Below are 105,482 nucleotides of genomic sequence, written 5' to 3'. Positions count from 1 at the left end.
GACCGGGGTCATGCTTCACCCCTCTCTGCTGTCTGGGGTTCCTGGGCGACGTTGCATACCGGGCAAACACCGGAGTCGGCCTCACGAAAGACGATGTTCTGCTTGAGCAGTGCTTCCATGGGGAGGGTGTCGATAACCACTGCCTCGGCAGCTTGGGGAACTACTGACAGTGCCGCCTGCCCGGGCAGGCCCGCGACCGGCGAACCACCCTCGACAATCGCGACGCTGCTGAAAATCCCGCTCGAATTGATAACGATGTGCTGACCACCGGCCTGCAACGTCAAGCTCGTTCCGGCATTAATGACCACGTTGGCAGCGGTGACGTGAGCCTGCGAACCGGCCTGAATCACCAGCGTGCCGCCGGCCGTGGTGCTGCTATTACCGGTGATGGTGATCAGTTCGTTACCGCCGATCACCGTGTTGCGCACGCCTTGGGTGGTGTGCAACTCGTCGCCCTTGATCAGGCTGGCGCTGTGGTTGTCGACCTGTTCGAAACGGTCGTTGCTGATCAGGCTGTGGCTGTCGCGGGTGATCTGTTCGCGGCGGTCGTTGCCAATCTTGGTGTCGCTGTCGTTGAGGATCAGTTGCTCGATATCGCGTTGGGCGCGCAGGTAGATTTGTTCCTGCCCGGCACGGTCTTCAAGCGACAGTTCGTTGTAACCACCGGTGTGCGGGGAGCTGTGGCTACGCAGCACGGTTTTGGTTTTGTTCTCAGGTAAGGAATGCGCTGCGGAGTTGACTTTGTTGACCACACAACCGGTGATCAACGGTTGGTCGGGATCGCCTTCCAGATAGGTCACCACCACTTCCATACCGATACGCGGAATGGTCACCGCACCAAAATTTTCCCCGGCCCAACTGGATGACACCCTTAGCCAGCAACTGCTTTTTTCGCTGTTGAGTTCCGCTCGATCCCACGGCAGTTCGACCTTCACACGACCAAACTCATCGCAATAGATTTCTTCGCCGACCGGGCCGGTGACGCGGGCGGTCTGGCTCACCAGCACGGTTTTTCGAGGACGCAACGGCGGTCGGTAGAGCACGTCCCAGGGAATGGCGCGGAAACTGTTGCGATAGCCTTGGGTGAAGCCATCTTCGGGTTTGACGTCGCTGGTGATGGCCTCTTCCAGTGACTGCGGTTGTTTCCCAGCGTGCGTCACGCTGAGCAACAGCCACAAATCGTTGCAGCCTTTACGCGGGTGTTCAGTCAGTTCAAACAAGTGACCACTGCGCAGACACGGCTGATCGCTGTTGCCCTCGGCTAACTGGTAATCGGCACGGTGGCGCTCCAGCGCCTGGCGCGCGAGTTGTTTGCCGCGCTTTTCGTTCTCGATGAACACCGGGTAGCGATAGTCTTCCAGCTCTGGGCTGAACTCGGCCGTGAAGCGACTCTCCAGCAGCAGACTCGGCCGTTTCAGGTCATAACCCCGGCGCGTGACCGTGCTGGTCCGGGTCCTGAAACGCATGGAAAACTGGCTGACCACCGGGTGCTCCGCCACCATGCCGGAGTCCTGCTGATAAGGGGTTTCGCCCAGTTTGGGGAACCAGGTCTGATCGTCGGTGAACACCAGCACATGACCGTCTGGCGAATGCTGGTGATGCCAGGCGATGCCGTCCTCGGCGCACAAACGTTGGACCAGCTCGAAGTCATTTTCCCCATATTGCGTGCAGTATTCGCGCTCGGGGCTGGTGCTGACATGGAAGGTAAACGCATCGGCCTGAATGCCGTGACCCTTGAACACCTGGGCGATGATTTGCGGCACCGTCAGGTTCTGAAAAATCCGCTGATTGTGGCTGAACTGCAAGTAGTGCAGCGCCGGCACCAGGGTCAGGTGATAACGGGTCAGGCGCTTGCCGGCCTCACCGACGAATACGTCTTCGATCCGGCCATGAAGGCCTTCGCCGTTAAGACCGAACTGGAGAAATGCGGGCTGGCTGAGCAGACTCTCCAGATCGAAATCCGGGTACTCGCTGACCAGTTCAACGTGGATCGCGTACAAGGCGCTGATGGCCTCAACACCGTCAAAGGCGAGGACTTTGAAATCGTTACGAACCGCGGGGATGTGCAGCGCGAAGTGCGCCATATTGGCCGAACCGAACATACGCTTTTCCTTAAGCAGAGAGGAAATGAAGCGCGATGTCCAAACCGTCCATGGTCTGTGCACGCGAAATTGGCGAGCACCCTACCAAGGGGATTATCGGATAGATGTAGGAACGGTCCCCAACCCACGAAGGACGTTTCCCAACGGAAGATCGGCGCTCAATGAACCGCAGGCAATCTCCCACCTCACAAACGACAGAGACAAAAAAGCCGACATCACTGTCGGCTTTTTCATGGGTCACTGCTTCGGCGGCTCACCCGGTTTCGGCGCCGGATTATCAAACAGATTCAAGCGCTCGCGAAGCTCATGTGCCGGCAACGGCTCTTTATCTGCCGGCAACGCGTTCGGGTCGGCTGGTGTGGCGGGCACTTCGCCCGGGCCGCCCTGCCCTTGCGTCGGCGTTGGTTCTGGAGCCGGTTCCGCACCTTGCGAACCTTCGATGGCACGCTGGGCTTTCTTGGTCAGCACCACGATGTCGATACGGCGGTTGACCGGGTTGAACGGGTTCTCGCGATCGAACAGTGCTGACGAGGCATAACCGACAACCCGCGCCACCTGTGCATCCGGATAGCTGCCAGCGATCAGCGCACGACGTGCCGCGTTGGCACGGTTGGCCGAAAGCTCCCAGTTACCAAAGTCACCGGTGCCCGTGTACGGCTTGGCATCGGTGTGGCCGCTGATACTGATCTTGTTCGGCACCGCTTTGATGGTGTCGGCCATGGCCAGCAGGATGTCTTCGAAGTACGGCTTCAGACGGGCACTGCCGGAGTCGAACATCGGCCGGTTTTCGGCGTCCACGATCTGGATGCGCAAACCGTCCGGCGTGATCTCGAACAGGATCTGGTCTTTGAATTTCTTGAGTTGCGGGTTCTCTTCGACCTTGTTTTGCAGTTCTTGCAGCAACAGCTCGAGACGTTCCTTCTCGACCTGCTCGGCCATGCCTTCAACCTGCTCGGCGTCGATGGTCACCTTGTCTGGCTGCGGCTGGGATTTCACCTCGGGGTTGAGGGTGTTCTCCGGCGCCAGGGTCGGCGAGCCGCCCAGGTCGATGATGTACGGCGTGCCGCTTTCGGAAAAGCCGACCGGGTCCTTGAAGTAACCGGCGATGGCGATCTTCTGTTCAGGCGTTGCGGTGGACAGCAGCCACAGCACCAGGAAGAACGCCATCATCGCCGTCGCGAAGTCCGCAAAGGCGATTTTCCAGGCGCCCCCGTGATGCCCGCCGGCGATGCGCTTGACGCGCTTGATGATTATCGGCTGGTTATTTTCCATGACTTAACGACCGCGAACCGCTTGTTCCAGCTCAGCAAAGCTAGGACGGTGCGCCGGGTACAGAACTTTACGACCGAACTCTACCGCCAGCGATGGCGGCATACCGGAAGCCGAAGCGACCAGCGAGGCCTTGATGGCTTCGTAGACGTTCAGTTCTTCCTTGGCATCGTGGCCCAGGGAAGTGGCCAATGGGCCGAAGAAGCCGTATGCCGCGAGAATACCGAAGAAGGTACCGACGAGGGCCGCACCAACGTGCAGGCCGATGGACTTCTGATCGCCCTCACCCAGGGAAGCCATGGTCACCACGATACCGAGTACGGCCGCGACGATACCGAAACCAGGCATGGCGTCGGCAATACCGTTCACCGCGTGCGCAGGGTGTTCCAGGTCTTCCTTGAGGCTGTAGAGTTCCATGTCGAACAGGCCTTCAAGCTCATGGGGAGCCATGTTGCCGGAGGACATGATGCGCAGGTAATCGCAAATGAACGCGGTCATGCGCTCGTCTTTGAGCACGGACGGATACTTGGCGAAGATCGGGCTCGCGGAGGCATCTTCGATGTCGCCTTCGATGGCCATCATGCCTTCGCGGCGGCTCTTGTTGAGGATCTCGTAGATCAGACCCAGCACTTCCAGATAGAACGTGTGGTTGAAACGCGAAGTGAACATGCCCAAGGATTTCTTGAGTACGTGCATGGTCATGTAACTGGGGTTGGCCTGCAGAAATGCGCCGAGGGCCGCGCCACCGATAATCAACACCTCGAAGGGCTGAATCAGGGCGGCAATCTTGCCGTGGGAAAGCACGTATCCGCCGAGCACGCTCGCGAATACGACGATGATGCCGATAATTTTAGCCATAGGTAGGAGAGCACTTACTGAGTCGGGTTCAAGGTCATATTCGGAAGTTAAAAAATCTCTTCTTCTACTTATCGGCAAAACTGCGCCAGACTATAGCCAGTTCAGGCGAAAAGCCAATTTGGCCCGCTCCGGGCATAGGTAATGCAGACGATGATCGCGTCCAACCATGGCTAACGAAACGAACGTTCCAACTCCAAAACCGACCACTCTCGAAGGCTGGGTCAAGCTTCTCGATGGCGTGCGCCTGCCGGTTCCGCAAGTCAGTCATGACCGTGTCTGCAAGGCCATCGCCAACAGTCGCAGCTCCTTGCGCGATATCGCCGAACTGATACAGGACAGCCCGGCGCTGGCCTTGAGCGTGATTCGCGAAGCCAATCGCCACACCCATGGCAGCATGACCGAGCCTGCGGAAAACCTTGAGGTGGCGATCAATCGCCTCGGTTTGAAGCGCACCGAAGAACTGCTCGCCCGCCTGCCCGCCGAACCTCAGTTAGAAATTCCGGTGGCCCTGCGCCAACTGCAGCTGATCAGCCAGCACGCGACCCAACAGGCCAACGGTTTTTTCGCCAGTCGCCTCGCGCGGCTGTGGCAGGACATTCACTGGGGCAGCCTGCTGTTTCTCTCGCCGCTCTGGCCGATGGCATTGACTCATCCGCAGTTGCTCGAAGAGTGGGAGCTGCGGGTCATGCATAAAGGCGAGTCGGCACGCAAAGTTGAAAAGCAATTGTTCGGCGCGCGCCTGCTGGACATCTGCCTGGCGCTCGTGGACATCTGGCGCCTGCCGATCTGGGTGCAGCAGGGTTATCGGCTGCTGCTCAACGAGCAACGTGAGCTGGTGAAAGTGCTGCGCATCGCGCGCGACAGCGATCATCCATTGCGCCAGCAGAACCGCCTCGATGACGATCCGACCCTGCGCCGCTGGCTCAATCAACCGGCCAATACGGTGCTGCTGGCCAACGGTCTGGCGCTGTCGGCGCAACAGGCCTGGGACAGTCCGCACAATGAACGCTGGCAGTACCTGACCAGCCTTTACCTGCAAATGCCAATGGACGAAGTGCACCAGCAGTTGCACCAACAGGCCGCCAACAGCGCCCGCCATCACGCCATGCCAGACCTTTGGCACCCGGCCGTTTCACTGATCTGGCCGTGGGGTATGAACCGCGTGCACGCAGGCTTGCTGCCGGCCCCGGCGCCGACTGCCGAAGACCTGGCGAAATGGCGCAGACAGTGTGCCGAGTTGCTGGTCGAGCCCAGCCGCTTCACCAATGCCATGCACTTGACCACGTCTGCCCGGGACGCTTTGGTCGCGTGCGGCATGCGTCGGGTGATGATCCTGATGGCCGACCGCACTCATGACAATCTGCGGGTGCACCAGACGGCCGGGCTGCCAAAAGAAGTGGCCGGTCTGAACTTCGTCGTCAGCCAGAGCACCGTGCTGCAACGCCTGCTCTCGCAACAGGCCCAGGTGCGCCTGACACCGGCCAACAACGCACAATTTTCCGCTCTGTTGCCGGCCAGCCTGCGCTCACAGTTCGGCGGCGAACACTTACTGTTGCGCTCACTGGTCAATAATGGTCGGGTGATCATGATTGTGGTGGCGGATCAGGGCGGCGGGCCGTTTTCGGAAATCACCGTGCAAGCCTTCGGCAAAACCGCGCAGTGCATCGAGAAAGCCCTGCACAGCTTTAGTCACCGCGGCCAATGACGCTGCTATACAATCCTCCCTTTTGTGCTCTGGAGACCTCACATGTCTGACTTCTCTGGCTTGCCGCTGGTGATCGAGCCGAGCGACTTGCTCCCTCGTCTCGACGCCCGCGAACTGATTCTGGTGGACCTGACCAGCAGCGCCCGCTATGCCGAAGGGCATATCCCCGGTGCGCGCTTTGTCGATCCGAAACGCACGCAACTCGGTCAGGCGCCTGCGCCGGGACTGATGCCGCCGCAAGCGGCACTCGAAGCGTTGTTCGGTGAGCTGGGACACAACCCTGATGCGGTCTACGTCGTCTATGACGACGAAGGCGGTGGTTGGGCCGGGCGCTTTATCTGGCTGCTGGATGTCATCGGCCACAGCAAGTACCACTATATCGACGGCGGCCTGAAGGCCTGGCTGGCAGAAGGCTTGCCCATGTCGATCCAGATCCCGGCTCCGGTCGGCGGCCCGGTTGCGTTGATCCTGCACGACGAACCTACTGCCACCCGCGAGTACCTGCAAAGCCGTCTCGGTGCCGCCGACCTGGCGATCTGGGACGCACGCGGGCCGCTGGAGTACTCCGGCGAGAAAGTCCTGGCGGCCAAGGCCGGGCACATTCCCGGCGCGGTCAATTTCGAATGGACCGCGGCCATGGATCAGGCGCGCAACCTGCGCATCCGCACCGACATGCCGCAGATCCTGGAAAAACTCGGGATCAGCAAAGACAAAGAAGTGATTACCCACTGCCAGACTCACCACCGTTCTGGCTTCACCTATCTGGTGGCCAAATCCCTCGGTTATCCGCGGGTCAAAGGCTACGCCGGTTCCTGGGGCGAATGGGGCAACCATCCCGACACCCCCGTAGAGATTTAAGGTTTTTAAGGACAGTTAATGAATAAGCGTTTGTTTATCCTCAGCCAATACCTGCTGCCCCATCACCTGCTGTCGCGACTGGCCGGCTGCATTGCCGAATGCCGCGTGCGCTGGTTCAAGAACGCCTTCACCGCCTGGTTCGCCAAGCGTTATCAGGTGGATATGTCGCAGGCGCTGGTCGAAGACCTGACTGCCTACGAGCACTTCAATGCGTTCTTCACTCGCGCCTTGAAGGACGGCGCTCGCCCGCTGGACGAGACGCCAGGCGCGATCCTCAGCCCGGCCGACGGCGCGGTCAGCCAACTTGGCCCGATCGAACACGGTCGCGTGTTCCAGGCCAAGGGCCACAGCTTCAGCGTGCTGGAATTGCTGGGCGGCGACGCGGCCAACGCAGCGCCGTTCATGGGCGGTGACTTCGCAACGATTTACCTGTCGCCGAAGGACTACCACCGCGTGCACATGCCGCTGGCCGGCACCCTGCGCGAGATGGTCTACATCCCGGGCCGGATCTTCTCGGTCAACCAGACCACCGCCGAAAACGTTCCGGAATTGTTCGCCCGCAATGAGCGTGTGGCGTGCATTTTCGACACCGAGCGCGGGCCGATGGCCGTGGTGTTGGTGGGCGCGATGATCGTTGCGTCGATCGAAACCGTCTGGGCCGGGTTGGTCACGCCGCCAAAACGCGAGCTGAAAACCTTCCGCTACGACGAAGCTGCCCGTGCGCCGATCCATTTGGAGAAAGGTGCAGAACTGGGTCGCTTCAAACTGGGTTCGACCGCTGTCGTGCTGTTCGGGCCTGATCAAGTGAAGTGGGCTGAAGAACTGGCGGCCGGTTCACCGGTGCAGATGGGCCAGGGCATGGGCCTGGCAAAAGCCTGATCACTTCAGCTAAGGCACAGAACCTGTGGGAGCGAGCTTGCTCGCGATAGCGGACTGGCAGGCAACATAGGAGTTGAATGTAAGACCGCTATCGCGAGCAAGCTCGCTCCCACATTGGGTTGCGGTATCCAAATTCTTTTGACTGGCATTAACCACTGATCCGCCCTTTCGAACGTCTTCGAAGGGGCGGATGCTACTCGGTGGTGCCGTTACTCTATCTGTCCACGGAAGCCGATCGGCCCTTCGTTGGCGTAGGTATTGGTGCCACTGAGGTTTTTCCCTCCATCACTGGAGGTCACGCTCAACGCCACAACGTTCTGATTATCACGGCCGCCGATGACCCATTTGCCACCCGGATGCCAGGGGGCATCGTTGCCGCCCCACTGATTTTCAACGTTGTACTGGTTCTGGCCCGTGCGCTGAGCCTTGAAGCCAATGGGACCTTCACCCGCATACGTCATGGTGCCGGTGAAACTCTTCCCGCCATCGCCCGACTTGATCTCGATCGCGACAACGTTCTGGTTGTCCCGCGCGCCTAGCGTCCAGTCTCCGCCCGGATGCCAGGGTGCCGAACTACCGCCCCATTGATTTGCTACTACATATCTAGACATAAACTTCATCTCCTTGAAGTTACAAAGAGACCTGCCCTGCGTAGGCAGCAGGCCATACGACTTTGCGTATCCAGTCGCACGACTGTCAGATTAGTAGTACGTCCGGATGGCATTCGACTGACAGACAAACGGTAAAAATCCATAGCTGCTACAGTCAGGTTATTCACCGCCCATTTACCGGTTGGAGTTTTTCCACGGCATGGATGAGACCAGTCCCCACCTGTTGCTACGCGCCCCGATCCCGACGCAGTTGCGCCTGTCGTTCTGTGAGGCCACCCCGCGTGATCTCAAGCGCTGGATCGCCAACCTGCCCAAAGCCAATATCGGCGAAACCGCTCGCCAGCTGTATCAAGGCTTGAGCGAACTCAATCAGTTGCTCACGCCCAGCGACAATCGCCTGCAATTGCTCGAACTGCTGCGGCCCGAGGTGTATTACGTCTGCAAACACCTTGAGCAGCATTTCCTGCATCAGTCGATTGTCCTCGACGAGCGTTCCCGCAAGATCGCCAACCTCTGCCAGGCGCTGCAAAGTCACTTGGCCATTGGTTATAAACAGATCGTCGTGCGCATCACTCCGAAGTTCAACAAGGACCGTGCGCCGCTGCTGACCCAGGCGCTGCAACGGGCGATCCACTGCCTGAACGGGCCGCTGATTCGCGCTACCAAACTCTATTGCCCGGTGCCGGAAGGTCTGTGGCTGGAGCTGCATCAGCTCTACCGGATCGCCTGCGCGCACCGACTCCAGCACACGAGCCTGCGCGATGAACTGGCCAGCCAGACGCAAAACCTGAGCATTGAACAGACATACGTGGTCGCGTTGCTGCTGGGCGCCTCACGCTGCAACCAACTGCGCCAGCACCAGATTGCCCGGGTGGCCGAGGTGCTGGAGCCCTGGAGCCAATGGATCAAGCTGCAACCCGGCAACCCGGCAACCGGACTGTTCGCCGTCGTGCCAGACCTCGACACCGGACCGCGTTACCGCACCAAGTTCCGGGCCGAGCAGCAAGAGAGCTTATTGGGGATTGATCCGCAGCCGTTGGTCGCGGCGATTGAAGCTCATTTGCAAAAAAATGACAGTTCATCGCCACTGCCCGTGCCAGCAGGGTTAAGCCTGGATACGTTGCAACACCTTCATGCCGCCTGGGGCCAGGCTGCCGAGCGCAGTTTCCAGCGCACCGTCGGCCAAGGCACGCTGACCCTGTGCATAGGCATGAGCGCGCTGCACTTTTATCTGGGTGGGCAACGCTCATTCAGCGACATCCTGAAAAACCACGGCGCCCGGCCTGCACAGTTTTCGGTAACGTCAGTGACCGGCCGGGAAAAGGACCAATGGCACCAGGCTTTCGACGCCGCTCCCCAAGGCAATGCAGACGCTCTATTGCCCTACGAAGAGATCGAATACCCGCAGCTTCAGAATGACGACAGCCACGAAGCATCCGACCGCAATCAGCACTTCCCGACTCATGTCCTGTCAGTGGTCAATCACAGCCCCGGCGGTTACTGCCTGGCTTGGCCCGCCGCTGTGCCGGCCGAGTTACAGGCGGGTGAGATGGTCGGTATCGAGGACTCTGCCGGGCAGGGTTGGAGCATCGCGGTGGTGCGCTGGATCCGCCAAGTGCGCGGCGGTGGCACGCAGATGGGCATCGAGCAGGTTGCACCCTTCGCCGAGCCTTGCGGCCTGCAACTGGTGCGCACCCGTGATGACCACAGCCAATACCTTCGCGGTCTGTTGCTGCCGCAAATCAGCGCCATCGACCTGCCGGCCACTCTGCTCGCACCGCGCCTGCCCTTTCAGGAGGGCAACAAGGTCATGATCAATACCCACGGCGAGGAACGCCGGGTCGGGCTGGAGCGGCAGGTGGCGAGCACCAACAGCTTTAATCAGTTCGCCTACCGTCCACTGGAGGCCGCCAGAAACGACAACGCCGCGGTGAGCGGCGCTGAGGAGGATTTTGATTCGTTGTGGAAAACACTTTAATCGGGGGGCCACAAAAGCAAAAGATCGCAGCCTGCGGCAGCTCCTACAGGGGAACGCATTATTCCTTTGTAGGAGCTGCCGAAGGCTGCGATCTTTTGATCTTTCTTAGAGCTGTCCGTCGCGATCCCGGAAGCCCAGCAGATACAGCACGCCATCCAGCCCAAGGGTGGAAATCGCCTGCTTCGCCGACTGCTTGACCAGCGGTTTGGCACGGAACGCCACGCCCAACCCGGCGATCGCCAGCATTGGCAAATCGTTGGCGCCGTCGCCGACCGCAATGGTCTGCTCCAGACGCAAACCTTCCTTGTGCGCCAGTTCCTTCAGCAGATCCGCCTTGCGCTGCGCATCAACAATCGGCTCGACCGCCACGCCAGTCACTTTGCCGTCCACTACTTCCAGTTCGTTGGCGAACACGTAGTCGATGCCCAGCTTGGCCTGCAATTGCTTGGCGAAGTAGGTAAAGCCGCCCGACAGGATGGCGGTCTTGTAGCCCAGACGCTTGAGTTCGGCGAACAGGGTTTCGGCACCTTCGGTCAGGCGCAGGGAGGCGCCGATGGAATCCAGCACGCTGACGTCCAGCCCTTTCAACAAGGCCAGGCGCTCCTTGAAGCTGGCGCGGAAGTCCAATTCACCGGCCATCGCCCGTTCAGTGATCGCAGACACCTGATCGCCCACGCCGGCAGCCTTGGCCAGTTCGTCGATGACTTCGGCTTCGATCAGCGTCGAGTCCATGTCGAACACCGCCAGACGGCGGTTACGACGGAACAGCGAATCTTCCTGGAAGGCGATGTCGACGTTCAGTTCCTGCGCGACGCTGAGGAATTCGGCCCGCAGCGCTTGCGGATCAGCCGCTTCACCACGAACGGAAAACTCGATGCAGCCCTTGCCTTGATCGGCCGGGGTGTCCAGCGGCATGCGCCCGGACAGACGATCGATGTGGTCGATGTTCAGGCCATATTTGGCGGTGATCGAACTCACGGCCTGCAATTGCCCGGCGGTCACTTTGCGAGTCAGCAGGGTCACGATGTGGCGTTTCTTGCCCTGATTGCCGACCCACTGCTGGTAATCCTCTTCGGACACCGGCGTGAAACGCACCTGCTGGTCAAGCTTGTAAGCCGTGAACAGGATGTCCTTGAGCACCGACTTGCCTTGCTCGGTGTCAGGAATTTCAACCAGGATGCCGAACGACAAGGTGTCGTGGATCACCGCCTGACCAATGTCGAGAATGTTCACACCACCCTGGGCCAGAACGCCGGTAATGGCCGCAGTCAGACCCGGACGGTCGACTCCCGTGATGTTTATCAGGACGATTTCGCGCAAGGCGCACCCCCGCAGGTGGAAAAAAACCGCATTCTACCCACTTTCAGTGACCATCGGGCACCGTGAGCGCTTTGACGGTCTAGGGCCTGTCGCTATACTGCGCGTCAACTTCACGGACAAAAGAGCCGAGCTCAAGTGAACCGGCCCACGCCAGTAAAAACCGATAACTTCTTTCTGCTGATCTTCCGTGCACTGCGCCACCGCCGTGTACCGATTGCATTGCGCATCGCCAGCCATAACGTGATCCTGGTCGCTCTGGCCCTGGTGATCTATGCCTGTGTGATGGGTTTGCAGTTCAAGCAGGCCATGCACGAGCAGGCGGATGCCCTGGGCGAAAGCCTGACCACCCAGACTGCCACGTCCGCCACGGAGCTGTTGGTGTCCAACGACATCCTCAGCCTCAACGTGCTGCTCAACAACCTGACCAAAAACAAGCTGGTGGCTCACGCTGCCATCTACAGCGTGGATAACCGCATCCTCGCCGAAGCCGGTCAGCGCCCCAAGCATAGCCTGCTGGGCGAAGCCGAAGGCATGTACCAGAGCAAGATCACTTTCCAGGATGTGACCGCCGGGCAACTGCGCATCAGCCTGGACATGGATCAATTCCAGCAGCCGATGACCATCAGCCTGCAAAGCATGGGCATTTTGAGCGCGATTCTGCTGGCGCTGTCCCTGGCCTTGAGCCTGCGACTGGGTCGGCACATCTCCACGCCGTTGCTGCAATTGCGGGTGTGGCTGCGCCATATCGACGAATACACCCCGGCCACCGAGCGTCAGGATGAGATCGGCGATCTGGCTCGCCAGCTGCACGCCGACTTCGCGCCAGAGCCCGCCGAGCCGGAACCCGCTCCCGAGCCTGAATACGACGAAAGCGACTACGAAGACGCGGACGATAACGAGCCAACCTTCGCAGTGCGCAATTTGCGTGACCCGAGTTTCGATGAAACCAAGCCTGTGGCCGGCCTCAAACCTGCGCCACGGCGCATTGTCAGCACCGTTGAAGACGATGATGACGACGATGCATTTGCCGACCTGCGTGATGAGTCAGCTTCGACCGCGCCGAAACCGGTAGCCAAACCGCAAATATCGAACGTGCCGCAGCACAGCGCGGTGCTGGCCGTGCAACTGGGCGCTCAGGATCAGCTGCGTCGTCTGCCCCGCACACGACTGGAAGAACTGCTCAAACGCTATCGCGACTGCCTCGATCAGGCCGCCTCGCTCTACCAGAGCGAACTGCACACCCTGAACGATGGCAGCACGCTGATGCTGTTCCACACCGAAGACAGCGGTGACGACTACCTGACCAACGCTATCTGTTGCGGTGAGTTGTTGCGGGCTCTGGGCCATCAATTGCAGATCGAAGTCGCCGACAGCGGCATCACCCTGCAATTGCAACTGGGCCTGACCCTGGGTGACGAGCTGTTCGGTCTGAGCCAGATAGATCTGCTGCTGACCGAAACCGCTCAGGATGCGCTGGCCCTGTCGCAACACAGCCGCAACCTGTTGCTGGTGGAGCGCAAGATCGGCGACGACGCGTTGATCCGCCAGCGTGCGCGTATCCGACCGATCGCAAGCCCTGAGGGCGCGTGCTGCGTGGAGCGGTTGATGGAGCCTTATCCGTCGATGCTCGAGCGGCAACTGGCGCGGATGCATGAGCGCCGGGCGTAAATAGCCCTGTTGTGAAGAAGCCCGCAGACAAGTGATTGTCTGCGGGCTTTTTGTTGCCTGCTCTGGCCTCATCGCGAGCAAGCTCGCTCCCACAGGGGATTTTTGAACGACGCAGATCCAATGTGGGAGCGAGCTTGCTCGCGATGAGGCCAGGACAGACAGCAGAGATCTCTAAACTGCAGAAACAACAAAGCCCGCACTAGGCGGGCTTTGTTCCTGGATCAATCCAGCCTCAGAACCTGAACACTTCCATATCGGTCCGGATCGGCGACGCCATCGGAATCTTCGGTTGTTTTTCCTGCTCTGCCGCAGGCGCCACAGGCTTGGACGCTGGCTTTTTCGGGGCTTCGGCAATCGGTGGCTGATTAGCCAGCGGCTTGAGCGCCGTCGACAGTTGCTCGGCCAGACGCTGCAGCAATACACCCTGAGCCTGAACCTGAGCCGCCGTGCCACCGGCATGCTGTTCCTGCAGGTGAATGATGCGGTTATCACGAACCTGGCCACGACGGTCGATCAGACGCCATTGCGCATCAAGGATCGCCGGTTGCGCCTCACCCGAGTCCAGGCGAGTAATCGTCAGAAGAACCTGCACATCCGGCCTGAAGCCCACTGTCGCTGGCGCCAGCACTACGCGCTGGCTGTCCAGATGACCGGCGACCTGACGCAGCAGCAGCTGATCGATATCCGACGACAGGCTACCCGCCCAACGACCATCAGCCGAAGCTTGCAGGCTGCCATCCGGCTGTCGCTGCAACAATGTTTCGCGTTGCAGGTAATCAGCGACCGTTACCGGACCCAGCAACACAGCCATGCCCGCGCTTTGCGCAGGCTGAGCCGGACTTCCGCTGTCCAGCTGATACAGCGACACCGGTTGGTGAACGCTGCAACCCGCCAGGCCAAGAACGCCAGCGAGCATCAAAATAAAAGGAAGGCGCAGAGCAGTCATCGTCCCATCCAGGTGGTTGCCACAAGGCTAACCACAGTGAAAATACTCAATAAATATGAAGAACGCTCGGCCACGCCGGCGCTTGAAAGGCCATATCATCCGTGAATATGCGTTCCGACTCCAGCGGCAAAGCGTCGATCTACGCGTTAAATCGTAGATCGAGCGCTCTAAGACGCTTAATTGAGGTTTTCGACGAGCAGCGCATCTACCCTCTGAAAGCCACGTGGCAATTTGTTACCACGACGTCCACGCTCACCTTTGTAGTGTTCGAGGTCGTCTGCTTTCAGTGACAATGTACGTTTTCCGGCCTGCAGCACCAACGTGGCGCCATCCGGCAATACGGCGATGTCCGTGACATATTCTTCGCGACTGGCGACACGCTCACCGGAGATCCCGATGATCTTGTTGCCTTTGCCCTTACCTAATTGTGGCAGATCGCTGATCTTGAAGATCAGCAGGCGACCTTCGGTCGTCACCGAGGCCAACCAGTTTTGCTCACGATCAGCCACTGGACGCGGCAGAATCACCTTGGCGTTGTTCGGCAGGCTCAACAGCGCCTTGCCCGCCTTGTTCTTGGCTTGCAGGTCTTCACCTTTTACCACGAAACCGTAACCGGCGTCGGAGGCGATCACGTACAGCGAGTCGTCTTCCGGCATCAGCACGCATTCGAAGCTCGCCCCTGGCGGCGGCGTCAGACGGCCGGTCAGCGGTTCGCCCTGGCCACGGGCCGATGGCAGCGTGTGCGCAGCCACAGAATAGCTGCGACCGGTGGAATCGATAAACACCGCAAACTGGTTGGAGCGGCCGGGCGCCAAGGCCTTGAAACCATCACCGGCCTTGTAGGAAAGCCCGGTGGCATCGATTTCGTGCCCCTTGGCGGAACGAACCCAGCCTTTTTCCGACAGGACGACGGTCACTTTCTCGTTTGGCAGCAGATCGTGCTCGGTCAAGGCCTTGGCTTCGGTGCGCTCGACGATTGGCGAGCGACGGTCGTCGCCGTAGGTTTCGGCGTCCTTGATCAGTTCGGTGCGGACCAGTTTTTTCAGCTTGGTTTCGCTGCCCAGCAGGGCTTGCAGCTTGGCCTGCTCCTTGAGCAGTTCATCCTGCTCGGCACGCAACTTCATTTCTTCCAATCGCGCCAACTGACGCAAACGGGTATCGAGGATGTAATCGGCCTGGATTTCGCTCAAGGCGAAACGCGCGATCAGTGCGGCTTTGGGGTGCTCCTCGGTGCGGATGATGTGAATCACTTCATCCAGGTTGAGGTAAGCGATCAACAAACCGTCCAACAGGTGCAGGCGACGCTCGACCTTGTCCAGGCGGAATTGCAGGCGACGACGCACGGTGTTGACGCGGAACTCCAGCCATTCCACCAGCAATGCCCGCAGGTTTTTCAACTGCGGCTTGCCGTCCAGACCGATGATGTTGATGTTGACCCGGTAGCTCGACTCCAGCTCGGTGCTGGCGAACAGGTGGGTCATCAATGCATCGTGGTCAAAGTTTTTGCGTGCGCCCGGAATAATGACGATCCGGCACGGGTTTTCGTGGTCGGATTCGTCTCGCAGGTCAGCGATCTGTGGGGCTTTCGACGGCTTGGCCTGCATCATGGCGGCGATCTGTTCCAGCACCTTCGCGCCGGATACCTGATGCGGCAGCGCGGTGACAATGATGTCGCCGTCTTCGATGTGGTAGACGGCGCGCATGCGCACCGAGCCCTTGCCGGTTTCGTACATTTTCAGCAGGTCGGCGCGGGGCGTGATGATTTCTGCTTCGGTCGGGTAATCCGGGCCCTGGATGTGCTCACAGAGCTGCTCTACCGTGGCTTTCGGCTCATCGAGCAAACGCACGCACGCCGTAGCGACTTCGCGCAGGTTGTGCGGCGGTACGTCGGTGGCCATGCCCACGGCGATGCCGGTGGTGCCGTTGAGCAGGATGTTCGGCAAACGCGCCGGCAACACCAGCGGCTCGTCGAGGGTGCCGTCGAAGTTCGGGCCCCAGTCCGCGGTGCCCTGGCCCAGTTCGCTGAGCAGCACTTCGGAATAACGCGACAGCCGCGCTTCGGTGTAACGCATGGCCGCGAAGGACTTGGGATCATCCGGCGCACCCCAGTTACCCTGGCCGTCGACCAGCGTGTAGCGGTAGCTGAACGGCTGGGCCATCAGGACCATGGCTTCGTAGCAGGCCGAGTCGCCGTGCGGGTGGAACTTGCCGAGCACGTCACCGACGGTACGCGCCGACTTCTTGTGCTTGGAATCGGCGTCCAGCCCCAACTCGCTCATCGCATAGATAATGCGCCGCTGTACCGGTTTCAGGCCGTCGCCGATATGCGGCAAGGCACGGTCCATGATCACGTACATGGAGTAGTTGAGGTAGGCATTTTCGGTGAAGTCAGCCAGTGACCGGCGTTCTACACCGTCCAGGCTGAGATCAAGGGAGTCGCTCATGCGGGCCTCATCGGTTCGTTGTCTGGCGCAGCAGCATGGTGCCACCGCGCTGGGTAAATTCAAGTTTGTTCAGCGCGCTCATACCAAGCAGCACTTGCTTGCCATCCAGGCCTGGCACGATGAGGGCGCGCACATCACGCAGCACAATGTCGCCCAGTTGCAGCCGGTCGATGCGGGTTCGGTAACCCTGGGTGCGACCGTTGGCCGTGCTCAGGGTCACCCCAAAGCCTTTTTCCAGTTTTAGCCGTTCGGCCATTTCCGCCGGGATCGACACGTCGGTCGCCCCGGTATCGAGCATGAAATCCACCGGCTGGCCGTTGATCTGGCCGCTGGCGACGAAGTGACCCTGGTTGTTACTGGCCAGTTTCACCTCGATAAAACCCTCGCCCTGCTCAGAGCTGACGACAATATTAGGATTCTGCTGACGCACTTCCCACTGGCCGAAAAACCGCGTCGCCAGAAACAGCGCCGCGCACCAGGCCAGCACCATCAACACTCGACCGGCGCGTTTGCCTGGCGGCTGCTGACTCATGACTTGGCACTCCAGCCGCCTTCAGGCGCGGCAAAGCGCCAGACGATCGGACGTTCCTCGCCATCGGCGCGGGCATCGTTGTTGTTGTCGGTGCCAATCCACGCCCCCTCGGCATCAATAATCAACGCTTCGGTCAGGCCGTAAGGATTTGAGTAGCGACGATGCGCCTGCAAGGCTTCATCGGCAAACGACCAGCAGCGCTCGACCTTGGCCGTCACCGAATCACGGCGGCAGATCTGGTAAGCGTTGCGCTCAAGGGTAAACAGCTTGCCGTTGAACAGCGACAGGTCGGCAAAGTCTCGGGACACTGCTTTGGCTCGGGGAAACTGCGCCGGCTGCATTTCTTTCCCGGCTTCGCTCAGCAACACACAGCCACCATCGCAATCCCATACCGTTTGTTTGCGCTTGATCAGCAACAATCCACGGCTTTGACGCTCGGCGGCGAGCCACAATTGATCACCCGCCGGATTGATCGCAAGGCCCTCGAACAACGCATTGAAGTGCAGCAGCATGCCGCTGGCCCGGGCTTCGCGAATCAGAATCGGCGAGATCTTCAGCCAGGACGATGGCCCAACGGGTGGCACTTGCAGAATCGCAGCATGGGATTCGCTGACGATGTAGCGATTACCGGCGCTGTCGCAGGTGATGCCTTCAAAATCCAGATCCCCGCCACGGACAAACGACGCCACCCAGGTTCGCGAACGCAAGCCCCAGGGCAAACCGCTGTCTGGCACCGGTGGTACGCCGATGCCCACGGTTTCGGCTTGCCATACCTTGTCGCGGGTATCGATCCGGTAAATCTGATCGTCGTCGCGATCCGACACCGTCCACATATCCTTGCCACACTGTGCCAGCCCGGACAGGTTGCCGCCGCGCATACCGTCAACGGGATGCTCGGACAACAGGCGCAGTTCCGGCACCGGTTCGGCAAACACCGAAACCGAGGTCAGAAGTAACGCACACGCCAGGGCAAAGCCAACCCGCATCAGCCAAGAACCTCGGCCAGGTTGCCTTTGGATTCCAGCCAGGATTTACGGTCACCGGCGCGTTTCTTCGCCAGTAGCATGTCCATCATTTCCGAGGTCGCGTCGTAATCTTCCAGCGTCAGCTGCACCAGACGCCGAGTGTTCGGGTCCATGGTGGTTTCGCGCAGCTGCGGCGGGTTCATTTCACCCAGACCTTTGAATCGTGTGACCTGCGGCTTGCCGCGTTTCTTCTCGGCCACCAGACGATCGAGGATGCCATCGCGTTCAGCTTCGTCCAGGGCGTAGTAAATCTCTTTACCCAGGTCGATACGGTACAACGGCGGCATCGCGACGTAGACGTGACCGGCATCCACCAACGGGCGGAAATGCTGGACGAACAACGCGCACAGCAACGTGGCGATGTGCAGACCGTCGGAGTCGGCGTCGGCGAGGATGCAGATCTTGCCGTAACGCAACTGAGCGATGTCCGCCGAGCCCGGATCGACACCGATGGCCACGGCGATGTTGTGCACTTCCTGGCTGGCCAGCACTTCGCTGCCGTCGACTTCCCAGGTGTTCAGAATCTTGCCGCGCAACGGCAGGATCGCTTGAAATTCTTTATCCCGCGCCTGCTTGGCCGAACCACCGGCGGAATCACCTTCCACCAGGAACAGCTCGGAACGCATCGGGTCCTGCCCGGCGCAGTCGGCGAGTTTGCCCGGCAGTGCCGGCCCCGCAGTAATGCGTTTTCGCTCGACCTTTTTGCTCGCCTTCAATCGACGGCCAGCGTTATTGATCGCCAATTCCGCCAGCAGCATACCGGTTTCCGGGTGGGCGTTTAGCCACAGACTGAACGCATCCTTGACCACTCCAGAAACAAACGCGGCCGCTTCACGGGACGACAGGCGCTCTTTGGTCTGGCCGGAGAATTGCGGCTCTTGCATCTTCATCGACAGCACGAAAGCGATGCGTTCCCAGACGTCTTCCGGCGCCAGCTTCACGCCGCGAGGCAGCAGGCTGCGGAATTCGCAGAACTCGCGCATCGCATCGAGCAAGCCCTGACGCAGACCGTTGACGTGGGTACCGCCCTGCGCCGTCGGGATCAGGTTGACGTAGCTTTCCTGAACGCTGTCGCCACCTTCCGGCAACCACAGCAGCGCCCAATCGACCGCTTCTTTGTTACCGGCCAGGCTGCCGCAGAACGGCTCGTCCGGCAGACGCTCGAATCCGTTGACCGCGTCCACCAGATAGGAGCGCAGGCCGTCTTCGTAATGCCATTCGACTTTCTCGCCGGTGGCCTTGTCTTCAAAACTGACCAGCAGCCCCGGGCACAGAACGGCCTTGGCCTTGAGCACGTGCTTGAGGCGGCTGATGGAGAATTTCGGCGAATCGAAGTATTTCGGGTCCGGCGCGAAGAATACGCTGGTACCCGTGTTGCGCTTGCCGACGGTACCAATGATTTCCAGCTCGGTTTTCTTGTAACCGTCGGCGAAGGTCATCTGGTATTCGTTGCCGTCACGCTTTACGCGCACCCGGACTTCGTTCGACAAGGCGTTGACCACGGAAATACCCACCCCGTGCAGACCGCCGGAGAACTGGTAGTTCTTGTTGGAAAACTTGCCGCCAGCATGGAGCTTGGTGAGGATCAGCTCGACGCCCGACACGCCTTCTTCGGCGTGGATATCCACCGGCATGCCGCGGCCGTCATCGCTGACTTCCAGGGAGTGATCGGCGTGCAGGATGACCTGCACCGAGGTCGCGTGCCCGGCCAAGGCTTCGTCGACGCTGTTGTCGATGACTTCCTGGGCGAGGTGGTTCGGCCGACTGGTGTCGGTGTACATGCCGGGGCGTTTGCGCACCGGGTCGAGGCCCGAGAGGACTTCGATGGCGTCTGCGTTATAAGAGCTAGCGCTGGGAGTGGCCATGGGGTCTCGTCGTCCGCCTGTAAAAAGAGTATTCATTGAAAATAGGGGCGAGGATTCACAGTGCAGTGAAATCAATCGCCTGATACAAATCTGCGCCGATGCCGGCAAAACTCAGCATTGCCGGCAATTGCTCGGCAAAACCCTGGAAGCTATGGTCGCCGCCGGCCTGGATGCGCAAGGCACAGGCCCGGTAATACTGCTGGGCGAGGCGGTAGTCCAGCGTTTCATCGGCGGTCTGCAACCACACCTGATACCGCTGCGGGTCCTGGGGTGCCGGCACTTCCAGCTCGGCCAGGGCCGTCACGTGGTCGTGGGTCAACTCCCATGCTTCATCGGTATACAGGTTTTTCTGCGTCCCCAGATACCCGTCGAACATCCGGTGCGGACTGACGGCAGGGTTGATCAACAGGGCCTTGAGGCCATGGCGCTCGGCCAAGTGAGTCGCATAGTAGCCGCCGAGTGAGCTGCCGACCAGCAGTGGCCGCCCAAGCTCCTCAATCGCCTTGTTTAGCTGACCGATGGCCTCACGGGGATGGTGATGCAAGGCCGGAACGCGCAACTGATCGCTCAAGCCCAGACGTTCCATTACTCGTACCAACTGCGTGGCCTTTTTAGACGAAGGCGCGCTGTTGAAACCGTGGATATATAGGATCGAACCGGACATTTGAGCTCCCTGTGCGTCGGGTAAAGAGGCGCAGTTTACTGTAGGAGCTGTCGAGTGCAACGAGGCTGCGATCTTTTGATCTTGCTTTTAAAAAACAAAATCAAAAGATCGCAGCCTCGTTGCACTCGACAGCTCCTACAGGGGCTTTGTCAGTAACCGTTGGAGCCGTAGTCGACCTGGAAGTCGAAGCCGGTAACGCGTTCCACGCCGGTTTCCAGCTGGCCATCATGCAAAAGTCGCAACCAGCGATACCCCGGCGCCTGGTCACTGACCTTGAAATCATCACTGCCCGGTTCGAATTGAATACACGTGGAAGGCGAGGCAATCAGCCGCACACCCTTGCGAACCTGGTCGATCTCTTGATGCACATGCCCCCATAAAACAGCGCGCACCTGCGGAAACCGATCCAGCACCGCAAACAGCGCCTCAGGATTACGCAATCCGATCGGCTCCATCCACGCACAGCCAATCGACACCGGATGATGGTGAAAACACACCAGATGATGGCGCTCCGGCGCCTCACTCAACGAGCGGGCCAGCAACTGTAGCTGCTCATCCTGCAAATACCCCGGCACCGAACCCGGTACGGCCGAATCGAGCAATGTGACGCGCCAGTTACCGACATCAACCACCGGTTCCAGCAGCGCGCTCTGCACGGCGGCCTCCGCCATGATCCGCGGCTCATCATGATTACCGGGAATCCAGCGCGCCGGCGCATCGAGCTGTCGCGTCAGGTCGCGAAACAGTTGATAGGACTCCAGCGTTCCGTCCTGAGACAGATCACCACTGGCAATAATCAGGTCGATCTGCGGCTGCTGAAGCCGTACCAGCTCGATGACTTTTTGCAGGCTGTCCCGGGTATTCATGCCCAACAACGTCCCGTCCGTTTCGGCAAACAGATGACTGTCGGAAAGTTGCACCAGCAACGCCGAATCGGCGGCGGTCAAAATGGATACGCTTGGCAAGGCGTTCTCCCAGGGCTGAATCACGGGATGGATGAGTGCCGCAATTATGCTGGGGGACGATCACAAGGGGAAACCTGTGAACCTGACGCAGTTCACACTCAGCGCACAACGGCGTACTCATGCCCGCAGGCCAGGCAATGGCTCAGCCATTCGCCCAGAAACATATTCAGCTGGGCCTTTTCGTCCGGCTGATGCATTGAGGCATTCGGGTAAGGATAGATGCCGCGAAAGCGTCGCGCATGTTCGGCGCTGACCACTTCGGCCATGCACGCATCGTGATAGACCTGAACTTCCAGTTGCGGCACCGGCAGCCACGGCAGGCTGTGTTCCTGGCGCACTTGCAGGGTTGTGGTGTACGGGCAGACTTGAAGGACTTCAAGGGCCAGCACGCCGAGCATCTGGTCGCCGTGGGTTACGGCAATGCGCCGCGCCTCCGGCTCGTTGCGCATGTCCGGCAGCAGTCGCATCAGGCGCACGTAGTTGGCCTCGCAGGAGGCTTGCAGCCCCACGAGGTCGACCCTATAGCGATCGCGCAGTTTGTTTACGACCATAACCCCCTCACTTCAGCGCGGTTCAAAGCTAGCCATTGCAAGGCAATGATGCTGGCCGCGTTGGCAATTCGTCCGTCGCGTACGGCCTGCAGGGCATCTTCGAACGCCCAGACCGTGACGCGGATATCTTCTGCTTCTTCCTCCAGCCCATGCAGGCCGCCGACGCCGGTGCTGTCGCAACGCCCCAGGTACAAGTGCACAAATTCATTGCTGCCGCCCGGCGATGGAAAGTATTTGGTCATCGGCCAGAGCGCCCCGAACACAAGCCCAGCTTCCTCCTGCGCTTCGCGGTGAGCAACTTCTTCCGGCACTTCATCCTTGTCGATCAGACCGGCGACCAGTTCGATCAGCCATGGATTATCGGTCTTGCCCATGGCGCCGACGCGAAACTGCTCGATCAACACCACTTCGTCACGCTGCGGATCGTAAGGCAGTACGCACACTGCATCGTGGCGAACAAACACTTCACGATTGATCTCGCGACTCATGCCACCGGCAAACAATTCGTGACGCAAGTGCACACGATCGAGCTTGTAGAAGCCCTCGTAGCACTTTTCGCGCCGGACGATATCAACGGCGGTCGGAATGGCGTTGGCAAAATCAGTCATGACAATCCTCTTTACTGCAAATCCGTTACGAGGCTCCTTTTTGTTACTTGCAACCTCGACTTCGCGCCATCCTAACGCGCCCGTGACCTTTGATGCAGCCCCTTTCCAGTCAGCGGGATAGACGGTGAGGGTGAAACCAACTCTAATTAGCTTAGTGGCGAACTGACTGCTTCGTTGATAGTCGAAGCGGATAACTTTTCGCCTTTCCCTGTTTTATGAAGGACGCCCATGTCGCTTTTTAAAATCGCCTCCGTGGCCGCAATCGCCCTGACCCTGGTCGCCTGCCAGAGTTTGTTCCAACCCAACTACCGGACGCCGCTGGAAACCACCCGCGACGCTTCCGAACAGCTGAAACCGGGTTGCACAACACCTGACTGCCCGCTGGTGAACATCGATACGCTGCGCTTCCCTGCCGAACCGCAGTTGGACGGCATTATCGAAAAACGCCTGTTGCAAATGACCCGCACCTCGCCCGATGCCCCGGTAGCGCCGACGCTGGCAGCGTATCGCGAGCAGTTTTTGAGCAGTGCCGGCCCGCGCTACAGCAGTTATCTGCAAGCCAAGGTACGTGAGCAGCATGACGGCTTGGTGATCGTTGAATTCTCCAGCTACCTGGACACCGGCGGCGCCCATGGCACACCGGGCCGCAGCTTCATCAACTATTCACGCCAGCAACACAAAGTGCTGACGCTGTCGGACATGTTGGTGCCGGGGCAGGAAGAGGCGTTCTGGAAAGCTGCGCAGGTGGCGCACAACAGTTGGCTGATCAGCACCAAGCTCGATCAGGAGCCGGAGTTCGTGAAGAACTGGCCCTTCGTCAAAACACAAAACGTTGCGCTGACGTACGGCGGGGTGATCCTCAAGTACGAAGTGAGCACCATCGCGCCTTACGCGCTGGGTCACGTCGAACTGAAGATCCCTTACCCTCGCCTGAATGGCATTCTCAAACCCGAGCTGTTTCCTGGCCGTAACTGAAGGCCCGACCCAGCACGAGTTGTAGCAGCCCTGCCAGAATCAGTGACGGCAGGGTTGCGCCGATGTCCGGATACAGATTAGCCAGCAAATGGTAGGTACTCACCCCGCCTAACCAGGCGAGCAACGCCGGCCAGCGCAATGCGGCTGACGCCACGCGAGCACCGCGCTTGCGCAGGATGAAGTGATCCACCAGCACCACGCCGAACAGCGGCGCAAACACCGAACCGATCAACAGCAGGAAGTTCTGGTACTGGACCAATGGTGCCAGACAGGCGATCAGGATGCAGATCACACCGATGGCCAGCGCCAGATGCTCGACTTTCAAACGCAACAGAATCCCGCTGGAAACGGCCGCCGAGTGAATGTCAGCGAAAGCTTTTTCGGACTCATCCAGCAGGATCAGCAATAGCGGAATCCCCAGGCCGGCACCGGCCAATGCCAACAGCAAGGCATTCACTTCACCGCTCGGCGCGAACGCCAGGGTGTAGGCCACGCCGAGGCTCATCAGCCAGAAGTTACCGATAAAGAAGCCCAGCGCCGTGCCGCCGAACACGTTTTTCGCACGCTTGCCGAAACGCGAGTAGTCGGCAATCAGTGGCAGCCAGGACAGCGGCATGGCGATGGCAATGTCGAAGCCCACGGCGAACGGCATCGAACCATCACCGGCCTGCGCCCACAATGCCGCCAGATCGGCTTTGGCGAACAGGTTCCAGGTCAGCCAGTTGCACGCGGCCAGCAGCAACCAGATGCCCCACTTGCGCAGGATCTGCCGCACGAATGTCAGCGGACCACTGACGGCCAGCAAGGTCGCCAAACCACCAAAGAACACGGTCCAGAGCAGGGGATTCGACAGCAGACTGCCTTCACTGAACGCCCGTGCGCCGAGCAGGCTGGCGGCATCGCGCATGACGATGATTTCGAACGATCCCCAACCGATCAGTTGCAGCAGGTTCAGCACGGCCGGCAGGCTCGCACCTTTTGCACCGAGGCTGAGTTTGAGCGCGGCCATCGATGACAGGCCGGTGTCGCTGCCGATCACGCCGACCGCGGCCAGCAGCAGAACGCCGACCAACGTGCCAAGGAAGATGGCCAGCAATGAGCCGGACAGACCCAGACCTGGTGCGAGCAATGCACCGGTCTGCAGGACCATCAGACCGATGCCGAGGGAGAACCACAGGGAAAACAGATCGCGGCCGCCGAAGACACGTTTGTCTGTGGGCACCGCGATATCAGGGGAATAAGTGCTGGGTTGAATGCTCAAGGGTGTTATCTCAGAGGGACATTTGTTGTTCTTTTGATCGCCATCGTCGGAACGCCGCCCGGAGCAAGCTCACTCCCACAGGGGACTTGCGGCGCTCACAAATCCCTTGTGGGAGCGAGCTTGCTCGCGATGGCGGCGGTGCAAGCACCGCCGACCTCAGGTCAGATCAAACCTTCTTGTACAGCTGACTGCCTTCCTGTTTGAACCGCTCGGCCTGTTCCGCCAATCCCTGGGCGACTTCGGCGTCGACGGTTTCGATGCGCTGGTTGGCCGCGTATTCGCGGACTTCCTGGGTGATCTTCATCGAGCAGAATTTCGGCCCGCACATGGAGCAGAAGTGCGCGACCTTGGCCGAATCCTTCGGCAGGGTCTCATCGTGATACGAACGAGCGGTGTCCGGATCAAGGCCCAGGTTGAACTGGTCTTCCCAACGGAATTCGAACCGCGCCTTGCTCAAGGCATTGTCGCGAATCTGTGCGCCCGGATGTCCCTTCGCCAGATCGGCGGCATGCGCGGCGATCTTGTAGGTGATGATCCCGGTCTTCACGTCATCCTTGTTCGGCAGCCCCAAGTGCTCCTTCGGCGTCACGTAGCAGAGCATGGCGCAACCGAACCAGCCGATCATTGCCGCACCGATACCCGAAGTGATGTGGTCGTAGCCTGGCGCAATGTCAGTGGTCAGCGGGCCGAGGGTGTAAAACGGCGCCTCGTCGCAGCATTCCAGCTGCTTGTCCATGTTCTCTTTGATCAACTGCATCGGCACGTGGCCCGGGCCTTCGATCATGCATTGCACGTCGTGCTTCCACGCGATCTTGGTCAGCTCACCGAGGGTTTCCAGCTCACCGAATTGTGCCGCGTCGTTGGCGTCGGCAATCGAGCCCGGACGCAGGCCATCGCCCAGCGAGAAGCTGACGTCGTAGGCCTTCATGATTTCGCAGATGTCTTCGAAATGGGTGTAAAGGAAGTTCTCTTTGTGGTGCGCCAGGCACCACTTGGCCATGATCGAACCGCCACGGGAAACAATGCCGGTCACGCGTTTGGCGGTCAGCGGCACGTAGCGCAGCAACACGCCGGCGTGGATGGTGAAGTAGTCGACGCCCTGCTCGGCCTGCTCGATCAGCGTGTCGCGGAACAGCTCCCAGGTCAGGTCTTCGGCAGCGCCGCCGACTTTTTCCAGGGCCTGATAAATCGGCACAGTACCGATCGGCACCGGCGAGTTACGGATGATCCACTCGCGGGTTTCGTGAATGTGTTTGCCGGTGGACAGGTCCATGACCGTGTCCGAACCCCAGCGAATGCCCCAGGTCAGTTTCGCCACTTCTTCTTCGATGGACGAACCCAAAGCGCTGTTGCCGATGTTGCCGTTGATCTTCACCAGGAAGTTACGGCCGATGATCATCGGTTCCAGTTCGGTGTGGTTGATGTTGGCCGGAATGATCGCGCGACCGCGGGCGATCTCTTCACGGACGAATTCGGGAGTGATGATTTTCGGCACGCTGGCACCGAAGCTGTAACCGGCGTGTTGCTGGTCCAGCAGGCCAGCGGCGCGCGCCACTTCAAGCTTCATGTTTTCGCGGATGGCGACGTATTCCATCTCAGCGGTGATGATGCCTTTGCGGGCGTAGTGCATCTGGCTGACGTTGGCACCGGCCTTGGCGCGGCGCGGGTTGTTCACGTGAGCGAAACGCAGCTTGGTCAGCTCCGCATCGGCGAGGCGTTCCTGGCCGAAGTTGGAACTCAGACCCGGCAGACGCTCGGTGTCGCCACGGGATTCGATCCACGGCGAACGGATATCGCCCAGGCCTTTGCGCACGTCGATGATGACGTTGGGATCGGTGTACGGCCCCGAGGTGTCGTACACAACGACAGGCGCGTTGATCTCGCCGCCGAAGTCGGTCGGGGTCACGTCGAGGCTGATTTCGCGCATCGGCACGAGGATGTCCGGGCGAGAGCCCTGAACATATATTTTTTGCGAGCGGGTAAACGGCTGAACCGATTGCTGATCGACTTGGGCCGAATCACTCAGGTTCGTCGTATTTTTTAGTTTTATCGTCATCACGGGCTCTCCAAACACATCCAGGCAGTGGATTTTTGTCGGAGCGAACCTGTCATAGAATGGACGCACGGGCGCTGGGAAAACCAGCAGTGCTGTGCTCAGTGCTCGAGGGGTGTTCGATTGTCGAACAACATCCCGGACGAAGCACAAGAGGACTCGCCGGGTGACGAGAAATCTTGTTCCCTACGCAGGCGCTAACCTGATCAGGTTCAACGGGATCCGAAATTATTCGATCTCAGCCTCATAGCAAGGCACCCCGACAAGAACCCGGCCAGTCTAGACACAACTGGCAAAGAACGCCAACACCGCGGTAAACACCATGATGAATGGCGTAATTACAGGATTGTTGCCGAACGTGGGCGCAACTACACTCGCCAAGCCATACCGCGCCTTGACGCTGTATGAGCCGCGCCGTAGCCTTGGCGCTCAAATTATCAGCGTAATTTTTTAGGGATGGCCTCATGCTGCGCAAACTCTCACTGGCCCTTGCCGTGTCTTGTGCGTCCAACGGAATGGCCTGGGCAGCAGAAGCGCCCTTATCGACCAAGACGGATCTGGTCAGCGTCTATCAGGAAGCGGTGGACAACAACGCCGACCTCGCTGCAGCCATCGCCCAATATGGCGCCCAGAAAGAAGTCGTGCCCCAGGCCCGCGCCGGGCTGCTGCCCAATCTCTCGGGCGGCGCTGAACTAGCCGCCGTGCGCACCGCGATCGATCAGCCATCGGCGACTGCCAACCGTAACGCTCATTCCTATCAAGCGACCCTGGCTCAACCGCTGTTCCGTGCTGATCGCTGGTTCCAGTTCCAGGCCGCCAAAGACGTTAACGAACAGGCTGCGTTGCAGCTCTCGGCGACCCAGCAAAACCTGATTCTGCAGAGCGCCGAAAGCTACTTCAATGTGTTGCGCACCCAGGACAACCTGGCCTCGACCAAGGCCGAAGAATCCGCGTTCAAACGCCAGCTCGACCAGTCCAACGAACGCTTCGATGTCGGCCTGTCGGACAAGACCGACGTGCTGCAATCGCAAGCCAGCTACGACACCGCGCGAGCCAACCGGATCCTCGCACAGCGCCAGGTGGATGATGCGTTTGAAGCGTTGATCACCCTGACCAACCGTCAGTACAACTCGATTCAGGGCATCGTCCACACCCTGCCGATCCTGCCACCATCACCGAACGACGCCAAAGCCTGGGTCGATACGGCGGCCAGGCAGAACCTCAATCTGTTGGCCAGCAACTACGCCGTCAGCGCCGCCGAAGAAACCCTCAAGCAGCGCAAGGCCGGCCACGCGCCAACTGTCGACGCCGTGGCGAAATACGAGAAGGGTGACAACGATGCCCTGGGCTTCAGCAACCCGAACGCCTTCGGCCAGCCATACAGTGGCAACGTCGAGCAAACGACAGTGGGCCTGCAACTGAATATCCCGATTTACAGCGGCGGCCTGATCAACTCCCAGGTGCGCCAATCGTATGCACAACTGGATCAGTCCGAGCAGCAACGTGAATCCTTGCGCCGGCAAGTGGTGGAAAGCACCCGCAACCTGCACCGCGCGGTGAACACCGACGTCGAACAGGTGCAGGCGCGCAAGCAGTCGATCATCTCCAACCAGAGCGCGGTGGAAGCGACCGAAATCGGCTATCAGGTGGGTACGCGAAACATCGTCGACGTACTGGATGCCCAGCGTCAGCTGTACACCTCGGTGCGCGACTACAACAACACGCGTTATGACTACATCCTCGACAACCTGCGCTTGAAGCAGGCCGCGGGCACCTTGAACCCGGGGGACTTGCAGGACCTGGCGCGTTACCTCAAGGCTGATTACAACCCGGATAAAGACTTCCTGCCGCCGGATCTGGCCAAGGCTGCGGCGGATCAGCTCAAAGCCCGACCTTAAAAGCAAAAGATCGTCCGAACGCGGCCCGAACCTTCGGCAGCTCCTACAAGGAAACGCATTCCAACGTAGGAGCTGCCGAAGGCTGCGATCTTTTCGTTACAGGCGCCCCGGTCTAACGGTCGATCAACCGCCCCAACCCATCAAGCAATCGCTGCAACGCGCCCTGATTGGTGCGCATGACTTTCAACCCTGCCTCCGCCATCCGCTGCGCATCGCGCGGCAACTCGAACAGCCGCTGCACCGCCAGCGCCAGACCTTCGGCATCCTCCACTTCCTGCAACGCCCCGGCACTGCGCAGTTGCGCGGCGATTTCGAGGAAATTAAACAGGTGCGGCCCGCTCAATACCGGTTTGGCCAGAGCCGCCGGTTCCAGCAGGTTATGCCCGCCGTTCGGCACCAGACTGCCCCCAACAAAAGCGCTATCAGCCAAGGCATAAAGAAACAACAACTCACCCATGGTGTCGCCCAGCAGCACCGACGTACCGGCGTTGACGGGTTCGCCAGCGGAACGACGGACCGTGGCGAAACCCTGTTGCCGACACAACTCGAACACCGAATTGAATCGCTCCGGATGGCGCGGCACCAGAATCAGCAACGCATCGGGATGATTGGCCAGCAACTGACGATGAGCCGCCAGCACCACTTCGTCTTCACCTTCGTGAGTACTCGCGGCGATCCACACCGGGCGCTCCTGGGTCTGCCATTGCGCACGCAACTCGGCGGCACGCTGAAGCAGTGCCGGGTCGATGGTCAGGTCAAACTTGATCGAGCCGGTCACTTCCACGGTTTGCGAACGCGCACCCAAATCGCGGAAGCGCTGGGCCTCGGCCTCGGTCTGCACCGCGAACAGGCTCATCTCGGCGAGCATCGGCTGGGTCAGTTTGCCGAAGCGGCCATAGCCCTTGGCAGAACGTTCGGACAGTCGAGCGTTCGCCAGGGCCACGGGAATCCCGCGCTTGGCGCACTGATGGATATGGTTCGGCCAGAGTTCGGTCTCCATGATCACCGCCAGTTTCGGCTGGACCCGATCAAGGAATCGCTTCGCTGCGCAAGGCAAGTCGTAAGGCAAATAGCAGTGCTGGATGCGCGGTTCATTGGCGAACAGCGCGTGGATGCGCTCCGACCCGGTCGGGGTCATGCAGGTCACGGTAATGGGCAACTGTGGATAACGTTGCAGCAAGGCGCGAATCATCGGCGCCGCGGCAATGCTTTCACCCACCGACACCGCGTGCACCCAGATGCCGCCCGTTTTCATCGCCGGTAACCCGAGAGAGAAACGTTCGCCAATGCGCTTGGCGTACGCCGGCGCCTTGCGCGCCCGCAGCCAAAGCCGAATCGCTACCAGTGGCAGCCCCAGGTAAAACAGCGCGGTGTAGAGAGTTCTATTCATGGCGGCGGAGTTTATCGGCTTTTTTCACCGATCGTCTGCAAGTGCACGGCAAAACGTTCGGCCAACCAACGAGCTGCCGGACCCAGAGGTTCATCGCGGCGCCAGACCAGCTCCACCACCAGCGCTGGCGGGGTCCATTCGCTGGCCAGTTCGACCATCAGATCCTGATACGCCGGGTACTGCACCACGTGGCGCGGCAGCCAGGCCCAACCGAGTCCGCGCACCAGCCATTCAGCCATCACGTAAAAACTGTCGGCCCGCCAGACTTGCGGGCTGGCGGGCTCGCTTCCGGGATAGACACTCGACTGTGTGGACATCAGCAACTGACGATGCTGCGCCAGTTGCTGGCAATCGACCCGGGCCTGTTTCGCCAGTGGGTGGCCGACGCCGCACACCGTGACCATTTCGACGCTGCCCAACACCCGCCGCTCGAGCGCTTCGGGAATCTGGTCGTGATAAAACAGCAACCCCAGATCGGCCCGACGCTCCACCAGTTTGCGCGCAACATCGCCTTGGGCGGCGCTGGTCAGTTGCACTTCAAGGCTGGGGAATTGCTGAGCCAGGGCTTCGAAGCTTTCGATAATCGGTTGATAGGGCATCGCCTCATCCTGCGCCACACGCAAACGCGCCTCTTGGCCGCGCATCATTGCCAGCGCCCGACCGTTAAGGCGTTCGCATTGGCGCAGCACTTCCCGCGCCTCATCCAGCAAGGCATTGCCGGCCTCGGTGAGTTTCGGCTGGCGGCCGCTGCTACGGTCGAACAGGCTGACGCCCAAGTCCTCTTCCAGCAGCGCAATCGAACTGCTGACCGCCGACTGCGCCTTGCGCTGATCCCGCGCTACCGCAGAAAACGAACGCTGCTCCGCTACGCTGACAAACAGCCGCAGCTGCTCCAGATTCCACTGCGTATTCATGGCTCAACCCATCTTCAGAACAGATAGGTAATGACTTTACCGCATCTGGAGAATCTCTAAAATGCCGACCTCAGAAAGCAACACTTCACACGAGGATGCACCTATGACCGCTTACTACTACCTGGCCATTGCCATCTGCGCCGAAGTGATCGCCACCGTTTCGATGAAAGCGGTCAAAGGCTTCAGCACCCCGCTGCCGCTGATTCTGGTGATTGTCGGCTACGGCATTGCCTTCTGGATGCTGACCCTCGTAGTGCGCAGCGTTCCGGTGGGCGTCGCTTACGCGGTGTGGGCCGGCATGGGAATCGTGATGGTCAGCGTCGCGGCGCTGTTTATCTACGGGCAGAAACTGGATGTGCCGGCGATGCTGGGGATGGCGCTGATTGTGCTGGGGGTTGTCGTCATTCAGCTCTTCTCCAAAACCGCGGGGCATTGAAGAAAAAGATCGCAGCCTTCGTCAGCTCCTACCATTGGAATGCGTTTCCCTGTAGGAGCTGCCGAAGGCTGCGATCTTTTTTCCTATCCGAGCTCTGTATACTGCGCCCTCGTCTTGAACACTGAGGTCGCTGCATGCCATCCGTTATTTCCACCGACGTTCTGATTGTCGGCGCTGGTGTCGCCGGCCTCTGGCTGAATGCGCGCCTGCGCCGCCAGGGTTTTTCGACCGTGCTGGTGGAAAGCGCCAGCCTCGGTGGCGGGCAAAGCGTGAAGTCCCAAGGCATCATCCATGGCGGCGCCAAGTACGCATTGCATGGCGCCCTGACCGGTGCCTCGGAAGCCATCGCCGACATGCCTCGCCGCTGGCGCGAAGCCCTGGCCGGTGACGGAGAACTGGACCTGACCGGCGTGCGCCTGCTGTCCGAAGCCCATTACCTCTGGTCCCCCGGCACGATCGCTGGCAACCTCACCAGTTTCTTCGCCAGCAAGGCCGTGCGCGGCCGTGTCGATCAGGTCAAGGGCGAGCAACTGCCGCCAGCCCTGCAAGACAAGCGCTTCAAGGGCAAGGTCTATCGTCTGGCGGAACTGGTGATCGACGTGCCGAGCCTGATCCAGCGCCTGGCCGATCTGGCGGGTGATAGCCTGCTCGCCGGTCAGAACATCGAACCGCTGCTGGAAGGTGGAATACTGGTCGGCCTGAAGGTTGACGAGCGCGAGATTCGCGCCCAGCGCATCGTCTTGAGCGCCGGTGCCGGTACGGCAGCGCTGCTCGAAGCCCTGGGATTGAGTCAGCCCGCCATGCAACGCCGGCCGTTGCACATGATCATCGTGAAAGGTCCGGGGCTCAAACCTCTGTATGCCCACTGCCTGGGCGGCGGCACCAAGCCGCGCATTACCGTGACCACCCATCCGGCCGCCGATGGTCAATGGGTCTGGTATCTGGGCGGTGATATCGCTGAAGCCGAAGGTGTCGCCCGCGAACCCGCCGAGCAAATTGCCACCGCGCAGAAAGAACTCGGCCAATTGCTGCCATGGATCGACCTGAGCACCGCGCAATGGGCCACTCTTCGAGTGGATCGCGCCGAGCCACTGCAATCCGGACTGACCCGTCCTGACAATGCATTCCTTGCCGAAGAAGGCCTGCTGCTGGTCGGCTGGCCAACCAAACTGGCGCTGGCTCCGGACTTTGCTGATCGCGTCATCGCGTCCTTGCAGCGCGACGGCATCCAGCCAAGCCATCCGGTGCCGCTGCCTGACCTGCCAAAACCGCCGATGGGCGTCCCTGCCTGGGAGCAACTGCTGCCATGAGCCAACCGACCTTGCACGATCTGCATCGCCCGCTGGGCAACACCGGCCTGCTGGTTTCGCCACTGGGCCTGGGCACGGTAAAACTCGGCCGTGACCAAGGCGTGAAATATCCCAACGGTTTTCAGATTCCCGATGATGACGAAGCGCGCATGCTGCTCAAACTCGCGCGCGACTTGGGCATCAACCTGATCGACACTGCCCCGGCCTACGGCCGCAGCGAAGAACGCCTCGGTCCATTGCTGCGGGGTCAGCGTCAGGATTGGGTGATCGTCAGCAAGGTCGGCGAAGAGTTTGCCGATGGTCAGTCCCATCACGACTTCAGCGCCGCTCATACCCGGCTCTCGGTAGAGCGCAGCCTCCAACGGCTGGAAACGGACTTCATCGATCTGGTGCTGGTGCACTCCGACGGCAACGACCTGGCGATCCTCAACGACAGCGAAGTCTATGCGACCCTCGCGGCGTTGAAGAGCGAAGGCAAGATTCGCGGCTTCGGTTTTTCCGGCAAAACCGTCGAAGGCGGTTTGAAGGCTCTGGAACAAGGTGATTGCGCGATGGTCACCTACAATCTGAACGAGCAGAACGAGAAGCCGGTCATTGACTATGCTGCTGCTCACGGCAAAGCCATTCTGGTCAAAAAAGCCCTCGCCAGCGGCCACGTATGCCTGAGTCCGGGCGTGGACCCTGTTCGCGCCAGCTTCGAGTTGTTGTTTGAACATCCGGGCGTTGCCAGTGCTATTGTCGGGACCATTAATCCGCTGCACCTCGCCCATAACGTCGCGACCGTTGCCCAGGTCCTACGTAGAAACTGATGCCGCCCACGCGGCCTTAAGCAGGAGCCGACATGCCGCGTACGCTCATAAGAAAGAACCCGAGCAACTTCAAGACCCTGCCGTTATTTGTCGAAGCGACTCCCGAAGGCCTGAGTTATCAAAGCGTCGGGATGCCGCTCAATTTCTCCCAGACGCTGCAACGTCGCCGCCCGGTGACGGTAGCCGACACTCAGCGGTTTTCGCTTGAGCTGGCCAACCTCGGGGTCTCGGTGCGCCTGACCCTCCATTGGCAGAACCGCGATTACTGGGTGTTGGTACGTCAGCGTCGGCAAGACCGTGGCGACGTGGTGCTCAAGCTGATCTCCGGTTACGTGCCCGCCCATGAGCTGAACCTGCCACTGCACACCGCGATTCAGGAAATTGCCGAAGAGTGCCTGCTGGAAACCCCGGAAGGCTGGCTCGGCGGGCGTTTCAACGACACCTGGCTGCCGGCGCCCTACTCGTCCGCCCTGCATTATCGCGAGGCTTTGCCGTTTCGCCTGACGCCGCTGTCCGGTTCGGCGCGGCCAGTGCGTTGCGCCAAGATGCAGTTGATCGAACGCCCGTGGGCTTACGTGCATTTGCCGACGGCCTCACTGCAATTGATCTATGACTTGCGCCTGGACGTGCCCAAGGAGGCCAAATCTCTGAGCCTGTTCCATGTCGACGAACGACTGGAAGGCGATCAACTGGTGGCCCGGCTCGATCGGAAACGTCCCGATTTGTACCTGATGCCACTGCAGGACGGCCAGCCGATGGCCGAACTCTATACCTTGAAAAAGGATCAGCTGTACCCGGCGAGTACTCGCGGGTTGTACCTGGCAGAGAGTTTTGCCCAGCAGGAAGGCTGGCTGGTGAGGGATGAGCGGATTCGCTGGAAGGATTGGGTGCGGCAACAGGGCTTGAGCCCGCCGGGGAAAGATTCAGGTCTGGCGCGGTTGCGTGGGAAGGCGAAGCAATTGCTGAAGAGAATCGTACCGCGTAAAAAAGTCAGCTCTTAAAGCAAAAGATCGCAGCCTCGTTTCACTCGACAGCTCCTACATTGAAATGCGATTTTCTGTAGGAGCTGTCGAGTGAAACGAGGCTGCGATCTTTTATGACTTCACTCGGATTGCCGGATTTTCTCGACAATCGCGGTGGTCGAGCTGTTTGCCACCAGCCCCAGCACTTTCACCGTTCCGCCATAAGCGGTCACGATGTCCGCGCCGACAACTTGCTCGATCCCGTAGTCCCCGCCCTTGACCAGCACATCCGGCTTGACCTCGCGCAGTAGGTTTTCCGGGGTGCCTTCAGCGAAGCTGATCACCCAATCCACGGCGCCCAGACCTGCCAGTACGGCCATGCGACGGTCGACGCTGTTGATCGGACGCCCCGGCCCTTTCAGTCGGCTGACCGACGCATCGTCGTTGACCGCCACGATCAAGCGATCGCCCTGAGCTCGCGCCTGCTCGAGGTAGGTCACGTGGCCGGCGTGCAAAATGTCGAAGCAGCCGTTGGTGAAGACAATCTTCTCTTTATGCGCACGCGCATCATCGACCGCCAGCAACAGCTGCTCAAGGCCGAGTACACCGCGCTCCGAACCTTCTTCACGCTGGATGGCGCGACGCAGTTCCGGCGCGCTGATGGCCGCCGTACCCAGTTTGCCGACCACGATGCCCGCCGCCAGGTTGGCCAGGGCCACCGCGTGGGGCAGTTCTTCGCCAGCGGCAATGGCGGCCGCCAGGGTGGAAATAACCGTGTCGCCGGCACCGGTCACATCGAACACTTCACGGGCACGGGCTGGCAGGTGCAGCGCCGGATGATCCGGACGCAACAAGGTCATGCCGTGTTCGCCGCGGGTCACCAGCAATGCGCCGAGGTCAAGATCGTGCATCAGCTGCGCGCCCTTGCTCACGAGTTCGTGCTCATCGGCGCAGCCGCCGACGATGGTTTCGAACTCACTGAGGTTCGGGGTGATCAGGCTCGCACCCCGGTAGATCGAGAAATCCTTGCCCTTGGGATCCGCCAGCACCGGAATGCCACGGGCACGTGCAGCCTGGATCAGCACCTGATGGTTTTTCAGCGCGCCTTTGCCGTAGTCGGACAGCACCAGCACTTTGATGCCTTCGAGCAATTCGTCGACTTGCTCGCCCAACGCCAACGCGTCGGTGGTGAAAGGTTCTTCGAAGTCGATACGCAGCAGTTGCTGGTGACGGCTCATGACCCGCAGCTTGACGATGGTCGGCTGATGCGCGATGCGCTGGAACAACGCCCGCACGCCAGCGCCCTTGAGGCTATTGGCCAGGCTGTCGGCGGCTTCATCGTCGCCGGTCACGCCGACCAGCGAGGCCGGGGCGCCGAGGGCGGCAATGTTCAACGCAACGTTGGCGGCACCGCCCGGGCGGTCCTCGATTTGCTCGACCTTGACTACCGGTACCGGCGCCTCAGGGGAAATCCGTGAGGTACCACCATGCCAGTAACGGTCGAGCATGACATCGCCGACCACCAAGACAGGGGCTTGATCGAATCGCGGCATGGACAACTTCATGGAGCAACCCACATACAAAATGAACAGGGGCGCGATATTAACACAGGGTTGGCGTGGGCTTGCGCATGGCATTAATGAGAGGATTTTTTGCGGCCGCCACCCCTCGGTGGCGGCCAGCGGCGGTCAGGCGATACCCGCAGTAACCGGCTCGTCCAGGCCCATCGCATGCAAGCGCGAGTAGTAGCCATTTTGCGCGAGCAATTGAGCGTGGGTGCCGCGCTCGACGATTTCGCCATGATCCATGACCAGGATCAGGTCGGCTTTCTCGATGGTCGACAACCGGTGAGCAATCACCAGCGTGGTGCGACCTTTCATGACCTGATCCAGCGCCGCCTGAATGTGCCGCTCGGACTCGGTATCGAGTGCCGACGTTGCCTCGTCGAGAATCAGCAACGGTGCGTTCTTCAACAAGGCCCGGGCAATCGCCAGGCGCTGGCGCTGGCCACCGGACAGCAACACGCCGTTTTCCCCGACCTGGGTGTCCAGGCCTTGCGGCATCTCCGAGATGAAGTCCATCGCGTAAGCATCCGTGGCGGCCTTTTCAATGTCGGCACGCGGTGCGCCGGCCAGGTCACCGTAGGCGATGTTGTTGGCAATGGTATCGTTGAACAGGGTCACATGCTGCGTCACCTGCGCCACGTGTCGACGCAGATTGCGCAGACGATAGTCTTCGATTTCCACGTCATCGAGCATGATTTCGCCGGTTTCGTGGTGATAGAAACGCGGAATCAGGCTGGCCAGGGTCGACTTGCCGCTACCCGAACGACCGACCAGGGCGATCATTTGCCCAGGTGCCGCCGTGAAGCTGATGTTCTTCAGCACTTCACGCTCGGTCCCTGGATAGGTGAAGCTCAGGTTGCGCACTTCCAGGTGGCCGCTGACGCGATCGCGCTCGACGGTACCCAGGTCAATCTCTGGCTCGACGTCCAGTTGCTCGAAAATGCTCTCGGCACCGGCAACGCCTTTCTGGATTGTCGAGCTGACTTCCGACAGCTGCCGAATCGGCTTGGGCAACAGGCCCGCCGCAGTGATGTAGGCCACCAGGTCACCGGCGGTGGCATCGCCGCGCAGGAACAGCACCAGGAACATCAGCACCGCCATGGCGGTGTAGATCACCAATTGCAGCATGGGCGTGTAGACCGCACCGGTCTTGGTCATGCGCAGTTGCTTGTCGGTGTTGCCCTGGCTGGCTTCGGCGAAACGACGCTCTTCATAGCTCTCGCCGCCGAAGCTGCGCACCACGCGATATCCCTGGATGGTTTCGGAGGCCACGTGAGTCACGTCGCCCATCGCCACCTGGATTTTCTTGCTCTGCTTGCGGAATTTTTTGCTGGTGCTGCTCACCATGATCGCGATGATTGGCAGGATCGCCAGCATCACCAGGGTCAGTTTCCAGTTCATCCACAACAGGTAAGCAAACAGGAACACCACGGTCAGGCCTTCACGAATGACCACTTTGATGGCGTCCGTGGCAGCACCGGTGACCATGGTCACGTTGAAGGTGATTCGGGAAATCAGGTGCCCGGAATTATGGGTGTCGAAATAACGGTTGGGCAATACCAGCAACTTGTTGAACAGCTCGACACGCAAGTCGTGGACCAGCCCCAACGATACTTTGGCCAGGTAGTAGTTACCCAGGAAAGACCCCAGTCCTTGCCAGGCGGCGATCAGGATGATCAGCAACGGCACGGCCATCAGCAACTGCAAGTCTTGCAGATAGGGAACAGTCGGGAAGAGCACCGCTTCGGGGTTGCTCAGGCCATCGACGAAATATTTGAGAATCCCTGCGAGCATGGGCTGCGTCGAGGCAAAGATCACGAAGCCGACGATACTCACCAGGAATAGGCCGATATAGGGTTTTACATAACCCAACAGCCGAAAATAGATTTTCAGGCTGGAATCCTGTCCCGCTTTGGGCGGTGCGTCACTCATCGTAGAGCTCACTCGTTAGGAAGAACGCGAAATTTTATCACAAACGTCGGAATTGACCCGCGCCCATACCAACACACTGGCCAGGCCAACGGGTAACCAACTGATGAACCACTCGGCCCTTGGCGTTCCAGCCAGGCTGGCCGCATCGAATTGCATGGCCAGGGATGAAAATACCCATATGCCAATGACGCCTTGACCATATAGCGTTTCCCGGGCTTTCCAGGCCTCCCGTAAAACTGCAAGCCATACCGCGCACCACAACAACAGCCCCGGCAGACCCAGTTCGATGGCGACATGAGTGAAGAGGTTATGGGCGTGGTCAAAGGACAAGCCGTCGACGAGCACTTTATAGTTGCCGCCAAGGCCCAGACCGCGCCATGGGTGCTCGGCAATCATTTGCAAGCTTGCCATCAGGATTTGCGGACGATAGGAAACACCGCGAGCCATAACCAAAGGCTCGAAGAACCAGAAAGCCAACATCGCCACTGTCAACGCAGATACCGCAACGACGCGACTGCGTCGATCGCGGCACCAGATCGGCATGACGAGCAACGTCAGGAACAACGCCAAGGCAGCACCACGACTCTGGCTAAGCACGACAAACATGCCAAGGAAACCCAGCGCTACGACCCAGACCGCTTGCATCCAGCGCGCGCGCGGTACCCAATGAACAAGCCACACGGCCGCCAATCCAATAACGTAGCCACCCAGAATCGGGTGAGACAACTCACCCAAACCTTCAACGCGCGCGTACCAGACGTTGCCATCGACCCCATAAAATTTGACGGTGGCAACCAACGCAGTCAACGCCAGCCCAATACCGCCCCATTGCATGATACGAATGATTCGGTCGGGCCGGGTATTGGCAAAAACCGGAAAAAAAAGCAGGAATACGCCGATGTACAACAACCGCTTGACTTCGCGACTCGACTCCTCAACGTTCGTCCAAGAGAGACTAATCAATGACCAGACCAGCAGACCGAGCATCGGCAGGTAGACCCAGCGCTGCTCATATAGGAGTTCTCTGATCCGGGCCCGCGCTGGCCAGCTGAACACCATGGCCGGCAGCCATAGCAGTGCGACCAACCCTTGCTGATAAAGTTTGTTGGTAGGCGCAACGGCGATAGCCAGCAGAAACCACAACAGACCTGACGTCATCCATACTTGCGCCCAACGTGTTTCTTGCATCAAATTGCTCCTTAGACAACCCACCCTACCTAACCCGGCATGGTTAAAACTGAAACTTTTCGGCATCATTGCCCGCCACAGTGCCCGCGCAATTCCAACAAGGCTTTCTATGATGCAATGCTCCCGGCTTCCGCAAGACGCTTTAAATCAAATGATTGAAGCCGCCAGAGTACTGGAGGCCGACAGCTACGGCCCGAAAGTTTACCTGTTGCAGGATGGGAATATCCTGAAACTGTTTCGTCGCAAGCGTATTTTATCTTCCGCGATGTTTCGTCCGTACTCGAAACGCTTCATCGACAATGCCGCCCAACTGCACAAGCTTGGCGTACCCACCCTTCAGGTCCTGCAGTTCTATCGGCTGCAAACCCCAGGCATGACGGCGGTGCTTTACCAGCCCCTGCCAGGAGAAACCCTGCGCCAGATCGCCAACAAGGAAGGGTTCAACTGGCAGCAGACACTGCCGGCTCTGGCGGGGCTGATACGTAGCCTTCATATGTCGGGGATCTACTTTCGCTCACTGCACCTGGGCAACATCGTGGTCACGCCGGACAACCGGATGGGCCTGATCGATGTGGCGGATATGCGTTTCTTGCGGGCGCCACTGCCCAGGCATCTGATCAAGCGCAACCTGCAGCATTTCGCCCGCTACATTGCGCGAGAGAACCTGAACGACAGCTTTCCAATGCAGGCACTCGAGCAAGCTGTTCTGGCATCATGAAAGCAATGCACGGGCCGTCTGACTGAAGTTCAGCCAGGCCTGGTCAGGGGCCAGCTCCTGATATTGGCCTGCCGCGATTTCTTTCGCAGAAGCGCTGGACGCTCGCACAATAATATCGCTCCAGGCACTGACATCCTCTACGGGGGCATACCAACCCGTGTCGGCCAACTGCTCGCGAAACACTGGCAATTCGCTGGAAATTACGGGGACACCCGCCATCACCGCCTCTTGCATAATCAGCCCCAGGCCCTCGTCCAGTGAAGGGATAGCGACCCAGTCGAAGGCCCTGTAAAGCCGCGCGGCATCATTCAGATGGCCGGGCAAGGAGACACTCGCGCGCAACCCCAGGTGATCAATGCGTGCTTGCAACGCTTCTCTGGAAGGCCCTTCACCGATAATCACCAATCGCAGATCGGGCCGCTGCTTCAATGCAGAGGCATAGGCCTCGATCAGACAGGCAAACCCCTTATTCTCCACCAATCGCCCCACCGCACCGAGCACAGGCGTGTCATCCAGGGGCAACCCCAACCGGGCGCGGGCCTCCTCGCGAGAGAGTACCGAGGAGCGAAACGCGGCGGGGTCGAACGCACTACGCAGTGTCATGACCGGCATTTGAAGGTCTCGGCCCAGCGAGGCCGCCAAGGTGTTCGACACTGCGACCAATGTCAGCTGGGACGTCGAGATCTGGTGGAAGAGGGCTCGATCTCCGGCACGAACTCGCGTGGAACCATGAACAATCACCACCGCGTGGATGGTTGGCAATGTTTTGAGAAGGGGTAAAAGTGTGCGAGCTACCCCCAAGCCATCGAGCAGCAAAAGGTGTGCCCCACTCTGCTTGAGGGCTCTCTTGAAAGAGGCCTGCATCCAGGGCTTCATCAGCCGCCAGAAATGCCGCCCTTTCAAACGGGCGGAGGACAGTTTCCATTCCCGGGTTTCGCCAACATTCACTCCAGACCCTGACGCGCTGCCCTGAAGCAACCAGGTCTTGACCGATGCGGTAGGGCCGGCCTGCGACAGTATTTGCTGATGAACCTTGTGAATCGATGCAAACGGCGCACCGCCGGACCACATAACGTTAAGGATACTCATAAGGCAACAAGCCAACGCATGGAACTATGCAGGTACGCTGCGGCGTACTTAATTGATAAAACAGCCAATGCAGACTCCCGGCCTTAGAGACAATGCAAACTTGATGTGTTCGCGACGAACGCGCGCCTTGCGCTGATGCTCAATCGACAGCTGTACGTGGGGGCCAAAACCGGCATGCCGAACGACATCTCCTTCCAGCGCCACAGAAACCCTGTCAAACGCCCAGCTTCAGACGCACTTTTTCCAGCAGACTCAACGGCGCGTGAGGACGCAATGCTGGTTCGAGCTCCTCGACGATACGCTTCCCGATACGCGCAAAGCTGAACTGGCCAACCACCAGTTCACGACCATTGCGAGCGATACGCTGCGCCAGCTCCGGGTCAGCCCGTAGCCTCGCGAGTTTTTCCTGAAGCTGCGGGATACTTTGATAGAAAACAACGTTGTGCAAATCGTGCAAACCCAGCGCGCTGCTTTCAGCCGCGCCCTGATCATAAGCCAGCAGCACACAACCACACGCCATGGCCTCGAAATTCTTGATCATGAATTCGCCCATACCGACGTCGGCGCTGACGAAGTAGCGAATACGGTTAAGCGTATCGCAGTATTCCTCACCCGACTTGGTGCGCGTCACCACCAGAGGTTCGACGCGCGCCAACTCATCGAGCAGTGCTTTGCGGCCGCTATAGGCGACGCTGTTGGTACTGCCTACAAATGCCAGTTCGATATCTCGCTCACGACCTTGATCTTGCAGCAGCGACTGGTCGTATCCCTTGGGAACGAACACCGCATCGAAACCTTCCTCACGCAAACGCTGGCTGACCATGAAACCCGAGCTGATCACCCGCGCCCAAGGCAGCTTGCGGTAATGGGCGCTGAACTTGCCGGTGTACTTGCACGGGATGTAATTCTGGTACGCATCGTGTTCCAGAATAACCAGATTGGGCAGGGTCTGGATGAACCTCACCTGTCTGATTTCTTTTTTGAAACGCAGGAAAAAAACAATCCGGTCGTAGCGGGTCACATCGACATGCTTGCGAAAATATCCACGCAAGTCGTCCTGCTCCGCGCTGGTCAGCTCGCGCTTGTCGCAGTCGCAGTGCTCGGCGATACCGTCATACAGTCGATCGAGGATCGCTCGCTGTTCTTTCTGCACCAGAAACAGAACTTTCAATTGGTCTCTCTCTTTCCAGACAGCTCTTGGACCCAGAATAATTCGTGGCGTCGCACCGCTTTACGGAAGAACTCGTTTTCGCCGAAAGCCGGCCAGTGTCGGGCCGCCAGACAACGTTGGATCGCCCGGCGAAGTAGACGCTTGAGGGGAAGTCGGGGCTGAAGGTCGTGCATCATGCCCAACGACATAGCCTTGTGCCACTGCTTTTCGGCCGACAGACAAAGCGCCCAGGGCCGCAACGGTTCGTGATTATTGATCTGTGGCGGCAGTGTCACACCGGTCCCGGCATCACCCATGGGCCAGCGATCGTTGTCGTGTAGATGATTGGCGTAATGCAATAAGGTTTCGGGCTGCCAGGCTGTACCGTTCAGTGCCTGCATCACCGCCTGCTGTGAGCATAGATGGTCTGGGTGCGGGTCGAAACGCGGATGTGGCAAAACGATGACCTGAGGCTGGATACGCTCGATCAACTCACTCAGGTCGGCCAGCAGATTGTCCCAGGACGGTATGCCATCGGCGTCACTGCCCAGGGCAAACGGATTGAACCGTCGAAAATATCGGGTATCACCAAGTTGTGCCTCACGGGACACCACGGCCTCGGTCGGCGTGCTTTGCATGGCGGGCAATTGCAGACAGAAATACCCCAACTGAATGCAGCGTTCCTGAGGTACACCGCCCCACAGCGGCACGCTGAGACTGTCCCAGGCGCGAAGCGAGCCTTTCAACCGGGACGCTTCGACGCCATTGAGCCCCATCTGCTGATAGTGCCCGGCCTCGATTTCACCGGCGGTCAAGGTCACGATCCAACTTTGACTGGCGCTGCTGTACAACCCGAAGGCGGCCAACTCGGCATCGTCGGCGTGGGGCGCGATCACCATCACCCGCTGACGGCTGTAATCCGGATGCTCGAACGCCCTGAGCACCGGCTCACCCAGCAGTCGGCAGAAACGCCCGCGCAGGCGTAACTCACCTTGCGACAGAACCCGCGCCTGACCACTGAGGTTGAGGTAACGCAGGCCGTTCACACCACGCTCGAAGGTTTGTCGGTCCGGGTTATCCCCCCCCGACAACTCGACCACGGGATCGATAAAGCGTCCCAGCCAAGTGCTTTTTATCCGCAGCGCCAAGACCAGAGTGGCGTCGTCGACCAGCATGACACCTTCGTCCAGGCGCAAACGCTCACCGTCAAGGTGAACCTTGGGCTGCTGGGTGTACGGTGGAAAGCTGTACTGATAATCGTCTTTGGGCGAATAAAACAAATGGTCGGCAAACCATGCCTCGTGGGAAATCCAGCCCAGAACCGCGAGCACCAACGGCAGCCACCAGGTCACCAGCACACCCATGGCAATCAATAGCACCAGCGCGATGAGCAGACCAATGCGTTTGTTGCGTCGATGGCGCTTGAGCAATTGCTGTTTGCGGTTCATGGGCTGGCTCATACGGTGAACACCGGCACAGGATTGCACCAGCGATCCTTGTACTCACGGTCGGCGCGACCGAAAGAAAACCGCAACGGTTTGTCCAACGCCCGGGCATGCTCCCAGGCGCTTTGCGTATTGAGAAAACTCAGCACGCTGCCCGGACTGAATTCTCGGGTTTCGGGATCGACGCCGCCATTGATGTACTCGACGCTGATCCACTGCGGTGTCTCGACACGGTAGACCAGTTGAATCGCTATCGGCGCATCGTTGAGAAAAATCACCGAGCCGATCAGCAAATCACGCAGCAACTCGATGACCTCAGCCATGCGCTCGGCCCCCGTCGCCGGGAAGCCCCAGCGACGCTGGAACAGGTCGCAATAGATCGCCGCCAGTTCACTGCTGGAAAACTCCGCGACCGGCCGAACCACTCCGCCCGCTTCTTCCAGCAATCGCAATTCACGGCGCTGGTTGTAGCGAAACTTCTTCGACAGTTCTTCGGGAGTGCGGGCCATCGCCAGCTGTTCAGCCTGCAACTTGATGCCGGTGAAGCGGCCTTCATTCAGCACCGACAGGTAGCGTCCACGATGACGCAACGGCGCTTGTGCATCGGCAGCGGCCGGCAGGATGAACTCGGCATTACCGAGGTCGAACAGACCTTTTTTACCGCAGCGCTTGAGCACATCCTTGGACAAGGCAAGGTCGCGGCCCCAGGTCGGGATCGCCGCTTTGACTTCACCGTTTTGCTCCCAGGCCAGGTAGCGCACAGGAATGTCGGCCAACTGCGCCAGCCGCTCGACCACCATGGGATGAGTGGCGACGCTGCCGCCATATCGTTGCCAGGCTTCAGCATATGTCGAGGCGTCGACTACCGCCCAGCCACGTTCGCGCCAGCCTTGAAATCGGTTGAGCATCAGCCCCTCGGTGCCAGTTCGGTGACGTGCGGCAAACGCCAGAAAGCATCGCGCACCGCGCGGTCGGAGAAGCGCTCACGCAAGCGATCGAGCATCAGCTCGGCGCACTGGTGACGTTGCTGCTCGTCCATCGCGGCCAGATGTTGCAGCCCTTGAGCCAAGTGTTCGGCATCGCCCAGCGGGAACAGAATACCGACGCCCTCGACCACTTCCTTCGCCCCGCCACACGCCGTGGCGAGCAAGGGCACACCGGCAGCCATGGCCTCCAGCAGCACCATGCCGAACGGTTCGTGATCGGAACTCAGGGCAAACACATCGAAGGCACGGAAATATCGTCGGGCTTCAGGCACCTGACCGAGGAACAGCACGCGGTCGCCGATACCCAACTCACGGGCCAGGGCCTTGAGGTCCTGTTCCAGTCGACCGGCACCGAGCATCACCAGTTGGCTGCTGGCCGGCAAACCCGGCAATGCCGCGGCAAAACCGTGCAGCAGCGTGGTCTGATCCTTGTCCGGATGCAGCCGTCCGACATTGCCGACAACCCAGGCATCCGGCGCCAGGCCGAGGGTTTCCCGGGCCTCGCGAACCGACACCTGGCTGTCCTGCAAGGTCTGCACATCGATACGGTTATAGAGCGTCTGAATCCGCGCCGCCGGCCACTTCGGCAGGCAATGGCGCATGTCGTCGCGCACGGCATCGGAAACCCCGAGCAGGCTCAGGCGCTTGCGGAAAATATTCGCGAAGAGTTTGCGTGTGCCGCGCTTGTAATCGTCAAACGCGTGATGCACGCCAATCACCGGCAACGACGTGCCGAGCAAGGCGATATAAATAGGCTTGAAACGGTGGGCGATGCAAAAACTGAAATTTCGCGAGGCGGCGATCTTGCGCAGATCGCCGATGGCGCCCAGCTTCAGGCCACGAATGGCCTTGGAGCTGTATTCCATGAACAGCACTTCATCGGAAGCACAGCCCGCGGCGACTTCGGCATCGGCAGCCCCGGTCAAAAACACCGTGGTCACTCGATAACCGGTCCCCGCGAACAGGCTGGCGTACTGCCGGGCGCAGTCCAGAAACGGCCCGTCATAGCCGTGACAGAACTGCAGCACATGGCGTTCAGCCGAGCGTGTCATATGCGTCCGCGCCCTCTTTGACCACCAGGATGTCTTCCATGATCAGATACTGTAGATCGGAACCGAAGAACATGTTCAGGGCATCCGTCGGCGAGCAGATCATCGGTTCGCCACGACGGTTGAGCGAGGTGTTCAGCGACACACCATTGCCGGTCAGCACTTCCAGCGCCTTCATCATGTCGTAGTAGCGCGGGTTGTATTCGCGCTTGAGCACCTGGGCCCGGGACGTACCGTCTTCATGGACGACTTCAGGCACGCGGGTCTTCCACTCTTCCGCCACTTCGAAGGTGAAGGTCATGAACGGCGCCGGGTGATCGATCTTGATCATCTGCGGTGCAACGGTGTCGAGCATCGACGGGCAGAAAGGCCTCCAGCGCTCGCGGAACTTGATCTGGTGGTTGATGCGGTCAGCCACGCCCGTCGCACTCGGGCAACCAATGATCGAACGACCGCCCAAGGCGCGCGGACCGAATTCCATGCGGCCCTGGAACCAGGCCACCGGGTTGCCATCGACCATGATTTTGGCGATGTTTTCCGGCATGTTCTCAAGCTTGCGCCATACCGGCTTGCTCGGGTGACGGGCGCATGCAGCGAGGACGTCTTCGTTGGTGTACGACGGACCGAGGTAGACGTGTTCCATCTTCTCGACCGGCACACCACGGGCGTGGGACACATAGGCCGCCGCGCCGACCGCGGTGCCGGCATCGCCGGACGCAGGCTGCACGAACAGCTCTTTGACGTCATCGCGAGCAATGATTTTCTGGTTCAGCTTGACGTTCAACGCACAGCCACCGGCGAAGGCCAGCTTGCCGGTTTCCTTGAGTACGTCGCCCAGGTAGTGGTCGATCATCTGCAGCGAGATTTTTTCGAACAGCGCTTGCATGCTCGCGGCGTAGTGGATGTACGGCTCGTCGGCGATGTCGCCTTCGCGCTTCGGACCCAGCCACTCGATCAGCTTCGGCGAGAAGTAGAAACCCTTGCCCTTCTCTTTATAACGACGCAGGCCGATGACGTTGGCGTAGTCGGTGTTGATCACCAGCTCGCCGTTCTCGAACGAAGCCAGGCGCGAGAAATCGTATTTGCTGGCATCGCCATACGGCGCCATGCCCATGACCTTGAACTCACCGTCGAGCATCTCGAAACCGAGGAACTCGGTGATCGCGCCGTACAGGCCGCCGAGGGAGTCCGGATCGAAGAATTCCTTGATCTTGTGGATCTTGCCGTTTTCGCCGTAACCGAAAAAGGTCGTGGCGTACTCACCCTTGCCGTCGATCCCGAGGATCGCGGTTTTCTCTTTGAAACCGGAGCAGTGGTAAGCGCTGGAGGCGTGAGCCAGGTGATGCTCGACCGGTTCGATCTTGATTTTCTTCGGATCGAAACCCAATTGCTCGAGGCACCAGACAATCTTGTTGCGATAGCGTTTGTAGCGACGGTTACCCATCAGGATCGCATCGAGCGCGCGGTCCGGGGCGTACCAGTAACGCTTGGCGTAATGCCAGCGAGCCTTGCCGAACAGGCTGATCGGCGCGAACGGAATCGCTACCACATCAACGTCGGATGGCTTGATGCCGGCCTGCTCAAGGCAGAACTTCGCCGACTCGTAAGGCATGCGGTTCTTTGCATGTTTATCGCGCACAAAGCGCTCTTCCTCAGCCGCCGCGACCAGCTTGCCGTCGATGTACAAAGCTGCGGAAGGATCATGGCTAAGGGCGCCGGACAGGCCAAGAATCGTCAATGCCACAGGGGTCTAGCCTCTTTAGTCTGCATGCAGGCGCAAGGCGCCTCAAAGATTAATGTGCCCTCGCAAAGGGCGAGTGGCAGCTAAAGGGCGGGATTATAGCGTAAACATGGCGGGAATGACCCAGCGCATATTGCCCCCGTAAAGATGATCCGGGCGAAAGCAGGCGGCACTGCTCATCCGCGGCCTGACCTCCAGTAAATACTGATATTGCCGTCGATAGCTTGGCGGTAAACCGTATAGGGCAGGAGGACGGTGTCGAAAACACCCGACAGGGTGAAATCCACCAATACGAACGGCAAAAGAATACCCGTGGGATCAGGCGCCGCGTTTAATACGCAAAAGTCGTAGGCCAGGCCGCTATAGATACGCGGGATGGATTGACAGTAGGTCTTCTGCTTTCTAAGGCTACGAGCCGCATCCTCGTCATCCTGCAGCACCGTAACAGCGGTCCCGCAGCCTGATAAAACCAGTGCAAAAGTGCTCAGCAACACCGTCATTTTCATCGTCAAAATCTGCCCTCCGTGAACGTCAGGCAAACTAGCATCGCGGCTATTCAGGGCACAGTTCACGGCATCCCTGTTTCGCGTAGGACAATTCATAAGAATCTGTCCCTTAATCTCGAGTGGCTGTTCTGGCCCCATCGCGAGCAGGCTCGCTCCCACAGTGGTTCTTCGCTGCAACAAAGATCCCCTGCGGGAGCGAGCCTGCTCGCGATGGGATTCAGGCAGCGCTAGAGATATCTTTGGGTACGCGCTGATCAATGACCCGATACAGCGCACTGCTCTCAGGCCAGTTACGCATGAACCTTGCCCGATCCCGCGCATAAGCCGGGGCGAAGCTGCTGAGCGAGGCATGCTGACACATCGAATCCAGATCAATCAGCGCCCAGCGATCGTGCTGCCAGAACAGGTTATGCCCCTTGAAATCCCCGTGACTGATCCGCTCGCCAATCAGCTCGGCAAACAAATGATCCAGCGCCAGCAATTCGGCTTCCGGTGCCTCACCGTTTTCAACATAAGGCGCAAACCGCTCGATGATGTCCGGTCCCGGCAAATACTCGGTCACCAGATAAGCCCGACTGCGCAACCAGAGAAAACGCTTCTCCAGCAACGCCAACGGCTTGGGCGTGGCGATGCCGAGAAACGCCAGGCGATTGCCTTCACGCCAGGAATGCCAGGCACGGCTCGGACGCCAGAAGCGTTTGAGCCAGTGGGCAAAACCCTTGATGTTGTAGCGCTTGATCACCAGCGTACGACCAGCCACCTCGACCTTGCCGACGCTCGCCGCGCCGCCGGTCTTGTACAGATGGCCCTGATCGAGCAACGCATCGGCCTGCGCCAGCACCGGCAGCATCGCCGCTTCTTCCTCGCGACGAATCACCCGTAAGCCGAACGCTCCGCGCTGGACACTGAACAGCGTGCATTCGCGGCCGACCTTGATCAGGAAGTCCTTCAGACGCCAGGTGCGAACCTTGTTGATCTGCTTCTGCAACGCTTCCATCGGTAAGGCATGCTCGCCGTTGCTCAACAGGTAATACACCAGCAACTCTTCGGTGTAGGGCTCCAGCGATTTGGGCAACTGGGCGAAAAACACGCCGAGGTTTTCCAGGACTTTCTGCCGCGAGAGCGGCTGGCCTGGCGTCTCCGTGCGGATTCCGGCACCGTCGATCAAATACAGCCGACCGCCCTGGCGCAGCAGGTTGTCCAGGTGCAGGTCTTCCTGCCACAGGCCCTTGCGGTGCAATTGACCAATCGCACCCAGCGCATCGGCCAATACCGCCGATTGCTCATCCGCCAGCATCGGCAAATGTTCGACCTGTTTCCAGGCATCCCCAAGGCTGTCGGCGCCTTCAAGGAAATCAAACAGCAGCCAACCACCCTCGCCGTCCTTCAGGCCATCAGCCAGCAACAACGGCGTGGTCAACCCCTGAGCCGCCAGCAACCGCACGCCGTCCAGCTCACGCTGGAAATGCCGCGCCGCTTTGCTGCCGACCAGCAACTTGGCCAGCACCGGCCGCCCACGCCAGACGCCAGCACCGACATAACGCTGCCCCGGCAACACCCGCAACAGACTCAGCAACTGCAGCTCGGCAGGGCCGGCGGCATCGGCCAGTGGAATGTTCAGCGGCAGACTTGGGCTGCGGCCAGCGTTTTTTAATTCGGACAAACGCATCAGCGCGTCTCCTTATGACTGCGCCGCGCGGTCAGTCGCGCCAGCCAGCTGTCGATCAGCGAACTGTCTTGCGATTGATCCAGATAGGCGGCCAGCAGCTCGCGCAACTGCGCTTCGCTCCACTCAGGCGCCCGACGCAGCAACGGCTCCAGGTCTTTGGCCCGATCACGCAGACCAAACAGCAACGGCCGGGTCTTTTCCAGGTCGATCAGTTGGGCCAGGTAACCGTCGCCGGTGGCCTGGAGAAAAATGTGCTTGGGGTAGAAGCAACCGTGAACCTGACGCGCGCCGTGCAGGCGCCGAGCCAGTTGTCCACAGGCCTTCAGAATGGCCGAATGCTGCGCCGAACTCAGGTCCGACCAGCGCCGCAACAGCGAATCCAGGTCATCCCAACCGTCCAGGGCTCGGGTCAGCAGAATCGCCCGGACTTCGCCATCGATTTTGCGCTCACCGAAAAACGCCGCTTTCAACGCTGGAATTCCGAATCGCTCATAGCGACTGATATTGCGAAATTCACGGGCAAAGCTCGGCTCGCCAAAAGGCGCATGCAAGGTGCGCATCTGGTAGTTGCTCTGGCGTTTGAGGTAGTAGCCATGACCTTCCAGGTCCAGCCGAAACACGCTACTCCAGCCACCGCGAGCGGTGTTGGGCTCGTCCACAGCGTCGAGCTGCTTGGCCCAGAGTGCGTCAAAGGTGCCGAGGCCGTGACGCTCAAGCAGCGCACGGTCTTCAGCGGCCAGAAAATCAGTCATTCGCGTCCCTCGAAAAATCTAATCACGTGCCGGATCCGTTTTTTATCGGCGGCATTCAGCCGATCACACTGGCGGTATTGCAGGTAAAAGCGCAGGCGCTGGGTAGCCGACAAGTGATACTTGGCGACCTTGTCCAGGCACGCCAGGTCCTTGGTGATCCGGTACTTGAGCCAGAAGCCGCGCCAGAAATCGCCATTGGGGCAGTCGATCAAAAACAGCCGGGGCTCGTTGTCGATCAGCAGGTTGCGCCACTTCAAATCGTTATGGGTGAAGCGGTGGTCGTGCATGGTCCGGGTATAACCCGCCAGCTGCCGGCTGACATTGTCGACCCAGGCGCGGTCCGCCAGCTTAGGGTCATGCCGCTCGGCCAGGGCCGACAAGTCTTCGGTATGCGGCAGCTCACGGGTGATCATCGCCCCGCGATCGTACGCCGCGCCGCGACGTTCCAGCCCCCAGGCCACCACTTCGGCGGTGGGAATGCCCCACTTGGCGAAGCGCTTGAGGTTCTGCCACTCGGCCTTCACCCGGGGTTTACCCAGGTAACGGCGCAGACCTTTGCCGGCACCTACGTAGCGTTTGACGTAATAGTTGACGCCATTGCGCTGGACGCGAATGACCTCGGACAACGGGTCGCGGGTCAAGCGCTCGCCCTGAAGCGAAAACACAGCCTCAAGACTGCCGAAATCTTCTGCCAGATCGCTGTACGCAGGCTCCAGTGTCCAACCCGCCATCAGAGCGCATCCCCGTATCGCTGTTTACGGTCGTAGAGTTTGTTGGCCTTGCCTTCGAGCCAGGCGAGCAACCCGGCTTCCTCGCCCAGGATCTGGCGCAGGGGCCGCTGGAAATAGCCCTTGAGGAAACGCAATTTGTCGCGACGGGTCAGGCCAATGTCCAGTGCCGAAAAATACAGCGCCGCCAGGTCCTTGTTGCGCCAGCGTTGGGTAATCGTCGGACGGGTCTGGGCACGGTGCAGGTCGATCACCGAGAGTTTGAAATCGTCGGCCGTCACCGGTTTGTCGGTGTGCAGCAGAAAGTGGCAGATGTAGCAGTCGCGATGGTTGACCCCGGCGCGGTGCATCATGCCGGTCATGCGCGCGACTTCGGCAATCAGCGCGCGCTTGAGTCTTGGCTCGGGCGGGTGCTTGACCCAGTCGATGCTGAAGTCTTCGAGGCTGACAGTGGGCGCCAGCTCTTCGGTGACGATGAACGAATGCTGGTCCGCCGGGTTGCTGCCCTTCTCGCCATAAGCCACGGCGGTCATGGTCGGCACGCCGACTTCTTGCAGGCGCTGGATGGCCTTCCATTCCTGGCCGGCACCGAGCACCGGCAACTTGGCAGTGAGCAGGTTCTTGAAGATCTCGCCCCAGCCGATGCCACGGTGGATTTTCACGAAAAACCCGTTGCCGTCAACGACGGTACGCAGGGTCCGGCGCGCTTCCAGTTCGCGGTACACCTCGCCCTGGAGGCCCTCGACTTCAGCGAACGGGTCGCGTCCAGCCCAGAGGCTCTTGAACGGTTCAGCCAGCATCAACTTCATTAAGCGTGCTCCGCCAGAATCACATCGGCCGCGTGCTGCGGCATGCTGTAGAGGTCGGCCGTCTCCGCGAAGGCCAGACCGTTGCGGCTCCAGGCCGCCCGTGCTTGAGCGTCGTTCAACATGCCGATCAGGTACTGAGTCAGTTGCACCTGATCGAAAGGCTCGTCCAGCACCAGACCGGCGTCGGCCTCGGCGATGTAATGGGCGTAACCACACACCGCACTCACCAGCACCGGCAACCCGGCCACCAGGGCTTCGAGCAACACAGTCCCGGTATTTTCGTTGTACGCCGGGTGAATCAACAGATCGGCGCCGAGCAGAAAACGCGGGATGTCGCTGCGGCCCTTGAGGAACGTCACGTTATCGCCGAGCCCCAGTGTGGCGCTCTGCATCTGGAACAATTTGGGGTCGTCCTGGCCAATTACAAACAGCCGGGTGCGTTTCTTCAGATCGGCGGGCAATGCAGCCAGCGCCTTGAGGCTGCGATCCACGCCTTTGGTCTTGAACCCGGAGCCGATTTGCACCAGCAGCAGATCATCGTCTTTCAGGTTGAATTCGCGACGGAATTCGGCACGGATCTCGGCGGCATTGGCCGGCGCACGACGGTCCTGAGAGATACCCGGCGGCAGCAAATGGAAGCGCTCAAGCGGCGTGTCGTAATGCTTGATGAACAGCGGCTGCTGGACTTCGGAAATCATCAGCACTTCGGTCTTGGCATCCTTGGCGAACACGGCGCGCTCGTACTCGGCGAAGTGCCGGTAGCGGCCCCAGCGACGGTACAGCGAGTTACGCAGGTTCTGCGCCTTGTCTTCGAAGCAGCCGTCGGCGGCGTAGTAGACGTCCAGCCCGGGCATTTTGTTGAAGCCGATCAAACGGTCCACCGGACGCTTGGCCAGATCCGCTTCCATCCATTCGCTGAGCTTCTCGTTGCGTCGATGATTGAAGAACGCCTTGACCGGCACCACCAACACTTCGAAGCCCGGTGGAATGTCGCCTTCCCAGATCAGCGTGTAGACCCGAATCTGATGGCCGCGCTGCTGACATTCCAGGGCAATGCGCATGAAGTCGCGCTGCAAGCCCCCGAATGGAAAGTATTTGTACAAGACGAATGCCAATTGCATCAGCGCAGCTCCTCAGCCAGTAACAACGTGCTCAGTCGGGTCGCGACACGCTCGGGATTCAGACGCGTGAAGCACAGGGGCCACTCGCGTTTAAGGTCAAACTGACGGGCATCTTCGGCCGTCGGTTGATACGTACATTTCTTTTGCATACACGGCGCACAGGGGAAATCGCTGGCGATGTGAATCTGCGCTTTACCGTAGGCACCGGTCAGGCCCGGGTTGGTCGGGCCGAACAGCGACAACGTCGGCACGTCCAGCGCAGCGGCGAGGTGACCGAGACCGGTGTCCACCGCCACGCAGGCTTGCGCGCCGGCCAGCACTTTGCCGACACCCGCCAGATTCAGCTTGGGCAGCACTTCGACGTGCCTCATGTCTTTGGCGATGCGCTCGGCCCGGGCTTTCTCGATCGGATTACCCCACGGCAGCTTCACCGCGACACCGAGATAGCCGACGCGCTCGGCCAACTCGCGCCAGTAGGCTTCAGGCCAGTGTTTGGTGTCCCACGTGGTGCCGTGCAGGAACACCACGTAAGGATTCTTGCGCGGCAATTCCACCAGTCGCTCGACGTTCAGGCCGTAATCGCCCAAGCCTTTTGGCAGGTCGTAACCCAGGGCCACGGCAAATAGCTGACGCACTCGCTCCACCGCGTGTTGCCCACGGGCCACGGCCAGACGCCGGGAATAGAAGCGTGCGGCAATCGGCTCGCGGGCCGAGTTTTTATCCAGCCCGGCCACCGGGGCTTTGGCGTATCGGGTCAGCAACGCACTTTTCAGCAGGCCCTGGGCATCGATCACCAAATCATATTTGTTAGCGCGAACGCTTTGCTTGAAGCGCTTCCACTCGCCACTCTTGATGGTCTGCCAGATATTTTTGCGCCAGCGACGGATCGCCACCGGAATCACCTTGCCCACGGCCGGGTGCCAGGTCGGGATTTCGGCGAAGCCCTCTTCCACCACCCAGTCGAACTGGATGCCGGGGATCGCCCGTGCCGCGTCGGTCAGCGCCGGCAACGCGTGAATCACGTCGCCCAGCGAAGAAGTCTTGATCAGCAGTACCCGCAAACTATTTGACCTCGACCACAGTGCCCTGCAAACGTTGCAAGGCTTCGTTCACCGCTTGCGGCATGAGCTGGCGCAGGCAGTTGTAATGACCGAAACGGCACGTGCGATCGAAGCAGGGGCTGCATTCGATGCCCAGGCGCACGATCTCGACGTGCTCGGCCAGTGGTGGCGTGAAACCCGGCGACGTCGAGCCGTAGACTGCCACCAACGGGCGATTCAGCGCAGCGGCGACGTGCATCAGGCCGGAGTCGTTGGACACCACCGCGTCGGCGCAAGACATCAGGTCGATGGCTTCGGCCAGGGAGGTGCCGCCGCTGAGGTTCACCGACTCTTCACGCAGACCGGGAATCAGCCGCGAGCGGATGTCTTCGCCGACGGCGTGATCGTTTTTCGAACCGAACAGCCAGACTTGCCAGCCTTCGCGGATCTTCGCTTCGGCAACCTTGGCATAGTGCTCGGACGGCCAGCGCTTGGACTCGCCAAACTCGGCACCGGGGCACAGCGCCAACACCGGGCGGTCGAGAGCCAGGCCGAACTTGGCCATTGCCGCTTCGCGAGTGACCGGGTCAATCTGCAGGCTCGGCCGTGGATAAGGTGTCGGCAGCTCGGCACCGGGCTCGTAAGCCAGGGCCATGAAGCGCTCGATCATCAGCGGGTAACGTTCTTTATCCAGCGTGCGCACGTCATTGAGCAGGCCGTAGCGGAATTCGCCACGCCAGCCGGTGCGTTTCGGGATGCCGGCGAAGAACGGCACCAATGCCGACTTCAGGGAATTGGGCAGCAGGATCGCCTGATCGTACTGGCCGGCCAGAGATTTGCCGATGCGCCGACGCGTCGCCAGCTCCAAAGCACCGTGACCGAGCGGAAAGCTCAAGGCCTGGCGTACTTCGGGCATGCGCTCAAGAATCGGCCGGCTCCACTCGGGGGCCAGCACGTCGATTTCGCATTGCGGGTGGCGTTGCTTGAGACACTGAAACAGTGTCTGCGCCATCACCATGTCACCGACCCAACTGGGCCCAACGATCAGAATTTTCATGTGGTTTCCATAAACGAGCCGGGGAGGCATACGCCTCCCCGCCTCGAGAATCACTGCGGGAGCAAGGCTGCTTGCGATGGGTCATCACCTTCAACATTGCTGTCGACTGTCACTCCGCTATCGCGAGCAAGCTCGCTCCCACATGGGTATTGGTGCACATCCAGTGCGGTGCAGCTTAGCTACTTCAATCTACCAAACACCACAAATCTACTGTGGGAGCGAGCTTGCTCGCGATGAGGGCATCACATCCAACATCGATGGTGACTGTCAGGCCGCTATCGCGAGCAAGCTCGCTCCCACATTGGGTATTTGGTGTTTCAAATATCCCGTTTCAGCTTAGCCCCAGCTCGCGCCAGATCCGCACTACCTGCCGCCGTTCGTCCACGAACTGGTCGCCCGGTATCACCCCGGCGTCCTTCTGCAAGGCCTGCCGGTGAGCGGCTGAACGGTAGGCTTTATAGGCCTCGCGCAACAGGCTGGCGTCTTCGGCGGGCATCAGCCCTTCCTCCTCCAACCCTTCCAGAATCCGGATATTGTCAGTCCAGCGCAGCAATGGCGGGTGCGATTCGGACCACGCCAGGGCCGCGTATTGCACCATAAATTCAATATCGACGATACCTCCGGCGTCCTGCTTGAGATCGAATGGCGCCGCGGCCTCGAAGGCATTTGCCCCGGTGCCCGCCGCGGTGCTCTTGCTGCCAAGGTTATCGCGCATTTTGGCGCGCATCTCGCTGACCTCCTGGCGCAAGGTCGCCAGGTCCCGCGGCTTGCCCAATACCGCCGCGCGGACTTTCTCGAAAGCCTGCCCAACGTCCCGACTGCCCACCAACACCCGCGCCCGCACCAACGCCTGATGTTCCCAGGTCCAGGCTTCGTTTTCCTGATACCGGGCAAACGCCCCGAGCGAACTCACCAGCAACCCCGACGCGCCGGACGGCCGCAGACGCATGTCCACTTCATACAGCTGACCGGAGTTGGTCTGGGCCGTGAGCAAGTGAATGATCCGCTGCCCCAGCCGAGTAAAGAATTGCGCGCCGTCGATAGGCTTCGGCCCGTCGGTTTCCGCCTGCGGGTCGCCATCGTGGATGAACACCAGGTCCAGGTCCGAACCATGCCCCAGTTCCAGACCGCCGACTTTCCCGTAACCGACAATGATGAAGCCGGGATCGCACAAGGTGCCGTCGGTACGCAGCGGCGTACCGTATTTCGCCACGGTCTGGCGCCAGGCCAGGGCCAGCACTTGTTCCAGGATCGCTTCGGCGAGCCACGTCAGGTAATCACTGACCTTCATCAACGGCAGGCTGCCAGCGATTTCCGAAGCCGCGACCCGCAAGCGGTGCGCCAGTTTGAAATGCCGCAGGGCTTCCATTTGCTGTTCGAGGTCGTCTTCGGGAATCCGCGTCAAACGCTCGCGCAACTCGGCGGCCAGTTCCGGCGCCAGTGGCGGTTTGAACAGCCGACCTTCGTTGAGCAATTCGTCGAGCAGCAGCGGGAAGCGGGTGATCTGTTCGGCGATCCACGGGCTCGCGGCGCACAAGGTCAACAAACGTCGCAGCGCGCCGGGATTCTCGGTCAGCAACACCAGATACGCGGAACGACGGGCCACGGCTTCCACCAGCGGCAATACTCTTTCCAGCACCAGATCCGGATTGGCGTGCTCCACGGCCTGAGCCAGCAACCGCGGAATAAAGGCATCAAGGCGCTCACGCCCCAAGCGTTGCATCGCCCGCAACTGCGGGCTGCTGCGCAAACCGGCCAACGCTTTCAGGGCTTTGGTGGCATCAGCGAAACCGCCCTCTTCCAACTGACGGCAAGCGGCCTCTTCATCCTGAGCCTCTTCCCACAACGGCAGCCATTCGCCGCCGACCACCACTTCGCTTTCGGTGCCTTCCTCTTCGTCGGGGTCGGCAATCACCTGACCGAAGTGCCACGCCACGCGACCGCGCCAATACATAAGCTGTTCGTGGAAAGCGGTCCAATCGGCGAAGCCCAACATAAAGGCGATGCGCGACTGATCCTGAGCGCCGTCCGGGAGCATCTGGGTCTGGCGGTCGGCGATCGCCTGGATCGCGTGCTCGGTGTAACGCAGGAATTCGTAACCTTCGCGCAGTTCACTAATCACCGCCGGCGGCAGGTAACCCTGACCCTCCAGCGTGCTCAGTACTTTTAATAGAGGACGTTGCTGCAAGCTCAGGTCGCGGCCGCCGTGGATCAGCTGGAATGCCTGGGCGATAAATTCGACTTCACGAATGCCACCGGAGCCGAGTTTGATGTTGTCGGCCATGCCCTTGCGCCGGACTTCCTGCTGAATCAGCTGCTTCATGGTGCGCAGCGCTTCGATCGCCGAGAAGTCGAGGTAACGCCGGTAAACGAACGGCCGCAGCATGTCTTGCAATTGCGCGCCGGCCACTTGATCGCCGGCCACCACCCGCGACTTGATCATCGCGTAGCGTTCCCAGTCACGGCCCTGATCCTGGTAATACTGCTCCAGCGCGTTGAAGCTCAGCACCAATGCGCCGGCCGAACCGTAAGGCCGCAGGCGCATGTCGACGCGGAACACGAAACCGTCGACGGTCATTGGGTCCAGGGCCTTGATCAGGCGCTGACCGAGACGAATGAAGAACTCCTGGTTATCCAGCGAGCGTTTGACGCCGACGGTTTCGCCGCCCTCGGGGTAGGCGAAGATCAGGTCGATGTCCGACGACAGATTGAGCTCCACCGCGCCGAGCTTGCCCATGCCGAGAATGACCATTTGCTGCGGCTCACCGCTGCGCCGACCGGTCGGCACGCCGAACTGCTGACAATGCCGTGAGTACAACCACTGATAGGCCTGATCGATGCTGGCATCGGCCATGTTCGAGAGGTCGCGACAGGTCTGGGTCAGATCGCACTGACGCGTCAGGTCGCGCCAGATGATCCGCACTTGATGACGGGTACGTTGACGACGCAGGGCGCGACCGAGCCCTTCGTCGGTTTCCGCTGCATTCACCGCTGCCGCAATCTGTGCGCACAGCTCGCCGGGCGCAAAACTTCGGTCCAGCTCACCGGACTGCACCAGCTCCAGCAACATCAGTGGGTCGCGCACACTCTGTTCAATCACGAAGTCGCTGGCAGCGGTGACGCGGGCAAATTGCGCCCAGCGTTCAGGCGTCCAGCCGGCCAGGCCATGGTCGTCGGGAAGCACCGCGACGGCCGTACGGAACGACTGCTCGGCGCGGGTGACAAACGGCAGGAGGATGCCAGGCAGTTCGGCAAGCGAAGGGAGGCTCATGGTCTATCCTTGATCGGCGTGTAGAGGGCTGCATGTAGTGATTCGCGAGAATGCACTACCTGATCGACTGTCGAACAAAGGTTAGAAATAGCTGAAATTTCTTTATTTTTGGCAGACAGCATCAAGCTTTCACCTTTTCTGGTTGGCAAAAGACCAACCTTAACGATTATTCTCACAACGCAGCTGGAGGCCACAAGCCGCTCATCTGTAGTTTTACTACTCGTATATACATTCGAAAGGCTGAAATGCCCGATGATTTGTAGTAAAACTACACGCCGCCGGAACAACCTCTCGGCAATCCAAGAATTTATATCGTCTGCCCACAAGGCCAGTCGCAAACTCAGGCAACCGATTCTGGAAGCCTTTCCGCCCTGGAGCAAGCCATGCAAGACCTCGATCCCGTCGAAACCCAGGAATGGCTGGACGCCCTGGAATCGGTTCTCGACAAAGAAGGCGAAGACCGCGCTCACTATCTGATGACCCGTATGGGCGAACTCGCAACCCGTAGCGGTTCGCAATTGCCTTACGCCATTACCACGCCATACCGCAACACGATCCCCGTTACCCACGAAGCACGCATGCCTGGCGACCTGTTCATGGAACGCCGCATTCGCTCGTTGGTACGCTGGAACGCGATGGCCATGGTGATGCGTACGAACCTGAAAGATTCTGACCTGGGCGGTCACATCTCCAGCTTCGCCTCCAGCGCAACCCTGTACGACATCGGCTTCAACTATTTCTTCCAGGCCCCGACCGACGAACACGGCGGCGACCTGATCTACTTCCAGGGTCACACCTCGCCAGGCGTTTACGCCCGTGCGTTCATGGAAGGCCGCATCACCGAAGACCAGATGAACAACTTCCGTCAGGAAGTCGACGGTCAGGGCCTGTCGTCCTATCCGCACCCTTGGCTGATGCCTGATTTCTGGCAGTTCCCGACCGTATCCATGGGTCTGGGCCCGATCCAGGCGATCTACCAGGCACGCTTCATGAAGTACCTGGAAGCCCGTGGCTTCATCCCTGAAGGCAAGCAAAAAGTCTGGTGTTTCCTGGGCGACGGCGAGTGCGATGAGCCGGAATCCCTGGGCGCCATCTCGTTGGCTGGCCGCGAGAAGCTCGACAACCTGATCTTCGTTATTAACTGCAACCTGCAGCGCCTTGATGGCCCGGTTCGCGGCAACGGCAAGATCATCCAGGAACTCGAAGGCGTGTTCCGCGGTGCTCAATGGAACGTGACCAAAGTCATCTGGGGTCGTTTCTGGGACCCACTGCTGGCCAAAGACGTCGACGGTATCCTGCAACGCCGCATGGACGAAGTCATCGACGGCGAGTACCAGAACTACAAAGCCAAAGACGGCGCGTTCGTTCGTGAACACTTCTTCAACTCGCCAGAACTCAAGGCGATGGTTGAAGACTTGTCCGACGACGAGATCTGGAAACTCAACCGTGGCGGTCACGACCCGTACAAGGTCTACGCGGCGTACCACGAAGCGGTCAACCACAAAGAACAACCCACCGTCATCCTGGCCAAGACCATCAAAGGTTATGGCACCGGTGCCGGCGAAGCGAAGAACACTGCGCACAACACCAAGAAAGTTGATGTTGAAAGCCTGAAGCTGTTCCGTGATCGTTTCGACATTCCGGTTAAAGACTCCGAGCTGGAAAACCTGCCGTTCTTCAAACCAGAACCCAACAGCGCCGAAGCCCGTTATCTGAGCGAGCGTCGCACTGCACTGGGCGGTTTCGTGCCACAGCGCCGTGCCAAAAGCTTCGACATCCCGACGCCATCGCTGGATACCCTCAAGGCAATCCTGGACGGCTCGGGCGACCGTGAAATCTCTACCACCATGGCCTTCGTGCGGATCCTCGCGCAGCTGGTCAAGGATAAGGAAATCGGTTCGCGCATCGTTCCGATCATCCCGGACGAAGCCCGTACCTTCGGTATGGAAGGCATGTTCCGTCAGTTGGGCATCTACTCGTCCGTCGGCCAGCTCTACGAGCCAGTCGATAAAGACCAGGTGATGTTCTACCGCGAAGACAAGAAGGGCCAGATCCTCGAAGAAGGCATCAACGAAGCGGGCGCCATGAGCTCCTTCATCGCTGCTGGTACTTCGTACTCCAGCCACAACCAGCCAATGCTGCCGTTCTACATCTTCTACTCGATGTTCGGCTTCCAGCGTATCGGCGACCTCGCCTGGGCCGCTGGCGACAGCCGTACCCGTGGCTTCCTGATCGGCGGCACCGCCGGCCGGACCACGCTGAACGGCGAAGGCCTGCAACACGAAGACGGTCACAGCCACATCCTGGCTGGCACCATCCCGAACTGCCGCACCTTTGATCCAACCTACGGCTACGAGCTGGCGGTGATCATCCAGGACGGCATGAAGAAGATGACCGAAGAGCAGCAGGACATCTTCTACTACATCACCGTGATGAACGAGTCCTACCAGCAGCCAGCCATGCCGGCCGGTGTCGAGGAAGGCATCGTCAAGGGCATGTACCTGCTCGAGGAAGACACCCGCGAAGCGGCGCACCACGTTCAGCTGATGGGCTCCGGCACCATCCTGCGCGAAGTTCGCGAAGCGGCGAAAATCCTGCGTGAACAGTTCAACGTCGGCGCTGACGTGTGGAGCGTTACCAGCTTCAACGAACTGCGTCGCGACGGCCTGGCCGTAGAGCGCAGCAACCGTCTGCACCCGGGCCAGAAGCCAAAACTGAGCTATGTCGAAGAGTGCCTGAACGGCCGTCAAGGTCCGGTCATCGCGTCTACCGACTACATGAAGCTGTTCGCTGAACAAATTCGTCAGTGGGTCCCGTCCAAGGAATTCAAAGTCCTGGGCACCGACGGTTTCGGCCGCAGTGACAGCCGCAAGAAGCTGCGTCACTTCTTCGAAGTCGACCGTCATTTCGTGGTGTTGGCAGCCCTGGAAGCCTTGGCTGACCGTGGTGATATCGAACCTAAGGTGGTGTCTGAAGCCATCGCCAAGTTCGGGATCAACCCGGAAAAACGCAACCCACTGGACTGCTGAGGAGACACTCTGTGAGCGAACTCATTCGCGTACCTGACATCGGCAGCGGTGAAGGTGAAGTAATCGAACTATTTGTGAAGGTCGGCGACCGCATCGAAGCCGACCAGAGCATCCTGACGCTTGAGTCGGACAAGGCGAGCATGGAAATTCCTGCGCCCAAGGCCGGCATCGTCAAAAGCCTGAAAGTAAAAATCGGTGATCGCCTGAAAGAAGGCGACGAACTGCTGGAGCTGGAAGTCGAAGGCGCCGCTGCCCCGGCCTCTGCACCGCCCCCTGCGGCGGCCGCTGCGCCCGCGGCCAAAGCTGAAGCGAAACCGGCTGCGGCTGCTCCTGCCGCCGCAGCTCCAGCTGCAGCTGCCGCGCCTGCTGCTGCAACCACCCAGCAAGTGCACGTGCCGGATATCGGTTCGTCGGGCAAGGCCCAGATCATCGAGATCCAGGTCAAGGTCGGCGACACCGTCGAGGCTGATCAGTCGCTGATCACCCTGGAATCCGACAAGGCCAGCATGGAAATCCCTTCGCCCGCCGCTGGCGTGGTCGAAAGCATCAGCGTCAAGCTCAACGACGAAGTCGGCACTGGCGACCTGATTCTGGCGCTGAAAGTGGCAGGTGCTGCGGCCCCTGCTGCTGCCGCGCCAGCCCAGGCTGCTGCGCCTGCTCCGGCCGCCGCTGCTGCTCCAGCCGCCGCGCCTGCTGCACCGGCTGCCGACACCGTTCAGGACATTCATGTCCCGGACATCGGTTCGTCGGGCAAGGCCAAGATCATCGAAGTCCTGGTCAAGGCCGGCGATACCGTTGAAGCCGATCAGTCGCTGATCACCCTGGAATCCGACAAGGCGAGCATGGAAATTCCATCGCCTGCCGCTGGCGTGGTGGAAAGCGTTTCCATCAAGCTGGATGACGAAGTCGGTACCGGCGACCTGATCCTGAAGCTGAAAGTCAAAGGCGTTGCGCCTGCTGCTGCCCCGGCTCCGGCCGCTGCTGCTCCTAGTGCTCCAGCTCCAGCCGCCGCTGCGCCTGCTGCTCCGGCACCGGCCGCACCGGCTGCTGCACCGGCCAAGCCGGGCGCCAAGGTTCATGCTGGCCCGGCTGTACGCCAACTGGCCCGTGAATTCGGCGTCGAGCTGAACGCCGTCGGCGCCAGCGGTCCGCACGGTCGCATCCTGAAAGAAGACGTGCAGGTCTACGTCAAAGCCATGATGCAGAAGGCCAAGGAAGCACCGGCCGCTGCTGCTGGCGCAACCGGCGGCGCGGGCATCCCACCGATTCCGGTCGTGGACTTCAGCCGCTTCGGTGAAACCGAAGAAGTGCCGATGACCCGTCTGATGCAAATCGGCGCGTCGAGCCTGCATCGCAGCTGGCTGAACATTCCGCACGTGACTCAGTTCGATTCGGCTGATATCACCGACCTGGAAGCGTTCCGTATCGCTCAGAAAGCCGTTGCAGAGAAGGCTGGCGTCAAGCTGACCATCCTGCCGCTGCTGCTCAAATCCTGCGCGCACCTGCTCAAGGAACTGCCGGACTTCAACAGTTCGCTGGCACCAAGCGGCAAGGCGATCATCCGCAAGAAGTACGTGAACATCGGCTTCGCGGTCGACACCCCTGAAGGCCTGCTGGTACCGGTCATCAAGAACGTCGATCAGAAGAGCCTGTTGCAACTGGCAGCCGAAGCCGCCGTGCTGGCCGCCAAGGCCCGCGACAAAAAGCTCACCGCTGACGACATGCAAGGCGCCTGCTTCACCATTTCCAGCCTCGGCCACATTGGCGGCACCGGCTTCACGCCGATCGTCAACGCGCCGGAAGTGGCGATCCTCGGTGTTTCCAAGGCAACCATCCAGCCAGTCTGGGATGGCAAAGCCTTCCAGCCGAAACTGATGCTGCCACTGTCGCTGTCCTACGATCACCGTGTGATCAACGGCGCCGCTGCTGCACGCTTCACCAAGCGTCTGAGCGATCTGCTGGCGGACATCCGCACCATCCTGCTGTAACACCGATCGGCCCTCCTTCACCGGAGGGCCCGTCGCGTTCCACGTTTTCCGAGCGCCACGCTCGTACCTCAACCCCGCCAGTTTGGCGGGGCTTTTTTTGCCTGGAAGAAAGTCACCCAACGCCCCTTTCCTACATTCGCGGCTTACGTCGCCCACAACTCCAGTCCACTTCTTCTCGATATTTTTTGCGAACCGATAACTAAGCTTAGTTCAACTAATTATCGCTAAAACTTTCATTACCCTCTCTTGCTTAGTTAGCATAAATTCGAATGGATTCGAACATGTTCAAACCGACTGTCGGCCCTATTATTGGCCACACTACAACTAATCATGCACGCATCTTCTTGCGCGGAGAACTTCAAAGCAACGCACCGGTATTTGCAGGCATTCGTTATCGACGACCTGGCGAAGAGCGCTGGTCCAAAGGTGTATTTGCAAAGTTGACGATCTTGCGTGATATGTCCGATGTGATTGCACTCAACGACCTTGCCACCGATACCGAGTACGAATACCAGGCAGGCTGGTTCAGCCCCATGAGCCCGGTGCACACCGTGGAAACGGTTCAGGAACTGCCGCTGCAATGGCCGCGGGATATCTACCGGTTTCGCACGCAGTCCAGCAAAGCCACGATTCCACGGGCCTATATCGTCGGTTCATGTCGTTACCTGCGCATGACCGCTGGCGTCCCGTCTGCACCGCATCTGGGGGACAGGATTTTCGCCTCGATCACTAATCTGGCGCAGCAGGCCGAACCGCCCATCAGCGCCATGTTGATGACCGGCGATCAAATCTATGTCGATGACCTGAACGTCATTGCTCCCGATCGGGAATACAAGGAAATACTCAGTAAGTACCGCGCAGCTTTTTCCCAACCCAATATTGCAAAGTTAATGTCCGGCGTGCCGACTTACATGATCCTCGATGATCACGAAATTGAAGACAACTGGCCCGCCAACGAAAGTAAGGCCGACGCCTACTTATACAAAAACGCCATCGCGGCGTATGAGCTGTATCAAGCCAGTCATAGCCCGGCACATCAACTTCTTTCCGACGGGCAAATAAATAGAAAACTGGAACACTATTGGTATCAATTCGCCGAAGGCGATATCGAATGGTTTGTCACTGACAGTCGAACCCGACGCAACCTGTCGGCCAATGATCGACGCATCCTCGACGAAGAGCAGGAACAGGCCCTGTGCAAATGGCTGGTTCACAGCCCGGCCAGGGTCAAATTCGTGGTCACCAGCGTGATGTTCTACCCCGACCGCAAAGCCCACGGCGATGACGCGTGGAAAGCCTTTCCCGAACAACGTCGGCGGCTGCTGGAGACCATTCGTACACACCGCATCAAGAACGTCTTCTTCGTTTCCGGCGATGTCCACGGCTCCCTGACCAGTCGCCTGACCCACAGCGAGGACCCGGACTTCGAGGTGCACACCATCGTCTCCTCCCCCCTGTGCAACAGCAAACTGCTGCCGTACGCCAAGGCCTCCACTTTCATCCTCGATCAACCGTTGGCGCGAACAGTCGCTGGCGACTATCAGCATGAACTGACCAGCCAGGTGGTCAGCGAGGACAACTTTGCTCACCTGACTGTCGATAACGAACAGATTCGCGTCAATTTTCACGATCGGGATGGCAAGCTTTTGCAGTCCACCAGTATCCCCTTGCGTTAAAAAAGCAAAAGATCGCAGCCTTCGGCAGCTCCTACAGGGTGTACACCATCCCAACGTAGGAGCTGCCGAAGGCTGCGATCTTTTCGGTCAAAAACATTACTTTCGGCCCAGCGCTGGAGAAATCTTCGCGCCGGCCGACATATTCTTATAGCGCTTGGCCTTCATGTCTCTTGTCAGTCAGTGCCGCAATGATGCAACCTTGCCGCAGACAACAGTTAAGAGGGCGAGAGCCCGGCGCGATCAGCCTATTCGAAGTGAGTTTCCCTCCATATGAAGAGCCAACCCGATGCCGCCAGCCGTATGGTGGCCGAGGTAGTGACGCAGTTGCCTGTGCCCTCGCGGCTCGGCATGCTGCGTTTCGAACGGCTGAATGAAGCGAGCTGGGCGCTGCTGTTTCTCGATCCCAATTGCGAACGACAGTTCGGCCTGCCGGCCGTGGAGCTCTGTGCTCTGGTCGGCTCGCCCTACGCCAGCCTGATGGAGCCCGAAGCGCGCTATCAGCTGCATGACGCGGTACAGCAACAACTCACTGAAAGCCCGCATTACCTGATCCGCTACACCCTGCACACCGCGGCAGGCTCCTTGAACCTGCTGGAACTGGGCGAAGCCTACAAACAACACAATCGACATTTGCTGCGCGGCTACCTGCTGGTAGTCGACGGCCTGTTCGAGGGCGAGCAACTGCTGCCGGCCCTGGACCTCGAAACCCAGAACTCTCGCCTGCAAATCGCCCTGGAACTCAATCAGCGCGCCCAGCAGGAACAGCTTCTGCACCTGGACCGGGTGCGCGCCCAGCAAGACTTGATCCTGCTGCTGACCCGCCAGCGCTACAGCAGCAACAACTCCCTGAAAGAAGCCGCCGAACTGATTACTCGCAGTGCCTGTAACATTTACGAAATCGACTGCGCCAGCCTGTGGAACCTCGAAGGTTCACTGCTAGTGCCAATTTCGGCCTATCACCGCGCCAGCCAGGAATACCTGCTGCCTGAGTCGATCGACGTCAGTCACTTCCCCGACTACGTGGAAGCCTTGCACACCGGCCGCGCCATCGACGCCCACAACGCCATGCGCGACCCGCGCACCCGGGAAATGGCCGAACACCTGCGCTCGCGTGATGTGAATGCGATGCTCGACGCCAGTATTCGCGTCGACGGCCAAGTGGTCGGCGTGCTGTGTCTGGAACAGACCGGTACGCCCCGCGCCTGGCAATCGGACGAAATTGCTTTCGCCGGTGAGTTGGCGGATCAGTTTGCCCAAGTCATCAACAACCACAACCGCCGCACCGCCACCAGCGCCCTGCACCTGTTCCAGCGTGCGGTAGAGCAAAGCGCCAACGCCTTTTTGCTGGTTAATTGCGATGGCGTGGTGGAATACGTCAACCCGAGCTTCACGGCGATCACCCAGTACACCACCGAAGAAGTCCACGGCCAGCGGCTGTCGGAACTGCCGGCACTGGAAAACCTCAGCGAACTGTTATTCGACGCGCCCTCGGCGCTGGCCAAGAGCAACAGCTGGCAAGGCGAATTCAAAAGCCGCCGTAAAAACCTCGAACCCTACTGGGGCCAGTTGTCGATTTCCAAGGTTTACGGCGACAACCGCGAGCTGACGCATTACATCGGCATTTACGAAGACATCACCCAGACCAAGCTCGCCCAGCAGCGCATCGAGCGCCTGGCCTACACCGATAACCTGACCAACCTCGGCAACCGCCCGGCCTTCATCCGCAACCTCGATGAACGTTTCGCCCGAGACAGCGATACCCCGATCAGCTTGTTGCTGGTGGACATCGACAATTTCAAACGGATCAACGACAGCCTCGGCCACCAGACCGGCGACAAACTGCTGATCAGCCTGGCCCGACGCCTGCGCAACAGCCTGAGCCCGAGTGGCAGCCTGGCGCGGTTCGCCAGTAACGAATTCGCCGTGCTGCTGGACGACACCGATCTGCGTGCGGGCCAACAGATCGCCAATCAATTGCTGGCGACCCTCGACAAGCCGATGTTCGTCGACAACCAGCTGATCAGCGTCACCGGCTCCGTGGGCCTGGCCTGCGCACCGTTGCACGGTCGCGATCCGCAAACCCTGATGCGCAACGCCGGCCTCGCGCTGCACAAGGCCAAGGCCAACGGAAAACACCAGGTTCAGGTGTTCACCGAAGCGCTGAACGCAGAAGCCAGCTACAAACTGTTCGTCGAAAACAACCTGCGTCGCGCCCTGACCCAGAATGAGCTGGACGTGTTCTACCAGCCCAAGCTTTGCCTGCGCAGCGGTCGCCTGTTGGGGATGGAAGCGCTGCTGCGCTGGAACCATCCGGAAAAAGGCATGATCCGCCCGGACCAGTTCATCAGCGTCGCCGAAGAAACCGGGCTGATCATTCCCATCGGCAAATGGATCGCCCGCCAAGCCTGCCGCATGAGCAAAGACCTGACCGCCGCTGGCCTGGGCAATCTTCAGGTGGCAATCAACCTGTCGCCTAAGCAGTTCTCCGACCCAGACCTGGTGTCGTCCATCGCCAACATCCTCAAAGAAGAGGCGCTGCCGGCAAACCTGCTGGAACTCGAACTCACCGAAGGCCTGCTGCTGGAAGCCACCGAAGACACCCATTTGCAGCTCGATCAACTCAAGCGTCTGGGCCTGACCCTGGCCATGGATGACTTCGGCACCGGCTACTCGTCGCTCAGTTACTTGAAAAAATTCCCGATCGACATCATTAAGATTGATCGAAGCTTCATCCACGAAATCCCGGACAACCAGGACGACATGGAAATTACCTCCGCGGTGATCGCCATGGCCCACAACCTGAAACTCAAGGTCGTGGCTGAAGGCATCGAAACCGCCGAGCAGTTGGCTTTCCTGCGCCGTCACCGCTGCGACGTCGGCCAGGGTTACCTGTTCGACCGTCCGATCCCCGGCGTAGAGCTGATCGAAAAGCTCAAGCGCTATCCGCGCGGCCCGATCGCCTGAATAAGGCTGAAGGCTCTTTCTGCCAAGACACAAAACCCTGTGGGAGCGAGCTTGCTCGCGATGAGGCCGTGTCAGTCAGCATTGATGTCGACTGATACTGCTATCGTCGGAACGACGCCCGGAGCAAGCTCGCTCCCACAGGAGTAGTGATTAACTTGGCATCATTGGGCACACTGGTGGTCTGTTTATTTACATCCAACCTGACTGAGAGGACTGATCATGGTCTTGCGCTCGGAAATTCTGGTGAACAAAAACGTGCTCCCGACTAAAGAACAAGCTCTGCCTGGCCGCGAAACCCCAATGAACCTGCCGGAAAAACACTTCGTCCACGATGCCCCGCTGCTGGGCCCGTTCGTCACCGATGTGGATTTCGCGATCTTCGGCCTCGGATGCTTCTGGGGCGCGGAACGCAAGTTCTGGCAGCGTGAAGGTGTGGTCAGTACGGTGGTAGGTTACGCCGGTGGTTTCACGCCGAACCCGACGTATGAAGAAGTCTGCTCGGGCCTGACCGGCCATAGCGAAGTGGTATTGGTGGTCTACGAGCCGGCAAAAGTCAGCTACGAAGCGCTGCTGAAGATGTTTTGGGAATTGCACAACCCCACCCAAGGCATGCGTCAGGGCAATGACATCGGCACGCAGTACCGTTCGGTGATCTACGCCACCAACCCCACTCAGTTGGCAGCCGCCAAGCACAGTGAGCAGGTTTTCCAGGCCGAGTTGACCAAGGCTGGCAAAGGCACCATCACCACCGAAATCGAAGAAGCGCCGACGGTCTACTTCGCCGAGGCTTATCACCAGCAATACCTGGCGAAAAACCCTGAAGGGTATTGCGGGATTGGCGGTACAGGCGTGACTTGCCCGATTTAACCCCCAAAAAGCAAAAGATCGCAGCCTCGTTTCACTCGACAGCTCCTACGGGGTTACGCATTCCCTTGTAGGAGCTGTCGAGTGAAACGAGGCTGCGATCTTTTGATCTTGCTTGTCGATTTACCCTATTCGGCAATCAACCAATCCATCTGCCACCCACCCTGTGTCTGCCCCAACTTCTTGGACAACCACGGCAGCAACTCACGCAATTCCTCTTCCAGACCCCACGGCGGATTCGCAATCGCCAGCCCCGAGCCATTCAGACTGTTCGGCGTATCCAGCGGATGCACCAGCAACTCGACCCGCAACAACTTCGGCGCGCCCGTACCCGCCAGATCCTGATAAAAACGACGCAACATGCGCTGGTCCTTCACCGGGTACCAGATCGCCGCCACGGTCTGCCGCATCCGGCCAATCGCCTCTTTCAGCGACGCCGCACAGCGCTGCATCTCATCCAGTTGCTCGAACGGCGGATCAATCAACATCACCGCCCGCTTCTCCTGCACCGGCAACATCGCACGCGGCACATGCCAGCCTTCACCCAGATGCACCTTCACCCGACGGTCACCGGCCATGTTGTCCTTGAGCAGCAAACCGTCTTCCGGATGCTTCTCGTTCAGCATCACCCGATCCTGCGGCCGCGTCAGACGCCGCGCCAACTCCGGTGACCCCGGGTAATAGCGCAACTGGCCATCCGGGTTCATGTCGTGCAGCACCTTCATGTAATCAGCGGTCAACGCCGGCAGATCCGGCTGATCCCACAAACGCGCAATACCTTCCAGGTACTCACCGGTACGGCTCGCCTGATCACCCTGCAGGTCATACAGACCAATGCCGGCGTGAGTGTCGAGATAGGCAAACGGCTGCTCCTTGCGCGACATCAAAGCGATGATGCGGGTCAAAGTCAGGTGTTTGAACACATCGGCGTGATTGCCGGCATGGAAGGCGTGACGATAATTCATGGCTGCTCCTGCGAAGGGCGGGAAGTTTACCTTGTACAGCGGCGAACGTCAGGGGTGGCAGCCGAGCGGCCTGACGAAAACCCGCTGGCGAGGGCGCGTGCGACCGGCACATACTCCCGACCCACCGAGCGACACACTCACCCCAACCAATGACAGGGAGTCAAAAAACCGATGCCAATTCTATGGTCGGCGTTTGTTTATTTACTGTCGGCAAGCCACGTGTTTGCTGACGAGTCGCACATGGCAGAGGCGCGCCAATCCTTAAAAAATTACGGGCTTAGCCATTGCATTCTCAAGCACTTTAAAGAAACGTCCGAGTTGCAAGCAGACATCGGGCGATCGGCGGGTGCTTACTCCTTCATGGGTAACGGTATGCATACCGTGGTTCAGGATGAAGAAACCTTGAAGGTCATACATGACCCTTACAGGGATACCCAAGCCTACGTATTTAACGCTTTCGACAACACTTCATCTGTCAGCAAATACTCGGACAAAAAGCTGGTAATGCATGGATGCTTGAACGTTTACAACTCGCCGGCGTTTGACGCCTTTATCAAGACCCAGGATCAATTCATTACCGAATAAGCTTCTGAAAACCCACCATTCAGGTCAGAGCCACACTGCCGATTTCGGGCCTGACACCGATGTGACGCTGAGCGTCACGGGCTGCATTCCCACGCAGAACGTGGGAATGCTCTTTTAGCAGCCCTACTCCGAAGACCGCGCCCGCAACCGCCGCCCAAGAACATCCAGTACATCACACCCATCCCGCAACGGAATGGCACAGAGCAAAGCAAAATCACTAAGAATGAAGGACTGACACTCGATCGAACCGCGCATGGACAAGTTCTCCATCACTTGGGTGACGGCACGAATTCGGTAGTTGGCAGCGTCATACAAAACATCCAGCGGCGCTTGGGTGTCGACGAACAGGGTTGGCATGTCGTCGCAATTGCTGGTGAGTGCCATGAAACGGTTTTTGGGATGGGGAATTGGTTTTTCATAGGGTGGATCGGGATGAATACTTTTCATTTTTAAACCTCTGGTAGAAGTGGAGCTACCATCGGCCTTCCTACAGGCTTGGGTGGCAGCTATACGCGGGGTAGGAATATCGAGACCAGAGAACTCGACCACACCGAAGCGTGCCCGCGCACAGCCGCCGCAACTGATCTTACGGACGCACGTTGATGGCCGCAATTCAGGTGTCGACGCCAAAGCGTCCTCTCTAGTATTGAAGGGTTCCTACACCCCGCCACTGAATTTTCAGTGACCACCAGAGACTATCGATGGAATGCATTTCAAACCAGTTCATGGAAACCGCCGCGGATTGAAGGAAACTTCCGACGACCTTGCCCAGAAATTTCGTTCCAACATCACTGACGTCATCTCACCAAGTGGATTGATCCTCAAGGCTCGCCTTTAGCAGCTGACCTTTCCACTCATCGCTTAAAACACTGTAAATATCTTCAAAAAACGCACGAGGATTTTTCATTTCATCCCAGCCACATGGAAAGAGATTGGTGCTTTCGCAGTCATGTTCTAGTAATGCCTGAAAATCATAAGACTCATCTTGTAGTGCAGACTCAAGGACAGCCATCAGCAAAAACTTATGCCTATAACTCAAAAAATCGTAGCTAACTAGAATATAATTTCTCGCAAGCATCCTTCTATCAGCAGAAAGGTTAATGTCGTATTTCTCGAGCTCTAGACCAAGAGTGTGCTCCCTATCATAAATATCAAAATCGCCTATGACTTCACGCACTGTTGGCGCGTATGGTTGATCTAAATATGGATCTTTAATCATTTAATTATCACCGGATGAGATGTAAACGGCTTAGGTTTTCTACCTTTACTAAATTTTGTTTCCGAACCGTGCATGCTTTCAAACAGTTGCGGATTTTCAGGGTCTTTTTTGTTTGGCTTATACCCTCGTCCGACATCTTTATTCTCCCTTCTAACCACATTGTAGCCATTGACATCTTTTCCAGTGAATCGCGGAAGCCCTCGAACAACCCTTGTCATATCATCGTTCAACGTATGCATTTGCAAGTTCCAGCTTTTATATTGCGAGCTTAAGTTTCCTCTATTTTCTCTATGGGGAATTTTAGTTATAGGATCCGTACCGTCTACCGAACGCTGTCGAATTACCGCATCAGGAACCTCGACACTATGCTTACCTATGGAATGCATTCCAGGGTACTTTTTCTCAAACCGCTCAACCCAGCGCTTAGCAACCTCCTCCTTAAGAAGCCCAATCCTTTCTCGCCGCTGCTCACCCGTCAGCTTCGGGAACTGCGGCTCCCCCTCATCAACCCTCGCGCCAGTCGTATCATCCGGCGCCCCACACCGGGGCTTATTCGGTGGCGGGCAATTCCCGCTCAACCCCAACGGATCAACCCACCCCGTCGGATTCGGCGTGTACTGATACTGGTTTAACCCACCCGCCAACTTGATCGGATCCGGCGTCAGATACCGACCAACTTCCGGATCATAGTACCGATGCCGGTTGTAATGCAGACCACTCTCAGCGTCGAAGTACTGCCCCTGAAACCGCAACGGCTGATCGAGTTGCTCTCCCCCACCAAACGCCAGACGAGTGACCTTGCCGTAAGCGTTGTACTTCGCCGACCAGACAATCTCGCCGCCAAAATCGGTGAGTTCCTGCGGCGTACCCAGGTGATCGAGCTGGTAGTAAAACGGGCAAGCCTTGCGTGGGCCTTTGCCGTCGAGCATGGCCAGTGGGCGGAAGCTGCCGGGTTCGTAGACGTAGCTGCGGTAGTGCTCGCGGCTGCTTTCGGCGATGAGGTTGTCGCCTTGCCAGAAGAACTCGGTGGTTTTGCCGTCCACGGTTTTGCTGATGCGGCGGCCGAAGGCGTCGTAGCGGTAGCTGGCGCTGCGGCCGTCCGGGGTCGTGACGCCGACCAAGCGGTGCTGGCAGTCGTAGCGGTATTCGGTGACGAGTTTTTGCGCGGTGCCGCGGCGTTCGCGGATCAGGTTGCCAAAGGCGTCGTAGTCGTAATGGCGGTCGCCTTGCATCAGCAGGCGATTGCCCTTGACGGTCGCGGCGCCGGGGCGGTCCTGCATCAGCAGGTTGCCGGCGGGGTCGTGGGCGAAGCTTTCCGGTGGATCGTCTCGGGTGTGGCGCACGCGAGTCAGGCGATTGAGCGGGTCGTACTGGTAATTGCGTTGGCCGTGACGGGTGTCGGCGATGCTGTCGAGATTGCCGTTGGCGCTGTAGGCATAGTCGCGGCGATACAGCGTTTGATGCTGTTGACTGACAGCGTGGGCCTTCAATCGGCCCTGATCGTCGTAGGCATATTCGCTGAGCACCTGCCCCTGCTGGCGTTGCTGTTCGCGACCGAAGGCGAATTGGTGAGTGGTGAGTCGCGCGCCGTTGAGGTCGATGGCCGTCAGCGCACCGCCCTTGGCGTGGTGGTAGTCGAGTTTGCTGCCGTCCGGCAGGCGCAGGCGATTGAGCTCGCCGCAGGCGTCGTAGCCATAGCGCAAGGTTCCCCAGCCTTGGTGCTCGGTGATCAGGCGGTCTTGCTGGTCGTATTCGAACTCCAGCGGGTGATCGTGACCGTCGTCGACGCTGACCAACCGGCCGAGGCTGTCGTAGCGGTATTCAACCTTGATGCCGTCGGGCAACGTTTTGACCAGCAACCGCCCTGCCGAATCCCGCTCATAAGCCGTCACCAGCTGCGAACCGTCCTCCCCGAACTCGGTTTTCCCCAGCAACTGGCCGTTGAGGTCGTAGGCGTACGCCGTGCGTTGGCCGTCGAATCCGGTTTCCTGTCGGATCAAGCCGTTGGGCGTGTAGTCCAGGAGATATTTTTCGCCGGATTCGTTTTCGATTTCCGTGAGTAACAGCTGGGCGTTGTCGTAGCGGTACTTCAGCTGGGTGCCGTCGAGATTGATGCGACGGCTGACCAGGTGCAGATCGTCGACGTATTCGTAGCGGGTGACGCGACCCAGTTCATCGCGTTCGGCGGTGATCTTGCCGTAGGCGTTGTAGCTGAACGCGCGGCTGGCGCCTGTAGGAAGCGTGGTCTGGATCAGTCGGCCAACGGCATCCCATTGGTACTGGGTAACGCCGCCGTGTTCGTCCTGACGGGTAATCTGCCGCCCTAATGCATCGTAGGAAAACCGCCGCACACCACCATCCGGCAGCGTTTCCTCAACCAACTGCCCCAAGCCATTCCAGGCAAAGACATGCCGGCTGGTGTCCGGGTAACGGATTGACAGCAGCAGCCCTTTCTCATCGTAGTGATAGTGGCTGACATGGCCGTCGGGGTCGGTCGCTTCGGTGATGTCGCCCTGAGCATTGCGCTGATATTTCCACACGGCTTTACCGCGGTGCCGCGCGTGCAGGAAACCGTTGCGGTACTCGTAGGCCGTCGGCTCGTCTTCCGGCGGAATCAGCGCAACCAATCGTCCGACTTCGTCGTAACGGTATTCGGTGATGGCGCCGAGCGGATCCTGCTCGGCAAGCAACCGACCTTGATCGTCGTAGGCCTTGAGGTGTTCGCCACCATCCAGCTCGACCTTGCGCACCAGCCGCGCCCGGTCGTCATGGACGTAAACCTCTTCACTGCCATCGATGTTCTGGACGGTGACACTGCCCTTGTCATCCCAGGCGTAACGCGTGTCCATCTGCGAAAACGACGCCCAATGCCGCACACATCGTGCCGCCTTGCCGGACCGTTCCCACTCCCAGAAGAAACTCGCCCCACCGGTCAGTTGCCGCTGCAGGATGACGTGCTGATCGTCGTAGTCGTAGCGCTCGCTTTCGCCAGCGGCATTGGTTGCTTCGATCAGTTGATCGCGTTCGTCGTAGCTGTAACTGACCAGTGTCTGCTCGGTGTGCCAAGCCTCGTCGAGGGTCTGGGCCGGGACAAAAACCTGATAGTCGACGGCGACCAAATGGCTGCGGTCATAGCGCAATAGCAAGGCGCGGCCGGCACCATTGTCGAGGCGTTTGATGCGGTCTTGTCGGTCGCGAGTGATACGCAAACGGTTGTCGTAAGCGTCACTGATGGTCGTCAACCGACCGTTATGAAAGTGATAGAACCGCGCGTCTTCGCCAGCCTGGGCGAGGATCAGTTCTTCCGGCTCGTCACTCAGATAAATCGCTGCCCGCGACAGACTGTTGTGGATCGCCGGGCGTTCACTGTTTGGCAGCGGAAAAGTCGTACGACGGTTTTCGTGGTCGATCCAGATGACGGTCTCGCCATCGATTTCCAGGCGATGGGCGAGGCTGTGACTCCAGCCGAATCCGAGCCCGCAATCGATCTCCACCGCACTGGTGCGATAGAGCCGGGTGAAGTCGAACGGCAAAACCCCGTCCAGCGCACCGTCGGTCAGCGTGAGCAGTTCCTCGCCCGTGACCATCGACACCGGGCATTTGTTGGTGGCGGTTTTATCAACGGAATCGGCGCTGTCGCCGTTGGGGTTTTTCGCCTGATCCGGGACGTTGTCGTGGTGTTCGTTTTGCTTGAGCGTGGTATTGCGCTTGGCATCCCAGCGCAGTTGCATCCGGCCTTTTTTCATACCGGCCGCGATGCCCCTCGCGGCGACTTTTTTGTAGCGGTCGACGTAGCTAATAAAGCCATCGATGATCGCGAAAATCGCTTTGACGAGGCGCAGAACAGCGCTGAGTAATTGCGCAGCTCGATTAGCCAGGCGCATTGTCAAATAGGCGATACCGGCCCCTGCCGCAGCGAACGTCAGAACGATGCCAATCAGGATATCGATCAACAGCTGCACCACCATCGTCGACACGGCTTCGGCGGTTTTGCCGGCGATCTCGCCGGGCGGCAGCATGTCCAACCAGAGGCTGGCGGTGCGTAACAGCAGGCATAGCGCCGCTTCGTCACTGGCCAGCAGTTGGGCTTTTTCCATGACATCGGGGGCGGTTTCCGCGAGGTTCTTCAGCTCTGCGGCGCTCTCGCCCAACCGCTCACCAAACTTCCCGGGATCCTTGAGGATGTCCGAAAGCAGGCCGATGCCGTCCCACACGCCCTCGATTGCCGCCCAACTTCCCGCGAGCATTCCATTGCCTACAGCAACCGAAGAAGATTCCGACCACTTCGGTTTAAACGTCTTCCATTCATCACGCAGCCATTTCTCAAGTTCCTTCGTCAGGCCGTTATAGGAAGAGAAAAGATCTTCAACTTGCTGCGGTGTGACTTCGTTGTGGACGTGAATGCGGTAGAACTTGCCCTCGTCCCCCTTGAACGTCCCTTTGCCATTTTCATCAAGCGTGACAAGCGTCGTTTCGCCGCTCTCAAGCGCAATCACATCAACCAGAATATTCCCCACGGGGATGTCATAAACCGATTCAAACTTGCTCTCGATCTCTAGCTTTCCACCCTTCGGGCATTGCACGACGGTAGAGGAAAAATCGTCATCGCCGCTGCTCACGACGGTGCTGGAATTGCCGAAACGAATGATCCGTTCCATCCCCATCAACGAAGGCAAATCAGCCGCGTGACTGGCCTTGTCCGCCGCCCGACTGAACCAGTGCTTCAACTGTTCGCGGTAAAGGGAAAGGGTGTCCGGAAAACTGTCGAGCTCCTGCTCGATACGCACAATCTGATCCATCAGTTCAGCTCCGCCATCAGGTAATCCACCAACGCTTGTTTCGGTACTTTCGGCAGGTCCGGCGCCTCAAGAAAGCTCGCGACCTTGTGACGCAACACGCTCATGGAAAACGCCTCATAGAGATCAGGGCGGTCTTCACTCAACCACTTCAGCAAATTGTTGACGCGGGTTGTCGCGGACTCCGAGGCGAGGTGTTTAAGCAGCGATTCAGAAACCTCCCACCACGGAAACAAGCGGGAGGTTTTCAGCGCATTACCACCGATTTCGAGCGGCTGGCCATTGATCAAACAGCGCCCGATCACAGGCATTAACTGCGTAGCGTTAACCTCGGCAGACTGAAGGATCGACAGCAAATAACGCCCATCCCAAAAGCGAAAAAACACCGCATTACCGTTGGGCAGGAGGACTTGGGTAAGGCTGCGCAAATGCTCGACCAGCACTTCTCGAGAGGCAGTAGAAACCGCCAGCCAACCCCAGTCGCGAGACTCAGTCATGGCGACCCACTGCAGAAACTCACTGCCAGCAGCGTCGATTCCGACATAGGGCATTACCGGTTCCCACTCGGCGTAAGCGGTGTCGGCCCAGATCGGACTGGGTGCTTGAGCGGAGATCGAACGCTGCCAGGCTTTAAACGGTTCAGCGGCGCTCGCGCTGCTGAAAACCGCGAACAACTGCTCCGAAGGCTTGAGCGGTTGGCGATCCAACCAGGCGTGGGGTGACAAGGCATCAGGCTGCACAGACACCCTCCTTGCAGCGCTCACATTCCTCACAGAACGGCGCGTCGCTTTTCAGGCTCAGAATCTGTGCGGCACTTAGCAGCGCCGCCGGGGCGGCGGCGAGCTTCAGCGGCGTATCCGGCAAGGCCGGCGCAGCTGCCATGGCCGGCATCAACGCGCCCCCCACCTGAATCGGTACGCTGCTGAAGATCCCGCCGGGACCGATGTTGATCCACTGCCCGCCCGCCTGAATCGTCGCGCTGGCCCCGCCGTCGATCACCACTTGCTGACCGGCGCTGACATGGAATTGCTGACTGGCATTCAGCGCCTGGCTGGTCACCCGAATGTGCCGGTCACCGACCACCACCAGGTGATCATCCAGCTTCACTTCGGTCTGGCGCTGGCCGTGAGTGATGCGTTGCTCGTCGGCCTTCAGCTCATGGCGAGCAGTGCCGGTGACGACGATGCTGCGGGCGTTATCGACCTGCACCTGTTGATCATTCAGTACGTGCTGAGTCCAATTTCGCTGGGCGCGCAGGTAGATTTCCTCGGCGCCTTTGCGATCCTCGATGCGCAATTCGTTGTAACCGCCGCCACCGGGACTGCTCTGGCTGCGGAAGATGCTGCGGGTTTTGTCGGCGGGCAGATCGAGCGGCACCGGGGTTGCGGCGTTTGGCAGGCAACCCATCACCAGCGGTTTATCGGCATCGGCGTCGACGAACCCCACCAGCACTTCCATGCCGACTCGCGGGATCATCACGCTGCCATAACGGTCGTGCGCCCAGCCGGTGGCGACGCGCAGCCAGCAACTGGAGTGTTCATCGAGCTGACCGTCACGGTCCCAAGCCAGCTGAACCTTGACCCGACCGAACTCGTCGCAATGGATTTCACTGTCGGTCGGGCCGGTGACCACGGCAGGTTGATAACCGAGCATGCGTGGTTTTTCCGGCCCGAGTGGAGGCCGAAACGAAACGTCCCACGGTGTCGCCAGAAAGGTATTGCGATAGCCCTGGAAATCATCCGGGCCATCGCTGGTGACTGACTCTTCCAGCACTTGCGGCTGGCGGCCACGGTGCTCGATTTCGGTGATCAACCACAGGTCATTCCATGCCTGACGCGGATGCTCGGCCAGGTGTAGGAAATGCCCGCTGACCAACGCCGATTCGTCGCCACGACCTTCGGCCTGACGGAAGTCCGCGTTGTGGCGTTCGAGTGCTCGTTGGGCCAGATGTTTGCCGTGTTCGCGGTCGGTGAATTGGCCAGGAAAGTGGTAGTCCTCCAGCACTGGACGCTGCTCGCTGTCCAGGCCGCTCTCAAGTTGCAGACGCGGTTTGCGGAAGTCGTAATCGCGACGGGTGACCGCTGTCGTCCGGGTTTCCAGTCGCACGTTGAAACGTTTGATGGCCGGCGCATCCGCCGCCATTCCGCTGCCCGGCAGGTAGAGCGTCGGCTCGGGCAGACGAGGGAAAACCGTCTGATCATCACCAAACACCAACAGGTGCCCGTCGAGACTGTGTTGAAAGTGGTAGTGAATGCCGATCTCGGCACACAGCCGCTGGATGAACGCCAGGTCGCTTTCGGCGTATTGCACGCAGTACTCGCGAGGGGAGTAGTCGCTGCCGAGCCGAAACTCGAAGGCATCGCGCTGGATGCCATGGTCCTTGAGGATTTGCGCGACGATCGCCGGCACGCTTTTGTGCTGGAAAATTCGCTGATTGATGCGCTGACCGAGGTAGGCCAAACGCGGCACGAGACTGATTTGATAGCCCGTCAGGCGTTGTCCGGAATCGCTTTGGCCAACGCGAAGAATCTGACCATGAATGCCGGAACCCTGCGCATCAAAACTCAGAAATGCCTGACGATGCAGCAGGCTTTCGAGTTCGATGTCCGGTCGTTCGCTGACCAGTTCCAGGTCAAAACGGTAGGGCTGGCTGATGGCTTCATTGCCCGTGAACTCAAGCACCTTGAGCTCATTCTGGACGCCGTCGATCGTCAACGTGAAACGCGGTTGATTGGCAGGAGCGAACATCCGATGTGTCTCTGCAGAATGAAGGCGGGCGATTCTGCATGAGCGACAAGGGGCATTGATGGAGGGACAATAAAATCAGATTCGCCCTACTTTTTTAGAGATTTTTCCTTCAAGAATCGGTGTATGTGGCTACAGACATTTCCCTCAAAACCACCACCAACCCCTGTGGGAGCGAGCTTGCTCCGGGCGGCGATCCGACGATTGCGGTTGCTCATTCAACATTGATGTCGACAGACCCGACGCTATCGCGAGCAAGCTCGCTCCCACAGGGGAACTTCAATACCTCGGGCCTGGCGCAGGCAAAAAAAACGGCCCGCCTCCAAAAGGACGCGGGCCGTTTTCATGTTCGCCGAAAGGTCAGAGCATCAGCTCATCCCCATCACTTGTTCAGGCGGAAATCTGCCTCGGCAGCGGCGAAGCGCTGAAGCATGCCTTTCGTAGGCTCGCCCAGTTTGCTAACGATGTAGATCGCCAGGCTGGCGAAGATGAAGCCCGGGATAATTTCGTACAGGCCCAACAGTTCGAAATGCTTCCAGACCATCACGGTGATCGCGCCGACCAGGATGCCGGCCAGTGCGCCGTCGCGGGTCATGTCTTTCCAGATCACGGAGATCAGGACAACTGGACCGAAAGCAGCGCCGAAACCGGCCCAGGCGTAGCTGACCAGACCCAGCACGCGGTTTTCCGGGTTAGCGGCCATCGCGATGGCGATCAGGGCAACCAGCAGCACCATGATGCGGCCGACCCAGACCAGTTCTACCTGGGAAGCGGTTTTACGCAGGAAGGTTTTGTAGAAGTCTTCGGTCAGTGCGCTCGAGCACACCAACAGTTGGCAGCTCAGGGTGCTCATCACAGCAGCCAGAATGGCCGACAGCAAGATACCGGCGATCCATGGGTTGAACAGGATCTTGGCCAGTTCGATGAACACGCGTTCGTGGTTTTCGGTCACAGGACCAGCCAGCTCCGGATGCGCCGAGAAGTAAGCGATACCGAAGAAGCCTACAGCGACGGTGCCGCCCAGGCACAGGATCATCCAGGCCATGGAGATGCGACGTGCTTTAGCGATCGACTTGACCGAATCCGCGGCCATGAAACGCGCGAGGATGTGCGGCTGGCCGAAGTAGCCCAGGCCCCAACCCATCAGCGAGATGATGCCGATGAAGGTGGTGTTTTTCAGCATGTCGAAGTTGCTGGCGTCTTGTGCTTCGATGGCCAGGAACGTGGTGTCGACGCCGCCAGTGGCCAGCAGCACGATGATCGGCGTCAGCAACAGAGCGAAGATCATCAGGGTGGCTTGTACGGTGTCAGTCCAGCTCACTGCCAGGAAACCACCGACGAAGGTGTAGGCAATCGTCGCCGCAGCGCCAGCCCACAGTGCAGTCTCGTAGGACATGCCGAAGGTGCTTTCAAACAGACGGGCGCCGGCCACGATGCCGGAAGCGCAGTAGATGGTGAAGAACACCAGGATCACGACCGCGGAGATGATCCGCAGCAGGCCGCTTTTGTCTTCGAAACGGCTGGAGAAGTAATCCGGCAGGGTCAGCGCATCGCCGTTGTGCTCGGTCTGCACACGCAGACGGCCGGCGACGAACAGCCAGTTCAGGTAAGCACCGACGATCAGGCCGATGGCGATCCAGCTTTCGGACAGACCGGACATGTAGATAGCGCCCGGCAGGCCCATCAACAACCAGCCGCTCATGTCGGAGGCGCCGGCGGACAATGCAGTCACGACGCTGCCCAGGCTGCGACCGCCCAGAATGTAGTCAGAAAGGTTGTTGGTGGAGCGATAGGCCATGAAGCCGATCAGCACCATTGCTGCGATGTAGATCACGAAGGTGATCAGAGTTGGATTGCTTACGCTCATTCGAGTGATGCCCTGGCTTTGTTTTTATGTAGCGGCGAGGTGTGAAACGCCGACAAACGACAATGTTTGTTCAGACGATTTCCAGCCCCACGCATTTATGACTGATGTTTCCCCAGGAAAGCCATCAGCCGGTGCACCTGACTTTCTAGCCGGTTGCACCTTGGGCGCGAATGCTATTCAACAAAGCAAATAAGGTGCAACCAGTTTCGCGAGAATAAGTTGCACCTAGTCGGATTTATCTGAAAAAAGCCTGTTTTTGCTCCCTTTTAGGGCAGTTCCAGCGTTTTGCTAGAAGCAAAAGCACCAAGCAGGAGCGGTACGTTCGTACCGGAATTTAATTCCTGACGAGCTGCGTATTATTCCGACAAAAAAAGGTTGCACCCGGTTGCACCTCGACGGTTGCACGGCTAATCTTGCCGCCAGCTGATGCCACGCGGTCGTGGCAAACATGAGGATAAAAATATGGCTACCACCACCCTTGGGGTCAAACTTGACGACCCGACCCGCGAGCGCCTCAAGGCTGCCGCGACCTCGATTGATCGCACGCCGCACTGGCTGATCAAGCAGGCAATTTTCAATTACCTGGAAAAACTCGAGGGTGGTGCAACCCTGACCGAGCTGAGCGGTTTGATCAGCAAAGACGCTGACGACGCCGGCGAAGTCCATGCCGACCACGCGCACCAGTGCTTCCTCGAATTCGCCGAAAGCATCCTGCCGCAATCGGTGCTGCGCGCCTCGATCACCGCCGCTTACCGTCGCCCTGAGCCGGAAGTGGTGCCGATGCTGATCGAGCAGGCTCGCCTGCCGATCGCCATGGCCGAAGCCACCAACAAGCTCGCCGCCTCGATTGCCGAAAAACTGCGCAATCAGAAGAGCGCCGGCGGCCGTGCCGGGATTGTTCAGGGCCTGTTGCAGGAATTTTCCTTGTCCTCCCAGGAAGGCGTGGCACTGATGTGCCTGGCCGAAGCGCTGCTGCGCATCCCGGACAAAGGCACCCGTGACGCGCTGATCCGCGACAAGATCAGCACCGGCAACTGGCACCCGCACTTGGGCAACAGCCCGTCGCTGTTCGTCAACGCCGCCACTTGGGGCTTGCTGCTGACCGGCAAACTGGTCGCCACCCACAACGAAGCCGGCCTGACGTCGTCCTTGAGCCGCATCATCGGCAAGAGCGGCGAGCCGATGATCCGCAAGGGCGTCGACATGGCCATGCGCCTGATGGGCGAGCAGTTCGTGACCGGCGAAACCATCGCCGAAGCCCTGGCCAACGCCAGCAAATTCGAAGCCAAAGGCTTCCGCTATTCCTACGACATGCTGGGTGAAGCCGCACTCACCGAGCACGACGCCCAGAAGTACCTGGCCTCGTACGAACAAGCCATCCACTCGATCGGCAAAGCGTCCCACGGTCGTGGGATCTATGAAGGCCCGGGCATTTCGATCAAGCTCTCGGCACTGCACCCGCGTTACAGCCGCGCCCAGTACGAGCGCGTGATGGACGAGTTGTACCCGCGCCTGCTGTCGCTGACCCTGTTAGCCAAGCAATATGACATCGGCCTGAACATCGACGCCGAAGAAGCCGACCGCCTCGAGCTGTCGCTGGATCTGCTGGAGCGCCTGTGCTTCGAGCCGCAACTGACCGGCTGGAACGGCATCGGTTTCGTGATCCAGGCTTATCAGAAGCGTTGCCCGTATGTGATCGACTACGTGATTGACCTGGCTCGTCGCAGCCGTCATCGCCTGATGATCCGTCTGGTAAAAGGCGCGTACTGGGACAGCGAAATCAAACGCGCCCAAGTCGAAGGCCTGGAAGGCTACCCGGTCTACACCCGCAAGGTGTACACCGACGTTTCCTACATCGCCTGCGCCCGCAAACTGCTGTCGGTGCCGGAAGTCATCTACCCGCAATTCGCCACGCACAACGCCCACACCCTGTCGGCCATTTATCACATTGCCGGTCAGAACTATTACCCCGGCCAGTACGAGTTCCAGTGCCTGCACGGCATGGGCGAACCGCTGTACGAACAGGTTGTAGGCAAAGTTTCCGAAGGCAAGTTGAACCGTCCGTGCCGCGTGTACGCACCGGTCGGTACTCACGAAACCCTGCTGGCGTACCTGGTACGTCGTCTGCTGGAAAACGGTGCGAACACCTCGTTCGTCAACCGCATCGCCGACCAATCTATTTCGATTCAGGAGCTGGTGGCCGATCCAGTGGCCAGCATCGAGCAGATGGCGACGCTGGAAGGCGGCTTCGGCCTGCCGCACCCGCGTATTCCGCTGCCGCGTGATCTTTATGGTGCCGAGCGCGCCAACTCCAGCGGCATCGACATGGCCAACGAACATCGTCTGGCTTCGCTGTCCTGCGCCCTGCTGGCCACTGCTCACAACCACTGGAAAGCTGCGCCGATGCTCGGTTGCGCCTCCAGCAGCGAAACGCCTGCGCCGGTTTTGAACCCGTCCGATCTGCGTGATGTGGTCGGCCATGTGCAGGAAGCGACCGTCGAAGACGTCGACAATGCGATCCAGTGCGCCTTGAGCGCCGCGCCGATCTGGCAGGCCACTCCGCCCGCCGAACGTGCCGCGATTCTGGAACGTGCCGCTGATTTGATGGAAGGCGAGATTCAACCGCTGATGGGCCTGCTGGCTCGCGAAGCCGGCAAGACCTTCGCCAACGCCATCGCCGAAGTACGTGAAGCCGTGGACTTCCTGCGTTATTACGCCGTGCAGGCGCGCAACGATTTCACCAACGACGCCCACCGCCCATTGGGCCCGGTGGTGTGCATCAGCCCGTGGAACTTCCCGCTGGCCATCTTCAGCGGCCAAGTCGCTGCTGCCCTGGCTGCCGGCAACCCGGTCTTGGCCAAACCTGCGGAACAAACCCCGCTGGTAGCTGCTCAGGCCGTGCGTTTGCTGCTCGAAGCCGGGATTCCGGAAGGCGTGCTGCAACTGTTGCCGGGCCGTGGCGAAACCGTTGGCGCTCGTCTGGTCGGTGACGATCGGGTCAAAGGCGTGATGTTCACTGGTTCCACTGAAGTCGCTCGCTTGCTGCAACGAAACGTCGCCGGTCGCCTGGATGCTCAAGGTCGCCCGATTCCGCTGATCGCCGAAACCGGTGGCCAAAACGCGATGATCGTCGACTCCTCGGCACTGACCGAACAAGTTGTGATCGACGTGGTGTCCTCGGCCTTCGACAGCGCCGGTCAACGTTGCTCGGCGCTGCGTGTGCTGTGCTTGCAGGAAGATTCCGCTGACCGTGTCATCGAAATGCTCAAAGGTGCCATGGCGGAATGCCGTCTCGGCAACCCTGAGCGGCTGTCCGTGGACATTGGCCCGGTGATCGACGCCGAAGCCAAGGCCGGTATCGAGAAGCACATCCAGGGCATGCGTGACAAAGGTCGCAGCGTGTACCAGGTGGCCATTGCCAACACCGAAGAAGTCAAACGCGGCACCTTCGTGATGCCGACGCTGATCGAGCTGGAAAGCTTCGACGAACTGCAACGGGAGATCTTCGGTCCGGTGCTGCACGTGGTTCGCTACAAGCGCAAAGACATCGATCAGCTGATCGGTCAGATCAACGCTTCCGGCTACGGCCTGACGCTGGGCGTGCACACCCGCATCGACGAGACCATCGCCAAGGTGATCGACAACGTCAACGCCGGTAACGTCTACGTGAACCGCAACATTGTCGGTGCTGTGGTCGGCGTGCAGCCGTTCGGTGGCGAAGGCCTGTCGGGCACCGGCCCGAAAGCAGGTGGTCCGCTGTATCTGTACCGTCTGCTGTCGACGCGTCCTACCGATGCAATCGAACAATCCTTCGCTCGCGGCGACGCTATCGCTGCGCCGGACGTTCGTCTGCGTGATGCCATGAGCAAACCGCTGAAGGCCCTGCAAGCCTGGGCTGACAGCAACAAGTTTGCCGACCTGAGCACCCTGTGCGTGCAGTTCGCGGCGCAATCGCAAAGTGGGATCACCCGTGTTCTGGCCGGCCCGACCGGCGAGCGCAACAGCTACGCCATCCTGCCGCGCGAACACGTGCTGTGCCTGGCGGAAGTCGAAGGCGATCTGCTGGCTCAACTGGCGGCGGTATTGGCCGTAGGTGGCTCGGCAGTGTGGCCGGAAGCTGAATTGACCAAGGCGTTGTTCGCACGTCTGCCAAAGGAAGTTCAGGCGAAGATCAAGCTGGTTTCCGACTGGAGCAAGGACGAAGTGCTGTTTGATGCGGTTCTGCATCACGGCCATTCCGATCAGTTGCGTGCGGTCTGCCAGCAAGTGGCCAAGCGTGCCGGAGCGATTGTTGGGGTTCATGGTTTGTCGCAAGGCGAGACCAACATTGCGCTGGAACGTCTGGTGATCGAGCGGGCGTTGAGCGTTAACACTGCTGCGGCGGGTGGTAATGCGAGCTTGATGACTATCGGCTAAATCGCAACAAAACCAGGCACCCGCGATGGGCGCCGGGTTTTTAGAAGCAAGATCAAAAGATCGCAGCCTGCGGCAGCTCCTACAGGGGATCGTGTTTCTCTGTAGGAGCTGCCGCAGGCTGCGATCTTTTGCTTCTCCATCACGCTCATCAATCATCCTGTTCAGTCCACCCTTCCCACGCCTAGACTCGGCCCATTCCAAAAAAAGGTAGGCCGCCATGTCCGAGACGTTGCTCAGCTCCCGCAATCTGGCTTTCGAGCTGTATGAAGTCCTTGATGCCGAGGGCCTGACCCAGCGCGAGCGTTTCGCCGAGCACAACCGCGAGACCTTCGATGCTGCCATCGGCACCGCCCGCACCATCGCCGAGAAGTTCTTTGCTCCGCATAACCGCAAGGGCGACGAGAACGAGCCGCGCTATGAGGACGGTCAGGCGATTCTGATTCCGGAAGTGAAACCGGCGGTGGATGCCTTCCTTGAAGCCGGTTTCCTCAACGCCGCGCGCAGTTTCGACGCGGGCGGGATGCAACTTCCTACGCTGTTGTCCCAGGCCTGCTTTGCGCATTTTCAGTCGGCCAACGCGGCGTCGACCTCTTATCCGTTCCTGACCATGGGCGCGGCGAACCTGATCGAAAGCTTTGGCACAGAGGAGCAGAAACAGCGCTTCCTGCAACCGATGATCGACGGTCGTTTCTTCGGCACCATGGCGCTGACCGAACCGCATGCCGGCTCGTCGCTGTCGGATATTCGTACCCGCGCCGAGCCTGCGTCTGACGGCACGTATCGACTCAAGGGCAACAAGATCTTCATCTCCGGCGGTGATCATCCGCTGTCGGAAAACATCGTGCACATGGTGCTGGCGAAATTGCCGGACGCACCGGCCGGGGTGAAAGGGATTTCGCTGTTCATCGTGCCCAAGTTTCTGGTCAACGATGACGGCAGTCTGGGCAAACGCAACGATGTACTGCTGGCCGGGCTGTTCCACAAGATGGGCTGGCGCGGTACTACGTCCACCGCGCTGAACTTCGGCGACAACGGCGAGTGTGTCGGCTATCTGGTGGGCAAGCCTCATCATGGCTTGAGCTACATGTTCCAGATGATGAACGAGGCGCGGATCGGCGTCGGCATGGGCGCGGTGATGCTCGGTTACGCCGGGTATTTGTATTCTTTGGAGTACGCCCGCGAGCGTCCGCAAGGTCGCGTGCCGGACAGCAAGGACCCGAACACCGCGCCGGTGGCGATCATTCAACATGCCGACGTCAAACGCATGTTGCTGACCCAGAAAGCCTACGTCGAAGGCTCGTTCGACCTTGGGTTGTACGCGGCGCGACTGTTTGACGACACCACCACGCTTGAGACTGAAGCCGAGCGCAAACAGGCCCATGAGCTGCTGGATTTGCTGACACCGATCGTCAAATCCTGGCCGTCGGAGTTTTGCCTGAAGGCCAATGAACTGGCCATCCAGATTCTTGGCGGCCACGGTTACACCCGCGAATATCCGGTTGAGCAGTACTACCGCGACAACCGTTTGAACCCGATTCATGAAGGCACTCATGGCATTCAGTCGCTGGACTTGCTGGGACGCAAACTGGCACAGAACGGTGGTGCGGGGCTCAAGCAATTGATCCGTCTGATTGCCGATACCGCCGAGCGCGCTCAAGCGTATGAATCTTTAACCGCGCTGCGTGAGCCGCTGGAGAAATTGGTGGCGCGCCTGCAAACGGTGACCATTGGCCTGCTGACGGATTTGGGGCAAGGCAAGGTTAATAGCAGCCTGGCGAACTCGGCGCTGTACCTGAAAGTGTTCGGGCACACGGTGATTGGCTGGCGCTGGTTGGAGCAGGCGATTCGCGCCGAGGAAGGGTTGGCCAAAGGGAATGTGGCGGATGTGAGCTTCTATAAAGGCAAGCTGCAGGCGGCGCGGTATTTTCTGACGTGGGAAGTGCCGGGTTGCCACCATGAATTGGCGATTCTTGAGGCTCGGGATGATGTGTGTCTTGGGATGCAGGATGAGTGGTTTTGATCAGCAATAGATCGGTGTAACGGCCACAAAAAAGATCGCAGCCTTCGGCAGCTCCTACAGGGAAACGCATTCCAATGTAGGAGCTGCCGAAGGCTGCGATCTTTTGATCTTGATCTTTTAGCTCAGCTTGAAGCCACCCATCTGCCGCGCCAAATCATCGGCCAACCGCTGCAACGTCTGACAATCCTCGCGGCACGCCCTGACCTCCCCCGCGGTGGCACGGGCCAGATCAGAAATCCCCTGCACGTTCCGGTTAATCTCTTCCGTCACCGCCGACTGCTCTTCCGTCGCCGTCGCCACCTGATGGTTCATGTCGCTGATGCGCTCCACCTGACCAGTAATCGCCGTCAATGACGCCCCGGTGCGCTGGCTCGACTCGACGCCCGTACCGGTCGCCGCTTGCCCGGAATGCATCGACGACACCGCGTTCTCCGCGCCTTGCTTGAGGCTGCCAATCATCTGCTGAATCTCATCAGTCGACGACTGCGTCCGCCGCGCCAACGTCCGCACTTCATCCGCCACGACCGCAAACCCACGGCCCATGTCCCCGGCCCGCGCCGCTTCGATGGCCGCGTTGAGCGCGAGCAAATTAGTCTGCTCGGAAATCCCGCGAATCACTGCCAGCACCTGATCGATGGATGCCACCTGATGGGCCAACTCGCCCACCGCACTGGCAGCAAGGCCGATTTCATCGGACATGCTTTCAATATGCCGGATCGACCCGCCCACCACTTCCCGCGCCTGCATCGCCTCATCCCGGGCAGTTTGCGAAGCCACCGCCGCATTGCCGGCATTCTGGGCGATTTCCTGCACGGTCAGGCCCATTTCGTGGACGGCGGTGGCGACCATGTCAGTCATTTCCTGCTGACGGCCGGAGCGTTCGGCCGTGTTGTCCACCACCCGCGCCACCTGGCCGACTGCTGTGCGTAAACGCTCGCTGGTAGTCAACACTTCGCCAATCATGTCGCGCTGACTTTCCAGGAACCGATTGAAGCCACGAGCCAGGTCACCGAGCTCATCGGCGCGGCTGGAATCTAACCTGTGGGTCAAATCTCCCCCACCGCTACCGATTGCTACCAGCGCTGCTGTTACCTGACGGATCGGCCGCACCAATCCGCGGGCCAGCAACACCACCAGCAACAGGCACACCAGCGCCACCGCCAGGCCGATGCCGCTGCTCATCCACATGGCGCGACGGGCTTCAGCGTAGATCTGCGACTGCGGCACTTCGGCCACCAGGGTCCAGCCCAAGTCCCGCAACGGCAGGCTCAACGCCAGATAATCTTCGCCGTCGCGGACAAAGCTACTGTTGGTGGCAACTTTTTGACCCATCACCGCTTGTGCGGCAGTTGCGCCAATTTGCTCGGCCAACGTGCGTTTGCCGCTGAATTGCGCTTCGGGATGAACCTGGATCAAACCGTCGGAACGCACGAGATAGACCTTGCCGCGCTCACCGAAGTTGAAATTGTGGATCAGCTCCGACAGCTCTTTCATGCTCAGGCCAAGCCCGGCGACGCCCACGACTTTGCCGGCCTGTTCGACCTTGAGGTCGATGAACAGCGCCAATTCGCCGGTCGCGGTGTCATTGTCGATATTGAGGGTGCGCGGCTGATTGCTGTCGAGAAACGAGTAGAACCAGGCGTCTTTGGGGTTGGAACGGCTGAGGGTCCGGTCCAGACCTTTTTCAGTGAAGTAATTGCTTGAGGGAGTGCCGACGATCAGCGCGGTAAAGGCCTTGTGCTCGGCGCGGATGCCTTCCAGATACTGCACGAACGTGGCGGTCTGGGCGCTGTTTTCGCCCCCGGCCAACCAGTCGCGCACCATGCTATTGCTGGCGATGTCCTTGGCGGCGGTGAGGGGCTGAACGAGGATTCGCTCGATGTCGTTGCGCATCGCTTCGATGCTCGACGGTAGCGCTTGTTCGACCAGATAGCGCTCGGCGAGACGGTTGACCACGAGGGTATAAACGCCAACCACGATCAGAATACTGACCAGCAGGGCGGTGCCCATACTCAGGATCAACTGCCATTGAATACTGCGTCGCCAGAACTGCATGGAGCACCCCCAAAGAATAAGAGGCTGAAACACTGCAACAGCCGTGCCGATTGTATACAACGCAAACGACAATTTATTCTTTGGTTGTGCGCAAAGCCGATCAGGCCTGATTGATCGTCTTGGAGATCACTTCAACCGTGGCGCTGACTTGCTCTTGGTAACGGTCGAGTTCCTGCTTGTGCTGTTTCTGCATTTCGATCTGCTGGGAGCACAGATTCATCGCCGCCAGCACCAGCAAGCGGTCACCGATCAGCGTCGGGTACTTCTTTTTGGTGTCGGCCAGGGCAGCCTTCAGCATTAATGCGGCGTCCAGCAGGGTTTGCTCTTCCCCGGCCGGCGCCTTGATCGAATAGTCCTCCCCCAGGATCGAGACGACTTTTACCCCTGCGGCGCCGTGACTCATGCGCTGACTGGGCCGGCGCTGACGCGCTCAACCAGGGCCTGGATGCGTGCGGCGGTGTCACCTTGTTTCTCTTCCTGTTCCATCAGGCTCAGTTGCAGGCTTTCGTTTTCATCCTTGGCCTGGGCCAATTCTGCGCTCAGGGTTTGGTTAGTGCCGAGCAGGGTCTGGTTCTGTTGCACCAGGTCGCTGACCAGCTGTTCCAATTGGCTTAGGGATGCTTCCAACATTTTGATTTTCCGAGCATTTTCAAAGGGCGCGTACGATAAAGAAAAGTCACCACGGATGCCAGGGTTATCCAGGCGCAAGGCCTTGATTTTGCTGGCGGGCGACCTTCCTCGCGAACTTTAAAGACTGTGATTGGCGGATCTGGTTCCTGCACTTCGTCGCCCGAGCGGGCGTGCGACAAATACGCGCAGGGGCTCAAGACTTCAGTCGTATGACCGATAAGTCACCCATACGTCAGTCTCAGCGCGGCACGGATGCGCTCTTTTCGGTAAATACCATGTCCCTTCGTAATATGAACATCGCGCCACGGGCGTTCCTCGGCTTCACCCTGATTGGCGGTTTGATGCTGGTTTTGGGGGTATTTGCCTTGAACCAGATGAGCAAGATTCGCGGCGCCGGTGAAGACATCGCTTCCATGAGTGTGCCGAGCATTAAAAGCCTCGACGAATTCACTCAGCTGGCACTGCGTCTGCGGGTGCTGTCTTACCGTTTGCTGGTGAACCGCGAATCGGACGTGCAGCAGAAAACCTTCGAGCTGTTTGACTTGCGTAATCAGCAGATCCGCGACGCTCAACGAGTCTACGAACCGCTGATCGACGGCCAGCAGGAACGCGCTGCTTACGATCAATACGTGCAGTTGCTGGCGCAGTATCGCCAACTCGAAGATCGGATGAAGACGCTGTCGCGCAACAACCAGGTCGACGAACTGCGCACCATGCTCAACAGCGAATTGCTCTCCAACTCCGAAGCGGTCAACTCGGCCCTGGCAAAGTTGCTTGAGATCAACACCCGACAGATCGAAGCAACCGACACCCTTGCCGGTGAGCAATATTCGACGTCTCTCAATCTGGTGATCACTTTGCTGGTCATCGCCAGCGGCCTGACCCTGCTTTTCGCCTGGTTGCTGACCAACAGCATCACCAAGCCGATCGCTAATGCCCTGAGCGCTGCCGAAGAAATTGCTGAAGGCAACCTGACTCGCCCGATCACCGTAGACGGTGAGGACGAAGCCGGCCGTTTGCTGTTGGCCATGTCGAAGATGCAGGACAAGCTGCGCGACACCCTGCAACGGATTTCCGGTTCCGCCACGCAACTGGCGTCCGCCGCTGAAGAGCTCAACAGTGTCACCGACGAAAGCGCCCGAGGCCTGACCCAGCAGAACAACGAAATCGAACAGGCCGCCACCGCTGTCAACGAAATGACCAGCGCCGTGGAAGAAGTCGCGCGCAATGCCGTCAGCACGTCCGAAGCCTCGAAAAATGCCACCACCTCCGCCGGTGATGGTCGTGACCTGGTGCAGGAAACTGTCAGCGCCATCGAACGCATGAGCGCCGATGTGCAGAGCACCGCGACCCTGATTGGCGATCTGGCCAACGAGTCTCGTGACATCGGTAAAGTGCTGGACGTGATTCGCGGCCTGGCTGACCAGACCAACCTGCTGGCATTGAACGCAGCCATCGAAGCGGCTCGTGCCGGTGAGGCCGGTCGTGGTTTCGCCGTAGTAGCGGACGAGGTGCGTGCCCTGGCCCATCGCACCCAGCAGTCGACCAGCGAAATCGAACGCATGATCGGCAGCATCCAGAGCGGAACCGAACACGCGGTGGATTCGATGCGCAACAGCACCGAGCGCGCTGAGTCGACCTTGAACATCGCCCGTGGTGCAGGCCTGTCGCTGGACACTATTAATAGCGCAATCGTCGAAATCAACGAACGCAACCTGGTCATCGCCAGTGCTGCCGAAGAGCAGGCACAGGTGGCCCGTGAAGTGGACCGCAATCTGGTGAACATTCGTGATCTGTCGGTGCAGTCGGCGACCGGGGCTAACCAGACCAGCGCTGCGAGCAATGAGCTGTCGCGATTGGCGCTGGACCTGAACAACATGGTTGGGCGGTTTAGCCTCTAAACAGAGATCGCATCACTGCCGAAAAGATCGCAGCCTCGTTTCACTCGACAGCTCCTACAGGTTTACGCAGATCCTTTGTAGGAGCTGTCGAGTGAAACGAGGCTGCGATCTTTTGATCTGCAAAACCTTTTTGACAGCATCACATTTCAACAGGTTAGAATCGCTGGCACGCAGACTGCGTGGTCAGTTTGCGCCCGCCTTTCAGCTTTCTGGAGTACTGCCTTTGAATGCGACGACCATCAACAGCCTGTTCTTGATCGGCGCGTTGCTGGTAGGTGCAAGCATTCTGGTGAGCTCACTTTCATCGCGCCTCGGTATCCCGATTCTGGTGATCATCCTCGCGGTGGGCATGTCGGCCGGCGTCGATGGCGCCGGCATTGTTTTCGATAACTACCCAACGGCTTATCTGGTCGGCAACCTCGCGCTGGCAGTCATCCTGCTCGACGGCGGCTTGCGCACCCGGGTTTCCAGCTTCCGCGTGGCGTTATGGCCGGCGCTGTCGCTGGCGACGGTCGGGGTGTTGATCACCACCGGGCTGACCGGCATGGCAGCCGCGTGGCTGTTCAACCTGAACCTGATTCAGGGCCTGCTGATCGGCGCTATCGTCGGCTCCACCGACGCCGCGGCGGTGTTCTCGCTGCTCGGCGGCAAAGGCCTGAACGAACGGGTGACCGCCACGCTTGAGATCGAGTCCGGCAGCAACGACCCGATGGCGGTGTTCCTCACCGTAACCCTGATCGACATGCTCGCCAGCGGCCAGACCGGTCTGCACTGGAGCCTGCTCGGGCACTTTATGCGTGAGTTCGGTATCGGTGCCGTCATCGGCCTGGGCGGCGGCTGGGTCATGCTGCAAATGGTCAACCGTATCCACTTGGCCACGGGCCTGTATCCGATTCTGGTCATTGCTGGCGGACTGGTCGTGTTTGCCCTGACCAACGCCTTGCATGGCAGCGGCTTTTTGGCGGTTTATCTGTGCGGCCTGGTCATCGGCAACCGCCCGGTGCGCAGCCGCCACGGCATTTTGCACATGCTCGACGGCATGGCCTGGCTGGCGCAAATCGGCATGTTCCTGGTGCTGGGGCTGCTGGTGACACCCCACGACTTGTTGCCGATTGCCCTGCCCGCTCTGGGCCTGGCGCTGTGGATGATTCTGTTTGCGCGGCCGTTGTCGGTGATCGTCGGCCTGCTGCCCTTCAAGGCGTTCCATGGGCGCGAGAAGGCGTTCATTTCCTGGGTCGGGTTACGCGGCGCGGTCCCGATCATTCTGGCGGTGTTCCCGCTGATGGCCGGCCTGCCCAACGCCCAGCTCTATTTCAACCTCGCCTTCTTTATCGTGTTGGTGTCGCTGCTGGTGCAGGGCACGAGCCTGCCGTGGGTGGCGAAGCTTTTGAAAGTGACCGTTCCGCCGGAGCCGGCGCCAATCTCCCGCGCAGCCCTGGAAGTCCACGTCACCAGTGAGTGGGAGCTGTTCGTTTATCGCCTCGGTGCCGAGAAATGGTGCATCGGCTCGCCCCTTCGCGAACTGAAAATGCCCGAAGGCACCCGGATTGCAGCAATGTTTCGTGGCCAGCAACTGCTCCATCCGTCGGGTAGTACGGTGCTCGAAGTCGACGATTTGCTGTGCGTAATCGGCCATGAACACAACCTTCCGGCCCTCGGAAAACTCTTCAGTCAGGCACCGCAACGGGGCCTCGATTTGCGCTTCTTCGGCGACTTCGTACTCGAAGGAGACGCCCAGCTGGCCGCGGTTGCGGCACTGTACGGGTTGAAAGTGGAAGGCATCGATCCGGACATGTCGCTCGGTCATTTCATTGCCCAGAAAGTGGGCGGTGCACCCGTAGTCGGTGACCAGGTGGAGTGGAACAACACCATTTGGACCGTCGCGGTCATGGAAGGGAACAAGATCGGTAAAGTGGGCGTCAGATTCCCCGAAGGAAGTCGCCCCGGTCCGGGACTCTTCCTCTAAACTCCACACTTCGTCTCGTTTTCGATCGGTCTCTATGTCAACCCTGCGCACGTTTTTCATCATGGCCCTGCTGGGCTTGAGCCTCTCTGTCAACACGCTGCAAGCCGCGGAACCGCCCACCAGCGAAGCCGTGCAGGCGAACCTGAACAAGATCGCCGACCGCAAATTGCCGGAAGCCGATCAGAAAGCCCTGCAGAGCATCCTGCAAAGCACGCTGACACAGCTCAACAAACAGCGTGAGTACGAGCAGAAACTGACCGATCTCAAGCAGCAACTGGCCAACGCCCCAAAGCAGAACATCGAGAACCAGCGAGAACTGACCAAGCTCAAAGCCAGCAAAGTGCTCCCAGTACCGCAGCGCTATGCCAAAGAGCCTATTCAGCAACTGGAGCAAATGCTCACTGAGCGCTCCACCCTGCAAAGCGATCTGCAGAAGGCCCTGTCCGACGCCAACAGCCTGGTCATTACCGCTCAGACCCGCCCCGAGCGCGCCCAAGCCGAAATTTCTGCCAGCCAGACGCGCATCCAGCAGATCAACAACATCCTCAAGGTCGGCAAGGACGCCGGCAAGACCTTGACCCCTGAGCAACGCGACCTGCTCAACGCCGAGCTCGCGGCGCTGAATGCCCTGATCCCGTTGCGTCGCCAGGAACTGGCTGGCAACAATCAGCTGCAGGACTTGGGCAACAGCCAGCATGACTTGCTCTCGGAAAAATCCGATCGCCTGGATCAGGAAATCCAAGAGCTGCAAAACCTGATCAACCAGAAGCGCCTGGCCCAGTCCCAGGAGACGGTGACGCAGCAGTCCATCGAAGCGCAGAAGTCCGGCGGCAGCAGCCTGCTGGCTACCGAAAGCGCGGCCAACCTGAAACTTTCGGACTACCTGCTCAAAAGTACTGACCGCCTCAACGAAGTCACCCAGCAGAACCTGCAGACCAAGCAGCAACTGGACAACGTGACCCAGAGCGATTCGGCGCTGGACGAGCAAATCAACGTGCTCAAGGGCAGCCTGTTGCTCTCCAAGATTCTCTACAAACAGAAACAGGCCCTGCCACTCCTCAAGCTCGACCGCGACCTGGCCGACCAGATCGCCGACATTCGCCTCTATCAATTCGAAGTCAGCCAGCAACGGGAACTGCTCAGCAACCCGGCGACCTACGTCGACAACCTGCTGTCGACTCAGCCTCCCGAGCAAGTCACCCCGCAACTGCGCAAGAGTCTGCTGGAACTGGCCACGACCCGCGTCGACCTGCTGGAGCGGTTGAACCGCGAACTGAGCGCGGTGCTCAACGAATCCATCACCCTGCAACTCAATCAGAAACAATTGCTCAGCACCGCGCAAAGCCTGCGGGCGACCCTCGATGAGCAAATGTTCTGGATTCCCAGCAACAAGCCACTGGACCTGGAATGGATACGCGCCGTACCGGAACGCCTGGAGCGTCAGGTCACCACCCTGCCCTGGGCTTCCAGCCTGAGCGAATTGAGTGACGGGCTGACCCAGCGGCCGTTGTTGTTCCTGCCGCTGGCGTTGCTGATCGGTGCCCTGTTGTGGCGGCGCAAGAACCTCTATGCCCGACTGAACAAGGTTCACCAGGACATCGGCCACTTCAAGCGCGATAGCCAGTGGCACACTCCCCAGGCCATCCTGATCAACATTTTGCTGGCGATGCCGGTGTCTCTGGGCCTGGCCTTGTGTGGCCTGGCCTTGCAAATCGACGCCCGCGGACAGAACGCCAACATGGGCGCGGCGCTGCTGCAAATGGCCCAGGCCTGGCTAGTGTTCTACACCGCTTACCGGATTCTTGCGCCGGGCGGCGTGGCCGAACTGCATTTCCGCTGGGAAAAACCTCAGGTCGAATTCCTGCAGGGCTGGGTCCGTCGACTCGGGCTGGTGGTCATGGCGTTGGTCGCGGTGGTGGCAGTCGCCGAGCTGCAACCCGCGACCCTGGCCGATGACGTACTCGGCATGCCGGTGGTGCTGACCTGCTACGCGTTGATGGCCTGGCTGCTCAGCCGCCTGCTGATCAGCAGCCCGACTCATCAGAACGCTTCGCTGTTCCGCAAGGCCGTGGGGATCATGTTCACCGTCCTGCCTGTCGCGTTGTTCGTGGCGGTGTGCTTTGGCTACTACTACACCGCGCTGAAGCTCAGTGACCGGTTGATCAACACCCTTTACCTGCTGATGTTCTGGCTGGTGATCGAGGCCACCTTCGTGCGCGGCCTCAGCGTTGCGGCACGCCGTCTGGCTTACCAGCGCGCCCTGGCCAAACGCCAGGCTGCGAAAGAGGCCGGTGACGGTGAAGCGGTGATCGAAGAGCCAACCCTGGATATCGAGAAGGTCAACGAACAGTCCCTGCGCCTGATCCGCCTGGCACTGCTTGGCGGTTTCATCGCGGCGTTGTACTGGGTCTGGTCTGACCTGATCTCTGTGTTCTCGTACCTGGATAACGTCACCCTCTACGAATACACCAGCGGCACCGGCGCCAACATGAGCATGGTGCCGATCAGCATTGGCGACATGCTCGGCGCGCTGATCATCATCGGCATTACCTTCGCCCTGGCGCGCAACTTGCCAGGGCTGCTGGAAGTGTTGGTGCTGTCGAAGCTGAACCTGGCTCAGGGCAGTGCCTATGCCACCACCACCTTGCTGTCTTACGTGATCGCCGGCGTCGGTTTCGTCTCGACCCTGTCGACACTCGGCGTGAGTTGGGACAAGTTGCAATGGCTGGTGGCGGCGCTGTCGGTGGGTCTCGGCTTCGGGATGCAGGAAATCTTCGCGAACTTCATCTCCGGGATCATGATCCTGTTCGAACGCCCGGTGCGGATTGGCGACACCATCACCATCGGCAACCTGTCCGGCACCGTGAGCAAGATCCGCATCCGCGCCACGACCATCACCGACTTCGACCGCAAGGACATCATCGTCCCGAACAAGACGTTCATCACCGGGCAATTGATCAACTGGTCCCTGACCGACACCATCACCCGAGTGACCCTCAAACTCGGTGTCGATTACGGTTCGGACCTGGACCTGGTCAAGGAATTGCTGCTCAAGGCCGCGCGCGATAACCCGCGAGTGTTGAAAGACCCGGAACCCCACGTGTACTTCCTGAACTTCGGCGAAAGCACCCTCGACCACGAGTTGCGCATGCATGTACGCGACCTCGGTGACCGTAACCCGGTGCTCGACGAGGTCAACCGCTTCATCAATCGCGAGTTCAAGAAGCAGCACATCAACATCTCGTTCCGGCAGATGGAGGTTTACCTCAAGAACATCCAGGGCCAGGAATACAGAATGGTGCCCGTCGATCCGGAAGCCAAAACCATTGTGTCCAAACCCGATGGCAAACCGCTGCAAGAGCCACCAGCCGCCAAGCTCGACTAAGCGGCTTATCCCTAGCAGAATGCTCGGACATTCTGCTGGAGATGGCCCTTGAAAGCCCTCGACGAACTGACCTTCGATAATCGTTTCGCCCGCCTGGGCGATACGTTTTCCGCCCACGTGCTGCCCGAGCCGATCGACAACCCGCGCCTGGTGGTGGCCAGCCCTGCCGCCATGGCGCTGCTCGATCTCGACCCTACCGAGGCCGAAACCCCTGAGTTCGCCGAACTATTCAGCGGCCATAAGCTCTGGGCCGACGCGATCCCCAGGGCGATGGTCTATTCAGGTCATCAGTTCGGTTCCTACAACCCACAGTTGGGCGATGGTCGCGGTCTGTTGCTGGGCGAGGTCTACAACGAGGCCGGCGAGCATTGGGACCTGCACCTCAAGGGTGCCGGCCAGACGCCCTTTTCACGCATGGGTGATGGGCGGGCGGTGCTGCGGTCCTCGATCCGCGAATTTCTTGCCTCCGAAGCGCTGTATGCCCTGAACATCCCGACCACCCGCGCCCTATGCGTGATCGGCTCCGACACGCCGGTGTGGCGCGAGAAGCAGGAACGCGCGGCCATGGTCCTGCGCATGGCGCCGAGCCATGTGCGTTTCGGGCATTTCGAATATTTCTACTACACCAAACGTCCCGAGAAGCAGAAAGAACTCGGCGACCACGTGCTGGCCATGCATTTCCCGGAATGCCTGGAACAGCCGGAACCGTACCTGGCGATGTTTCGCGATATCGTCGAGCGCAATGCCGAACTGATCGCCAAATGGCAGGCTTATGGCTTCTGCCACGGCGTGATGAACACCGACAACATGTCGATCCTCGGCATTACCTTCGACTACGGCCCGTTCGCCTTCCTCGACGACTTCGACGCCCACTTCGTCTGCAACCACTCCGATGACCAGGGTCGTTACTCCTTCAGCAACCAGGTGCCGATCGGCCAGTGGAACCTCAGCGCCCTGGCCCAGGCCCTGACGCCGTTCATCAGTGTCGAAGCCCTGCGCGAAACCCTCGGCCTGTACTTGCCGCTGTACCAGGCCCATTACCTGGACCTGATGCGCCGCCGCCTTGGTTTCACCACGGCCGAAGACGATGACCAGAAACTGCTGGAGCACCTGCTGCAACTGATGCAGAACAGTGGCGTCGACTACAGCCTGTTCTTCCGCCGTTTGGGGGAAGAATCACCGGAACTGGCCGTCGCCCGCTTGCGCGATGACTTCGTCGACATCAAAGGCTTCGATGCCTGGGGCGAGCTCTACATCGCCCGGGTTGTTCGTGAAGGCGAGGCTGATCAGGAACAACGCCGCAAACGGATGCACGCCGTCAATCCGCTGTACATCCTGCGCAACTACCTGGCGCAGAAAGCCATCGATGCGGCGGAGAGCGGCGACTATGCAGAAGTTCGTCGGTTGCACGCGGTGTTGAGTAATCCGTTCGAGGAGCAGCCGGGGATGGAGAGCTATGCCGAGCGGCCGCCGGAGTGGGGCAAGCATTTGGAGATCAGTTGCTCTTCCTGAACCCGATCAGATAAAGGTCTCCACCGACACTCCGAAGCGCTCGGCCAACCAGCGGATCTGCCGCAGGTTGAGCTGACGCTTGCCGCTCAGAATCTCGGAGACAACAGACTGGGCGCCGACACCGGGCAAGTCGCTTTGGCTCAGACCGTGCTCGCGCATCAAGTAGCCGAGGACGTCGACACCGCTGGGTTTCGGCATTGGGTGATGCTTGTGATCCCATTCCTCGATCCAGTCACCGATGATATCTACAAGACTCATCAGCGGATGGGACTCGTCATCACCGGTCATCTCGAGCAACTCGTCCAACGCCCGCGCCAACATGTCATAGTCGTCTTCATTGTTTGGTTTGCGCAGCACAGGCGAGACAAACTCCCAATGCTCGGCAGCTCTTTTGATCAGAACACTCATGCTCTTTCCTCCTTCCATTTTCCGCGATCATATTCACGGTGATCCAGCACATGCTTGATATAAAGCTTTTGCGATCGATACCTGACAAAAGCGATCAGCCGCAATTTATTGCCACCGATATCGAAAACGTGATGCTCACCCACCTTGTCGACAGCAGGAAAGATGGCTCTCATCGCCGCAAAATCCGATGGCTTACTTCCTTTGGCCAATGGATACCAATAATCCAATGCGGTGGCTGTATTTGGCCATTTGGTCTTGGCTTCACGTATTCGTTTTTCGGAAATGACATGCATGCAACATTCTTATCGCATACTGCTATGGATAGTTAATCACAGACCAAAAATATCGCAAGTTGCGATATCAGTGCGCAGACCAACGGTCTCGCTCAGTACGACTCAGCCTAGTTTCATCGCCGGTCGCTGCACGATTGAAAATATGAGTAAACGTCTCCAAATAGAAGTGATCGTCTTTTTAACAGGACCATCCGCATGACCGACCCACTCCTCATCCCCTGCCCCCACTGCAACGGCCTCAACCGCATCCCCGCCGAGCGCCTCAACGACCATCCAAAATGCGGCCGCTGCAAGGCCGAGGTCCTGCTGAACAAACCCTTTGAGTTGAAGCAAAGCGATTACGCCAGCCAGATCAAAGGTGACCTGCCGTTGCTGGTGGACGTTTGGGCGGAGTGGTGTGGGCCGTGCAAGTCGTTTGCGCCGGTGTTCGAGCAGGCGGCGGTGCAATTGGCGGGCAAGTGTCGACTGGCCAAGCTGGACAGCGAGGCAAACCAGCAGTTGTCAGCGCAGTTGGGGATCCGTTCAATCCCGAGCCTGATTCTGTTCAAGAACGGCCGGGAAGTGGCACGCCAGAGCGGCGCCTTCCCGTTACCGCAATTGATGAGCTGGTTACGTAGCCAAGGGATCTGACCAAAAACTCAAAAACCACACCAATCGAAATGTGGGAGCGAGCTTGCTCGCGATAGCGGTGTGACAGTCGACATAACTGTTGAATGTTGAACCGCCATCGCGAGCAAGCTCGCTCCCACAGTGGTTCGGTGTCATTAGCGGCAATCAGGCATTTTCCAGCAGGTTGTGCAGATCGACGAATTGCTGCGTCAGCTTATGCCGCGGATCGAGGTGAATCAGCGGCGTGTTGGCCTGGTGGGATTCACGCATGCGCACCGAGCTGCCCAGGTACACCGGCAATACCGGCAGGCCTTCGGCGATCAGTTCGTCGAGAATTTGCTGTGGCAGACTGGCGCGAGCCTGGAACTGGTTGACGACGATCCCTTCGACTTCCAGCCCTTCGTTATGGTCATCCTTCAATTCTTCGATTTCCGCCAACAGGCCGTACAACGCCTGACGCGAGAAGCTGTCGCAGTCGAAGGGGATCAGCACACGATCAGCGGCAATCAATGCTGAAACCGCGTAGAAATTCAACGCTGGCGGGGTATCGAGATAGATCCGGTCGTAATCGCCGTCCAGTTCCTCGAGCAATTTGCGCAGCTTGTTGATCTTGTGTTTGGCCTCAAGCTTGGGCTGCAAGTCAGCCAGCTCGGCAGTGGCAGTGATGAGGTGGAGGTTGTCGAACGGGGTTTCGTAGATATCGACCTGGCTTTTTTTGGAGAACGGTCCGGAAGACAGGGTCTGTTTGAAAAAATCGGCGATCCCCATCGGAATGTCATTACCGGTGAGGCCCGTCAGGTACTGAGTGGAGTTGGCCTGGGCGTCGAGATCCACCAAGAGGGTGCGATAGCCCTCGCTGGCACTGACCGCCGCCAGATTGCAGGCAATGCTGGATTTGCCTACGCCACCTTTCTGATTGAACACCACGCGCCGCATGTCAAAACCTCCGTGTATCAAAGAATGACCGAGTGTAGTAGTCCACGGCGCTGCTTAGCTACCTCGCCAGCATAGGGACTACACAGTCAGGTGCAATCTCGCGCGGAAAAAGCCGTGAACTCGTGCACGGCTTGCTGACAGAGCCGGCAGATCGGCCGGCCAAAATGTGGATAATGGCCAAACGATAGCCATGCACGAACCAACCGGTACATTTCATTGAGCAAAATGTAACCATCATTTGCTACACGCCCGCCGCAACGGGATAATGCGCGCCACTCGGCGCTAAGCGCTACGTAAGGTAGTTCGCGTTTTTTGCGACTCACCGCGTCAAGGAAGCCCGCAGGGGCGGGATGAATGTCTGTGATCAATTTCAACATTGCCCAATGGCGCGCGTGGGCCCCGGGGCTCGAAAGCGTGGATGATTGGCAGGCCTGGAGCCGACAACCGGTCGTGCTTGCGAGCAGCGATGCCGCCCCCGACGTCTCGTTTCTGCCGGCCATGCAGCGCCGGCGACTCAGTCGTCTCGCGCGGATGGCGTTCAGTGTCGGTTGGCCCTTGGCCGATGGCCGTCAGGACCTACCGTTGGTCTTTATTTCTCGCCATGGCGAAACCCCGCGCACCTTCGATATTCTCAGCGATCTGGCTGCCGATCAGCCGCTGTCGCCGACCCAATTCAGCCTGTCCGTGCACAACGCGATCATCGGCCTGTGGTCGATCATGCGGGGTGAAACCAGCGAAATGACGGCCCTCGCTGCAGCCGGCGATGGCCTTGAACACGGCATGCTAGAGGCCGCGGCTTTGCTTTCCGAGGGCGCTCCCGCGGTACTGCTGATCGTCACCGAAGAGCAACCGCCCGAAGCCTACTCGACCTGGATCGACGACGTGCCGTTCCCTTACGCGGTCGGCCTGCTGATCACCCCCGGAAACGACTGGCAGTTGTCCCTGAACAGCGCCTCGGATGAGTTGTCCAAAGCCCACTGGCCCCATGCCCTGAACCTATTGCGTACCCTGCTCGGCCAGCAGACCACCTGCCAACATGCCTGGAAAAATCGTGTATGGACCTGGCAACGCAACCTGTAACCGATAAAAACCGCGACGCCTATTACTGGCGCCTGCTGGCTACCGCCGCAAGCTTCACCCTGTTCGGGTTGGGCGGGCTGTGCCTGCGGCTTGTGGTTTTCCCGCTACTGAACTGCCTGCCCGGCGATGCCCGGACACACCGGCGGCGGGCGCGGCACACCGTCGCTCGCCTGTTCTGGTTTTTTGTGCGATTCATGGCTCGCACCGGCGTGCTGACTTACGACATCCAGGGCGCCGAAAAACTCGGTCGACCGGGGCAAATGATCATTGCCAATCACCCGTCGCTGATCGATGTGGTGTTCCTGATCGGCCTGGTGCGCCACGCCAACTGCGTGGTCAAGAAAAGTCTCTGGGAGAACCCTTTTACCCGCGGCCCGCTGCGCTGCATCGAATACATCAGCAACGACGGCAGCATGGACATGCTCGATGCCGCTGCCGACGCGCTGAAAAGCGGCCAGACCCTGATTATCTTTCCTGAGGGCACCCGCACTCAGCCCGGTCAGGCGCCAGCCTTCCATCGGGGTGCTGCGGCAATCGCTCTGCGCGGTGCGAAAATTCTCACCCCGGTGATCATCAAGGTCAGCCCGACCACGTTGACCAAGGCCGAGCCCTGGTATCGGATCCCCAAACGCCGTGTGCACTTCAGTTTCCGTGTCGGGGCCGATATAGACCCACAAGCCTTCGCCTCGCTGGGCCCAGCTCCTCAGGCCTCGCGCAAGCTCAATGACTATTTGCATCATTACTATATTAAGGAGCTCGCCGAAGATGAGCGATCTGCACACTCTTAGTCTCAAGCAGGAAATCAAAGAACTGATCATCGAAGCCCTGGGCCTTGAAGACATCAGCGCACAAGACATCGGCGACGACCAGACGCTGTTCGGCGAAGGCTTGGGCCTGGATTCGGTAGACGCCTTGGAACTCGGCCTGGCAATCCAGAAAAAGTACGGCATCAAAATCGACGCCGACGCCAAAGACACCCGCAATCACTTCAGCAACGTGGCGAGCCTTGCGGCGTTCGTCACCGCAAAACAGGCAGCTTGAGACCGGACCATGCAAACTCGTGACGACATCTTCAACACCCTGCGCGATGCTCTGGTCGAACTCTTCGAGCTGGACCCCGAGCGCGTGAGCCTCGAATCCAACCTGTATCAGGATCTGGAAATCGACAGCATTGACGCGGTCGACCTGATCGATCACATCAAACGCCAGACCGGCAAGAAAATCGCTGCCGAAGAGTTCAAATCGGTGCGCACCGTCAGCGACGTGGTCGAGGCGGTCTACCGTCTGGTTCAGCCGGCCGCATGAGCCGACTGATCGGCCTCGGCCTGCTGCTGGCGGGCCTGCTGTACCCCTTTGCGGTGTATTTCGGCATGGAACATTTCGCGCCGTGGCAGTTTGGTCTGCTGCTGGGCAGCCTGTGGCTGGCCCGGGCACTGCTCGGTACGCGCAAGCCCGGCAGTTTGTGGATGGCAGTCACCGCGATTGCTTTTTGCCTGTTGCTGGCGCTGTTCGACAGCCCGCTGCTGCTGCGCTGGTACCCGGTGCTGATCAGCGCGTTCATGCTCGGGCTGTTTGGCCTGAGCTTGATCGTTGGCCCGCCGATCATCGAACGCCTGGCGCGTTTGCGCGAACCGCAACTGCCGGCCAAGGCGATTGTTTATACCCGCCAGGTGACGATCGTCTGGTGCGTGTTTTTCTTCTGTAACGGTTTGCTCGCCGCCGCCCTGACCCTCTGGGCGCCGCTAAGTTGGTGGATGTTGTACACCGGCCTGATTTCCTACGGATTGATGGGCCTGCTGTTTGCCATTGAATGGCTTATACGACAACGGGTACGAGGCCACCCATGAATTGGATAAAACTTGAGCAACTGTTGCTCAAGGCGCAACCGGAACGTGCCGTGACGGCCGAACCGGCACTGAATCACGCTCAGCTGTGCGAACAGGCATTAAGCCTCGCCGCGGGCCTGCAAGCCCAGGGTGCACGGCGTATTGCCGTGCACCTTGAGGACGCCGCTGACCTGGCGATTGCCCTGCTCGGTGCCTGGCGCGCCGGGGTCAGCGTGCTGCTGCCCGCAGACCTGCAAGCCCAGACTCGCCAGCGCTGGTCGACCGAAGTCGATCTATGGCTGACCGATCAAGCCGATGACGTACACCTTAGCGATTACCGACATCCGCCGTTGATGGCGGCCGCACTGGATCTGGATCGCTGTTCGCTGAGCCTGTGCACGTCCGGCTCCAGTGGCGAACCCAAGCGCATCGACAAAACCCTGCGCCAACTGGCCAATGAAGTCGAAGCGCTGGAGCGGCTCTGGGGTGCCGATCTTGGCGCGGCTTGCATCATCGGCAGCGTCGCCACTCAACATATCTACGGATTGTTGTTTCGAGTGCTGTGGCCGCTGTGCGCCGGGCGCTCGTTTGTGCGCAAGCAACTGGCATTCCCTGAAGACCTGCAGCGCGCCAGCCGCGAACACCCGGTGTTCGCCTGGGTCGCCAGCCCGGCGCTGCTCAAGCGCATGGGCGACAACCTCGACTGGCCCGCGTTAAGTGCAGTTCGCCGAGTATTTTCCTCCGGCGGCGCCCTGCCGGCCGAGGCCGCACAAAGCCTTCAGCAACGCCTGCAGCAATGGCCGACAGAAATCCTCGGCAGCTCGGAAACCGGCGGCATCGCCTGGCGTCAGGGCCACGCACTCTGGCAACCCTTCGCTGACATCGAGTTGAGCCAGGACAGCGACGGCGCCCTGCTCATTGCTTCGCCGTACTTGCCTCCCGGGCATATCGAACACACCGCGGATGCCGCGCGAATCGCTGCCGACGGCCGATTCGAACTGCTCGGACGGCTGGACCGGATCGTCAAACTGGAAGAAAAACGTATCTCGCTACCGATGCTCGAACAGGCACTCAT

At 59.5% G+C, this 105,482-nt stretch carries 80 protein-coding genes, 1 pseudogene and 1 riboswitch; of the genes and pseudogenes, 31 read left to right on the top strand and 50 right to left on the bottom strand.

Annotated elements, in window-relative coordinates; all coding sequences use genetic code 11:
• Positions 1-8: 8 nt before the first annotated feature.
• The 3 genes from tssI to motA form a co-directional block, all read right to left on the bottom strand.
• Entirely contained in the window at positions 9-2,102 is a 2,094-nt protein-coding gene (gene tssI, locus WLY71_RS03745; protein ID WP_347802561.1) for a type VI secretion system tip protein TssI/VgrG, read from the bottom strand.
• Positions 2,103-2,339: 237 nt separating this feature from the next.
• A complete protein-coding gene (gene motB / locus WLY71_RS03740; RefSeq protein ID WP_347802560.1) occupies positions 2,340-3,374 on the bottom strand; it encodes a flagellar motor protein MotB in 1,035 nt (344 codons plus the stop codon).
• Between the two features lie 3 nt (positions 3,375-3,377).
• Complete coding sequence (gene motA, locus WLY71_RS03735; RefSeq protein WP_347802559.1) at positions 3,378-4,229, bottom strand: flagellar motor stator protein MotA; 852 nt, start codon at positions 4,227-4,229, stop codon at positions 3,378-3,380.
• 166 nt (positions 4,230-4,395) lie between these two features.
• On the opposite strand from motA, the gene WLY71_RS03730 reads away from it, so the two are divergent.
• From WLY71_RS03730 to asd, 3 genes are read left to right on the top strand one after another with little or no spacing between them, the layout of a single operon-like run.
• On the top strand, positions 4,396-5,934 hold the full coding sequence (locus tag WLY71_RS03730) for an HDOD domain-containing protein (RefSeq protein WP_347802558.1): 1,539 nt from the start codon (positions 4,396-4,398) through the stop codon (positions 5,932-5,934).
• Between the two features lie 42 nt (positions 5,935-5,976).
• Entirely contained in the window at positions 5,977-6,792 is an 816-nt protein-coding gene (locus WLY71_RS03725; protein ID WP_347802557.1) for a rhodanese-like domain-containing protein, read from the top strand.
• 18 nt (positions 6,793-6,810) lie between these two features.
• Positions 6,811-7,671, top strand: a complete 861-nt coding sequence (asd, locus tag WLY71_RS03720; protein WP_046045706.1) for an archaetidylserine decarboxylase — start codon at positions 6,811-6,813, stop codon at positions 7,669-7,671.
• A 209-nt stretch (positions 7,672-7,880) separates the two neighbouring features.
• Here the strand turns inward: asd and WLY71_RS03715 are convergent, their stop codons facing one another.
• A complete protein-coding gene (locus tag WLY71_RS03715; protein WP_042932429.1) occupies positions 7,881-8,282 on the bottom strand; it encodes a lectin OAA family protein in 402 nt (133 codons plus the stop codon).
• A 199-nt stretch (positions 8,283-8,481) separates the two neighbouring features.
• Here WLY71_RS03715 and WLY71_RS03710 point away from each other — a divergent pair, with 199 nt between their 5' ends.
• The gene (locus tag WLY71_RS03710) at positions 8,482-10,260 is read left to right on the top strand and encodes a molecular chaperone (RefSeq protein ID WP_347802556.1); all 1,779 of its coding nucleotides are present in this window, start codon (positions 8,482-8,484) and stop codon (positions 10,258-10,260) included.
• 105 nt (positions 10,261-10,365) lie between these two features.
• Here WLY71_RS03710 and serB read toward each other — a convergent pair whose 3' ends face one another.
• Positions 10,366-11,580 carry a phosphoserine phosphatase SerB gene (serB, locus tag WLY71_RS03705; RefSeq protein WP_008153333.1) on the bottom strand — a complete coding sequence of 405 codons (1,215 nt, stop codon included), beginning with the start codon at positions 11,578-11,580 and terminating at the stop codon, positions 10,366-10,368.
• Positions 11,581-11,715: 135 nt separating this feature from the next.
• Between serB and WLY71_RS03700 the strand changes: the two genes are divergently transcribed.
• On the top strand, positions 11,716-13,248 hold the full coding sequence (locus WLY71_RS03700; RefSeq protein ID WP_347802555.1) for an AhpA/YtjB family protein: 1,533 nt from the start codon (positions 11,716-11,718) through the stop codon (positions 13,246-13,248).
• A gap of 232 nt (positions 13,249-13,480) precedes the next feature.
• Here WLY71_RS03700 and WLY71_RS03695 read toward each other — a convergent pair whose 3' ends face one another.
• The 9 genes from WLY71_RS03695 to WLY71_RS03655 all read right to left on the bottom strand — a co-directional run bounded on the left by WLY71_RS03695 (position 13,481) and on the right by WLY71_RS03655 (position 22,848).
• Positions 13,481-14,194, bottom strand: a complete 714-nt coding sequence (locus WLY71_RS03695) for a PqiC family protein (RefSeq protein ID WP_347802554.1) — start codon at positions 14,192-14,194, stop codon at positions 13,481-13,483.
• A 176-nt stretch (positions 14,195-14,370) separates the two neighbouring features.
• Positions 14,371-16,638 (bottom strand): DNA topoisomerase IV subunit A, encoded by a 2,268-nt coding sequence (parC, locus tag WLY71_RS03690; protein ID WP_347802553.1) that lies wholly within the window; start codon positions 16,636-16,638, stop codon positions 14,371-14,373.
• Positions 16,639-16,645: 7 nt separating this feature from the next.
• The gene (locus WLY71_RS03685; protein ID WP_347802552.1) at positions 16,646-17,170 is read right to left on the bottom strand and encodes a retropepsin-like aspartic protease family protein; all 525 of its coding nucleotides are present in this window, start codon (positions 17,168-17,170) and stop codon (positions 16,646-16,648) included.
• Positions 17,167-18,156, bottom strand: a complete 990-nt coding sequence (locus tag WLY71_RS03680; RefSeq protein WP_347802551.1) for an esterase-like activity of phytase family protein — start codon at positions 18,154-18,156, stop codon at positions 17,167-17,169. Before WLY71_RS03680 ends, WLY71_RS03685 begins: the two co-directional genes overlap by 4 nt.
• A complete protein-coding gene (gene parE, locus WLY71_RS03675) occupies positions 18,156-20,060 on the bottom strand; it encodes a DNA topoisomerase IV subunit B (RefSeq protein WP_347802550.1) in 1,905 nt (634 codons plus the stop codon). The genes WLY71_RS03680 and parE overlap by 1 nt, the downstream gene beginning before the upstream one ends.
• A gap of 55 nt (positions 20,061-20,115) precedes the next feature.
• Positions 20,116-20,724: a YqiA/YcfP family alpha/beta fold hydrolase gene (locus WLY71_RS03670; RefSeq protein WP_347802549.1), complete on the bottom strand. Its 609-nt coding sequence runs from the start codon at positions 20,722-20,724 to the stop codon at positions 20,116-20,118.
• Between the two features lie 149 nt (positions 20,725-20,873).
• Positions 20,874-21,689 carry a 3',5'-cyclic-AMP phosphodiesterase gene (gene cpdA, locus WLY71_RS03665; RefSeq protein ID WP_347802548.1) on the bottom strand — a complete coding sequence of 272 codons (816 nt, stop codon included), beginning with the start codon at positions 21,687-21,689 and terminating at the stop codon, positions 20,874-20,876.
• A 98-nt stretch (positions 21,690-21,787) separates the two neighbouring features.
• On the bottom strand, positions 21,788-22,240 hold the full coding sequence (locus tag WLY71_RS03660; protein WP_347802547.1) for a DUF1249 domain-containing protein: 453 nt from the start codon (positions 22,238-22,240) through the stop codon (positions 21,788-21,790).
• On the bottom strand, positions 22,231-22,848 hold the full coding sequence (locus WLY71_RS03655; RefSeq protein ID WP_131058782.1) for an NUDIX domain-containing protein: 618 nt from the start codon (positions 22,846-22,848) through the stop codon (positions 22,231-22,233). Before WLY71_RS03655 ends, WLY71_RS03660 begins: the two co-directional genes overlap by 10 nt.
• A 228-nt stretch (positions 22,849-23,076) precedes the next feature.
• On the opposite strand from WLY71_RS03655, the gene WLY71_RS03650 reads away from it, so the two are divergent.
• Entirely contained in the window at positions 23,077-23,823 is a 747-nt protein-coding gene (locus WLY71_RS03650) for an RsiV family protein (protein WP_347802546.1), read from the top strand.
• Here the strand turns inward: WLY71_RS03650 and cytX are convergent.
• Both cytX and thiC read right to left on the bottom strand, forming a co-directional pair.
• Positions 23,792-25,084 carry a putative hydroxymethylpyrimidine transporter CytX gene (gene cytX / locus WLY71_RS03645; protein WP_347802545.1) on the bottom strand — a complete coding sequence of 431 codons (1,293 nt, stop codon included), beginning with the start codon at positions 25,082-25,084 and terminating at the stop codon, positions 23,792-23,794. The genes WLY71_RS03650 and cytX overlap by 32 nt on opposite strands.
• Before the next feature lie 166 nt (positions 25,085-25,250).
• Positions 25,251-27,140, bottom strand: a complete 1,890-nt coding sequence (thiC, locus tag WLY71_RS03640) for a phosphomethylpyrimidine synthase ThiC (RefSeq protein WP_347802544.1) — start codon at positions 27,138-27,140, stop codon at positions 25,251-25,253.
• Positions 27,141-27,303: 163 nt separating this feature from the next.
• Positions 27,304-27,409, bottom strand: a riboswitch (TPP riboswitch).
• Between the two features lie 192 nt (positions 27,410-27,601).
• On the opposite strand from thiC, the gene WLY71_RS03635 reads away from it, so the two are divergent.
• Positions 27,602-29,035, top strand: coding sequence for a TolC family outer membrane protein (locus WLY71_RS03635; protein ID WP_347802543.1), 1,434 nt, complete (start codon positions 27,602-27,604; stop codon positions 29,033-29,035).
• Positions 29,036-29,147: 112 nt separating this feature from the next.
• On the opposite strand, the gene waaA is transcribed toward WLY71_RS03635, so the two are convergent.
• Both waaA and WLY71_RS03625 read right to left on the bottom strand, forming a co-directional pair.
• Positions 29,148-30,425 carry a lipid IV(A) 3-deoxy-D-manno-octulosonic acid transferase gene (gene waaA / locus WLY71_RS03630; protein WP_347802542.1) on the bottom strand — a complete coding sequence of 426 codons (1,278 nt, stop codon included), beginning with the start codon at positions 30,423-30,425 and terminating at the stop codon, positions 29,148-29,150.
• Between the two features lie 11 nt (positions 30,426-30,436).
• Positions 30,437-31,339: a LysR family transcriptional regulator gene (locus tag WLY71_RS03625; RefSeq protein WP_347802541.1), complete on the bottom strand. Its 903-nt coding sequence runs from the start codon at positions 31,337-31,339 to the stop codon at positions 30,437-30,439.
• A 103-nt stretch (positions 31,340-31,442) separates the two neighbouring features.
• On the opposite strand from WLY71_RS03625, the gene WLY71_RS03620 reads away from it, so the two are divergent.
• From WLY71_RS03620 to WLY71_RS03605, 4 genes are all read left to right on the top strand, one after another.
• Complete coding sequence (locus WLY71_RS03620) at positions 31,443-31,775, top strand: DMT family transporter (protein ID WP_008027887.1); 333 nt, start codon at positions 31,443-31,445, stop codon at positions 31,773-31,775.
• A gap of 134 nt (positions 31,776-31,909) precedes the next feature.
• Positions 31,910-33,085 (top strand): NAD(P)/FAD-dependent oxidoreductase, encoded by a 1,176-nt coding sequence (locus WLY71_RS03615; protein WP_347802540.1) that lies wholly within the window; start codon positions 31,910-31,912, stop codon positions 33,083-33,085.
• Complete coding sequence (locus WLY71_RS03610; protein ID WP_347802539.1) at positions 33,082-33,894, top strand: aldo/keto reductase; 813 nt, start codon at positions 33,082-33,084, stop codon at positions 33,892-33,894. The genes WLY71_RS03615 and WLY71_RS03610 overlap by 4 nt, the downstream gene beginning before the upstream one ends.
• A 32-nt stretch (positions 33,895-33,926) precedes the next feature.
• Positions 33,927-34,895, top strand: coding sequence for a metal ABC transporter ATPase (locus tag WLY71_RS03605; protein WP_347802538.1), 969 nt, complete (start codon positions 33,927-33,929; stop codon positions 34,893-34,895).
• 101 nt (positions 34,896-34,996) lie between these two features.
• Here WLY71_RS03605 and hldE read toward each other — a convergent pair whose 3' ends face one another.
• The 3 genes from hldE to WLY71_RS03590 all read right to left on the bottom strand — a co-directional run bounded on the left by hldE (position 34,997) and on the right by WLY71_RS03590 (position 39,541).
• Entirely contained in the window at positions 34,997-36,421 is a 1,425-nt protein-coding gene (gene hldE / locus WLY71_RS03600; protein ID WP_347802537.1) for a bifunctional D-glycero-beta-D-manno-heptose-7-phosphate kinase/D-glycero-beta-D-manno-heptose 1-phosphate adenylyltransferase HldE, read from the bottom strand.
• 123 nt (positions 36,422-36,544) lie between these two features.
• The gene (gene msbA / locus WLY71_RS03595; RefSeq protein ID WP_347802536.1) at positions 36,545-38,353 is read right to left on the bottom strand and encodes a lipid A export permease/ATP-binding protein MsbA; all 1,809 of its coding nucleotides are present in this window, start codon (positions 38,351-38,353) and stop codon (positions 36,545-36,547) included.
• Positions 38,354-38,368: 15 nt separating this feature from the next.
• Positions 38,369-39,541, bottom strand: a complete 1,173-nt coding sequence (locus tag WLY71_RS03590; protein ID WP_347802535.1) for an O-antigen ligase family protein — start codon at positions 39,539-39,541, stop codon at positions 38,369-38,371.
• A 151-nt stretch (positions 39,542-39,692) separates the two neighbouring features.
• On the opposite strand from WLY71_RS03590, the gene WLY71_RS03585 reads away from it, so the two are divergent.
• Complete coding sequence (locus tag WLY71_RS03585) at positions 39,693-40,259, top strand: BUD32 family EKC/KEOPS complex subunit (protein WP_347802534.1); 567 nt, start codon at positions 39,693-39,695, stop codon at positions 40,257-40,259.
• Here the strand turns inward: WLY71_RS03585 and WLY71_RS03580 are convergent.
• The 15 genes from WLY71_RS03580 to glnE all read right to left on the bottom strand — a co-directional run bounded on the left by WLY71_RS03580 (position 40,254) and on the right by glnE (position 58,672).
• Positions 40,254-41,348: a glycosyltransferase gene (locus tag WLY71_RS03580; RefSeq protein WP_347802533.1), complete on the bottom strand. Its 1,095-nt coding sequence runs from the start codon at positions 41,346-41,348 to the stop codon at positions 40,254-40,256. The genes WLY71_RS03585 and WLY71_RS03580 overlap by 6 nt on opposite strands.
• A gap of 214 nt (positions 41,349-41,562) precedes the next feature.
• A complete protein-coding gene (locus WLY71_RS03575) occupies positions 41,563-42,519 on the bottom strand; it encodes a glycosyltransferase family protein (RefSeq protein WP_347802532.1) in 957 nt (318 codons plus the stop codon).
• A complete protein-coding gene (locus tag WLY71_RS03570; protein ID WP_347802531.1) occupies positions 42,516-43,946 on the bottom strand; it encodes a PIG-L deacetylase family protein in 1,431 nt (476 codons plus the stop codon). The genes WLY71_RS03575 and WLY71_RS03570 overlap by 4 nt, the downstream gene beginning before the upstream one ends.
• An 8-nt stretch (positions 43,947-43,954) precedes the next feature.
• Positions 43,955-44,851: an antimicrobial resistance protein Mig-14 gene (locus tag WLY71_RS03565; protein WP_347802530.1), complete on the bottom strand. Its 897-nt coding sequence runs from the start codon at positions 44,849-44,851 to the stop codon at positions 43,955-43,957.
• Positions 44,851-45,981: a glycosyltransferase gene (locus tag WLY71_RS03560; RefSeq protein ID WP_347802529.1), complete on the bottom strand. Its 1,131-nt coding sequence runs from the start codon at positions 45,979-45,981 to the stop codon at positions 44,851-44,853. Before WLY71_RS03560 ends, WLY71_RS03565 begins: the two co-directional genes overlap by 1 nt.
• Positions 45,965-47,722 carry a carbamoyltransferase family protein gene (locus WLY71_RS03555; RefSeq protein WP_008146248.1) on the bottom strand — a complete coding sequence of 586 codons (1,758 nt, stop codon included), beginning with the start codon at positions 47,720-47,722 and terminating at the stop codon, positions 45,965-45,967. The genes WLY71_RS03560 and WLY71_RS03555 overlap by 17 nt, the downstream gene beginning before the upstream one ends.
• Before the next feature lie 173 nt (positions 47,723-47,895).
• The gene (locus tag WLY71_RS03550; RefSeq protein WP_347802528.1) at positions 47,896-48,231 is read right to left on the bottom strand and encodes a YceK/YidQ family lipoprotein; all 336 of its coding nucleotides are present in this window, start codon (positions 48,229-48,231) and stop codon (positions 47,896-47,898) included.
• 211 nt (positions 48,232-48,442) lie between these two features.
• Positions 48,443-49,894, bottom strand: coding sequence for a lipopolysaccharide kinase InaA family protein (locus tag WLY71_RS03545; RefSeq protein ID WP_347802527.1), 1,452 nt, complete (start codon positions 49,892-49,894; stop codon positions 48,443-48,445).
• Positions 49,894-50,646 (bottom strand): lipopolysaccharide kinase InaA family protein, encoded by a 753-nt coding sequence (locus tag WLY71_RS03540; RefSeq protein ID WP_347802526.1) that lies wholly within the window; start codon positions 50,644-50,646, stop codon positions 49,894-49,896. The genes WLY71_RS03545 and WLY71_RS03540 overlap by 1 nt, the downstream gene beginning before the upstream one ends.
• Positions 50,643-51,377: a lipopolysaccharide kinase InaA family protein gene (locus WLY71_RS03535; protein ID WP_347802525.1), complete on the bottom strand. Its 735-nt coding sequence runs from the start codon at positions 51,375-51,377 to the stop codon at positions 50,643-50,645. The genes WLY71_RS03540 and WLY71_RS03535 overlap by 4 nt, the downstream gene beginning before the upstream one ends.
• A complete protein-coding gene (rfaP, locus tag WLY71_RS03530) occupies positions 51,377-52,183 on the bottom strand; it encodes a lipopolysaccharide core heptose(I) kinase RfaP (RefSeq protein WP_347802524.1) in 807 nt (268 codons plus the stop codon). The genes WLY71_RS03535 and rfaP overlap by 1 nt, the downstream gene beginning before the upstream one ends.
• Entirely contained in the window at positions 52,183-53,304 is a 1,122-nt protein-coding gene (locus WLY71_RS03525; RefSeq protein WP_347802523.1) for a glycosyltransferase family 4 protein, read from the bottom strand. The genes rfaP and WLY71_RS03525 overlap by 1 nt, the downstream gene beginning before the upstream one ends.
• Complete coding sequence (gene rfaC, locus WLY71_RS03520) at positions 53,304-54,365, bottom strand: lipopolysaccharide heptosyltransferase RfaC (RefSeq protein ID WP_140677125.1); 1,062 nt, start codon at positions 54,363-54,365, stop codon at positions 53,304-53,306. Before rfaC ends, WLY71_RS03525 begins: the two co-directional genes overlap by 1 nt.
• A gap of 1 nt (position 54,366) precedes the next feature.
• A complete protein-coding gene (waaF, locus tag WLY71_RS03515) occupies positions 54,367-55,401 on the bottom strand; it encodes a lipopolysaccharide heptosyltransferase II (protein WP_129439087.1) in 1,035 nt (344 codons plus the stop codon).
• Between the two features lie 331 nt (positions 55,402-55,732).
• Complete coding sequence (gene glnE, locus WLY71_RS03510) at positions 55,733-58,672, bottom strand: bifunctional [glutamate--ammonia ligase]-adenylyl-L-tyrosine phosphorylase/[glutamate--ammonia-ligase] adenylyltransferase (RefSeq protein ID WP_347802522.1); 2,940 nt, start codon at positions 58,670-58,672, stop codon at positions 55,733-55,735.
• Positions 58,673-59,055: 383 nt separating this feature from the next.
• Here glnE and aceE point away from each other — a divergent pair, with 383 nt between their 5' ends.
• From aceE to msrA, 5 genes are all read left to right on the top strand, one after another.
• The gene (gene aceE, locus WLY71_RS03505) at positions 59,056-61,701 is read left to right on the top strand and encodes a pyruvate dehydrogenase (acetyl-transferring), homodimeric type (protein ID WP_347802521.1); all 2,646 of its coding nucleotides are present in this window, start codon (positions 59,056-59,058) and stop codon (positions 61,699-61,701) included.
• Positions 61,702-61,712: 11 nt separating this feature from the next.
• Positions 61,713-63,689, top strand: coding sequence for a dihydrolipoyllysine-residue acetyltransferase (aceF, locus tag WLY71_RS03500; protein ID WP_347802520.1), 1,977 nt, complete (start codon positions 61,713-61,715; stop codon positions 63,687-63,689).
• 281 nt (positions 63,690-63,970) lie between these two features.
• Complete coding sequence (locus tag WLY71_RS03495) at positions 63,971-65,365, top strand: alkaline phosphatase D family protein (protein WP_347802519.1); 1,395 nt, start codon at positions 63,971-63,973, stop codon at positions 65,363-65,365.
• A gap of 270 nt (positions 65,366-65,635) precedes the next feature.
• A complete protein-coding gene (locus tag WLY71_RS03490; RefSeq protein WP_347802518.1) occupies positions 65,636-68,329 on the top strand; it encodes a putative bifunctional diguanylate cyclase/phosphodiesterase in 2,694 nt (897 codons plus the stop codon).
• A 219-nt stretch (positions 68,330-68,548) separates the two neighbouring features.
• The gene (gene msrA / locus WLY71_RS03485; protein WP_347802517.1) at positions 68,549-69,196 is read left to right on the top strand and encodes a peptide-methionine (S)-S-oxide reductase MsrA; all 648 of its coding nucleotides are present in this window, start codon (positions 68,549-68,551) and stop codon (positions 69,194-69,196) included.
• A gap of 125 nt (positions 69,197-69,321) precedes the next feature.
• On the opposite strand, the gene WLY71_RS03480 is transcribed toward msrA, so the two are convergent.
• The gene (locus WLY71_RS03480) at positions 69,322-70,158 is read right to left on the bottom strand and encodes a 23S rRNA (adenine(2030)-N(6))-methyltransferase RlmJ (protein ID WP_008149676.1); all 837 of its coding nucleotides are present in this window, start codon (positions 70,156-70,158) and stop codon (positions 69,322-69,324) included.
• A gap of 171 nt (positions 70,159-70,329) precedes the next feature.
• On the opposite strand from WLY71_RS03480, the gene WLY71_RS03475 reads away from it, so the two are divergent.
• Positions 70,330-70,743, top strand: a complete 414-nt coding sequence (locus tag WLY71_RS03475; protein WP_347802516.1) for a T6SS amidase immunity protein Tai4 family protein — start codon at positions 70,330-70,332, stop codon at positions 70,741-70,743.
• A gap of 123 nt (positions 70,744-70,866) precedes the next feature.
• Here WLY71_RS03475 and WLY71_RS03470 read toward each other — a convergent pair whose 3' ends face one another.
• The 6 genes from WLY71_RS03470 to putP all read right to left on the bottom strand — a co-directional run bounded on the left by WLY71_RS03470 (position 70,867) and on the right by putP (position 81,370).
• Positions 70,867-71,190, bottom strand: a complete 324-nt coding sequence (locus WLY71_RS03470) for a hypothetical protein (protein ID WP_347802515.1) — start codon at positions 71,188-71,190, stop codon at positions 70,867-70,869.
• 355 nt (positions 71,191-71,545) lie between these two features.
• Entirely contained in the window at positions 71,546-71,962 is a 417-nt protein-coding gene (locus WLY71_RS03465) for a hypothetical protein (RefSeq protein WP_347802514.1), read from the bottom strand.
• Entirely contained in the window at positions 71,959-76,761 is a 4,803-nt protein-coding gene (locus WLY71_RS03460; RefSeq protein WP_347802513.1) for an RHS repeat-associated core domain-containing protein, read from the bottom strand. The genes WLY71_RS03465 and WLY71_RS03460 overlap by 4 nt, the downstream gene beginning before the upstream one ends.
• On the bottom strand, positions 76,761-77,498 hold the full coding sequence (locus tag WLY71_RS03455) for a DUF4123 domain-containing protein (RefSeq protein WP_347802512.1): 738 nt from the start codon (positions 77,496-77,498) through the stop codon (positions 76,761-76,763). The genes WLY71_RS03460 and WLY71_RS03455 overlap by 1 nt, the downstream gene beginning before the upstream one ends.
• Positions 77,488-79,506, bottom strand: a complete 2,019-nt coding sequence (locus tag WLY71_RS03450; RefSeq protein WP_347802511.1) for a type VI secretion system Vgr family protein — start codon at positions 79,504-79,506, stop codon at positions 77,488-77,490. Before WLY71_RS03450 ends, WLY71_RS03455 begins: the two co-directional genes overlap by 11 nt.
• A 379-nt stretch (positions 79,507-79,885) precedes the next feature.
• Positions 79,886-81,370 (bottom strand): sodium/proline symporter PutP, encoded by a 1,485-nt coding sequence (putP, locus tag WLY71_RS03445; protein ID WP_347802510.1) that lies wholly within the window; start codon positions 81,368-81,370, stop codon positions 79,886-79,888.
• A gap of 462 nt (positions 81,371-81,832) precedes the next feature.
• Here putP and putA point away from each other — a divergent pair, with 462 nt between their 5' ends.
• On the top strand, positions 81,833-85,786 hold the full coding sequence (gene putA / locus WLY71_RS03440; protein WP_347802509.1) for a trifunctional transcriptional regulator/proline dehydrogenase/L-glutamate gamma-semialdehyde dehydrogenase: 3,954 nt from the start codon (positions 81,833-81,835) through the stop codon (positions 85,784-85,786).
• Between the two features lie 217 nt (positions 85,787-86,003).
• On the top strand, positions 86,004-87,806 hold the full coding sequence (locus tag WLY71_RS03435; RefSeq protein WP_129439106.1) for an acyl-CoA dehydrogenase: 1,803 nt from the start codon (positions 86,004-86,006) through the stop codon (positions 87,804-87,806).
• 117 nt (positions 87,807-87,923) lie between these two features.
• On the opposite strand, the gene WLY71_RS31245 is transcribed toward WLY71_RS03435, so the two are convergent.
• From WLY71_RS31245 to WLY71_RS03420, 4 genes and pseudogenes are all read right to left on the bottom strand, one after another.
• Positions 87,924-88,655 (bottom strand): methyl-accepting chemotaxis protein, encoded by a 732-nt coding sequence (locus tag WLY71_RS31245; RefSeq protein ID WP_425589908.1) that lies wholly within the window; start codon positions 88,653-88,655, stop codon positions 87,924-87,926.
• A gap of 135 nt (positions 88,656-88,790) precedes the next feature.
• Positions 88,791-89,816, bottom strand: a pseudogene (locus tag WLY71_RS31240) (HAMP domain-containing protein); the annotation flags it as partial.
• A 145-nt stretch (positions 89,817-89,961) separates the two neighbouring features.
• Positions 89,962-90,264 carry a cell division protein ZapA gene (locus tag WLY71_RS03425; protein ID WP_149416844.1) on the bottom strand — a complete coding sequence of 101 codons (303 nt, stop codon included), beginning with the start codon at positions 90,262-90,264 and terminating at the stop codon, positions 89,962-89,964.
• Entirely contained in the window at positions 90,261-90,491 is a 231-nt protein-coding gene (locus WLY71_RS03420; RefSeq protein ID WP_347802507.1) for a hypothetical protein, read from the bottom strand. Before WLY71_RS03420 ends, WLY71_RS03425 begins: the two co-directional genes overlap by 4 nt.
• Positions 90,492-90,766: 275 nt before the next feature.
• Between WLY71_RS03420 and WLY71_RS03415 the strand changes: the two genes are divergently transcribed.
• The 4 genes from WLY71_RS03415 to selO all read left to right on the top strand — a co-directional run bounded on the left by WLY71_RS03415 (position 90,767) and on the right by selO (position 99,255).
• The gene (locus WLY71_RS03415; protein WP_347802506.1) at positions 90,767-92,392 is read left to right on the top strand and encodes a methyl-accepting chemotaxis protein; all 1,626 of its coding nucleotides are present in this window, start codon (positions 90,767-90,769) and stop codon (positions 92,390-92,392) included.
• 223 nt (positions 92,393-92,615) lie between these two features.
• A complete protein-coding gene (locus WLY71_RS03410; protein ID WP_347802505.1) occupies positions 92,616-94,358 on the top strand; it encodes a potassium/proton antiporter in 1,743 nt (580 codons plus the stop codon).
• Positions 94,359-94,392: 34 nt separating this feature from the next.
• Entirely contained in the window at positions 94,393-97,743 is a 3,351-nt protein-coding gene (gene mscK, locus WLY71_RS03405) for a mechanosensitive channel MscK (protein WP_347802504.1), read from the top strand.
• A 48-nt stretch (positions 97,744-97,791) separates the two neighbouring features.
• Positions 97,792-99,255 (top strand): protein adenylyltransferase SelO, encoded by a 1,464-nt coding sequence (selO, locus tag WLY71_RS03400; RefSeq protein ID WP_347802503.1) that lies wholly within the window; start codon positions 97,792-97,794, stop codon positions 99,253-99,255.
• Between the two features lie 6 nt (positions 99,256-99,261).
• Here the strand turns inward: selO and WLY71_RS03395 are convergent, their stop codons facing one another.
• Both WLY71_RS03395 and WLY71_RS03390 read right to left on the bottom strand, forming a co-directional pair.
• Positions 99,262-99,663: a helix-turn-helix domain-containing protein gene (locus tag WLY71_RS03395; RefSeq protein WP_347802502.1), complete on the bottom strand. Its 402-nt coding sequence runs from the start codon at positions 99,661-99,663 to the stop codon at positions 99,262-99,264.
• Complete coding sequence (locus WLY71_RS03390; protein ID WP_347802501.1) at positions 99,660-99,956, bottom strand: type II toxin-antitoxin system HigB family toxin; 297 nt, start codon at positions 99,954-99,956, stop codon at positions 99,660-99,662. Before WLY71_RS03390 ends, WLY71_RS03395 begins: the two co-directional genes overlap by 4 nt.
• A 195-nt stretch (positions 99,957-100,151) precedes the next feature.
• Between WLY71_RS03390 and trxC the strand changes: the two genes are divergently transcribed.
• Complete coding sequence (trxC, locus tag WLY71_RS03385; RefSeq protein WP_056741233.1) at positions 100,152-100,586, top strand: thioredoxin TrxC; 435 nt, start codon at positions 100,152-100,154, stop codon at positions 100,584-100,586.
• A gap of 144 nt (positions 100,587-100,730) precedes the next feature.
• Here trxC and WLY71_RS03380 read toward each other — a convergent pair whose 3' ends face one another.
• Positions 100,731-101,501 carry a ParA family protein gene (locus WLY71_RS03380; protein ID WP_347802500.1) on the bottom strand — a complete coding sequence of 257 codons (771 nt, stop codon included), beginning with the start codon at positions 101,499-101,501 and terminating at the stop codon, positions 100,731-100,733.
• 354 nt (positions 101,502-101,855) lie between these two features.
• Here WLY71_RS03380 and WLY71_RS03375 point away from each other — a divergent pair, with 354 nt between their 5' ends.
• The 6 genes from WLY71_RS03375 to WLY71_RS03350 all read left to right on the top strand — a co-directional run.
• Positions 101,856-102,581, top strand: coding sequence for a beta-ketoacyl synthase chain length factor (locus WLY71_RS03375; protein WP_347802499.1), 726 nt, complete (start codon positions 101,856-101,858; stop codon positions 102,579-102,581).
• Positions 102,557-103,369, top strand: coding sequence for a lysophospholipid acyltransferase family protein (locus WLY71_RS03370; protein ID WP_347802498.1), 813 nt, complete (start codon positions 102,557-102,559; stop codon positions 103,367-103,369). Before WLY71_RS03375 ends, WLY71_RS03370 begins: the two co-directional genes overlap by 25 nt.
• On the top strand, positions 103,347-103,622 hold the full coding sequence (locus WLY71_RS03365) for a phosphopantetheine-binding protein (protein WP_347802497.1): 276 nt from the start codon (positions 103,347-103,349) through the stop codon (positions 103,620-103,622). Before WLY71_RS03370 ends, WLY71_RS03365 begins: the two co-directional genes overlap by 23 nt.
• Positions 103,623-103,631: 9 nt before the next feature.
• Positions 103,632-103,886 carry an acyl carrier protein gene (locus WLY71_RS03360; RefSeq protein WP_007992314.1) on the top strand — a complete coding sequence of 85 codons (255 nt, stop codon included), beginning with the start codon at positions 103,632-103,634 and terminating at the stop codon, positions 103,884-103,886.
• Positions 103,883-104,428 carry a COG4648 family protein gene (locus WLY71_RS03355; RefSeq protein ID WP_008149624.1) on the top strand — a complete coding sequence of 182 codons (546 nt, stop codon included), beginning with the start codon at positions 103,883-103,885 and terminating at the stop codon, positions 104,426-104,428. Before WLY71_RS03360 ends, WLY71_RS03355 begins: the two co-directional genes overlap by 4 nt.
• On the top strand, positions 104,425-105,482 hold a 1,058-nt coding region (locus WLY71_RS03350), incomplete at its 3' end, for an AMP-binding protein (RefSeq protein ID WP_347802496.1). The genes WLY71_RS03355 and WLY71_RS03350, both read left to right, overlap by 4 nt.

This window comes from Pseudomonas rossensis, from assembly GCF_039888995.1.
Taxonomy (GTDB): domain Bacteria; phylum Pseudomonadota; class Gammaproteobacteria; order Pseudomonadales; family Pseudomonadaceae; genus Aquipseudomonas; species Aquipseudomonas rossensis.
The sequence above is the reverse complement of the archived record's forward strand: the minus strand, read 5'-3'. Positions and strand labels throughout refer to the sequence as shown.

Excerpts from the sequence above, each read along its gene's own strand:
- tssI (WP_347802561.1), bottom strand. The coding sequence starts at position 2,102 with ATGTTCGGTTCGGCCAATATGGCGCACTTCGCGCTGCACATCCCCGCG.
- motB (WP_347802560.1), bottom strand. The coding sequence starts at position 3,374 with ATGGAAAATAACCAGCCGATAATCATCAAGCGCGTCAAGCGCATCGCC.
- motA (WP_347802559.1), bottom strand. The coding sequence starts at position 4,229 with ATGGCTAAAATTATCGGCATCATCGTCGTATTCGCGAGCGTGCTCGGC.
- WLY71_RS03730 (WP_347802558.1), top strand. The coding sequence starts at position 4,396 with ATGGCTAACGAAACGAACGTTCCAACTCCAAAACCGACCACTCTCGAA.
- WLY71_RS03725 (WP_347802557.1), top strand. The coding sequence starts at position 5,977 with ATGTCTGACTTCTCTGGCTTGCCGCTGGTGATCGAGCCGAGCGACTTG.
- asd (WP_046045706.1), top strand. The coding sequence starts at position 6,811 with ATGAATAAGCGTTTGTTTATCCTCAGCCAATACCTGCTGCCCCATCAC.
- WLY71_RS03715 (WP_042932429.1), bottom strand. The coding sequence starts at position 8,282 with ATGTCTAGATATGTAGTAGCAAATCAATGGGGCGGTAGTTCGGCACCC.
- WLY71_RS03710 (WP_347802556.1), top strand. The coding sequence starts at position 8,482 with ATGGATGAGACCAGTCCCCACCTGTTGCTACGCGCCCCGATCCCGACG.
- WLY71_RS03695 (WP_347802554.1), bottom strand. The coding sequence starts at position 14,194 with ATGACTGCTCTGCGCCTTCCTTTTATTTTGATGCTCGCTGGCGTTCTT.
- parC (WP_347802553.1), bottom strand. The coding sequence starts at position 16,638 with ATGAGCGACTCCCTTGATCTCAGCCTGGACGGTGTAGAACGCCGGTCA.
- WLY71_RS03685 (WP_347802552.1), bottom strand. The coding sequence starts at position 17,170 with ATGAGTCAGCAGCCGCCAGGCAAACGCGCCGGTCGAGTGTTGATGGTG.
- WLY71_RS03680 (WP_347802551.1), bottom strand. The coding sequence starts at position 18,156 with ATGCGGGTTGGCTTTGCCCTGGCGTGTGCGTTACTTCTGACCTCGGTT.
- parE (WP_347802550.1), bottom strand. The coding sequence starts at position 20,060 with ATGGCCACTCCCAGCGCTAGCTCTTATAACGCAGACGCCATCGAAGTC.
- WLY71_RS03670 (WP_347802549.1), bottom strand. The coding sequence starts at position 20,724 with ATGTCCGGTTCGATCCTATATATCCACGGTTTCAACAGCGCGCCTTCG.
- WLY71_RS03660 (WP_347802547.1), bottom strand. The coding sequence starts at position 22,240 with ATGGTCGTAAACAAACTGCGCGATCGCTATAGGGTCGACCTCGTGGGG.
- WLY71_RS03655 (WP_131058782.1), bottom strand. The coding sequence starts at position 22,848 with ATGACTGATTTTGCCAACGCCATTCCGACCGCCGTTGATATCGTCCGG.
- WLY71_RS03650 (WP_347802546.1), top strand. The coding sequence starts at position 23,077 with ATGTCGCTTTTTAAAATCGCCTCCGTGGCCGCAATCGCCCTGACCCTG.
- thiC (WP_347802544.1), bottom strand. The coding sequence starts at position 27,140 with ATGACGATAAAACTAAAAAATACGACGAACCTGAGTGATTCGGCCCAA.
- WLY71_RS03635 (WP_347802543.1), top strand. The coding sequence starts at position 27,602 with ATGCTGCGCAAACTCTCACTGGCCCTTGCCGTGTCTTGTGCGTCCAAC.
- waaA (WP_347802542.1), bottom strand. The coding sequence starts at position 30,425 with ATGAATAGAACTCTCTACACCGCGCTGTTTTACCTGGGGCTGCCACTG.
- WLY71_RS03625 (WP_347802541.1), bottom strand. The coding sequence starts at position 31,339 with ATGAATACGCAGTGGAATCTGGAGCAGCTGCGGCTGTTTGTCAGCGTA.
- WLY71_RS03620 (WP_008027887.1), top strand. The coding sequence starts at position 31,443 with ATGACCGCTTACTACTACCTGGCCATTGCCATCTGCGCCGAAGTGATC.
- WLY71_RS03615 (WP_347802540.1), top strand. The coding sequence starts at position 31,910 with ATGCCATCCGTTATTTCCACCGACGTTCTGATTGTCGGCGCTGGTGTC.
- WLY71_RS03610 (WP_347802539.1), top strand. The coding sequence starts at position 33,082 with ATGAGCCAACCGACCTTGCACGATCTGCATCGCCCGCTGGGCAACACC.
- WLY71_RS03605 (WP_347802538.1), top strand. The coding sequence starts at position 33,927 with ATGCCGCGTACGCTCATAAGAAAGAACCCGAGCAACTTCAAGACCCTG.
- hldE (WP_347802537.1), bottom strand. The coding sequence starts at position 36,421 with ATGAAGTTGTCCATGCCGCGATTCGATCAAGCCCCTGTCTTGGTGGTC.
- msbA (WP_347802536.1), bottom strand. The coding sequence starts at position 38,353 with ATGAGTGACGCACCGCCCAAAGCGGGACAGGATTCCAGCCTGAAAATC.
- WLY71_RS03590 (WP_347802535.1), bottom strand. The coding sequence starts at position 39,541 with ATGCAAGAAACACGTTGGGCGCAAGTATGGATGACGTCAGGTCTGTTG.
- WLY71_RS03585 (WP_347802534.1), top strand. The coding sequence starts at position 39,693 with ATGATTGAAGCCGCCAGAGTACTGGAGGCCGACAGCTACGGCCCGAAA.
- WLY71_RS03580 (WP_347802533.1), bottom strand. The coding sequence starts at position 41,348 with ATGAGTATCCTTAACGTTATGTGGTCCGGCGGTGCGCCGTTTGCATCG.
- WLY71_RS03570 (WP_347802531.1), bottom strand. The coding sequence starts at position 43,946 with ATGAACCGCAAACAGCAATTGCTCAAGCGCCATCGACGCAACAAACGC.
- WLY71_RS03565 (WP_347802530.1), bottom strand. The coding sequence starts at position 44,851 with ATGCTCAACCGATTTCAAGGCTGGCGCGAACGTGGCTGGGCGGTAGTC.
- WLY71_RS03560 (WP_347802529.1), bottom strand. The coding sequence starts at position 45,981 with ATGACACGCTCGGCTGAACGCCATGTGCTGCAGTTCTGTCACGGCTAT.
- WLY71_RS03545 (WP_347802527.1), bottom strand. The coding sequence starts at position 49,894 with ATGCGTTTGTCCGAATTAAAAAACGCTGGCCGCAGCCCAAGTCTGCCG.
- WLY71_RS03540 (WP_347802526.1), bottom strand. The coding sequence starts at position 50,646 with ATGACTGATTTTCTGGCCGCTGAAGACCGTGCGCTGCTTGAGCGTCAC.
- WLY71_RS03535 (WP_347802525.1), bottom strand. The coding sequence starts at position 51,377 with ATGGCGGGTTGGACACTGGAGCCTGCGTACAGCGATCTGGCAGAAGAT.
- rfaP (WP_347802524.1), bottom strand. The coding sequence starts at position 52,183 with ATGAAGTTGATGCTGGCTGAACCGTTCAAGAGCCTCTGGGCTGGACGC.
- WLY71_RS03525 (WP_347802523.1), bottom strand. The coding sequence starts at position 53,304 with ATGCAATTGGCATTCGTCTTGTACAAATACTTTCCATTCGGGGGCTTG.
- waaF (WP_129439087.1), bottom strand. The coding sequence starts at position 55,401 with ATGAAAATTCTGATCGTTGGGCCCAGTTGGGTCGGTGACATGGTGATG.
- glnE (WP_347802522.1), bottom strand. The coding sequence starts at position 58,672 with ATGAGCCTCCCTTCGCTTGCCGAACTGCCTGGCATCCTCCTGCCGTTT.
- aceE (WP_347802521.1), top strand. The coding sequence starts at position 59,056 with ATGCAAGACCTCGATCCCGTCGAAACCCAGGAATGGCTGGACGCCCTG.
- WLY71_RS03495 (WP_347802519.1), top strand. The coding sequence starts at position 63,971 with ATGTTCAAACCGACTGTCGGCCCTATTATTGGCCACACTACAACTAAT.
- WLY71_RS03490 (WP_347802518.1), top strand. The coding sequence starts at position 65,636 with ATGAAGAGCCAACCCGATGCCGCCAGCCGTATGGTGGCCGAGGTAGTG.
- msrA (WP_347802517.1), top strand. The coding sequence starts at position 68,549 with ATGGTCTTGCGCTCGGAAATTCTGGTGAACAAAAACGTGCTCCCGACT.
- WLY71_RS03480 (WP_008149676.1), bottom strand. The coding sequence starts at position 70,158 with ATGAATTATCGTCACGCCTTCCATGCCGGCAATCACGCCGATGTGTTC.
- WLY71_RS03475 (WP_347802516.1), top strand. The coding sequence starts at position 70,330 with ATGCCAATTCTATGGTCGGCGTTTGTTTATTTACTGTCGGCAAGCCAC.
- WLY71_RS03470 (WP_347802515.1), bottom strand. The coding sequence starts at position 71,190 with ATGAAAAGTATTCATCCCGATCCACCCTATGAAAAACCAATTCCCCAT.
- WLY71_RS03465 (WP_347802514.1), bottom strand. The coding sequence starts at position 71,962 with ATGATTAAAGATCCATATTTAGATCAACCATACGCGCCAACAGTGCGT.
- WLY71_RS03460 (WP_347802513.1), bottom strand. The coding sequence starts at position 76,761 with ATGGATCAGATTGTGCGTATCGAGCAGGAGCTCGACAGTTTTCCGGAC.
- WLY71_RS03450 (WP_347802511.1), bottom strand. The coding sequence starts at position 79,506 with ATGTTCGCTCCTGCCAATCAACCGCGTTTCACGTTGACGATCGACGGC.
- putP (WP_347802510.1), bottom strand. The coding sequence starts at position 81,370 with ATGAGCGTAAGCAATCCAACTCTGATCACCTTCGTGATCTACATCGCA.
- putA (WP_347802509.1), top strand. The coding sequence starts at position 81,833 with ATGGCTACCACCACCCTTGGGGTCAAACTTGACGACCCGACCCGCGAG.
- WLY71_RS03435 (WP_129439106.1), top strand. The coding sequence starts at position 86,004 with ATGTCCGAGACGTTGCTCAGCTCCCGCAATCTGGCTTTCGAGCTGTAT.
- WLY71_RS31245 (WP_425589908.1), bottom strand. The coding sequence starts at position 88,655 with ATGGTCGCCACCGCCGTCCACGAAATGGGCCTGACCGTGCAGGAAATC.
- WLY71_RS03425 (WP_149416844.1), bottom strand. The coding sequence starts at position 90,264 with ATGAGTCACGGCGCCGCAGGGGTAAAAGTCGTCTCGATCCTGGGGGAG.
- WLY71_RS03420 (WP_347802507.1), bottom strand. The coding sequence starts at position 90,491 with ATGTTGGAAGCATCCCTAAGCCAATTGGAACAGCTGGTCAGCGACCTG.
- WLY71_RS03415 (WP_347802506.1), top strand. The coding sequence starts at position 90,767 with ATGTCCCTTCGTAATATGAACATCGCGCCACGGGCGTTCCTCGGCTTC.
- mscK (WP_347802504.1), top strand. The coding sequence starts at position 94,393 with ATGTCAACCCTGCGCACGTTTTTCATCATGGCCCTGCTGGGCTTGAGC.
- WLY71_RS03395 (WP_347802502.1), bottom strand. The coding sequence starts at position 99,663 with ATGAGTGTTCTGATCAAAAGAGCTGCCGAGCATTGGGAGTTTGTCTCG.
- WLY71_RS03390 (WP_347802501.1), bottom strand. The coding sequence starts at position 99,956 with ATGCATGTCATTTCCGAAAAACGAATACGTGAAGCCAAGACCAAATGG.
- trxC (WP_056741233.1), top strand. The coding sequence starts at position 100,152 with ATGACCGACCCACTCCTCATCCCCTGCCCCCACTGCAACGGCCTCAAC.
- WLY71_RS03380 (WP_347802500.1), bottom strand. The coding sequence starts at position 101,501 with ATGCGGCGCGTGGTGTTCAATCAGAAAGGTGGCGTAGGCAAATCCAGC.
- WLY71_RS03375 (WP_347802499.1), top strand. The coding sequence starts at position 101,856 with ATGTCTGTGATCAATTTCAACATTGCCCAATGGCGCGCGTGGGCCCCG.
- WLY71_RS03370 (WP_347802498.1), top strand. The coding sequence starts at position 102,557 with ATGGACCTGGCAACGCAACCTGTAACCGATAAAAACCGCGACGCCTAT.
- WLY71_RS03365 (WP_347802497.1), top strand. The coding sequence starts at position 103,347 with ATGAGCGATCTGCACACTCTTAGTCTCAAGCAGGAAATCAAAGAACTG.
- WLY71_RS03360 (WP_007992314.1), top strand. The coding sequence starts at position 103,632 with ATGCAAACTCGTGACGACATCTTCAACACCCTGCGCGATGCTCTGGTC.
- WLY71_RS03355 (WP_008149624.1), top strand. The coding sequence starts at position 103,883 with ATGAGCCGACTGATCGGCCTCGGCCTGCTGCTGGCGGGCCTGCTGTAC.